General features: G+C 43.3%; 92 protein-coding genes, 16 tRNA genes, 12 rRNA genes, 1 other RNA gene, 2 pseudogenes and 1 other annotated feature (1 of these 124 running past the window's edge). Of the genes and pseudogenes, 116 read left to right on the forward strand and 7 right to left on the reverse strand.

Features of this window, described 5'->3' with window-relative positions; all coding sequences use genetic code 11:
* From dnaA to rrf (NSQ72_RS00060), 12 genes are all read left to right on the forward strand, one after another.
* A complete protein-coding gene (gene dnaA / locus NSQ72_RS00005; RefSeq protein ID WP_024424073.1) occupies window positions 1-1,341 on the forward strand; it encodes a chromosomal replication initiator protein DnaA in 1,341 nt (446 codons plus the stop codon).
* A 196-nt stretch (window positions 1,342-1,537) separates the two neighbouring features.
* Window positions 1,538-2,674, forward strand: coding sequence for a DNA polymerase III subunit beta (gene dnaN, locus NSQ72_RS00010; protein ID WP_039175825.1), 1,137 nt, complete (start codon window positions 1,538-1,540; stop codon window positions 2,672-2,674).
* A gap of 150 nt (window positions 2,675-2,824) precedes the next feature.
* Window positions 2,825-3,040 (forward strand): S4 domain-containing protein YaaA, encoded by a 216-nt coding sequence (yaaA, locus tag NSQ72_RS00015; protein ID WP_008360916.1) that lies wholly within the window; start codon window positions 2,825-2,827, stop codon window positions 3,038-3,040.
* A gap of 16 nt (window positions 3,041-3,056) precedes the next feature.
* Entirely contained in the window at window positions 3,057-4,169 is a 1,113-nt protein-coding gene (gene recF / locus NSQ72_RS00020) for a DNA replication/repair protein RecF (RefSeq protein ID WP_024424075.1), read from the forward strand.
* A 17-nt stretch (window positions 4,170-4,186) separates the two neighbouring features.
* Window positions 4,187-4,432 (forward strand): extracellular matrix regulator RemB, encoded by a 246-nt coding sequence (gene remB, locus NSQ72_RS00025; protein ID WP_039175827.1) that lies wholly within the window; start codon window positions 4,187-4,189, stop codon window positions 4,430-4,432.
* A 57-nt stretch (window positions 4,433-4,489) separates the two neighbouring features.
* Complete coding sequence (gyrB, locus tag NSQ72_RS00030; protein ID WP_024424077.1) at window positions 4,490-6,406, forward strand: DNA topoisomerase (ATP-hydrolyzing) subunit B; 1,917 nt, start codon at window positions 4,490-4,492, stop codon at window positions 6,404-6,406.
* Window positions 6,407-6,638: 232 nt separating this feature from the next.
* Window positions 6,639-9,143 (forward strand): DNA gyrase subunit A, encoded by a 2,505-nt coding sequence (gene gyrA / locus NSQ72_RS00035; protein WP_039175829.1) that lies wholly within the window; start codon window positions 6,639-6,641, stop codon window positions 9,141-9,143.
* Window positions 9,144-9,509: 366 nt separating this feature from the next.
* Window positions 9,510-11,058, forward strand: a 16S ribosomal RNA gene (locus NSQ72_RS00040).
* Window positions 11,059-11,153: 95 nt separating this feature from the next.
* Window positions 11,154-11,230, forward strand: a tRNA-Ile gene (locus tag NSQ72_RS00045).
* Window positions 11,231-11,244: 14 nt separating this feature from the next.
* Window positions 11,245-11,320, forward strand: a tRNA-Ala gene (locus NSQ72_RS00050).
* Window positions 11,321-11,418: 98 nt separating this feature from the next.
* Window positions 11,419-14,349, forward strand: a 23S ribosomal RNA gene (locus NSQ72_RS00055).
* 61 nt (window positions 14,350-14,410) lie between these two features.
* A 5S ribosomal RNA gene (gene rrf, locus NSQ72_RS00060) occupies window positions 14,411-14,526 on the forward strand.
* The 16S, 23S and 5S rRNA genes sit together here with 2 tRNA genes alongside, the layout of an rRNA operon.
* An 11-nt stretch (window positions 14,527-14,537) precedes the next feature.
* On the opposite strand, the gene NSQ72_RS00065 is transcribed toward rrf (NSQ72_RS00060), so the two are convergent.
* Window positions 14,538-15,506, reverse strand: a complete 969-nt coding sequence (locus NSQ72_RS00065; protein WP_059375797.1) for a YaaC family protein — start codon at window positions 15,504-15,506, stop codon at window positions 14,538-14,540.
* A gap of 121 nt (window positions 15,507-15,627) precedes the next feature.
* On the opposite strand from NSQ72_RS00065, the gene guaB reads away from it, so the two are divergent.
* A complete protein-coding gene (gene guaB, locus NSQ72_RS00070) occupies window positions 15,628-17,094 on the forward strand; it encodes an IMP dehydrogenase (protein WP_024426749.1) in 1,467 nt (488 codons plus the stop codon).
* Between the two features lie 160 nt (window positions 17,095-17,254).
* Window positions 17,255-18,580, forward strand: a complete 1,326-nt coding sequence (locus NSQ72_RS00075; protein WP_039175836.1) for a D-alanyl-D-alanine carboxypeptidase family protein — start codon at window positions 17,255-17,257, stop codon at window positions 18,578-18,580.
* 43 nt (window positions 18,581-18,623) lie between these two features.
* Here the strand turns inward: NSQ72_RS00075 and pdxR are convergent, their stop codons facing one another.
* A complete protein-coding gene (pdxR, locus tag NSQ72_RS00080) occupies window positions 18,624-20,102 on the reverse strand; it encodes a MocR-like pyridoxine biosynthesis transcription factor PdxR (protein ID WP_039175838.1) in 1,479 nt (492 codons plus the stop codon).
* Between the two features lie 246 nt (window positions 20,103-20,348).
* On the opposite strand from pdxR, the gene pdxS reads away from it, so the two are divergent.
* The 5 genes and pseudogenes from pdxS (at window position 20,349) to NSQ72_RS00105 (ending at window position 24,788) form a co-directional block, all read left to right on the forward strand.
* Window positions 20,349-21,233 (forward strand): pyridoxal 5'-phosphate synthase lyase subunit PdxS, encoded by an 885-nt coding sequence (pdxS, locus tag NSQ72_RS00085; protein WP_039175840.1) that lies wholly within the window; start codon window positions 20,349-20,351, stop codon window positions 21,231-21,233.
* Between the two features lie 20 nt (window positions 21,234-21,253).
* Window positions 21,254-21,844, forward strand: coding sequence for a pyridoxal 5'-phosphate synthase glutaminase subunit PdxT (gene pdxT, locus NSQ72_RS00090; RefSeq protein ID WP_144468218.1), 591 nt, complete (start codon window positions 21,254-21,256; stop codon window positions 21,842-21,844).
* Between the two features lie 53 nt (window positions 21,845-21,897).
* Window positions 21,898-22,114 (forward strand) — a binding site (T-box leader).
* 49 nt (window positions 22,115-22,163) lie between these two features.
* Window positions 22,164-23,438, forward strand: coding sequence for a serine--tRNA ligase (gene serS / locus NSQ72_RS00095; protein ID WP_039175845.1), 1,275 nt, complete (start codon window positions 22,164-22,166; stop codon window positions 23,436-23,438).
* Window positions 23,439-24,034: 596 nt separating this feature from the next.
* A pseudogene (locus NSQ72_RS19310) lies at window positions 24,035-24,370 on the forward strand (methyl-accepting chemotaxis protein); the annotation flags it as partial.
* Between the two features lie 325 nt (window positions 24,371-24,695).
* Window positions 24,696-24,788 (forward strand) — tRNA-Ser (locus NSQ72_RS00105).
* A gap of 90 nt (window positions 24,789-24,878) precedes the next feature.
* Here the strand turns inward: NSQ72_RS00105 and NSQ72_RS00110 are convergent.
* From NSQ72_RS00110 to NSQ72_RS00125, 4 genes are all read right to left on the reverse strand, one after another.
* Window positions 24,879-25,538, reverse strand: coding sequence for a deoxynucleoside kinase (locus NSQ72_RS00110; RefSeq protein ID WP_039175851.1), 660 nt, complete (start codon window positions 25,536-25,538; stop codon window positions 24,879-24,881).
* Complete coding sequence (locus NSQ72_RS00115) at window positions 25,535-26,158, reverse strand: deoxynucleoside kinase (protein ID WP_039175853.1); 624 nt, start codon at window positions 26,156-26,158, stop codon at window positions 25,535-25,537. The genes NSQ72_RS00110 and NSQ72_RS00115 overlap by 4 nt, the downstream gene beginning before the upstream one ends.
* A gap of 85 nt (window positions 26,159-26,243) precedes the next feature.
* Entirely contained in the window at window positions 26,244-27,491 is a 1,248-nt protein-coding gene (locus NSQ72_RS00120) for a glycoside hydrolase family 18 protein (RefSeq protein WP_239690744.1), read from the reverse strand.
* A 99-nt stretch (window positions 27,492-27,590) separates the two neighbouring features.
* Window positions 27,591-28,145 (reverse strand): isochorismatase family cysteine hydrolase, encoded by a 555-nt coding sequence (locus NSQ72_RS00125; RefSeq protein ID WP_039175857.1) that lies wholly within the window; start codon window positions 28,143-28,145, stop codon window positions 27,591-27,593.
* Between the two features lie 79 nt (window positions 28,146-28,224).
* Between NSQ72_RS00125 and tadA the strand changes: the two genes are divergently transcribed.
* The 25 genes from tadA (at window position 28,225) to rsmI (ending at window position 47,226) form a co-directional block, all read left to right on the forward strand.
* Window positions 28,225-28,701 carry a tRNA adenosine(34) deaminase TadA gene (gene tadA / locus NSQ72_RS00130; RefSeq protein ID WP_034284264.1) on the forward strand — a complete coding sequence of 159 codons (477 nt, stop codon included), beginning with the start codon at window positions 28,225-28,227 and terminating at the stop codon, window positions 28,699-28,701.
* A 76-nt stretch (window positions 28,702-28,777) separates the two neighbouring features.
* Window positions 28,778-29,042: signal recognition particle sRNA large type (gene ffs, locus NSQ72_RS00135), an RNA gene on the forward strand.
* 332 nt (window positions 29,043-29,374) lie between these two features.
* Window positions 29,375-31,087, forward strand: coding sequence for a DNA polymerase III subunit gamma/tau (gene dnaX, locus NSQ72_RS00140; protein ID WP_039175861.1), 1,713 nt, complete (start codon window positions 29,375-29,377; stop codon window positions 31,085-31,087).
* A gap of 26 nt (window positions 31,088-31,113) precedes the next feature.
* The gene (locus NSQ72_RS00145) at window positions 31,114-31,437 is read left to right on the forward strand and encodes a YbaB/EbfC family nucleoid-associated protein (RefSeq protein WP_008342011.1); all 324 of its coding nucleotides are present in this window, start codon (window positions 31,114-31,116) and stop codon (window positions 31,435-31,437) included.
* Window positions 31,438-31,452: 15 nt separating this feature from the next.
* Window positions 31,453-32,049, forward strand: a complete 597-nt coding sequence (recR, locus tag NSQ72_RS00150) for a recombination protein RecR (RefSeq protein WP_003218094.1) — start codon at window positions 31,453-31,455, stop codon at window positions 32,047-32,049.
* Window positions 32,050-32,067: 18 nt separating this feature from the next.
* Window positions 32,068-32,292 (forward strand): YaaL family protein, encoded by a 225-nt coding sequence (locus NSQ72_RS00155; protein WP_024425764.1) that lies wholly within the window; start codon window positions 32,068-32,070, stop codon window positions 32,290-32,292.
* Window positions 32,293-32,358: 66 nt separating this feature from the next.
* On the forward strand, window positions 32,359-32,622 hold the full coding sequence (locus NSQ72_RS00160) for a pro-sigmaK processing inhibitor BofA family protein (protein WP_058838233.1): 264 nt from the start codon (window positions 32,359-32,361) through the stop codon (window positions 32,620-32,622).
* A 276-nt stretch (window positions 32,623-32,898) separates the two neighbouring features.
* A 16S ribosomal RNA gene (locus tag NSQ72_RS00165) occupies window positions 32,899-34,447 on the forward strand.
* A 95-nt stretch (window positions 34,448-34,542) separates the two neighbouring features.
* Window positions 34,543-34,619: transfer RNA gene (locus tag NSQ72_RS00170), tRNA-Ile, on the forward strand.
* 14 nt (window positions 34,620-34,633) lie between these two features.
* Window positions 34,634-34,709, forward strand: a tRNA-Ala gene (locus NSQ72_RS00175).
* A 98-nt stretch (window positions 34,710-34,807) separates the two neighbouring features.
* Window positions 34,808-37,738, forward strand: a 23S ribosomal RNA gene (locus NSQ72_RS00180).
* A 61-nt stretch (window positions 37,739-37,799) separates the two neighbouring features.
* Window positions 37,800-37,915 (forward strand): 5S ribosomal RNA (gene rrf, locus NSQ72_RS00185).
* A 171-nt stretch (window positions 37,916-38,086) separates the two neighbouring features.
* Entirely contained in the window at window positions 38,087-38,278 is a 192-nt protein-coding gene (locus tag NSQ72_RS00190; RefSeq protein ID WP_024425620.1) for a sigma factor G inhibitor Gin, read from the forward strand.
* Window positions 38,279-38,406: 128 nt separating this feature from the next.
* Window positions 38,407-39,021: a 5-bromo-4-chloroindolyl phosphate hydrolysis family protein gene (locus NSQ72_RS00195; RefSeq protein ID WP_106025921.1), complete on the forward strand. Its 615-nt coding sequence runs from the start codon at window positions 38,407-38,409 to the stop codon at window positions 39,019-39,021.
* Between the two features lie 18 nt (window positions 39,022-39,039).
* Entirely contained in the window at window positions 39,040-40,104 is a 1,065-nt protein-coding gene (locus NSQ72_RS00200; RefSeq protein ID WP_106025922.1) for a toxic anion resistance protein, read from the forward strand.
* 75 nt (window positions 40,105-40,179) lie between these two features.
* The gene (locus NSQ72_RS00205) at window positions 40,180-41,589 is read left to right on the forward strand and encodes an aminotransferase class I/II-fold pyridoxal phosphate-dependent enzyme (RefSeq protein WP_106025923.1); all 1,410 of its coding nucleotides are present in this window, start codon (window positions 40,180-40,182) and stop codon (window positions 41,587-41,589) included.
* Window positions 41,586-42,224 carry a dTMP kinase gene (gene tmk, locus NSQ72_RS00210; RefSeq protein ID WP_064498585.1) on the forward strand — a complete coding sequence of 213 codons (639 nt, stop codon included), beginning with the start codon at window positions 41,586-41,588 and terminating at the stop codon, window positions 42,222-42,224. The genes NSQ72_RS00205 and tmk overlap by 4 nt, the downstream gene beginning before the upstream one ends.
* Before the next feature lie 79 nt (window positions 42,225-42,303).
* Window positions 42,304-42,633 (forward strand): cyclic-di-AMP receptor, encoded by a 330-nt coding sequence (locus tag NSQ72_RS00215; protein ID WP_024425625.1) that lies wholly within the window; start codon window positions 42,304-42,306, stop codon window positions 42,631-42,633.
* 12 nt (window positions 42,634-42,645) lie between these two features.
* Window positions 42,646-43,086 carry a YaaR family protein gene (locus tag NSQ72_RS00220; RefSeq protein ID WP_039175878.1) on the forward strand — a complete coding sequence of 147 codons (441 nt, stop codon included), beginning with the start codon at window positions 42,646-42,648 and terminating at the stop codon, window positions 43,084-43,086.
* Between the two features lie 11 nt (window positions 43,087-43,097).
* Window positions 43,098-44,087, forward strand: a complete 990-nt coding sequence (gene holB / locus NSQ72_RS00225) for a DNA polymerase III subunit delta' (protein WP_024427206.1) — start codon at window positions 43,098-43,100, stop codon at window positions 44,085-44,087.
* Window positions 44,088-44,089: 2 nt separating this feature from the next.
* Window positions 44,090-44,917: a PSP1 domain-containing protein gene (locus NSQ72_RS00230; protein WP_024425628.1), complete on the forward strand. Its 828-nt coding sequence runs from the start codon at window positions 44,090-44,092 to the stop codon at window positions 44,915-44,917.
* Window positions 44,918-44,931: 14 nt separating this feature from the next.
* The gene (yabA, locus tag NSQ72_RS00235; protein ID WP_039175883.1) at window positions 44,932-45,285 is read left to right on the forward strand and encodes a DNA replication initiation control protein YabA; all 354 of its coding nucleotides are present in this window, start codon (window positions 44,932-44,934) and stop codon (window positions 45,283-45,285) included.
* 55 nt (window positions 45,286-45,340) lie between these two features.
* Window positions 45,341-46,084, forward strand: a complete 744-nt coding sequence (locus tag NSQ72_RS00240) for a tRNA1(Val) (adenine(37)-N6)-methyltransferase (protein ID WP_126681986.1) — start codon at window positions 45,341-45,343, stop codon at window positions 46,082-46,084.
* Entirely contained in the window at window positions 46,071-46,370 is a 300-nt protein-coding gene (locus tag NSQ72_RS00245) for a GIY-YIG nuclease family protein (RefSeq protein WP_039175889.1), read from the forward strand. The genes NSQ72_RS00240 and NSQ72_RS00245 overlap by 14 nt, the downstream gene beginning before the upstream one ends.
* A complete protein-coding gene (rsmI, locus tag NSQ72_RS00250; RefSeq protein WP_126681985.1) occupies window positions 46,345-47,226 on the forward strand; it encodes a 16S rRNA (cytidine(1402)-2'-O)-methyltransferase in 882 nt (293 codons plus the stop codon). The genes NSQ72_RS00245 and rsmI overlap by 26 nt, the downstream gene beginning before the upstream one ends.
* A 45-nt stretch (window positions 47,227-47,271) precedes the next feature.
* Here rsmI and NSQ72_RS00255 read toward each other — a convergent pair whose 3' ends face one another.
* Window positions 47,272-47,562: an AbrB/MazE/SpoVT family DNA-binding domain-containing protein gene (locus NSQ72_RS00255; RefSeq protein ID WP_087975202.1), complete on the reverse strand. Its 291-nt coding sequence runs from the start codon at window positions 47,560-47,562 to the stop codon at window positions 47,272-47,274.
* Window positions 47,563-48,082: 520 nt separating this feature from the next.
* On the opposite strand from NSQ72_RS00255, the gene metG reads away from it, so the two are divergent.
* From metG to gltX, 72 genes and pseudogenes are all read left to right on the forward strand, one after another.
* Entirely contained in the window at window positions 48,083-50,083 is a 2,001-nt protein-coding gene (gene metG, locus NSQ72_RS00260; RefSeq protein WP_144468215.1) for a methionine--tRNA ligase, read from the forward strand.
* 81 nt (window positions 50,084-50,164) lie between these two features.
* A complete protein-coding gene (locus NSQ72_RS00265; RefSeq protein WP_039175897.1) occupies window positions 50,165-50,932 on the forward strand; it encodes a TatD family hydrolase in 768 nt (255 codons plus the stop codon).
* A 244-nt stretch (window positions 50,933-51,176) separates the two neighbouring features.
* Window positions 51,177-52,379: a G5 and 3D domain-containing protein gene (locus NSQ72_RS00270; RefSeq protein WP_144468213.1), complete on the forward strand. Its 1,203-nt coding sequence runs from the start codon at window positions 51,177-51,179 to the stop codon at window positions 52,377-52,379.
* A 161-nt stretch (window positions 52,380-52,540) separates the two neighbouring features.
* Complete coding sequence (gene rnmV, locus NSQ72_RS00275; RefSeq protein WP_017359323.1) at window positions 52,541-53,101, forward strand: ribonuclease M5; 561 nt, start codon at window positions 52,541-52,543, stop codon at window positions 53,099-53,101.
* Window positions 53,094-53,972: a 16S rRNA (adenine(1518)-N(6)/adenine(1519)-N(6))-dimethyltransferase RsmA gene (rsmA, locus tag NSQ72_RS00280; RefSeq protein WP_039175905.1), complete on the forward strand. Its 879-nt coding sequence runs from the start codon at window positions 53,094-53,096 to the stop codon at window positions 53,970-53,972. Before rnmV ends, rsmA begins: the two co-directional genes overlap by 8 nt.
* Before the next feature lie 134 nt (window positions 53,973-54,106).
* Window positions 54,107-54,991 carry a sporulation peptidase YabG gene (gene yabG, locus NSQ72_RS00285; RefSeq protein WP_024427198.1) on the forward strand — a complete coding sequence of 295 codons (885 nt, stop codon included), beginning with the start codon at window positions 54,107-54,109 and terminating at the stop codon, window positions 54,989-54,991.
* A 213-nt stretch (window positions 54,992-55,204) separates the two neighbouring features.
* The gene (veg, locus tag NSQ72_RS00290; RefSeq protein WP_024425637.1) at window positions 55,205-55,462 is read left to right on the forward strand and encodes a biofilm formation stimulator Veg; all 258 of its coding nucleotides are present in this window, start codon (window positions 55,205-55,207) and stop codon (window positions 55,460-55,462) included.
* A 163-nt stretch (window positions 55,463-55,625) separates the two neighbouring features.
* Window positions 55,626-55,811, forward strand: coding sequence for a small, acid-soluble spore protein, alpha/beta type (locus NSQ72_RS00295; protein ID WP_012008653.1), 186 nt, complete (start codon window positions 55,626-55,628; stop codon window positions 55,809-55,811).
* 146 nt (window positions 55,812-55,957) lie between these two features.
* Window positions 55,958-56,827 (forward strand): 4-(cytidine 5'-diphospho)-2-C-methyl-D-erythritol kinase, encoded by an 870-nt coding sequence (gene ispE, locus NSQ72_RS00300; RefSeq protein ID WP_019743558.1) that lies wholly within the window; start codon window positions 55,958-55,960, stop codon window positions 56,825-56,827.
* A gap of 55 nt (window positions 56,828-56,882) precedes the next feature.
* Window positions 56,883-57,716, forward strand: a complete 834-nt coding sequence (purR, locus tag NSQ72_RS00305; RefSeq protein WP_024425638.1) for a pur operon repressor — start codon at window positions 56,883-56,885, stop codon at window positions 57,714-57,716.
* A 38-nt stretch (window positions 57,717-57,754) separates the two neighbouring features.
* Window positions 57,755-58,132, forward strand: a complete 378-nt coding sequence (ridA, locus tag NSQ72_RS00310) for a 2-iminobutanoate/2-iminopropanoate deaminase (protein WP_024425639.1) — start codon at window positions 57,755-57,757, stop codon at window positions 58,130-58,132.
* Between the two features lie 224 nt (window positions 58,133-58,356).
* Window positions 58,357-58,653 carry a septation regulator SpoVG gene (spoVG, locus tag NSQ72_RS00315; protein WP_008357439.1) on the forward strand — a complete coding sequence of 99 codons (297 nt, stop codon included), beginning with the start codon at window positions 58,357-58,359 and terminating at the stop codon, window positions 58,651-58,653.
* Window positions 58,654-58,851: 198 nt separating this feature from the next.
* Entirely contained in the window at window positions 58,852-60,222 is a 1,371-nt protein-coding gene (glmU, locus tag NSQ72_RS00320) for a bifunctional UDP-N-acetylglucosamine diphosphorylase/glucosamine-1-phosphate N-acetyltransferase GlmU (RefSeq protein WP_024425640.1), read from the forward strand.
* A 22-nt stretch (window positions 60,223-60,244) separates the two neighbouring features.
* Window positions 60,245-61,198 (forward strand): ribose-phosphate diphosphokinase, encoded by a 954-nt coding sequence (locus tag NSQ72_RS00325; protein WP_024425641.1) that lies wholly within the window; start codon window positions 60,245-60,247, stop codon window positions 61,196-61,198.
* 138 nt (window positions 61,199-61,336) lie between these two features.
* Window positions 61,337-61,963: a 50S ribosomal protein L25/general stress protein Ctc gene (locus tag NSQ72_RS00330; RefSeq protein WP_039175914.1), complete on the forward strand. Its 627-nt coding sequence runs from the start codon at window positions 61,337-61,339 to the stop codon at window positions 61,961-61,963.
* Between the two features lie 139 nt (window positions 61,964-62,102).
* Complete coding sequence (gene pth / locus NSQ72_RS00335) at window positions 62,103-62,669, forward strand: aminoacyl-tRNA hydrolase (protein ID WP_151283930.1); 567 nt, start codon at window positions 62,103-62,105, stop codon at window positions 62,667-62,669.
* A 55-nt stretch (window positions 62,670-62,724) separates the two neighbouring features.
* A complete protein-coding gene (locus NSQ72_RS00340; protein ID WP_003217967.1) occupies window positions 62,725-62,955 on the forward strand; it encodes an anti-sigma-F factor Fin family protein in 231 nt (76 codons plus the stop codon).
* Between the two features lie 68 nt (window positions 62,956-63,023).
* On the forward strand, window positions 63,024-66,557 hold the full coding sequence (gene mfd, locus NSQ72_RS00345) for a transcription-repair coupling factor (RefSeq protein WP_039175917.1): 3,534 nt from the start codon (window positions 63,024-63,026) through the stop codon (window positions 66,555-66,557).
* A gap of 139 nt (window positions 66,558-66,696) precedes the next feature.
* On the forward strand, window positions 66,697-67,233 hold the full coding sequence (spoVT, locus tag NSQ72_RS00350; RefSeq protein WP_003217990.1) for a stage V sporulation protein T: 537 nt from the start codon (window positions 66,697-66,699) through the stop codon (window positions 67,231-67,233).
* A gap of 190 nt (window positions 67,234-67,423) precedes the next feature.
* On the forward strand, window positions 67,424-69,028 hold the full coding sequence (locus tag NSQ72_RS00355; protein ID WP_106025930.1) for a putative polysaccharide biosynthesis protein: 1,605 nt from the start codon (window positions 67,424-67,426) through the stop codon (window positions 69,026-69,028).
* Window positions 69,018-70,502: a nucleoside triphosphate pyrophosphohydrolase gene (mazG, locus tag NSQ72_RS00360; RefSeq protein ID WP_106025931.1), complete on the forward strand. Its 1,485-nt coding sequence runs from the start codon at window positions 69,018-69,020 to the stop codon at window positions 70,500-70,502. The genes NSQ72_RS00355 and mazG overlap by 11 nt, the downstream gene beginning before the upstream one ends.
* Entirely contained in the window at window positions 70,499-70,759 is a 261-nt protein-coding gene (locus tag NSQ72_RS00365; RefSeq protein WP_008341839.1) for an RNA-binding S4 domain-containing protein, read from the forward strand. The genes mazG and NSQ72_RS00365 overlap by 4 nt, the downstream gene beginning before the upstream one ends.
* Before the next feature lie 73 nt (window positions 70,760-70,832).
* Window positions 70,833-71,141, forward strand: a complete 309-nt coding sequence (gene yabP, locus NSQ72_RS00370; RefSeq protein WP_024425646.1) for a sporulation protein YabP — start codon at window positions 70,833-70,835, stop codon at window positions 71,139-71,141.
* On the forward strand, window positions 71,138-71,776 hold the full coding sequence (yabQ, locus tag NSQ72_RS00375) for a spore cortex biosynthesis protein YabQ (RefSeq protein ID WP_106025932.1): 639 nt from the start codon (window positions 71,138-71,140) through the stop codon (window positions 71,774-71,776). Before yabP ends, yabQ begins: the two co-directional genes overlap by 4 nt.
* A gap of 17 nt (window positions 71,777-71,793) precedes the next feature.
* Entirely contained in the window at window positions 71,794-72,168 is a 375-nt protein-coding gene (locus NSQ72_RS00380; protein WP_003217952.1) for an FtsB family cell division protein, read from the forward strand.
* 82 nt (window positions 72,169-72,250) lie between these two features.
* Window positions 72,251-72,646, forward strand: a complete 396-nt coding sequence (locus NSQ72_RS00385; RefSeq protein ID WP_008357409.1) for a S1 domain-containing RNA-binding protein — start codon at window positions 72,251-72,253, stop codon at window positions 72,644-72,646.
* 177 nt (window positions 72,647-72,823) lie between these two features.
* Window positions 72,824-72,897: transfer RNA gene (locus NSQ72_RS00390), tRNA-Met, on the forward strand.
* 25 nt (window positions 72,898-72,922) lie between these two features.
* Window positions 72,923-72,994: transfer RNA gene (locus NSQ72_RS00395), tRNA-Glu, on the forward strand.
* A gap of 203 nt (window positions 72,995-73,197) precedes the next feature.
* Window positions 73,198-75,681 (forward strand): stage II sporulation protein E, encoded by a 2,484-nt coding sequence (gene spoIIE / locus NSQ72_RS00400; protein ID WP_106025933.1) that lies wholly within the window; start codon window positions 73,198-73,200, stop codon window positions 75,679-75,681.
* A gap of 76 nt (window positions 75,682-75,757) precedes the next feature.
* Window positions 75,758-76,495: a vWA domain-containing protein gene (locus tag NSQ72_RS00405; protein WP_034325063.1), complete on the forward strand. Its 738-nt coding sequence runs from the start codon at window positions 75,758-75,760 to the stop codon at window positions 76,493-76,495.
* Complete coding sequence (locus NSQ72_RS00410; RefSeq protein ID WP_341083013.1) at window positions 76,479-77,486, forward strand: protein kinase domain-containing protein; 1,008 nt, start codon at window positions 76,479-76,481, stop codon at window positions 77,484-77,486. Before NSQ72_RS00405 ends, NSQ72_RS00410 begins: the two co-directional genes overlap by 17 nt.
* 96 nt (window positions 77,487-77,582) lie before the next feature.
* Window positions 77,583-79,005, forward strand: a pseudogene (tilS, locus tag NSQ72_RS00415) (tRNA lysidine(34) synthetase TilS).
* Window positions 79,002-79,541, forward strand: a complete 540-nt coding sequence (gene hpt, locus NSQ72_RS00420; RefSeq protein WP_008357399.1) for a hypoxanthine phosphoribosyltransferase — start codon at window positions 79,002-79,004, stop codon at window positions 79,539-79,541. The pseudogene tilS and the gene hpt overlap by 4 nt, the downstream one beginning before the upstream one ends.
* Window positions 79,542-79,636: 95 nt before the next feature.
* Window positions 79,637-81,538: an ATP-dependent zinc metalloprotease FtsH gene (gene ftsH, locus NSQ72_RS00425; RefSeq protein ID WP_034284252.1), complete on the forward strand. Its 1,902-nt coding sequence runs from the start codon at window positions 79,637-79,639 to the stop codon at window positions 81,536-81,538.
* 161 nt (window positions 81,539-81,699) lie between these two features.
* Window positions 81,700-82,476, forward strand: coding sequence for a type III pantothenate kinase (locus tag NSQ72_RS00430; RefSeq protein ID WP_039175940.1), 777 nt, complete (start codon window positions 81,700-81,702; stop codon window positions 82,474-82,476).
* Window positions 82,477-82,490: 14 nt separating this feature from the next.
* A complete protein-coding gene (gene hslO, locus NSQ72_RS00435) occupies window positions 82,491-83,366 on the forward strand; it encodes an Hsp33 family molecular chaperone HslO (RefSeq protein WP_341083017.1) in 876 nt (291 codons plus the stop codon).
* A 46-nt stretch (window positions 83,367-83,412) separates the two neighbouring features.
* Window positions 83,413-84,321 (forward strand): peptidyl-prolyl cis-trans isomerase, encoded by a 909-nt coding sequence (locus NSQ72_RS00440; RefSeq protein ID WP_268474615.1) that lies wholly within the window; start codon window positions 83,413-83,415, stop codon window positions 84,319-84,321.
* A 77-nt stretch (window positions 84,322-84,398) separates the two neighbouring features.
* On the forward strand, window positions 84,399-85,322 hold the full coding sequence (gene cysK / locus NSQ72_RS00445) for a cysteine synthase A (protein ID WP_024425655.1): 924 nt from the start codon (window positions 84,399-84,401) through the stop codon (window positions 85,320-85,322).
* 124 nt (window positions 85,323-85,446) lie between these two features.
* Window positions 85,447-86,865, forward strand: coding sequence for an anthranilate synthase component I family protein (locus tag NSQ72_RS00450; protein WP_341083022.1), 1,419 nt, complete (start codon window positions 85,447-85,449; stop codon window positions 86,863-86,865).
* 13 nt (window positions 86,866-86,878) lie between these two features.
* A complete protein-coding gene (gene pabA, locus NSQ72_RS00455; RefSeq protein ID WP_024425656.1) occupies window positions 86,879-87,472 on the forward strand; it encodes an aminodeoxychorismate/anthranilate synthase component II in 594 nt (197 codons plus the stop codon).
* A complete protein-coding gene (pabC, locus tag NSQ72_RS00460; protein WP_268474613.1) occupies window positions 87,469-88,317 on the forward strand; it encodes an aminodeoxychorismate lyase in 849 nt (282 codons plus the stop codon). Before pabA ends, pabC begins: the two co-directional genes overlap by 4 nt.
* Window positions 88,318-88,326: 9 nt before the next feature.
* Complete coding sequence (folP, locus tag NSQ72_RS00465; RefSeq protein WP_058838231.1) at window positions 88,327-89,184, forward strand: dihydropteroate synthase; 858 nt, start codon at window positions 88,327-88,329, stop codon at window positions 89,182-89,184.
* Window positions 89,177-89,539 (forward strand): dihydroneopterin aldolase, encoded by a 363-nt coding sequence (folB, locus tag NSQ72_RS00470; RefSeq protein WP_024425659.1) that lies wholly within the window; start codon window positions 89,177-89,179, stop codon window positions 89,537-89,539. The genes folP and folB overlap by 8 nt, the downstream gene beginning before the upstream one ends.
* Window positions 89,536-90,039 carry a 2-amino-4-hydroxy-6-hydroxymethyldihydropteridine diphosphokinase gene (gene folK, locus NSQ72_RS00475; protein WP_039175953.1) on the forward strand — a complete coding sequence of 168 codons (504 nt, stop codon included), beginning with the start codon at window positions 89,536-89,538 and terminating at the stop codon, window positions 90,037-90,039. Before folB ends, folK begins: the two co-directional genes overlap by 4 nt.
* A complete protein-coding gene (locus NSQ72_RS00480; RefSeq protein WP_024425661.1) occupies window positions 89,991-90,224 on the forward strand; it encodes a helix-turn-helix domain-containing protein in 234 nt (77 codons plus the stop codon). The genes folK and NSQ72_RS00480 overlap by 49 nt, the downstream gene beginning before the upstream one ends.
* A complete protein-coding gene (dusB, locus tag NSQ72_RS00485; protein ID WP_039175955.1) occupies window positions 90,217-91,218 on the forward strand; it encodes a tRNA dihydrouridine synthase DusB in 1,002 nt (333 codons plus the stop codon). Before NSQ72_RS00480 ends, dusB begins: the two co-directional genes overlap by 8 nt.
* 90 nt (window positions 91,219-91,308) lie before the next feature.
* Window positions 91,309-92,808 carry a lysine--tRNA ligase gene (gene lysS / locus NSQ72_RS00490; RefSeq protein ID WP_034284259.1) on the forward strand — a complete coding sequence of 500 codons (1,500 nt, stop codon included), beginning with the start codon at window positions 91,309-91,311 and terminating at the stop codon, window positions 92,806-92,808.
* A 344-nt stretch (window positions 92,809-93,152) separates the two neighbouring features.
* Window positions 93,153-94,701, forward strand: a 16S ribosomal RNA gene (locus tag NSQ72_RS00495).
* Window positions 94,702-94,883: 182 nt separating this feature from the next.
* A 23S ribosomal RNA gene (locus NSQ72_RS00500) occupies window positions 94,884-97,814 on the forward strand.
* A gap of 61 nt (window positions 97,815-97,875) precedes the next feature.
* Window positions 97,876-97,991 (forward strand): 5S ribosomal RNA (gene rrf / locus NSQ72_RS00505).
* A gap of 825 nt (window positions 97,992-98,816) precedes the next feature.
* A tRNA-Val gene (locus tag NSQ72_RS00510) sits at window positions 98,817-98,892 on the forward strand.
* Window positions 98,893-98,925: 33 nt separating this feature from the next.
* Window positions 98,926-99,001: transfer RNA gene (locus NSQ72_RS00515), tRNA-Thr, on the forward strand.
* A 37-nt stretch (window positions 99,002-99,038) separates the two neighbouring features.
* Window positions 99,039-99,114: transfer RNA gene (locus NSQ72_RS00520), tRNA-Lys, on the forward strand.
* A gap of 8 nt (window positions 99,115-99,122) precedes the next feature.
* Window positions 99,123-99,205: transfer RNA gene (locus NSQ72_RS00525), tRNA-Leu, on the forward strand.
* Between the two features lie 30 nt (window positions 99,206-99,235).
* Window positions 99,236-99,307 (forward strand) — tRNA-Gly (locus NSQ72_RS00530).
* 12 nt (window positions 99,308-99,319) lie between these two features.
* Window positions 99,320-99,405, forward strand: a tRNA-Leu gene (locus NSQ72_RS00535).
* Between the two features lie 10 nt (window positions 99,406-99,415).
* Window positions 99,416-99,492 (forward strand) — tRNA-Arg (locus NSQ72_RS00540).
* A gap of 7 nt (window positions 99,493-99,499) precedes the next feature.
* Window positions 99,500-99,576: transfer RNA gene (locus NSQ72_RS00545), tRNA-Pro, on the forward strand.
* An 8-nt stretch (window positions 99,577-99,584) separates the two neighbouring features.
* Window positions 99,585-99,660 (forward strand) — tRNA-Ala (locus NSQ72_RS00550).
* 171 nt (window positions 99,661-99,831) lie between these two features.
* A 16S ribosomal RNA gene (locus tag NSQ72_RS00555) occupies window positions 99,832-101,380 on the forward strand.
* Window positions 101,381-101,562: 182 nt separating this feature from the next.
* Window positions 101,563-104,493: ribosomal RNA gene (locus NSQ72_RS00560) — 23S ribosomal RNA — on the forward strand.
* 61 nt (window positions 104,494-104,554) lie between these two features.
* Window positions 104,555-104,670: ribosomal RNA gene (gene rrf, locus NSQ72_RS00565) — 5S ribosomal RNA — on the forward strand.
* Between the two features lie 177 nt (window positions 104,671-104,847).
* Entirely contained in the window at window positions 104,848-105,312 is a 465-nt protein-coding gene (locus tag NSQ72_RS00570; protein WP_003217184.1) for a CtsR family transcriptional regulator, read from the forward strand.
* A gap of 14 nt (window positions 105,313-105,326) precedes the next feature.
* The gene (locus NSQ72_RS00575) at window positions 105,327-105,884 is read left to right on the forward strand and encodes a UvrB/UvrC motif-containing protein (RefSeq protein ID WP_024425862.1); all 558 of its coding nucleotides are present in this window, start codon (window positions 105,327-105,329) and stop codon (window positions 105,882-105,884) included.
* A gap of 4 nt (window positions 105,885-105,888) precedes the next feature.
* Window positions 105,889-106,980: a protein arginine kinase gene (locus NSQ72_RS00580; RefSeq protein ID WP_058838237.1), complete on the forward strand. Its 1,092-nt coding sequence runs from the start codon at window positions 105,889-105,891 to the stop codon at window positions 106,978-106,980.
* Window positions 106,977-109,412 (forward strand): ATP-dependent protease ATP-binding subunit ClpC, encoded by a 2,436-nt coding sequence (gene clpC / locus NSQ72_RS00585; RefSeq protein ID WP_007496263.1) that lies wholly within the window; start codon window positions 106,977-106,979, stop codon window positions 109,410-109,412. Before NSQ72_RS00580 ends, clpC begins: the two co-directional genes overlap by 4 nt.
* A gap of 93 nt (window positions 109,413-109,505) precedes the next feature.
* Window positions 109,506-110,885, forward strand: coding sequence for a DNA repair protein RadA (gene radA, locus NSQ72_RS00590; RefSeq protein ID WP_025092231.1), 1,380 nt, complete (start codon window positions 109,506-109,508; stop codon window positions 110,883-110,885).
* A 2-nt stretch (window positions 110,886-110,887) separates the two neighbouring features.
* Window positions 110,888-111,967 carry a DNA integrity scanning diadenylate cyclase DisA gene (gene disA / locus NSQ72_RS00595; RefSeq protein WP_024425581.1) on the forward strand — a complete coding sequence of 360 codons (1,080 nt, stop codon included), beginning with the start codon at window positions 110,888-110,890 and terminating at the stop codon, window positions 111,965-111,967.
* A gap of 153 nt (window positions 111,968-112,120) precedes the next feature.
* A complete protein-coding gene (locus NSQ72_RS00600) occupies window positions 112,121-113,221 on the forward strand; it encodes a PIN/TRAM domain-containing protein (RefSeq protein WP_047203808.1) in 1,101 nt (366 codons plus the stop codon).
* Between the two features lie 13 nt (window positions 113,222-113,234).
* Window positions 113,235-113,924, forward strand: coding sequence for a 2-C-methyl-D-erythritol 4-phosphate cytidylyltransferase (gene ispD / locus NSQ72_RS00605; protein ID WP_039175965.1), 690 nt, complete (start codon window positions 113,235-113,237; stop codon window positions 113,922-113,924).
* A gap of 3 nt (window positions 113,925-113,927) precedes the next feature.
* Window positions 113,928-114,404 carry a 2-C-methyl-D-erythritol 2,4-cyclodiphosphate synthase gene (gene ispF / locus NSQ72_RS00610; RefSeq protein WP_003216928.1) on the forward strand — a complete coding sequence of 159 codons (477 nt, stop codon included), beginning with the start codon at window positions 113,928-113,930 and terminating at the stop codon, window positions 114,402-114,404.
* A 94-nt stretch (window positions 114,405-114,498) separates the two neighbouring features.
* Window positions 114,499-115,343 carry the 5' portion of a glutamate--tRNA ligase gene (gene gltX, locus NSQ72_RS00615; RefSeq protein WP_095407550.1) on the forward strand. Its footprint extends 607 nt past the window's final position, so only the first 845 of its 1,452 coding nucleotides appear in the window; its start codon is at window positions 114,499-114,501; its stop codon lies beyond the right edge, outside the window.

The following is a 115,343-nucleotide window of genomic DNA, read 5'->3' on the forward strand; positions in this document are numbered from 1 at the left end:
ATGGAAAATATTTTGGATCTGTGGAATAAAGCACTTCAGAAAATAGAGACAAAATTGAGCAAACCCAGTTTTGAGACATGGATGAAATCGACAAAAGCCCATTCTCTTCAGGGAGATACGCTTACAATTACGGCACCAAATGAATTTGCTAGAGATTGGCTCGAGTCAAGATATCTTCACTTAATTGCTGATACCATCTATGAACTAACAGGTGAAGAGCTCAGCATTAAATTTATTATTCCTCAAAATCAGGACGAAGAGGAAGCCATGCCAAAGTCTCCAATCAAAAAAATGTCTAAAGAAGAGCCCGTTGACATTCCACAAAATATGCTGAATCCAAAATATACATTTGATACTTTTGTTATTGGTTCAGGCAACCGTTTTGCTCATGCCGCTTCACTTGCAGTCGCGGAAGCACCAGCAAAAGCATATAACCCGCTTTTTATTTATGGGGGCGTTGGTTTAGGAAAGACTCACTTGATGCATGCGATTGGTCATTATGTGATCGACCATAATCCATCAGCCAAAGTGGTCTATCTATCATCTGAAAAATTTACTAATGAATTTATCAACTCAATCCGAGATAACAAAGCTGTCGACTTCCGTAACCGTTATCGGAATGTAGACGTGCTTTTGATAGATGATATTCAATTTTTAGCAGGAAAAGAACAAACTCAAGAAGAGTTTTTCCATACATTCAACACACTTCACGAAGAAAGTAAGCAAATCGTCATTTCTAGTGATCGGCCTCCGAAAGAAATTCCGACACTTGAAGACAGATTGCGCTCTCGATTTGAATGGGGCTTAATTACAGACATTACCCCGCCAGATCTAGAAACACGTATCGCAATTCTGCGCAAAAAAGCAAAAGCAGAAGGCTTAGATATTCCAAATGAAGTCATGCTTTATATTGCCAATCAAATCGACAGCAATATTCGTGAGCTGGAGGGTGCTTTAATTCGTGTCGTTGCTTACTCATCTTTAATTAATAAAGACATTAATGCAGATCTAGCAGCTGAGGCACTAAAGGACATCATTCCTTCATCGAAGCCAAAGGTCATTACAATTAAAGATATTCAAAGAATCGTAGGGCAGCAATTTAATATTCGATTAGAGGATTTCAAAGCGAAGAAACGTACGAAGTCAGTTGCTTACCCAAGACAAATTGCCATGTACCTCTCTAGAGAAATGACCGATTCCTCTCTGCCTAAAATCGGAGAAGAATTTGGCGGTCGTGATCATACGACTGTCATTCATGCTCATGAGAAGATTTCGAAATTAATCGTTGAAGATGAACAGCTTCAGCAGCATGTCAAAGAGATCAAAGAACAATTAAAATAACCAAGCTGATATAATGAGTACGGGAAAATGTGAATAACTAGAGCATAGTCATACACAGTCTGTCCACATGTGGATAGGCTGTCTTTCCTTTCTTTTTCTCGACTTATCCACATATTCACAAGCCCTACTATTACTTCTACGATTTTTATTAATAAAATATATATACATGTCATTAAGAAAATTTAGGAGGACCACTATGAAATTCACGATTCAAAAAGATCGTCTTGTCCAAAGTGTCCAAGATGTATTAAAGGCCGTATCCTCTAGAACAACGATTCCTATTTTGACAGGGATTAAAATTGTTGCGTCTGATGAAGGGGTTTCTCTAACAGGAAGCGATTCTGATATCTCAATTGAATCTTTCATTCCTCAAAGAGATGGAGATTTAGAGGTTATCACCATTGATCGTCCGGGAAGTATTGTGCTTCAAGCCCGTTTCTTTAGTGAAATTGTAAAGAAACTGCCTATGGCTACTGTCGAAATTGAAGTAGAACAAAATCATCTGACCATCATCCGCTCTGGTTCAGCAGAATTTAACTTAAACGGCTTAGATGCTGAAGAATATCCGCACCTTCCACAAATTGAAGAGCATCATGCATTTCAAATTCCGACAGATCTGCTTAAAAACTTGATTCGTCAAACTGTTTTTGCAGTGTCCACCTCAGAAACACGACCTATCTTGACAGGTGTAAACTGGAAAGTTGAAAAAGGTGAATTAATATGCACGGCGACGGATAGCCACCGTCTTGCTTTAAGAAAAGCGAAGTTAGATATTAACGAGGAAAGTTCGTATAATGTCGTGATTCCTGGGAAGAGTTTAACAGAGCTAAGTAAAATTCTTGATGATGGACAAGATCTTGTGAGCATCGTCATTACAGAAACACAAGTTCTTTTTAAAGCACAAAACGTCCTGTTCTTCTCAAGATTGCTGGATGGTAATTATCCAGATACAGCTCGTCTGATCCCGCAAGAAAGTAAAACGGATGTCGTGGTCAACACGAAAGAGTTCCTTCAAGCCATTGATCGTGCATCACTTTTGGCAAGAGAAGGACGTAATAATGTCGTGAAACTATCAGCTGATCCTGAACAAAGCCTTGAAATCTCTTCTAATTCGCCTGAGATCGGTAAAGTGGTGGAGACGGTTCAAGCAGATGATATTAAAGGGGAAGATCTTAAAATCTCCTTCAGTCCAAAATATATGCTGGATGCGTTAAAAGTATTAGAGGGAACCGATATTCATGTAAGCTTCACTGGTGCAATGAGACCGTTCCTCCTACGTACGCCGAATGATGATTCTATCCTGCAATTGATTCTTCCGGTAAGAACGTATTAATTCAATCTAAAATGGCTGCTGTGTGAGTGCACAGCAGCTTTTCTTCTCGTTTTCCATGCTTTCTTTCATCCCAGTTCGCTTTCCCCCTTTCCTTCTTGTCTTGTTTTTTAGTACAATTAGATATTAGTGATATTGAAAGAGGTCGATACAATGCCTAATCTTATAACCATTGAAACAGAAATGATTACATTAGGGCAGTTTTTGAAATTAGCCGAAGTCATCCAATCTGGCGGAATGGCGAAATGGTTTTTAAGTGAACATGAGGTGTTCATTAATCAAGAGCCAGATAATAGACGGGGACGCAAACTATACCCAGGAGATGTTGTCGAGATAGAAGGTTACGGCACATTTCAAGTTGTGAATTAGAAACGGGTGACAATACATGTACATTCAAAGTCTGGCGTTAACTTCATACCGAAATTATGAACACACCGAGCTTCAATTCGACAATAAGGTGAATGTCATGATCGGTGAGAATGCCCAAGGTAAAACGAACTTGATGGAAGCGATCTATGTATTGTCGATGGCAAAGTCTCATCGTACGTCAAATGATAAAGAACTTATCCGATGGGACCAAGACTATGCTAAAATAGAAGGTAGAGTCATTAAAAAAAATGGTCCACTCCCAATGCAGCTCGTAATCTCAAAAAAAGGGAAAAAGGGTAAGGTCAATCACATTGAACAACAGAAGCTCAGTCATTATGTTGGTGCGTTAAACACCATCATGTTTGCGCCAGAGGACTTAAGTCTTGTGAAGGGCAGCCCGCAAATCCGCAGAAGATTTCTCGACATGGAGATTGGACAAGTTTCTGCTGTCTACTTGCATGATTTATCGCTCTATCAAAAAATCCTCTCTCAGCGTAATCATTACTTGAAACAATTGCAGACAAGAAAGCAAACGGATCAAGCGATGCTGGAGATTTTAACAGAGCAGTTGATTGATGCGGCAGCGAAAGTTGTCAAAAGACGACTGACTTTTACGAAACAGCTCGAAAAATGGGCGCAGCCGCTGCATTTTGGGATTTCTAGAGAGCTAGAAACACTCACGCTCCAATACCAGACGGCAATAGAGGTATCAGAAGCGTCAGACTTGTCGAAAATAAAGAATAGCTATGAAGAATCGTTTCAGAAACTAAGAGAGAGAGAAATAGACCGAGGGGTGACACTGTGGGGACCTCACAGAGATGACCTGCTTTTCTTTGTAAATGGTCGGGATGTTCAGACATATGGCTCTCAAGGGCAGCAAAGAACAACAGCTCTTTCACTAAAGCTGGCAGAAATTGATCTGATACATGAAGAAATCGGAGAATATCCTATTCTTCTACTTGATGATGTGTTATCTGAACTTGATGATTACAGACAGTCTCATTTGCTCCATACCATTCAAGGACGTGTCCAGACCTTCGTCACTACAACAAGTGTTGAAGGTATCGATCACGCCACCTTGAAAGAAGCGGAAATTTTCAGAGTAGCCAGTGGAAAAGTAATTGACTGATAAATGAGGTGTGAGTCTTGTATATTCATTTAGGTGATGATTGTGTTGTTTCTACACGAGAGATTGTCGCAATTGTTGATTACAAAATGAGGTCGTCTTCTGTTGTAGAAGAGTTTCTACAAAAACAAGAGAAACAGATCATTTCGTTATCCCAAGGGACACCCAAATCCATTGTCGTCACAACTGAATCTGTTTATTACTCTCCTCTTTCCTCAAGCACGCTCAAAAAACGTGCTTCGTTTGTGATTGAAATTGAAGTCTAAAAGCTCAATTCATATAAATATATCGTTTAAGAAAAGTGTAGGTGAATGTACGTGGCAATGGAACAGCAACATAATAGTTATGATGAAAATCAGATACAGGTGCTTGAAGGACTAGAAGCTGTTAGAAAACGTCCAGGAATGTACATTGGGTCAACCAATGCAAAAGGACTTCACCATCTTGTATGGGAAATTGTCGACAACAGTATTGATGAAGCATTAGCTGGTTATTGTACAGACATTACAGTGCAAATTGAAAAAGATAACAGCATTACAGTAAAAGATAATGGCCGCGGGATTCCTGTTGGGATTCATGAGAAAATGGGGCGTCCTGCCGTAGAGGTCATTATGACTGTTCTTCACGCTGGTGGTAAATTCGACGGCAGCGGTTATAAAGTATCAGGCGGTCTGCATGGTGTAGGGGCATCTGTTGTAAATGCATTATCTACTACTTTAGACGTGACTGTATACCGTGACGGAAAAATTCATTATCAGCAGTTCAAACGCGGCGTTCCAGTGGGAGATTTAGAGGTTATTGGTGAAACAGATGTAACCGGGACAACCACTCACTTTGTGCCAGATCCAGAAATTTTCACGGAAACCATTGAATTTGATTACGATACACTTGCCAACCGTGTTCGTGAGTTGGCTTTCTTAACAAAAGGTGTAAACATCATCATTGAAGACTTGCGTGAAGGCAAAGAGCGGAGAAATGAATACTGCTACGAAGGCGGTATTAAGAGTTATGTAGAACATTTAAACCGCTCAAAAGAAGTTGTTCACGAAGAACCTGTTTATATCGAAGGTGAGAAAGACGGAATCACGGTTGAAGTGGCATTACAATACAACGATTCCTATACAAGCAATATCTATTCCTTCGCCAACAATATCAACACGTATGAAGGCGGAACACACGAAGCTGGCTTTAAAACCGGTCTAACGCGTGTCATCAATGATTATGCTCGTAAAAATGGCGTATTCAAAGATGGGGATGCGAATTTGAGCGGTGAAGATGTGCGAGAAGGCTTAACAGCCATTATCTCCATCAAACATCCAGACCCTCAATTCGAAGGACAAACGAAGACAAAGCTTGGGAACTCAGAAGCGAGAACCATTACTGACTCCCTTTTCTCAGAAGCACTAGAGAAATTCTTGCTTGAAAATCCTGATTCTGCGAAGAAAATTGTGGAAAAGGGACTGATGGCGGCTCGTGCAAGAATGGCGGCCAAAAAGGCTCGTGAGCTGACAAGACGTAAAAGTGCGCTGGAAGTCTCCAGCTTACCTGGGAAACTTGCGGACTGTTCTTCAAAAGATCCATCCATCTCTGAGCTCTATATTGTAGAGGGAGATTCTGCGGGCGGATCTGCTAAGCAAGGCCGTGATCGTCACTTCCAAGCGATTTTACCGTTAAGAGGGAAAATCCTAAACGTAGAAAAAGCTCGTCTAGATAAAATTTTATCGAACAACGAGGTTCGTTCAATGATTACAGCGTTAGGAACTGGAATCGGAGAAGACTTTACTTTAGAGAAAGCACGCTATCACAAAATTGTGATCATGACAGATGCCGATGTGGATGGAGCACATATTCGAACGCTGCTCTTAACATTCTTCTATCGCTACATGCGTGAAATTATTGAAAACGGTTATGTGTATATTGCGCAGCCGCCTTTATATAAAGTGCAGCAAGGAAAACGTGTGGAGTACGTGTATAACGATAAACAGCTGGATGAGCTGTTAAAATCACTTCCTCAAACACCAAAGCCTGGACTTCAGCGTTATAAAGGTCTTGGAGAAATGAATGCTGCTCAGCTTTGGGAAACAACAATGGACCCTGATGCGAGAACACTTCTTCAAGTCACACTTGAGGATGCGATCGATGCTGATGAGACATTTGAAATGCTGATGGGAGATAAAGTAGAGCCGAGACGAAACTTTATCGAAGAAAATGCACAATACGTGAAAAACCTTGATATTTAGATAGATCCCTCCTGAGAACAACCTTATTTCTTGTTTGGAATAAGGTTGTTTTTCAAGAAATAGGGGCGTGTAACGAATGTCCTGGTTTTCCGTGTTTTCGTTGATTTTCTAGTAAATAAATGTGTATAAAGCCGAGATTATTGATATAATGGAGAATAGTCTTGTGAAGATAAATACATATTTTACTCCCACATAATTTATTTCATGTGATACGTAAAGGGAGGTTCTTATAGTGAGTGAACAACATACACCAAATGTACGCGAAGTAAATATTAGTCAAGAAATGCGTACGTCCTTTTTAGATTATGCAATGAGTGTTATTGTTTCGCGTGCATTACCAGATGTGCGAGATGGATTGAAGCCCGTGCATCGAAGAATTTTGTATGCGATGAATGACCTAGGTATGACAAGTGATAAACCATTTAAGAAATCTGCACGTATCGTTGGGGAAGTTATCGGTAAGTACCACCCTCACGGTGACAGCGCTGTATACGAAGCGATGGTTCGGATGGCGCAAGATTTCAACTATCGTAATATGCTGGTTGAAGGTCATGGAAACTTTGGTTCTGTCGATGGAGACGGTGCAGCGGCAATGCGTTATACTGAGGCGCGTCTATCTAAAATTTCAATGGAAATCCTGCGTGATATCACCAAGGATACGATTGATTATCAAGATAACTACGATGGCAGTGAAAGAGAACCAATTGTCATGCCAGCTCGATTCCCGAACTTATTAGTCAACGGGGCAACAGGTATCGCTGTAGGGATGGCCACCAACATTCCCCCTCACCAGCTAGGTGAAGTGATTGATGGGGTACTTGCGATTAGTCAAAACCCAGAAATGACAACACAGGAACTAATGGAGATCATTCCAGGACCAGATTTCCCAACTGCGGGACAAATCATAGGCCGAAGCGGAATTCGCAAAGCATATGAAACAGGCCGGGGCTCTATTACATTACGTGCAAATTCTATTATCGAAGAAACATCCAGCGGTAAGCAGCGGATTGTCATCAATGAAATTCCATATCAGGTCAACAAAGCCCGTTTGATCGAAAAAATCGCTGATCTCGTGCGCGATAAAAAGATTGATGGCATTACAGATCTGCGTGACGAGTCTGATCGTAATGGAATGCGGATTGTGATTGAACTGCGAAGAGACGCGAACGCCCACGTTCTATTAAACAATCTTTATAAACAAACGACACTCCAAACGTCATTTGGGATCAACTTATTGGCACTAGTTGATGGACAGCCGAAAGTCTTGTCCCTCAAACAATGTCTTGAATATTATCTAGAGCATCAAAAAGTGATCATTCGCAGAAGAACAGCATATGAACTTCGTAAAGCTGAAGCAAGAGCTCATATTCTAGAAGGTTTGAGAATCGCTCTTGACCATTTAGATGAAGTCATTGCATTAATTAGAAGCTCTCAAACTGCTGAAATTGCGAGAAATGGCTTAATGGAGAACTATAGCTTGTCCGAAAAACAAGCACAGGCCATTCTTGATATGCGTCTTCAGCGCTTAACTGGTTTGGAAAGAGAAAAGATAGAAGAAGAATACAAAGGACTTGTTGATTTGATTGCTGAGTTGAAAGCCATTTTAGCAGACAATGAGAAAGTTCTTGAAATCATTAGAGAAGAATTAACAGAAATCAAAGAACGTTTCAATGATACGCGCCGTACTGAAATTGTGACGGCAGGTATTGAAACAATTGAAGACGAAGATTTGATCCCTGTTGAGAATATTGTGATTACGCTGACTCATAATGGTTATATCAAGCGTCTGCCTGCATCAACATACCGCAGCCAAAAAAGAGGCGGTAAAGGTGTTCAGGGCATGGGAACCAATGAGGATGATTTCGTAGAACAGCTGATTTCAACATCTACCCATGATACGATCCTCTTCTTCTCTAATAAAGGGAAGGTCTATCGTGCGAAGGGATATGAAATTCCTGAATTCGGACGAACGGCGAAAGGGATTCCGATTATTAACCTGCTTGAAGTAGAAAAGGGAGAGTGGATTAATGCCATTATTCCAGTAAGCGAATTTGATGAAGATTCGTATCTCTTCTTTACAACAAGACACGGCGTATCAAAACGAACATCATTATCTCAGTTTGCCAACATTCGAAACAATGGACTTATCGCATTAAGTCTTCGTGACGAAGATGAACTGATGGCTGTCCGTTTAACCAATGGAGAAAAACAAATCATCATTGGTACGAAAAAAGGTATGCTGATTCGTTTTGACGAGACAGACGTTCGTGAAATGGGACGTACGGCAGCTGGCGTGAAAGGAATTACGCTTTCAGAGGATGACATCGTCGTTGGGATGGAAATCCTTGAGCCAGATGCAAACGTATTGATCGTAACCGAAAAAGGATATGGTAAGTTAACACCTGAAAAAGAATACCGTGTTCAAAGCCGGGGCGGTAAAGGTCTTAAAACATGTAAAATCACTGATAACAATGGTCCGCTTGTCGCAGTGAAGGCAACAAATGCTGAAGCTGAAGAGGACTTGATGATTATTACAGGAAGCGGCGTGATCATTCGTATGGCCGTTTCAGACATTTCAACAACAGGTCGAGTCACTCAAGGTGTCCGCCTGATTCGTCTTGGTGATGATGAACATGTCGCTACAGTGGCATTAGTTGAACAATCACAAGAAGATGATGAAGAGAATAGTGAAGAAAACGTAGAAACTATAGAGTCAGATCAAGAGCAATCTGAGTAAAAATAAAGCCGGTTCTTCACCGGCTTTATTTTTTTCTAAAAAAACATGAGTTTTTTTGAAATTTATAATGCTTTTTTCATAGATATGTGTTAATCTTTCAAAGGAGCAAAAAGAGGCTCTATTTTTTATCTCTTTTACAGTGGAAACTTCTTAAAAAAATAAAATGTTTTTTAAGAAAAATGTTGACTGTTGGTAGAGATATATGATATATTTAAGTGGTCGCTTTGAGAGAGTGACACACAAGTTCTTTGAAAACTAAACAAGACAAAACGTACCTGTTAATTCGAGTTTTTATAAAAAAATCCTATGATACTTCATAGGTAGTCAGTCAAACGCTGACGAAAAACAAAACTTCGGTTTTGTACTTTTTCGGAGAGTTTGATCCTGGCTCAGGACGAACGCTGGCGGCGTGCCTAATACATGCAAGTCGAGCGGACAGAAGGGAGCTTGCTCCCGGATGTTAGCGGCGGACGGGTGAGTAACACGTGGGTAACCTGCCTGTAAGACTGGGATAACTCCGGGAAACCGGAGCTAATACCGGATAGTTCCTTGAACCGCATGGTTCAAGGATGAAAGACGGTTTCGGCTGTCACTTACAGATGGACCCGCGGCGCATTAGCTAGTTGGTGGGGTAATGGCTCACCAAGGCGACGATGCGTAGCCGACCTGAGAGGGTGATCGGCCACACTGGGACTGAGACACGGCCCAGACTCCTACGGGAGGCAGCAGTAGGGAATCTTCCGCAATGGACGAAAGTCTGACGGAGCAACGCCGCGTGAGTGATGAAGGTTTTCGGATCGTAAAGCTCTGTTGTTAGGGAAGAACAAGTGCGAGAGTAACTGCTCGCACCTTGACGGTACCTAACCAGAAAGCCACGGCTAACTACGTGCCAGCAGCCGCGGTAATACGTAGGTGGCAAGCGTTGTCCGGAATTATTGGGCGTAAAGGGCTCGCAGGCGGTTTCTTAAGTCTGATGTGAAAGCCCCCGGCTCAACCGGGGAGGGTCATTGGAAACTGGGAAACTTGAGTGCAGAAGAGGAGAGTGGAATTCCACGTGTAGCGGTGAAATGCGTAGAGATGTGGAGGAACACCAGTGGCGAAGGCGACTCTCTGGTCTGTAACTGACGCTGAGGAGCGAAAGCGTGGGGAGCGAACAGGATTAGATACCCTGGTAGTCCACGCCGTAAACGATGAGTGCTAAGTGTTAGGGGGTTTCCGCCCCTTAGTGCTGCAGCTAACGCATTAAGCACTCCGCCTGGGGAGTACGGTCGCAAGACTGAAACTCAAAGGAATTGACGGGGGCCCGCACAAGCGGTGGAGCATGTGGTTTAATTCGAAGCAACGCGAAGAACCTTACCAGGTCTTGACATCCTCTGACAACCCTAGAGATAGGGCTTTCCCTTCGGGGACAGAGTGACAGGTGGTGCATGGTTGTCGTCAGCTCGTGTCGTGAGATGTTGGGTTAAGTCCCGCAACGAGCGCAACCCTTGATCTTAGTTGCCAGCATTCAGTTGGGCACTCTAAGGTGACTGCCGGTGACAAACCGGAGGAAGGTGGGGATGACGTCAAATCATCATGCCCCTTATGACCTGGGCTACACACGTGCTACAATGGACAGAACAAAGGGCTGCAAGACCGCAAGGTTTAGCCAATCCCATAAATCTGTTCTCAGTTCGGATCGCAGTCTGCAACTCGACTGCGTGAAGCTGGAATCGCTAGTAATCGCGGATCAGCATGCCGCGGTGAATACGTTCCCGGGCCTTGTACACACCGCCCGTCACACCACGAGAGTTTGCAACACCCGAAGTCGGTGAGGTAACCTTTATGGAGCCAGCCGCCGAAGGTGGGGCAGATGATTGGGGTGAAGTCGTAACAAGGTAGCCGTATCGGAAGGTGCGGCTGGATCACCTCCTTTCTAAGGATATATGGAGCAGCGTGCGTTTTCGTCTTGTTTAGTTTTGAAGGAACTTGCAAAAGATCCTACAACATCATATCTTCGATATGAAAGATGGGCCTGTAGCTCAGCTGGTTAGAGCGCACGCCTGATAAGCGTGAGGTCGGTGGTTCGAGTCCACTCAGGCCCACCATCTTCTATTAAATCGGGGCCTTAGCTCAGCTGGGAGAGCGCCTGCCTTGCACGCAGGAGGTCAGCGGTTCGATCCCGCTAGGCTCCACCAACGTGTTCTTTGAAAACTAGATAACAATAAGTAATACATTCACATTGAATGCAATGCAAAGTTCATCACACATAGTGATTCTTTCTAAAGTAAGAAATGGTTAAGTTAGAAAGGGCGCACGGTGGATGCCTTGGCACTAGGAGCCGATGAAGGACGGGACGAACACCGATATGCTTCGGGGAGCTGTAAGCAAGCTTTGATCCGGAGATTTCCGAATGGGGAAACCCACTGCTCGTAATGGAGTAGTATCCATACTTGAATACATAGAGTATGAGAAGGCATACCCGGGGAACTGAAACATCTAAGTACCCGGAGGAAGAGAAAGCAAATGCGATTCCCTGAGTAGCGGCGAGCGAAACGGGAACAGCCCAAACCAAGAGGCTTGCCTCTTGGGGTTGTAGGACACTCTATACGGAGTTACAAAGGAACGATATAAGCGAAGAGGTCTGGAAAGGCCCGCCAAAGAAGGTAACAGCCCTGTAACTGAAATGTTGTTCTCTCCAGAGTGGATCCTGAGTACGGCGGAACACGTGAAATTCCGTCGGAATCCGGGAGGACCATCTCCCAAGGCTAAATACTCCCTAGTGACCGATAGTGAACCAGTACCGTGAGGGAAAGGTGAAAAGCACCCCGGAAGGGGAGTGAAATAGATCCTGAAACCGTGTGCCTACAAGTAGTCAGAGCCCGTTAACGGGTGATGGCGTGCCTTTTGTAGAATGAACCGGCGAGTTACGATCCCGTGCAAGGTTAAGCAGAAGATGCGGAGCCGCAGCGAAAGCGAGTCTGAATAGGGCGCATGAGTACGTGGTCGTAGACCCGAAACCAGGTGATCTACCCATGTCCAGGGTGAAGTTCAGGTAACACTGAATGGAGGCCCGAACCCACGCACGTTGAAAAGTGCGGGGATGAGGTGTGGGTAGGGGTGAAATGCCAATCGAACCTGGAGATAGCTGGTTCTCTCCGAAATAGCTTTAGGGCTAGCCTCAAGGTAAGAGTCTCGGAGGTAGAGCACTGATTGGACTAGGGGCCCCTACCGGGTTACCGAATTCAGTCAAACTCCGAATGCCGATGACTTATCCTTGGGAGTCAGACTGCGAGTGATAAGATCCGTAGTCGAAAGGGAAACAGCCCAGACCGCCAGCTAAGGTCCCAAAGTATACGTTAAGTGGAAAAGGATGTGGAGTTGCTTAGACAACCAGGATGTTGGCTTAGAAGCAGCCACCATTTAAAGAGTGCGTAATAGCTCACTGGTCGAGTGACTCTGCGCCGAAAATGTACCGGGGCTAAACGTATCACCGAAGCTGCGGACTGTTCTTACGAACAGTGGTAGGAGAGCGTTCTAAGGGCTGTGAAGCCAGACCGGAAGGACTGGTGGAGCGCTTAGAAGTGAGAATGCCGGTATGAGTAGCGAAAGACGGGTGAGAATCCCGTCCACCGAATGCCTAAGGTTTCCTGAGGAAGGCTCGTCCGCTCAGGGTTAGTCGGGACCTAAGCCGAGGCCGAAAGGCGTAGGCGATGGACAACAGGTTGATATTCCTGTACCACCTCCTCACCATTTGAGCAATGGGGGGACGCAGGAGGATAGGGTAAGCGCGGTATTGGATATCCGCGTCCAAGCAGTTAGGCTGGGAAATAGGCAAATCCGTTTCCCGTAAAGGCTGAGCTGTGATGGCGAGCGAAATTTAGTAGCGAAGTTCCTGATTCCACACTGCCAAGAAAAGCCTCTAGCGAGGTGAGAGGTGCCCGTACCGCAAACCGACACAGGTAGGCGAGGAGAGAATCCTAAGGTGATCGAGAGAACTCTCGTTAAGGAACTCGGCAAAATGACCCCGTAACTTCGGGAGAAGGGGTGCTTCTTAGGGTGTTAAAGCCCCGAGAAGCCGCAGTGAATAGGCCCAGGCGACTGTTTAGCAAAAACACAGGTCTCTGCGAAGCCGTAAGGCGAAGTATAGGGGCTGACGCCTGCCCGGTGCTGGAAGGTTAAGAGGAGCGCTTAGCGTAAGCGAAGGTGCGAATTGAAGCCCCAGTAAACGGCGGCCGTAACTATAACGGTCCTAAGGTAGCGAAATTCCTTGTCGGGTAAGTTCCGACCCGCACGAAAGGCGCAACGATCTGGGCACTGTCTCAACGAGAGACTCGGTGAAATTATAGTACCTGTGAAGATGCAGGTTACCCGCGACAGGACGGAAAGACCCCGTGGAGCTTTACTGCAGCCTGATATTGAATGTTGGTACAGCTTGTACAGGATAGGTAGGAGCCTTGGAAACCGGAGCGCTAGCTTCGGTGGAGGCATCGGTGGGATACTACCCTGGCTGTATTGACCTTCTAACCCGCTGCCCTTATCGGGCAGGGAGACAGTGTCAGGTGGGCAGTTTGACTGGGGCGGTCGCCTCCTAAAATGTAACGGAGGCGCCCAAAGGTTCCCTCAGAATGGTTGGAAATCATTCGCAGAGTGTAAAGGCACAAGGGAGCTTGACTGCGAGACCTACAAGTCGAGCAGGGACGAAAGTCGGGCTTAGTGATCCGGTGGTTCCGCATGGAAGGGCCATCGCTCAACGGATAAAAGCTACCCCGGGGATAACAGGCTTATCTCCCCCAAGAGTCCACATCGACGGGGAGGTTTGGCACCTCGATGTCGGCTCATCGCATCCTGGGGCTGTAGTCGGTCCCAAGGGTTGGGCTGTTCGCCCATTAAAGCGGTACGCGAGCTGGGTTCAGAACGTCGTGAGACAGTTCGGTCCCTATCCGTCGCGGGCGCAGGAAATTTGAGAGGAGCTGTCCTTAGTACGAGAGGACCGGGATGGACGCACCGCTGGTGTACCAGTTGTTCTGCCAAGGGCATCGCTGGGTAGCTATGTGCGGACGGGATAAGTGCTGAAAGCATCTAAGCATGAAGCCCCCCTCAAGATGAGATTTCCCATTCCGCAAGGAAGTAAGATCCCTGAAAGATGATCAGGTTGATAGGTCTGAGGTGGAAGCGTGGTGACACGTGGAGCTGACAGATACTAATAGATCGAGGACTTAACCTATATTCTATTGTGAAGCATGAACATTGTTATCTAGTTTTGAGAGAACATTCTCTCCATCAGGTTTGGTGGCGATAGCGAAGAGGTCACACCCGTTCCCATACCGAACACGGAAGTTAAGCTCTTCAGCGCCGATGGTAGTTGGGGGTTTCCCCCTGTGAGAGTAGGACGCCGCCAAGCTTCTATCAGGATCAGTTCCATTTGGAACTGGTCTTTTTTGTTTTTTCTTCTAACAGCATCATGATGTAAGCTGGGAACTTCTCTTCTGCAATCTCCATGTAGCGTTCAATCATGACGTAATCATCACTAATGTATTGAGACAGCAGCTCGTACCACCATTCTGTTTCGTAGCGGGCAATCATACTAAGGTTATACATCAATAAGTAATGGCTGATGATCTCAGGAATCCCTAGAAAAGCATCCCGTGTTGACGGTATAAACCATTGATCCATTTCTAAATCATAATGAAGATGAGTAGCAAGTGCTGGGTTTTCTTCAAGAAATACATCAAACGTCAATTTCTTAGCCTCTCTCTGTTTGAGTTTCCAGCTTGTATGGAACTCAAAGTATTCAATAAAGCGTTCAGCAGACATGTTATAAAGTAATGGAATATGATCTTGAATCCTCATTCCATTCGCCTTTTCCACTTTAACTAATGTCGCGGGCTGCTTTTGAAACTCAAGAATATGACTCATTTCAGGTATTTTGGACAGGAGATGGATCATTGTAAATCGCTCATCTTCAAGACCCTTTAAATGAAATAGATGCTTTAACACATGCATACATAGCCCGTTTCTTTGGATTTTCACTTCATCTTCGCTAAAGCGGTAATGCTGTTTCTTTCTCTTTCTCGATGTTACGCCATGGGCTAAAACAGAGGTTTGAGAAGGATAATGGGGATCAACTGTCAGCAAACATGCTTTTAGCAGCTGTGCCATTCCATAAAACAATAAAATGGGTTTAAGTTCTAAAGGTGCGATCGCAGCCTGTTCATAAAACGTATGGCCGTGTTTTAGAAAGTAAATAAATCGTTCACAGTTTTTATAGGCTTGCTGATTTGCATCTGGAATGTTCCGTTTCTCATATTGTTGAAATAGAAACTTTTGGGAAGTTTCTAGCGAGTAAAAACGTTTTAAATCCTTCCATCCTGAACTTTTCATCTTCTTCCTCAACTCTCTTTATATTTTCTAAAAATTGCAACTGTTTGTTGCTTCCTTGACATGCTGTTTGCTAGTTGATAATCTACATATAATATTTTGCCGAAAAGAGGGGGATTTACTAATGTGGGAAAGTAAATTTTCAAAAGAAGGTTTGACGTTTGACGATGTTTTGCTTGTTCCAGCAAAGTCTGAAGTACTTCCGCGTGATGTCGATTTATCAGTGGAGCTAACAAGTACATTAAAGCTAAACATTCCAATTATCAGTGCTGGAATGGATACAGTGACGGAATCACAAATGGCGATTGCAATGGCACGTCAAGGTGGTCTTGGTATTATTCATAAGAACATGTCCATTGAACAGCAAGCAGAACAGGTGGATAAAGTAAAACGTTCAGAGCGCGGCGTTATTACAAATCCATTCTTTTTAACACCAGAGCATCAAGTATTTGATGCAGAGCATTTAATGGGTAAATACCGTATTTCAGGTGTGCCGATTGTCAACAACGAACAAGACCAAAAGCTTGTTGGTATTATTACGAACCGTGACCTTCGTTTTATTTCGGATTATTCAATGAAGATTAGCGACGTGATGACAAAAGAGGAACTTGTGACAGCTTCTGTTGGTACAACGTTAGAAGAAGCTGAAAAAATCTTACAGCAATACAAGATTGAAAAATTACCTCTCTTAGATGACGAAGGAACGTTAAAAGGTCTTATCACAATCAAAGATATTGAAAAAGTGATTGAATTCCCTAACTCCTCTAAAGATGCACATGGCCGTTTAATTGTTGGTGCCGCTGTTGGTGTCACTGGCGATACAATGACACGTGTGAAAAAATTAGTCGAAGCCAATGTGGATGTTATTGTCATTGATACAGCACACGGTCATTCTCAAGGTGTTCTAAACACTGTATCGAAAATCCGCGAAACGTATCCTTCTCTTAACATCATTGCTGGTAATGTTGCAACAGCTGAAGCAACAAAAGCATTGTTTGAAGCAGGAGCAGATATTGTGAAAGTCGGTATCGGACCAGGATCTATTTGTACAACACGTGTTGTTGCAGGTGTTGGTGTACCACAAATCACAGCGATCTATGACTGTGCAACAGAAGCAAGAAAACATGGTAAAGCTATTATTGCAGATGGTGGAATTAAATATTCAGGTGATATCGTGAAAGCACTAGCATCTGGCGGACATGCTGTTATGCTGGGAAGCCTTCTAGCTGGTACATCCGAAAGCCCAGGAGAAACAGAAATTTTCCAAGGTAGACGCTTCAAAGTTTATCGTGGTATGGGTTCTGTTGCTGCAATGGAAAAAGGAAGTAAAGATCGTTACTTCCAAGAAGATAATAAAAAGTTCGTTCCTGAAGGAATTGAAGGCCGTACACCATACAAAGGGCCAGTCGTTGACACAGTGTATCAACTAGTTGGCGGTATTCGTTCTGGTATGGGCTATTGTGGAACACAGGATTTACGTACTCTTAGAGAAGAAGCACAGTTCATTCGTATGACGGGTGCAGGACTTCGTGAGAGTCATCCACATGATGTACAAATTACAAAAGAATCACCAAACTACACAATTTCTTGATAAATTGTGACAATCAAATTACATTTGACAGGGTCTATGACTCTGTCTATTTTTTTTGTCTTTATTGTGATAAAATTTATACTGTTGTGTTGAAATAAGCCCTTGTGGATTACATATATATGAAAAACGTCGAAAAAAGATGAATACGGAGGTATGACGATTGAACAGCAAGATGTTGAAACAGCTTATGGTCTCTATCCTTGCATTGGCATTGATTGTTACAGCATTTACACCAATGTCCAAAGCAAAGGCTGCTGAAGATCCATTCAGTGTGAATGCGAAAGCAGCGATCCTTATTGAAGCTTCTACAGGTAAAATTCTTTATAGTAAAAACGCAGATCAAAGACTGCCTATTGCAAGTATGGCAAAAATGATGACCGAGTATCTATTACTAGAGGCGATTGCTGAAGGTAAAGTGAAATGGGATCAAAAGTATACGCCAGATGATTATGTATACGAAATTTCTCAGGACCGTAGTTTATCTAACGTTCCTTTGAGAAAAGATGGATCGTATACAGTAAAAGAACTTTATCAAGCAACGGCTATTTATTCGGCAAATGCAGCAGCGATTGGTTTAGCAGAAGTGATCGCTGGATCAGAATCGAAGTTTGTTGAAAAAATGAACGCAAAAGCAAAAGAACTTGGTTTAACAAACTACAAATTCGTGAATGCAACCGGTCTGGAAAATAAAGACTTACATGGCCAACAGCCAAAAGGTACAGGTCCTGATGAAGAAAGTGAAGTATCGGCAAAAGATATGGCATTGCTTGCACAGCATCTCATCAAAGACCATCCAGAAATTCTTGAAACAGCAAGTATTGCGAAAACGAAGTTCAGAGAAGGCACTGACGATGAAATGGACATGCCTAACTGGAACTTCATGCTTAAAGGACTTGTGAAGGAATATAAAGGTGTAGACGGTCTGAAAACAGGATCAACAGATTCAGCCGGTTCTAGCTTCACAGGTACGGCAAAACAAGGTGACATGCGCGTCATTGCCGTCATCCTAAATGCAAAAGGTAATCTTCATACAGCACGTTTCGACGTGGCGAAAAAACTGTTCGACTATGCGTTTAAAAACTTCACGATGAAAGAAATGTACAAAAAAGGTCAACAAATCAAAGGACATGAAAACATCGCAGTTGATAAAGGCAAAGATAAAGAAGTACCTGTTGTGACGAAAGAAGCATTTTCTGTGCCAGTAAAAAATGGTGACGAAAAGAGCTATAAAGCAAAAGTAAATATCGAGAAAAAGAACCTAGAAGCTCCTATTAAAAAAGGAACGAAGGTTGGCATGCTGACGACTTCTTATTCTGGTGATGAGAAGGACTACGGCTATTTAAATAAAGACCAATCTGGTGTTGAGCTTGTGACGAAAACAGGCGATGAAAAAGCAAACTGGTTCATCCTAGCAATGCGCGGTGTAGGTGGATTCTTCGCTGGCATTTGGGGCGGAATCGTTGACACAGTAAAAGGTTGGTTCTAATAAAAAAAACTGCTCTCTATACATGAGAGCAGTTTTTTTATCGTTAAAAGAAGAGCGATTGCTTCTGATTTTGAGGAGTGGATAAAGCTTGCTGAAAAATATCACATAACTTTTCCACGCCTTCGGTCAGTGCTTTTTCATTCACATAGGAAAAGCTGAGGCGGATATAATTCTGCTTCGGCTCACCAGGGTAGCAGACAGAGCCAGGCAGAAAGGTGATTTGCTGCTTACGTGCCTCATGCAACAGTGCTCGTGTATCGACCCAGGAAGGAAAGCTAAGCCATAAATTGAGCCCGCCCTGTGGAATTTGCCACGTTACATCTTTCGGTGCGTGTTTCGTTAACACATCCATCATCAAATCGCGTCTCACTTTCAAGGCGGTTCTTAGCTTCTTCGTATGATCAATCATTTTCTTCGATGTCAGAAACGGCAATATGGCCTTTTGTGTGAGGAGAGGGCTGCCTAAGTCATTATTGGCCTTTGCAGCTAATAAACGGTTAAATATCGAGCCTGAGGCTGTGATAATCCCGATTCTGCATCCTGGCGCCAGTGTTTTACTTAATCCTCGTAAATAAATGACGTGTCCATCATGATCCAAGCTTTTAATAGGTGCTGGCGGCTTCTTTTCAAAATAAAGCTCACGATAAGGGTCATCTTCTACAATGAGACAATCAATGCTTTGAGCCAGTAAGAGAAGCTGTTTTCTACGCTTCATCGACATACTGGCCCCTGTTGGACTGTGGAAAGTAGGAATCGTATAGATGAGTTTCGGTTTATATTTATCACAAATGCTTTGAAGCTGTTTCATGTTCATCCCTTCATGATCGACAGGGACAGTAATGATTCTTGCTCCTCTGCCCATAAAGACATCAATGGCTCCGGGGTATGTCGGTGCTTCCATGACCACCACATCATCCGGCCCAATAAACGTACGTGCCACCAAATCAAGCCCTTGCTGAGAACCACTTGTTACTAGGATATTTTCAGGTGTAGACGGCACATCCAACTTTTCTAAAAATGATTGAATGACTTGTCGCAGCTGAAGGTCACCTTGTATCTCACCATACTTCGACATGATTTGGGGATGCCTGGCTAGTACATGCTGCATCTCTTTTTCTAAATACCGGTTGGGCAAAAGCCCTGGATCGATCATAGAGGAAGAAAGGTTAATGGCTTCTTCGACATAGTGATACTGAGCGAATTGAGACCGTGGTAAATAATCTGGAATCGACAACTGCCAATCGAAAGAAGTAGATGATGGAACCGGAATCTCTGCCTGCTCTTGCTGCTCATCCACAAAAGTTCCTTTACCTTGCACCGTCTTTAAATATCCGTCATCCTTTAATCGGGTGTATGCCTTTGCTGCCGTGACAAGACTCACATTGAGCTGCTTAGCTAAATCACGGACAGTTGGCAGCTTTTCTCCTTGCTGAAGCAAACCTGATTGAATGTGGTCAATGATTGAAAAGTAAATTTGATTTGAAAGAGATGTATCAGAGTGTCGATGGATATCAATATGCATGAAACCCCTCCATATAATGCAACATTGTTATACATGAATTTTAATTGTTATAGTTGCATTATAGCATGTAAATCACACTTGAAAGAGAAAATGACATGTTTTTAGCTAGAAACCCTTTATATACAAGGGTTTATTCTTTTTTATCGGCTGTTTGAATTGTTATACTATTCTCTTTATTGTTATACTTTCTCGCTTGTATGATAAAGATGTTGAATGAATCGAATAGACAAATGGGAGGAAACTATTGTGAGCAATAAGGGAACTGAACGAGTGAAACGTGGAATGGCAGAAATGCAAAAGGGTGGCGTCATTATGGATGTCGTCAATGCGGAGCAGGCAAAAATTGCAGAAGAAGCAGGTGCGGTGGCAGTCATGGCACTAGAACGAGTACCAGCTGATATCCGTGCAGCAGGCGGTGTTGCCCGTATGGCAGACCCAAGAATCGTAGAGGAAGTACAAAATGCCGTAACGATTCCAGTCATGGCAAAAGCACGTATCGGCCACATCGTCGAGGCTCGTGTTCTTGAAGCACTTGGTGTTGATTATATCGATGAGAGTGAAGTGCTGACGCCCGCAGATGAAGAATTCCATTTAAATAAAAATGAATACACAGTACCTTTTGTCTGTGGATGCCGCGACTTAGGTGAGGCAACCCGCCGTATCGCAGAAGGCGCTTCTATGCTTCGTACAAAAGGAGAGCCAGGGACAGGCAACATTGTAGAAGCTGTTCGTCATATGAGAAAGGTCAATGCTCAGATTCGTAAAGTATCAGCCATGAGTGAAGATGAACTGATGACAGAAGCCAAAAACCTTGGCGCGCCTTATGAATTATTGCTGCAAATCAAAAGAGATGGCAAGCTGCCAGTTGTGAACTTTGCAGCTGGAGGCGTTGCAACACCAGCAGATGCAGCATTAATGATGCAGCTTGGAGCAGATGGTGTATTTGTCGGATCTGGTATCTTCAAATCAGACAATCCAGCTAAATTCGCCAAAGCGATTGTTGAAGCAACAACTCATTACACTGATTACCGTCTCATTGCAGAACTTTCAAAAGAGCTTGGAACAGCTATGAAAGGAATTGAAATTTCAAATCTACTGCCAGAAGAACGTATGCAAGAGCGTGGCTGGTAATTAAGGGAGCGCAAACGAACATGCTGACAATTGGTGTACTAGGGCTTCAAGGAGCGGTGAGAGAGCATATTCAATCAATTGAAGCCTGCGGAGCAGAAGGAAAGATCATCAAACGAGTAGAAGAGCTAGAATCCGTTGACGGTTTGATTATCCCTGGTGGAGAAAGTACGACGATGAGAAGACTCATGGATACGTACCAATTCATTGATCCGATCAAAGCGTTCGCTGCTCAAGGGAAACCGATTTTCGGTACATGTGCCGGGTTGATTATGCTGGCAAAGCATGTCGAAGATCGAGAAGATGCTCATCTTGGATTGTTAAATGTATCTGTCGCACGGAACTCTTTTGGCAGACAGGTAGACAGCTTTGAAGCAGATTTAGAAGTAAAAGGACTGGATGCGCCGTTTACAGGGGTGTTCATCCGTGCGCCTCATATCATCAGCGCAGATGATAGCGTAGAAATCATGGCCGAATATGATGGCAGGATTGTGATGGCGAAAGAAAACAATCTCCTAGGCTGCTCTTTTCATCCAGAGCTGACAGACGATCACCGGTTAACGCAGCTGTTTGTTGATATGGTGAAGTCCTACAAAACGAAGCTTGCTGTATAAAACGGTTGAAAAGAGATAAAACTTATAGTACATTAAAAACACAATCAAAGATCGAAAAAGCGTTGACGGGAAATAGTAAGAAGCCCCTCTTTCTCAGAGAGCCGATGGTTGGTGAGAATCGGTGAAAGATGCATTCTGAATCCATCCTTGAGCGAAATGCTGAAACAAGAGAAGTAAGCATTTACGGTGATACCGTTACAGAGGAAAGAGGGAAGCATGCTTCTGCATGTTTTCAATCAGGGTGGCAACGCGAGAGCTCTCGTCCCTTTCATGGGATGAGGGCTCTTTTTATTTTTCGATAAAAAAAGGAGTGTTATACATGCTGGATATTAAACAACTGCGCACGGACTTTGATCAAATCAAAGAAAAATTAGCACACCGAGGCGAAGATTTAGCGGATTTTGATAAGTTTGGTGAGCTAGATCAAAAAAGAAGAGAATTAATCGGGAAAACAGAAGAATTAAAGAGCCGAAGAAATGAAGTATCACAACAAGTAGCCGTTCTAAAAAGAGAAAAGAAAGATGCCGATCACATTATTCAAGAAATGCGAGAGGTAGGAGATGAGATCAAGAAGCTGGATGACGAGCTAAGAACAGTAGAAGAAAGCCTGCAGCACATATTGTTCTCAATTCCAAATATCCCTCATGACTCTGTACCAGTTGGTGAAACAGAAGACGACAACGTGGAAGTGAGAAAATGGGGCGAACAGCCAGCCTTCTCATTTGAACCAAAACCACATTGGGACGTAGCTGATGAGCTAAATATCCTTGATTTTGAACGTGCAGGAAAAGTGACAGGAAGCCGTTTCGTTTTTTATAAAGGGCTTGGCGCACGCTTAGAGCGCGCATTGTATAATTTTATGCTTGATTTACATGTGGATGAGTTTGGTTTTACTGAAGTGCTTCCACCTTATATGGTCAACAGAGCGAGCATGACAGGAACTGGTCAGCTTCCAAAATTCGAAGAGGATGCCTTTAAAATTCGCGAAGAAGATTACTTCCTCATTCCAACAGCCGAAGTGCCGATTACCAACATGCATCGTGACGAAATTCTCGATGGTGAACAACTGCCAATCAACTATGCAGCATTCAGTGCTTGCTTCAGATCAGAAGCTGGATCTGCCGGCAGAGATACACGTGGACTTATCCGTCAGCATCAATTTAACAAAGTAGAGCTCGTGAAATTTGTTAGACCAGAAGATTCTTATGAAGAATTAGAGAAATTAACAAATCAAGCAGAAAAAGTGCTTCAGCTATTGAACCTGCCATACCGTGTCATGAGCATGTGTACGGGAGATTTAGGCTTCACAGCTGCAAAGAAATACGATATCGAAGTATGGATTCCGAGCCAGAATACGTACCGTGAAATTTCTTCTTGCAGTAACTTCGAAGCATTCCAAGCAAGACGTGCAAACATTCGTTTCCGTCCGGAGCCTAAAGCGAAGCCAGAACATGTCCACACATTAAATGGATCTGGATTAGCGGTAGGAAGAACCGTAGCGGCTATTTTAGAAAACTATCAACAAGAGGATGGAACAGTAATCATTCCTGAAGTGCTGCGTCCTTACATGGGAAATAAAGAAGTGATGAAATAAGATGCCGCCAAGGCATCTTATTCTTTTTACCAAAAGTCCTACAGTTTTCCTGAATTTAGCCGATAAAAAGAGTAAAAGCTTCTAGGAAAGAAGGAATAATCTTGAATAGGCTTGACTATTATGTTGAAATGGCTCAATTACTTAGAAAGGTACTAGATGAAAGTATTCTTTTCGGTATCACGGATACAGAGAAGGTACTTTGTTATTACCCGTCTAACACAATAGATTTTGGTATGAAAGTTGGGGACCCATTGAACCCAGAAGACCAAAATGTGGCGACGACATTAAGAGGACAAGAATATGACGGTTACTTACCAGAATCACTATATGGTTATGAAGTTGCTGTAAAAGGTTACCCGATTTTTGATGAAGATAGAAAAGTAATTGGCTCTTTTTTAGTGGCATTTACATATCATCGTGAAAAAAAATTAAGCGGTTATATGGAGCAAATCAATAAAGTAGCGAAAGAACTCCAAGGTGGAATAGAGCAAATTGCTGCACATTCACAAGAGCTGGCTGCTACAAGTTTAGAAATAAGCGAACAGGCAGGAAGAGCAGAAGAGAAATCTGCGAATATTGAAGAAGTCGTCAAAACCATTGGCGGGATTGCTAGACAAACAAATCTGCTAGGTTTAAATGCTGCAATTGAAGCCGCAAGAGCAGGTGAGAATGGAAAAGGGTTCGCTGTCGTGGCTGATGAAGTGCGTAAATTATCAGATGGCTCGAAGGAAGCGGCTGAAACCATTAATACATTTTTAAAAGAAATCCAAGACAGCATTGGCACTTTGTCTGAAAACATCTCACAAATCAGCAGCTCAACAAATGAACAAGCCGAACAAGTGACAGACTTTACGAAGATTATCGAATCATTAAATGAGTTTAAAGTAGAGATGAATCAGTTTATTGAAGAAATGAGACAGGATACGAAATAGATCAAGAGCAGCCATCAATGGCTGCTTCAGCGTGTAGACAAACCCTCGCATTCGGTGTCAGGTCTGCGCTTCGGTGCTCACGAATGTCAAATTCGCTCCGCTCCGGTGCTCGCCCTTCCTAGACTGCAAAGGTTTTCTATCACGCTGAAAAGAAGACAAAGGGCTAAAATCAAAATCATTTTAGCCCTTTGTCAACAATCTGGAGCAGCCATCAATGGCTGCTTTTTTATAGGCAAATATCATGCCGAAATCACAAATTGAAATTTTTTTCGAAAAGATGTTGACTTCAAATAAAATGATATGGTATATTAATTCTTGTCGATACGGAGGAATACCCAAGTCCGGCTGAAGGGATCGGTCTTGAAAACCGACAGGGGTGTCAAAGCCCGCGGGGGTTCGAATCCCTCTTCCTCCGCCATATTGATTTTTTACCTTAGTTGAATTAAACGCAAGCATAAAAATTGGAAATTGTCAAACCGCTGCATTTCGCGAATGCAGCGGTTTTTTTTTATTTTGTTTTAGAGCGATTTTTTTGAATAACAGAAGCTATTTCATGAAGAATGGGATCAAGTGAACTTTCATCATGAAGTAGGTCGTAATCTTCAATATTAATTTTAATCACTGGGCATAAATCAAATTGTTCGATCCACTCTGTGTATCGAGTGTACATTTCTTCCCAATAAGCCCGGTCAGTTTGAGTTTCCATTTCTCTGCCGCGTTCTTCAATACGATGTAAAATATGATCTAAATCTCCGTGCAGATAGATGAGGACATCAGGGTGAGGGAAGTAAGGTGTCATCACCATCGCCTCAAATAGGCTTGTATATGTTTCATAATCGACCTCAGACATCGTACCTTTGTCCGCATGCATTTTTGCAAAAATGCCAGTGTCCTCATAAATGGAACGATCTTGTACATATCCTCCGCCAGATTCAAAAATCCGCTTTTGCTCCTTAAAACGCTCAGCCAGGAAATAGACCTGTAAGTGGAAGCTCCATCTTTGGAAATCTGAATAAAAAGGCTCTAAATATGGGTTATCATCTACTTTTTCAAGAGACGTTTGAAACCCTAGCTTGTCTGCTATTGTTTTGGTCATAGTGGATTTGCCGACACCAACAGTCCCGGCAATTGTGATGACTGCGTCCTTTGGTATTTCGATCTTGTTCATAGCACTTGCTCCTTTATGTTCTGTACAATTTGCTGGTAATCTTGCTGTGAGGAAACGAAGTCTGTATGATCTCCTTCAATTGTAATGATAGGAAGCCCTGGCTCAGTCTGTTTTAAATGTTCAATGGCCAGCTCATAATCTTCAATGAGTGTTTTTAAATAAGCTGGGTCAATGTCTTCTTCAAAAGAGCGTCCTCTCATCTGTATTCTTTCAAGTAAGGTTGGAAGGCTGGCTTTTATATAGATCATGGCATTTGGTTTAGGAAGATCATCTGTTAGCAGGTGATAGATCTTTCTGTATTTATCCATGTGCTTTTTTGATAATGTTCTTTCTGCAAATATCATATTTTTATAGACATGATAATCAGTGACAACCGGCTGCTGTTTATTCACATAGTTTTCTTCAATTAATTCTAACTGTTTGAACCGATTGCATAAAAAGAACATCTCAAGCTGAAAGCTCCATTGTTCCATATCTTCATAAAATTTATCTAAGAATGGATTTTCTTCTACAATCTCTTTTACTAAAGGAAATTGAAATTCCTTTGCAAGCATTGTAGCCAAAGTTGTTTTTCCGGCTCCAATTGGGCCTTCCACTGCAATAAAAGGGGCAGGATACATAGGCGTTCTCCTCTATCTATAAAGTTAAAGTTGTCAAACCAATGTATATTGTACCATACCCCTTCTAATAGATAGAGTGAATGGATTACGATGTCGTTCTTTTTTCAATATTAAATTGATCTGATAATAAGAGCCAATTTTGTGGGAAAGATAGACCTAATTTCCAATAAGCGATTCCGTTCAAATTTAGCTCTTTAATGAGGTTGAATTTTGCTTGAATCGACCTAGCGTCTTCGAACCAGACTTCATGCTCTTTGTTATTGGCATCTGTATAACGAAAATGAGGTGCTTGTGCTGTTTCGTCGTATAGGATAGAGACATTGTGCTGTCTAGCAAGTGCAATTGCTTGTTGAGGACTGACGGCTTTGGCGATCGGGCCGCCCTGGACGAAAGGAAGTGTCCAATCATAGCCATATAAATTCTGTCCCATTACAATTTTATTGGCTGGTATGACAGTTAGTGCATATTCAATGACTTGGCGGACAGGTCCAATTGGAGAGACAGCTTGTGCAGGGCCGCCGCTGTATCCCCATTCATAGGTCATCAACACAACATGATCGACGATCTTACCGATCGCTTCATAGTCATGGGCTTCATACCATTTGCCCTTTTGCTGACTACTTGTTTTTGGTGCAAGTGCAACAGATATTGTCCATCCTTCTTGATGGAAACGAGCTGTTGCCTCTCTTAAAAATTGAATATAAGCATCTTTATCAACAGGGCGTAAATATTCAAAATCAAAATGGATTTCCTTGAATTGATACTTCTTGGCAACACGAACAATTTCATTTAAAAATGCCGTTTTGACAGATTGATTAGTTAAAAGAATACGGCCAAGTTCATCACTGAATTTTTCATTCTCTAGATTCGTCACCACCATGGTTAATACAGTTCTGTTCTGAGCGGCAATCTGGGGTAGTTGGTCTAAAGGTGATTCTCGTAGCGTCCCATCTCTTTGTGCTTGAAAACTAAAGACGTCTAAATGGGTTAAGTATGGGGAGGCCTCTCTGGCTGCCTGCTTTAAGTTTTCACTGACTTGATTTCCACGTGGTTCAATATAAGCATTGGAATTAATGTTCCTTTTCGGTCTTTGTGGAATATAGAGCAAGAAGCGAATAGGTAGTATCGCTTCAGGTCGAATTCTGTTCACACGTGCCAACTCTTCCACTGAGATTTGAAACCGTCTACCAATTTGATATAGTGTGTCATTTTGTTTGACCTCATAAAATTGACCTCTAATTGGAATGACAATTGTTTGTCCAATGACGAGTTGATTTGGTGTTTCGATTTCGTTAGTACGGATGATTTCATTGACTGTCGTTTTAAAACGCATGGCAATATCGTTTAAAGTATCTCCTCTTTTGACAACATAAATTTGAATAGTCAACGCCCCCTTTGTTATTGCTAACAATTTATGAGGGTTATGGCTAAATCATGTTTGATTTTCATTCGTGATTTCCTTAGCGGTGGTGATTTTTGCTAGAAGGACGTTCTCCATCATCGTTAAAGCGTAGTCGTTATCCCTGTCGTCGTTTGAAGCGATACAATCTTTAGGTACAATTAGATTGTATTCTCGCATGTACGCGTCATTTGCAGTGAACAAAACGCATATGTTCCCGGCAATTCCAGTTAGAATAATGTCCTCAACACCTAATTCATTTAAGAGTGTCTCTAGTGCAGTACCGTAGAAGGCAGAATGCTTAGGTTTAATTAAGAAGTAATTATCTTTAGATGGTGTCATTTTCTCTAAAATAGGAGCGCTTCTTTCGTTTTTGCATGTTTCCAGAACAGCTTGGATATCAGCCTTCCAAAGTCCGTAGTGATCGTTGATATAAATGATTGGCCAATTTTCCTTGAAAGCATGTTCTTTAAGAGCTAAAATTTTATTGGTCATTTGCTCTGTTTTTTCTGCAAGCACATGTCCCATTTCAAAATCAAAATTATTAATCATATCGATAATAAGCAGCGCCTTTTGGTGCTTTGACAAATTAAGACCCCCTTTAAAAGATTGTGATAATATGTTAACCTCAATTTCCTTTTAAAAAACATGAAAAGAGAGCCGTGCCATGACGAAAGATGAACAGTTTATGCAAGAAGCCATTTCCGAAGCCTTAAAAGCAGAACAAATAGGAGAAGTGCCGATTGGTGCCATCATAGTTGTTGATGACCAAATCGTGAGCCGGGCTCATAATTTAAGGGAAAGTGAGCAGCGTTCAATTGCACATGCAGAATTACTTGCTATTGATGAAGCATGTAAAGCGACAGGGAGCTGGCGTTTAGAAGATGCTGTTCTTTACGTTACGCTTGAACCATGCCCAATGTGTGCAGGTGCTATTGTTCTTTCTAGAGTGAAAAAGGTTGTTTTTGGTGCATACGATCCAAAAGGTGGATGTGCAGGTACTTTAATGAATTTATTGGATGATGAACGGTTTAATCATCAGTCTGAGGTCATCGGTGGTGTACTTGAAAATGAGTGTGGTGAGCTGTTAAGTCAGTTCTTCCGAAACCTCCGTCAGCGAAAGAAACAAGCCAAAAGTAAATGAATGGATGTCGTTTGCAATTTGAGCTATAAGAAGGTATACTTATGTCTGCGTCACTAACAATTTAATATTCATTTTGCCGTGCTAAGCGGGGAGGTAGCGGTGCCCTGTACTCGCAATCCGCTCTAGCGAGGCCGAATCCCTTCTCGAGGTTCGTTTACTTCAAGGTCTGCCTTAAATAAGTGGTGTTGACGTCTGGGTCCTGCGCAATGGGAATTCATGAACCATGTCAGGTCCGGAAGGAAGCAGCATTAAGTGAAACCTCTCATGTGCCGCAGGGTTGCCTGGGCCGAGCTAACTGTTTAAGTAACGCTTGGGGTAGCGAATCGACAGAAGGTGCACGGTAAATCAATATTAAATGTAACTCATCTAGTTTATCTAGGTGAGTTTTTTGTTGCTGTTCAAAGGATAGCTCAACTGCTTTAGTTATACAAATAGATAAAAAGTCTTTTTGGCGCCATTTGTTTTTTTTTCACTAATCGTAACGAGAACTGGTGTTCTGTTTGAGGTTTTAGGTCTTTTCACAAAGCTAGAAAATACGTTTTTAAAACATGAAAAGTAGAAACTCTATAATTGAAATCATCTTTTTGGCATATTAGAAAATAAAGGTGTGCTTTTGAATTGATCGGTGCATCATGTATAATGAAAAGGATGATAAATGGAGGAGGGCGTATTTGTGAGTTATCAAGCTTTATATCGAGTGTTCAGACCTCAAGTTTTTGAGGATGTTGTTGGACAAGAACACATCACAAAAACGTTGCAAAATGCCCTTTTGCAGAAAAAGTTTTCTCATGCTTACTTATTTTCAGGTCCTAGAGGAACAGGTAAAACAAGTGCTGCCAAAATCTTTGCAAAGGCAGTGAACTGTGAAAAGTCACCTGTTAGTGAGCCGTGTAATGAATGTGATGCCTGTAAAGGAATTACAAATGGTTCAATTTCAGACGTGATTGAAATAGATGCTGCCTCGAATAACGGGGTAGATGAAATCCGAGATATACGTGATAAAGTGAAATTTGCTCCTTCGGCGGTTACATATAAGGTTTATATTATAGATGAAGTACATATGCTCTCTATCGGTGCATTTAATGCCCTCCTTAAAACGCTAGAAGAACCGCCTGCTCATTGTATCTTTATTTTGGCTACCACAGAGCCTCATAAGATTCCTCTTACCATCATATCTCGTTGTCAGCGATTTGATTTTAAACGAATCACGACCAAAGATATTGTTGGAAGAATGGAGAAAATTGTAGATGCAGAAGGCCTAAACGTACAGGAGGGCTCGCTCGAGATTATTGCTAGTGCAGCTGATGGCGGTATGCGTGATGCACTAAGTCTCTTAGATCAAGCGATCTCATTTAGTGGTGATCAATTGACAATTGATGATGCGCTGCTCATTACAGGTGCTGTATCTCAGCATTTCATTAGTCAGCTTGCTGAAGCAATTTTTGATCAAAATATTGCCACAGCGTTAGATACATTAAATGAATTGCTTCAGCAGGGGAAAGATGCTGCTAAATTAATAGAGGATATGATTTTTTACTTTAGAGATATGCTGCTTTATAAAACGGCACCAGATCTCGAGGGTGTCCTTGAAAAGGTAAAGGTCGACGAAAGTTTCGTGGCACTGTCAGATCGTGTGACACCTCAGTTTCTGTATGAAACAATTGAAGTCCTGAATAAAAGCCACCAAGAAATGAAATGGACAAATCATCCTAGGATTTTCTTTGAGGTAGCGGTTGTAAAGCTGTGTCAGTCAACAGCAGGATTGACACAAGGTCATGCTGACGCTGATTTAACGGCGCTAACAGATAAAATAAATAGGCTGGAACAGGAACTCTCAAGGTTAAGAGCCGAAGGGGTACCAATGTCTCCATCTCATAGCCCTCAAGAAAAAAAGGAAGCGCCTCGACCACAAACGAGTAACAAAAATGGCTATCGTGCTCCTGTCGGCCGAATTCATGAGATTCTAAAAGAAGCGAAACGGCCTGAGTTAGAAAAAATTAAAGGCAAATGGGGAGAGCTCCTTGCCCAGTTGAAACAGCAGAATAAGGTGTCTCACGCTGCGTTATTAACGGACAGTGAGCCAGTTGCGGCTGCTTCGCATGCCTTTGTTTTAAAATTCAAGTTTGAAATACATTGTAAAATGGTTGCTGAAGATAAAAGCGGTGTTCGAACCAATCTTGAACAACTGCTAGAGTCTATGTTAGGAAAAAGAGTGGAATTAGTTGGCGTTCCTGACGCTCAATGGGGTAAAATAAGAGAAGAATTTTTAAGAGATCATCAGCCAGATGAACAAGCAGATGGTCAGGGAACTTCTACTGAAGAGGATCCATTGATTGCGGAAGCAAAGAAATTAGTAGGAACCGATTTAATTGAAATTAAAGATTAATAAAAATGAAAGAGAGTGGTGTTCATATGCGCGGTGGAATGGGAAATATGCAAAAAATGATGAAACAAATGCAAAAAATGCAAAAGGATATGGCAAAGGCTCAAGAAGAGCTTGCAGAAAAAGTTCTTGAAGGTACAGCTGGTGGCGGTATGGTCACTGTAAAAGTAAATGGACAAAAAGAAGTCGTTGATGTAGCAATTAATGAAGAAGTTGTTGATCCAGAAGATATCGATATGCTTCAAGACCTTGTTCTTGCTGCGACAAACGATGCATTGAAAAAAGTCGATGAGCTAACGAATGAAACGATGGGTCAATTCACAAAAGGAATGAACATGCCAGGTTTATTCTAGGAGGAATAACTGAAGATGCAATATCCTGAACCAATATCAAAGCTGATTGACAGCTTTATGAAATTGCCAGGAATCGGACCGAAAACTGCGGTCCGTCTGGCTTTTTTTGTTCTTAGTATGCAGGAAGATGTCGTACTAGATTTTGCGAAGGCGCTTGTAAATGCAAAGCGTAATTTAACTTATTGTTCGGTATGCGGTCATATTACAGACCAAGATCCTTGCTATATTTGTGAAGATACAAGAAGAGATCAATCTGTTATCTGTGTAGTGCAGGATCCAAAAGATGTAATCGCAATGGAAAAAATGAAAGAATACAACGGCTTATATCATGTGCTTCATGGTGCCATTTCGCCAATGGACGGAATTGGTCCAGAGGATATTAAAATTCCTGACCTATTAAAAAGACTGCAAGACGATCAAGTGACAGAGGTGATCCTTGCAACCAATCCAAACATTGAAGGAGAAGCAACAGCCATGTATATCTCCAGATTGTTAAAACCATCAGGAATTAAACTCTCTCGCATTGCTCACGGACTTCCAGTAGGCGGAGATTTAGAGTATGCGGATGAAGTCACACTGTCTAAGGCTCTAGAAGGCAGACGTGAGATGTAGGAAGGAGAAGTACGGTACATGGGTTTTCTTCGCAGAAAATCAATTCGAAAAGAATTCGATGAGAAATTAATTCAACAGCTTTTTAAGCAAAAAGAAGAATGGAACAGACAAAAAAAGCTTGTCGCAAATAGCGTTGAGCCTTCACCGGACATTCTATTCGAATTAAAGCTTGCTCAAGCGAAGTACTTTTTCTATCTGAGAGAAGCGAAAAAGAGGAATTTACGTCTAAACAACTGGAAATAGCAGGTCTATTGTACATAATCTTCTCATATGCTTGTACTATTCATATGAAGAGGGGATGAGAGGATTATGGAACCTGTTATTGTGATTGGGTCAATTTTGCTGGCTGTGCTATTGTTGTTTATGTCAGGTGTGCAGGCGAATCCATTCAAATGGTTAGGGCTTATCGGAGTGAAGTTTGTGGCAGGCGCTCTTTTTTTATTTTGCCTCAACCTATTTGGCGAGAGTCTAGAATTACATGTCTCTATTAATCCTGTAACGAGTGGAATTAGTGGTTTATTGGGTATTCCAGGCGTAGCAGCTTTAATTGTAATTGAAAAGTTTATTATTTAATGAAAAATATTGTTGACTTTAATTCGGTAGGATGGTAAATTAGTACACGTCGCTGATGACGAAGAAACGAAAAAACATAATAACAAAAAAGTTGTTGACACTAACAACTTTGATGTGATAAGATGTTCTAGTCGCTTCTGAAGCGGTAAACAAGTTCTTTGAAAACTAAACAAGACAAAACGTACCTGTTAATTCGAGTTTTTATAAAAAAATCCTATGATACTTCATAGGTAGTCAGTCAAACGCTGACGAAAAACAAAACTTCGGTTTTGTACTTTTTCGGAGAGTTTGATCCTGGCTCAGGACGAACGCTGGCGGCGTGCCTAATACATGCAAGTCGAGCGGACAGAAGGGAGCTTGCTCCCGGATGTTAGCGGCGGACGGGTGAGTAACACGTGGGTAACCTGCCTGTAAGACTGGGATAACTCCGGGAAACCGGAGCTAATACCGGATAGTTCCTTGAACCGCATGGTTCAAGGATGAAAGACGGTTTCGGCTGTCACTTACAGATGGACCCGCGGCGCATTAGCTAGTTGGTGGGGTAATGGCTCACCAAGGCGACGATGCGTAGCCGACCTGAGAGGGTGATCGGCCACACTGGGACTGAGACACGGCCCAGACTCCTACGGGAGGCAGCAGTAGGGAATCTTCCGCAATGGACGAAAGTCTGACGGAGCAACGCCGCGTGAGTGATGAAGGTTTTCGGATCGTAAAGCTCTGTTGTTAGGGAAGAACAAGTGCGAGAGTAACTGCTCGCACCTTGACGGTACCTAACCAGAAAGCCACGGCTAACTACGTGCCAGCAGCCGCGGTAATACGTAGGTGGCAAGCGTTGTCCGGAATTATTGGGCGTAAAGGGCTCGCAGGCGGTTTCTTAAGTCTGATGTGAAAGCCCCCGGCTCAACCGGGGAGGGTCATTGGAAACTGGGAAACTTGAGTGCAGAAGAGGAGAGTGGAATTCCACGTGTAGCGGTGAAATGCGTAGAGATGTGGAGGAACACCAGTGGCGAAGGCGACTCTCTGGTCTGTAACTGACGCTGAGGAGCGAAAGCGTGGGGAGCGAACAGGATTAGATACCCTGGTAGTCCACGCCGTAAACGATGAGTGCTAAGTGTTAGGGGGTTTCCGCCCCTTAGTGCTGCAGCTAACGCATTAAGCACTCCGCCTGGGGAGTACGGTCGCAAGACTGAAACTCAAAGGAATTGACGGGGGCCCGCACAAGCGGTGGAGCATGTGGTTTAATTCGAAGCAACGCGAAGAACCTTACCAGGTCTTGACATCCTCTGACAACCCTAGAGATAGGGCTTTCCCTTCGGGGACAGAGTGACAGGTGGTGCATGGTTGTCGTCAGCTCGTGTCGTGAGATGTTGGGTTAAGTCCCGCAACGAGCGCAACCCTTGATCTTAGTTGCCAGCATTCAGTTGGGCACTCTAAGGTGACTGCCGGTGACAAACCGGAGGAAGGTGGGGATGACGTCAAATCATCATGCCCCTTATGACCTGGGCTACACACGTGCTACAATGGACAGAACAAAGGGCTGCAAGACCGCAAGGTTTAGCCAATCCCATAAATCTGTTCTCAGTTCGGATCGCAGTCTGCAACTCGACTGCGTGAAGCTGGAATCGCTAGTAATCGCGGATCAGCATGCCGCGGTGAATACGTTCCCGGGCCTTGTACACACCGCCCGTCACACCACGAGAGTTTGCAACACCCGAAGTCGGTGAGGTAACCTTTATGGAGCCAGCCGCCGAAGGTGGGGCAGATGATTGGGGTGAAGTCGTAACAAGGTAGCCGTATCGGAAGGTGCGGCTGGATCACCTCCTTTCTAAGGATATATGGAGCAGCGTATGTTTTCGTCTTGTTTAGTTTTGAAGGAACTTGCAAAAGATCCTACAACATCATATCTTCGATATGAAAGATGGGCCTGTAGCTCAGCTGGTTAGAGCGCACGCCTGATAAGCGTGAGGTCGGTGGTTCGAGTCCACTCAGGCCCACCATCTTCTATTAAATCGGGGCCTTAGCTCAGCTGGGAGAGCGCCTGCCTTGCACGCAGGAGGTCAGCGGTTCGATCCCGCTAGGCTCCACCAACGTGTTCTTTGAAAACTAGATAACAATAAGTAATACATTCACATTGAATGCAATGCAAAGTTCATCACACATAGTGATTCTTTCTAAAGTAAGAAATGGTTAAGTTAGAAAGGGCGCACGGTGGATGCCTTGGCACTAGGAGCCGATGAAGGACGGGACGAACACCGATATGCTTCGGGGAGCTGTAAGCAAGCTTTGATCCGGAGATTTCCGAATGGGGAAACCCACTGCTCGTAATGGAGTAGTATCCATACTTGAATACATAGAGTATGAGAAGGCATACCCGGGGAACTGAAACATCTAAGTACCCGGAGGAAGAGAAAGCAAATGCGATTCCCTGAGTAGCGGCGAGCGAAACGGGAACAGCCCAAACCAAGAGGCTTGCCTCTTGGGGTTGTAGGACACTCTATACGGAGTTACAAAGGAACGATATAAGCGAAGAGGTCTGGAAAGGCCCGCCAAAGAAGGTAACAGCCCTGTAACTGAAATGTTGTTCTCTCCAGAGTGGATCCTGAGTACGGCGGAACACGTGAAATTCCGTCGGAATCCGGGAGGACCATCTCCCAAGGCTAAATACTCCCTAGTGACCGATAGTGAACCAGTACCGTGAGGGAAAGGTGAAAAGCACCCCGGAAGGGGAGTGAAATAGATCCTGAAACCGTGTGCCTACAAGTAGTCAGAGCCCGTTAACGGGTGATGGCGTGCCTTTTGTAGAATGAACCGGCGAGTTACGATCCCGTGCAAGGTTAAGCAGAAGATGCGGAGCCGCAGCGAAAGCGAGTCTGAATAGGGCGCATGAGTACGTGGTCGTAGACCCGAAACCAGGTGATCTACCCATGTCCAGGGTGAAGTTCAGGTAACACTGAATGGAGGCCCGAACCCACGCACGTTGAAAAGTGCGGGGATGAGGTGTGGGTAGGGGTGAAATGCCAATCGAACCTGGAGATAGCTGGTTCTCTCCGAAATAGCTTTAGGGCTAGCCTCAAGGTAAGAGTCTCGGAGGTAGAGCACTGATTGGACTAGGGGCCCCTACCGGGTTACCGAATTCAGTCAAACTCCGAATGCCGATGACTTATCCTTGGGAGTCAGACTGCGAGTGATAAGATCCGTAGTCGAAAGGGAAACAGCCCAGACCGCCAGCTAAGGTCCCAAAGTATACGTTAAGTGGAAAAGGATGTGGAGTTGCTTAGACAACCAGGATGTTGGCTTAGAAGCAGCCACCATTTAAAGAGTGCGTAATAGCTCACTGGTCGAGTGACTCTGCGCCGAAAATGTACCGGGGCTAAACGTATCACCGAAGCTGCGGACTGTTCTTACGAACAGTGGTAGGAGAGCGTTCTAAGGGCTGTGAAGCCAGACCGGAAGGACTGGTGGAGCGCTTAGAAGTGAGAATGCCGGTATGAGTAGCGAAAGACGGGTGAGAATCCCGTCCACCGAATGCCTAAGGTTTCCTGAGGAAGGCTCGTCCGCTCAGGGTTAGTCGGGACCTAAGCCGAGGCCGAAAGGCGTAGGCGATGGACAACAGGTTGATATTCCTGTACCACCTCCTCACCATTTGAGCAATGGGGGGACGCAGGAGGATAGGGTAAGCGCGGTATTGGATATCCGCGTCCAAGCAGTTAGGCTGGGAAATAGGCAAATCCGTTTCCCGTAAAGGCTGAGCTGTGATGGCGAGCGAAATTTAGTAGCGAAGTTCCTGATTCCACACTGCCAAGAAAAGCCTCTAGCGAGGTGAGAGGTGCCCGTACCGCAAACCGACACAGGTAGGCGAGGAGAGAATCCTAAGGTGATCGAGAGAACTCTCGTTAAGGAACTCGGCAAAATGACCCCGTAACTTCGGGAGAAGGGGTGCTTCTTAGGGTGTTAAAGCCCCGAGAAGCCGCAGTGAATAGGCCCAGGCGACTGTTTAGCAAAAACACAGGTCTCTGCGAAGCCGTAAGGCGAAGTATAGGGGCTGACGCCTGCCCGGTGCTGGAAGGTTAAGAGGAGCGCTTAGCGTAAGCGAAGGTGCGAATTGAAGCCCCAGTAAACGGCGGCCGTAACTATAACGGTCCTAAGGTAGCGAAATTCCTTGTCGGGTAAGTTCCGACCCGCACGAAAGGCGCAACGATCTGGGCACTGTCTCAACGAGAGACTCGGTGAAATTATAGTACCTGTGAAGATGCAGGTTACCCGCGACAGGACGGAAAGACCCCGTGGAGCTTTACTGCAGCCTGATATTGAATGTTGGTACAGCTTGTACAGGATAGGTAGGAGCCTTGGAAACCGGAGCGCTAGCTTCGGTGGAGGCATCGGTGGGATACTACCCTGGCTGTATTGACCTTCTAACCCGCTGCCCTTATCGGGCAGGGAGACAGTGTCAGGTGGGCAGTTTGACTGGGGCGGTCGCCTCCTAAAATGTAACGGAGGCGCCCAAAGGTTCCCTCAGAATGGTTGGAAATCATTCGCAGAGTGTAAAGGCACAAGGGAGCTTGACTGCGAGACCTACAAGTCGAGCAGGGACGAAAGTCGGGCTTAGTGATCCGGTGGTTCCGCATGGAAGGGCCATCGCTCAACGGATAAAAGCTACCCCGGGGATAACAGGCTTATCTCCCCCAAGAGTCCACATCGACGGGGAGGTTTGGCACCTCGATGTCGGCTCATCGCATCCTGGGGCTGTAGTCGGTCCCAAGGGTTGGGCTGTTCGCCCATTAAAGCGGTACGCGAGCTGGGTTCAGAACGTCGTGAGACAGTTCGGTCCCTATCCGTCGCGGGCGCAGGAAATTTGAGAGGAGCTGTCCTTAGTACGAGAGGACCGGGATGGACGCACCGCTGGTGTACCAGTTGTTCTGCCAAGGGCATCGCTGGGTAGCTATGTGCGGACGGGATAAGTGCTGAAAGCATCTAAGCATGAAGCCCCCCTCAAGATGAGATTTCCCATTCCGCAAGGAAGTAAGATCCCTGAAAGATGATCAGGTTGATAGGTCTGAGGTGGAAGCGTGGTGACACGTGGAGCTGACAGATACTAATAGATCGAGGACTTAACCTATATTCATTTGTGAAGCATGAACATTGTTATCTAGTTTTGAGAGAACATTCTCTCCATCAGGTTTGGTGGCGATAGCGAAGAGGTCACACCCGTTCCCATACCGAACACGGAAGTTAAGCTCTTCAGCGCCGATGGTAGTTGGGGGTTTCCCCCTGTGAGAGTAGGACGCCGCCAAGCTTCTATCAGGATCAGTTCCAGTCGGAACTGGTCTTTTTTGTTTTTTAAGAAAAGGAACAAACACTCGATCTGACATGGATACATATACTAAACTACCATCTAAAACATTCTTAATTTTGTATACAATTGAAAGCACTAGGGCATACTGAAGCTATAAGTGGAGGTGTCACAATGAGCAAAAAAGAGCGAGAAGCGATTTGTTTGATTTGTGAAGAGAAAAAAACAAAGGGAATTTATTTATATCATCAGTTTTTGTGCCGAGAATGTGAGCGAAAGTTAATTTCTACATCGACCTCGGATCCCAGCTATGCCGATTATGTTAGAAAGCTTAAAAATCTTCATACGCCACCTTTGTATTCATAGACCATTAGATGGTCTTTTTTTATGAGCCATGAAGGATTGGGCCTGTTTTTTGGAACTTAGTTTGGACATCATCCGTAATTAATAATAAGATAAACAGAGAGCCTGATTATTCATAGGAGTCGATGAACATGAAATCAATTTTTTATACATTTATATGGGCCATCCTCTCTACTTTTTTTTCGCTTGTGATTTTAACCGTCAGTATTGGGGTTTTCCATCATCATGTTGGATTATCGATACTGTATGCGATGATAGGGTGGAGCGTGATGTTTGCAGGGAGCAGGTGGGTTGCTTTCCAGTTGTTTTTAAAGAAACACGGACTGTCTCGTAGTGATTATGTATATATCAAACAGCATTTAAAAGAAGCAGGACAAAAGCTTGTACGTTTAAAGAAAGCTTTATTTGCTGTGAAAAACGTACAAACGATCAAACATAATTATGAAATTCTCAGACTTGCACGACGAATCTATACGATTACAAAAAAAGAGCCGACTCGGTTTTATGATGCACAGCATTTTTATTTCGAAAGCTTGGATTCTGTTGTTGAACTAACTGAAAAATATGCACTATTGTATAATCAGCCTGATCGCAGTCATGAGCTGGAAATGACACTTAGCCAAACTCGAGTGACGCTGACAGAGCTGCAAAAGCAATTGACGAATGATTTGCAGCAAGTATTAGGAAGAGACATAGAAGCTCTTCATATTGAGCTTGAAGTGGCAGATAAAATGATAAAGAAATAATGAAAGGAGTCAAACGCAATGAAACCAGAAGATCACATCCGATCATCAACTGCTTCCACTACAGATCTTCAGTTTCGGGTGTTTGATACCTTATCTGATGAGGAGAAACAAGAAGCCATACAGCGTGCCGAGCAGATCCCTGACAATCCGCAAAAGCTGCTTTTCTATGGTACACGTGTTCAGGAACGATTATTGGAACAATCACAACAAATGATGAAATATGTTGAGAAAAAAGATATCGATCAAATAGGAGATGTGCTTGAGGCCTTTTTGCACCAGCTGCATATAGTAGAACCTGAGGATTTATTGCCAAAGAAGCAGGGCTTTTTTTTGAAGTTGTTTCAGCGGGAGAAGCGTTCTACTCAGGAAATCATATCGCGTTTTCAACATGCAAAATCACAGATCGAGAGATTATCAGCAAGACTTCGTTATGCAAAAGGCGGATTAATCTCGGATCATATGTTATTAGAGCGTTTATTTGAAGAAAATCAAACTTATTTCCAAGAGATGACGATGCAGGTTGCAGCAGTTGAAGCGAAAATGACAACTTTAGAAAAGCAGATCATATCAGAAACGCAGCATATTGGTAATCGGACTATAGAGGAGCAATTGATGAGTCAGGAATTCAATGCAGAAGAGTATAGGGAGAGGTTGAAGGAACGGAAATATGATTTGCTGTTAAGCCGGCAAATTGCGTTGCAATGTAATGCCCAAATTCGAATGATCCAGCATACGAATCATACATTGGCCAATCACATTCAATCAACTGTTTCTGCATCCATTCCTCTATGGATCAACCAAATGTCGATTGCGTTAACGCATATTCAGCAGCGTGCCAATTCAGCTCTTCAGAATCGTATCCAAAAAACATACGAAAAGGTATCAAAGCAACAGGGAGAACTTCTTGAAGAAGCAGCTTTTGCACCTATAGATACGTTGAAAAAGGTTCAACGCCAATTAGCAGAAACCTTACAGGAAACGTTACAGGTGAAAGAGCATGGAAGCCAAGAGCGTGCTCAATTGAAAAACAGCATGTTTGAGGCAGAACAGCAGCTGACAAATCACCAGCCAATAAAGGAATGAGAATCCATCTTTCGGTTCCCTTGTATGAACGTTATAATAGACATAAGATATCGAAAGTGAAAAGGATCGATTTGTTTGAAAACACCTTTATATACAGCATTAGTACAACATGCGGAAAAGAAACCTTATTCTTTCCACGTTCCAGGACATCACAATGGAGATGTCTTTTTTGATGAGGCACGGACTTATTATGACTCAATTCTTCAGCTGGATGTAACAGAGCTTGAAGGATTAGATGATCTTCATCATCCAACTGGTGTGATTCAAGAGGCTGAACATTTATTGGCAAAGCTATATGGATCAGATCAAAGCTTTTTCCTTGTGAATGGGACAACTGTCGGAAATTTAGCGATGGTGATGACAGCCTGTCGTGCGGGAGATGAGATTTTTGTCCAGCGAAATTGTCATAAGTCTGTTTACCATGCGATTGAGCTTGCAGGAGCAATGCCTATTATGGTAGAAGCTGAGATAGATCAACATCTACATGTTCCAACACATGTGACAGATGAAACAGTCAAAAAAGCCATAGCCAAACATCCTAATTGCCGGGCGATCGTTTTGACTTATCCGAACTACTATGGTCATGCAGCTGATTTATCAAAACTGATTCACATGTGCCACGAAGCAGGCATGATCGTTTTGGTTGATGAGGCACATGGTGCACATTTTGTATTAGGCGGCGCTTTTCCTCCATCTGCTCTTTCCTATGGAGCTGACGTGGTGGTACAATCAGCACATAAAACCCTTCCAGCCATGACGATGGGTTCCTACCTTCATCTTCAGGGGGGACGAATGGATGCAAAACGTTTGAAAACATTCCTCACGATGCTTCAAAGCAGTTCTCCATCCTATCCAATTATGGCCTCATTAGATGTGGCAAGGGCCTATGTCGAGGAGATCAAGAAAAAAGAGATCCTGGATGGAATGATGAAAGGGCTGGCAGAGCTGAAAAATGAGTTCAACCGTATACCTCAGCTTGAAGTAGTCCAGTCTGAATTGCTTTTTAACGATCCATTAAAATGTCTGATTCGATCAACAAAAGGGCTGACGGGTTATGAACTAAAACGAGTGCTTGAATCAGTGGAGGTTCACCCAGAGCTTGCGGACGAACATCAGGTTTTACTTGTCTTTGGTTTAGAACAGAAGAAGGATATTCCTTTTAACCGAATAGAGCAGGCCCTTAATCAAAGCAATTCATTTCTCAAAGGAAAAGATCATATCCAAAGAGAGGCACTGGCTATTGAAAACAATGAGCATAGAGAGGATATAGAAGCCGTCCCATTTGAACATGCAGCAGGCCGGATTAGTGCAGAATCGGTTATTCCTTATCCACCGGGTATTCCTTTGATCGTTAAGGGAGAATGTATTGAAAGCGATCAAATCGCGGCTTTAAGCCGTTTGCTTGGACATCAGGTTCATGTTCAAGCGAGTCAGGTGATTCATCAGAGAAAATTATATGTTTATATAGAAGAGGAGACACTATGAGCGGTATGTTTATTACGTTTGAAGGGCCAGAGGGTGCCGGAAAAACGACAGTGATTCGAAAAGTGTATGAAGAAATGGAACGCCAAGGATATGAAGTGATGGCGACACGTGAGCCTGGCGGCATTGACATTGCAGAACAGATTCGTGAAGTCATTTTAAATGAAAAAAACACAAAAATGGACGCGAAAACAGAAGCTTTGCTATATGCAGCCGCAAGAAGGCAGCATTTGGCTGAGAAGGTAGAACCGGCATTAAAGCGCGGGCAGACAGTTTTATGTGATCGTTTTGTTGATAGCTCCCTTGCTTATCAAGGCTATGCGAGAGGGCTTGGGATTGAAGCAGTAAAATCAATTAACGATTTTGCTATTAATGGCACGATGCCGCAAATGACCATTTATTTTTCTATTACACCTGAGGAAGGGCTAAAGCGAATTGATGCCAACCAGGGAAGAGAAAAGAATAGATTAGACATGGAGACGCTGAATTTCCACCAGCTGGTCAGAGAAGGCTATGAACTGCTTATTGCACAATCACCAGAACGATTCCGTGTAGTGGATGCGTCTCAGCCGATGCAGGCTGTCTATGAAGAAGTCCTCCAATTAATTCAGGACACATTAAAGCAAAATCAAATATGACCTAATTCCCAATCGTTGTTATAATATAGAGGAAGACATCGGCATGTCATCTGTGCCTAAAATAAAGGAGGCCAATCAAATGAAATTAATTGTTGCCGTTGTACAGGACCAAGATAGCAGCAAGTTGTTGAAAATATTGACTGAACATCATTTCGGCGTGACAAAATTAGCTTCAACTGGTGGGTTTTTAAAGTCTGGGAATACGACTTTTATTATTGGTTGTGATGATGTCCGAGTGGATAAAGCATTACAGCTTATAAAAGAAAATTGCCGTAAACGTGATCAAATGATCGCGCCTGTATCCCCAATGGGTGGAAATGCAGATTCATACGTACCATACCCTGTTGAGGTTGAAGTTGGCGGAGCTACTGTTTTTATTCTGCCAGTTGAACAATTTCATCAATTTTAAGGATGGGTTGCTGTGAAAATTAATCAAGATATGCGACTGCGTCTAGAAAAGCGTGAACTTCAAGCATTGAAAGGAAACCAAACATCTGCTTCCTTTAAAGCTTCGATGGAGACGCAAAGCGGCAAACTGCGCTTAGAACAGCTGACGGTCATGCTCAGTGATATCGAAGTGTTCGGTAAAAAGCTAGCGAAGTCACGAAACCTAAAGGATTTGGCTAGGTTTAAAGGACTGGTGAAGCGCTTTGTGAAAGAGACAGTCGATAATGGATTAAATATAGAAACATCAAGGAGCTTTGACATTTATGGCAACACACGTACACTTGCTTTAGTCAAAGCCTTAGATGAGAAGCTGATTGAATTAACCGAGGAAATGATGGACCAAGAGAAACCATCTATTGATTTGCTTGAACGTATTGGAGAAATAAAAGGTTTATTGATTAACCTTTACACATAGAGAGTGATAACATGGCAATTAGCTGGGATGACATGAATGATTTGCAGCCGCGCGTCATGCGGCTGATTTTTAATAGTATTGAAAAAGACCGACTTGCGCATGCCTACTTATTTGAAGGGAAAAAAGGAACCGGTAAGCTGGATGCAGCGATGCTGTTGGCTAAGAGCTTTTTTTGTTTGGAATCAGGAGTGAAACCATGTGAATCCTGTCAAAACTGCAAAAGGATTGCATCAGGAAACCATCCCGATTTACATCTTGTGCAGCCCGATGGCCAATCAATTAAGAAGGCGCAAGTGCAGGCACTGCAGGAGGAATTTACAAAAGCGGGTGTAGAATCTCACCGGAAAATGTATATTATTCTTCATGCGGACAAAATGACGGTCAATGCCGCGAACAGTTTATTGAAGTTCCTAGAGGAGCCCAATCGGGAAACGATGGCGGTTTTAATCACTGAGCAATCGCATAAAATGCTGGATACGATTATTTCAAGATGTCAGATGCTCAGCTTTCAGCCGCTGCAGCCACAATCCTTGGAGCAGCAGCTTTTACAAGAAGGCGTATCTCAGCATCTCGCAAGGCTTTTGTCGAATTTAACCAATAATTTAGCAGAAGCACTCGAATTAAGTCGAAATGATCAGTTTGCAGAGTCTAGAGCGAAAGTGATAAAATTGTATGAAGTCTTACACCAGCGAAAAGAACATGCATTTTTTTATATACAGGATCAATGGATGCCTTTTTTCAAAGAGAAAGACCTTCAAGAAACAGGTCTGGATATGCTTTTATTTATATATCGTGATGTATTGTCAATTCAAATAGGAAATGAAGATAAAGTCATTTATCAAGACTTATTCCAGACAATGAAGCAGCATGCGCTGCATTCCACACAGCAGATGGTGACCAGCCAGATCCTTGCTGTATTAGAAGCGAAAAAGAGACTTCAATCCAACGTGAATGCCCAAGGGCTGATGGAGCAATTGGTGTTGATGTTGCAGGAGGGATAAGCTTGTACAACGTAATTGGTGTTCGCTTTAAAAAAGCGGGCAAAATCTATTATTTCGATCCTAATGGATTTCATATAGAAAATGATAGTTGTGTCATTGTAGAAACAGTCAGAGGGGTTGAGTACGGACAAGTGGTCATCGCCAACAAAAAAGTAGATGAACACGATGTGGTTCTCCCTCTGCGTAAAGTCATTCGTGTAGCAGACGAACGAGACCGGCTCATCGTTGAGGAAAACAAAGAAGCAGCGATGACAGCCTTTGATACATGTCTTCAGAAGGTAAGTGAACATGGGCTGGAAATGAAACTAGTCGATGTTGAGTTTACATTTGACCGCAACAAGGTCATCTTCTACTTCACAGCAGATGGCAGAGTTGATTTCCGTGAGCTAGTGAAGGATCTTGCATCAATCTTCAAAACGAGAATTGAACTTCGCCAGATTGGTGTAAGAGACGAGGCAAAAATGCTTGGAGGCATTGGTCCTTGCGGGCGAATGCTCTGCTGTTCGACATTCTTAGGAGATTTTGAACCAGTGTCGATTAAGATGGCAAAGGATCAAAATCTATCGTTAAATCCTACAAAAATTTCAGGACTATGCGGCCGTTTGATGTGCTGCTTGAAATATGAGAATGATGAGTATGAAACAGCGAAGGAACAATTACCGGATATCGGCGAAACGATTCAGACGTCTAATGGCTCTGCAAAGGTAGTAGGGCTCAATATTTTAGAACGAATTTTGCAAGTTGAATTAACTGGGCAAGAAAAAGTGATAGAATATACATGGGAAGAATTATTACAAGAAGGCGTTGTATCTGCACAAACAACTGAGTAACGAGGTGTGCCACCTTGGATAAAAAGGAACTATTTGATACGGTAATTAATTTAGAAGAACAAATCGGTTCTCTTTATCGCCAGTTAGGTGATTTGAAAAATCATATCGGTGAAGTGATTGAAGAAAATCATCAGCTGCAGATGGAGAATCAGCACTTGCGTGAACGTCTGGATCAGTCCGATCGAGACAAATCGTCTGAGGCAGAGAATGATTCTGCCCAGAAGGCAAGTCATTCTGATATAGGAGAAGGTCATGATAACCTGGCCCGATTATATCAGGAGGGCTTCCATATTTGTAATGTACATTATGGGAGCATTCGTAAAGAGGGAGACTGTTTGTTCTGTCTGTCATTTTTAAATAAAAAATGAGAAAAGGCTTCCGCTGAATCGGAAGCCTTTTTCACAGGAAAAGAAAGGATACATCATGGTTTCGTTAAGAGAAGATGAACGTTTAGATTACCTGCTCGCCGAAGATATGAAGATTATTCAAAGTAAAACTGTGTTTGCCTTTTCATTGGACGCAGTGTTATTAGCTAAATTTGCTTATGTGCCAATCCAAAAAGGGGAAATCATTGACCTTTGTACCGGAAATGGCATTGTGCCATTGCTGCTTTCGACTCGATCTAAGGCCTCGATTACGGGTGTTGAAATTCAAGAACGGCTGTTTGATATGGCCAAAAGAAGTGTGGAGTATAATCAACTTGCGCACCAGATCGAATTGATTCATGGTGACTTGAATGATATACCGGAACGCTACGGCAATCATAAAGTTGATGTGATTACATGTAACCCGCCATATTTTAAAACACCTTCTAAGGATGAAATCAATGAAAATGAATATTTGGCAATTGCCCGGCATGAAATTCATTGTACATTAGAAGATGTCATTCGTGTTTCTTCCACGCTGCTAAAGCAAGGGGGAAAACTGGCGATGGTTCATCGACCAGGACGGCTGCTTGAGATTGTGGAATTAATGAAGAAATACCGAATTGAGCCAAAACGTATTCAATTTGTTTATCCCAAACAAGGGAAAGAAGCCAATACCATCTTGGTAGAGGGCATAAAAGATGGAAAACCAGATCTGAAAATTCTCCCGCCTCTTTTTGTTTATGGAGAAGACCAGGAGTATACAGATGAAATCAGGACGATACTGTATGGAGAAGCATAATCATTACTTCTATGTATTAAAATGTGCAGATGGCAGCCTGTATGCGGGTTATACAAATGATTTACAAAAAAGATTGATGACCCACAATAGTGGAAAAGGAGCAAAGTATACAAGAGCGAGACGGCCGGTTGAGCTTTTTTATCATGAATGTTTTGCAACCAAAAGAGAAGCCATGCAGCAAGAATATCGTTTCAAAACGTGGACACGGAAAAAGAAAGACATGTATATAGAAGAAATGCGAATGGAAAAGGAGGCGGCACATGAAAAAGACACAGAAAAGCTTTGATGGTCAATCTGACATGGGCATTCTTTATCTCGTCCCAACCCCGATTGGAAATCTAGAAGATATGACGTTCCGAGCGATACAAACGTTAAAAGATGTAGACTATATTGCCGCAGAAGATACAAGGCAAACGAAAAAGCTTTGTCATGTATACGAAATTGATACACCCTTAACGAGTTATCATGAGCATAACAAAGACAGCAGCGGCCACAAGTTAATCGAATGGCTAAAAGAAGGGAAAAGTATCGCGCTCGTGAGTGATGCTGGTTTACCGACGATTTCAGATCCAGGGGCTGAAGTGGTACGAGATTTTACTAGCATCGGAGGCTATGTCATTCCGTTACCTGGCGCAAATGCTGCACTAACGGCACTCATTGCATCAGGAATCGCGCCTCAGCCATTTTTCTTTTATGGTTTTCTCGACCGTCAAAAAAAAGAAAAGAAAAAGCAGCTTGAAGCCTTGAAGAAACGCCAAGAAACGATCATTTTCTATGAAGCACCTCATCGGTTAAAAGAAACGCTGACTTTGATGAAGGAAGTGTGGGGAAATCGGAACATCGCCATTACGAGAGAACTAACGAAAAAATTCGAAGAGTTTATTCGTGGGGATTTAGAATCCGTGCTGACATGGGCAGCGGAGAATCAAATTCGGGGTGAGTTCTGTCTTGTAGTGCAAGGAAATGATCAAGCTGAAGAAGAGATGAATGAAGAAGCATGGTGGACGTCCTTATCTGAAAAAGAACATGTGATCCATTACATAGAGGAAGGATTAACGTCGAAGGAAGCCATTAAACGTACAGCTGTCGAACGTGGTGTGCCAAAGCGCACGATATACGATGCCTATCATATTGAACAATAAAGAAAGGTTCTTGCAAACGGTGCAAGAACCTTTTTTATATGAAACTTATTTTTGTGATTGAAGTTGGTTTTGGATTTCGTTAATGATTTGCTCTGCACCTTCACGGCTAAGAACTAATTTACCATTAGCAAGTTTAAGGTTATCGTCTGATACTTCACCTGTTACTTGGCAAGTCATGTTTGGTTTATATTTTTTTAGGATAATTTTTTCATCATCAACATAAATTTCCAAAGCGTCTTTTTCAGCGATTCCTAGCGTACGGCGAAGTTCGATTGGAATCACCACGCGTCCTAATTCGTCAACTTTACGTACAATACCTGTAGATTTCATCTTCATTCTCCTCCCAAAAAGTTCTTATTACTAAAATAATATTATCTTCGTCATTATTCGACAAATTCCTTACATTCCTAGCATAACAAGGTTTCCATAAATCGTCAATCATTTTGTTTACTATTGTTTGTAAAATATGACTCTTAAAGTCAAAAGACCTTGAAACTACTGCTGTATAAGGATTTTGTAGGCTTTTTCTATGAAAATATAAGAAATGACGAGTTCAGATTAACAAGACTTTTGCCCTAATTTAGCCAATTGTAAATCTGGAAATAGATTTCATACGACAATATTCGACAAAATGTCGACGGGTTTGTCGTTTTTTTCGAAAAACTCATCTTTTTCGATCATTTCATCTCGTTCTATGTATATATGCTTGATCTTAAAGGCTAAGATGGTATCATAGAGAAAGCACAAGTGCAAAATTAAATGAATTGATCTGACACATTTTCATGTAATGATGATAACCGCTCTCGTCCATTGGGCGGGAGTTTTTGACATTTACACACACGCAGGAGGTTCCGACATGCCGGAAAAGAAAAAAACGTTTTATTTGACCACACCTATTTACTATCCGAGCGGAAAATTACATATTGGACATGCTTATACGACAGTAGCAGGAGATGCTATGGCTCGTTATAAACGTCTTCAAGGCTATGATGTGATGTATTTAACGGGTACAGATGAGCACGGACAAAAAATTCAGCAAAAAGCTGAGGAACAAAATATCACACCAATCGAGTATTTAGATCCAGTCGTTGAAGACATTAAATCATTATGGAAGAAACTCGACATTTCGAATGATGACTTCATCCGTACAACAGAAAAAAGACATACGAAAATCATCGAGCAGGTCTTCCAAAAACTTCTTGATCAAGGCGATATTTATTTAGATCAATATGAGGGCTGGTACAGTATTCCTGATGAGACATTCTATACGGAAACACAGCTTGTTGATGTTGAGCGTAATGAGAAAGGGGAAGTCATTGGCGGGAAAAGTCCTGACAGCGGACACCCTGTTGAATTAATTAAAGAGGAATCATATTTCTTTCGTATGAGTAAGTATGCGGATCGTTTGCTCGATTATTACGAAAAGAATCCATCGTTTATTCAGCCTGAATCAAGAAAGAATGAAATGATTAATAACTTCATTAAACCAGGTTTAGAGGATTTAGCCGTATCAAGAACAACCTTTGATTGGGGAATTAAAGTTCCTAACAATCCAAAACACGTCATTTATGTATGGATTGATGCGTTATTCAACTATTTAACTGCGATTGGCTATGGAACAGATCAAGATGAGAAATATAAAAAATATTGGCCTGCCAACGTACATCTCGTAGGAAAAGAAATTGTACGCTTCCATACGATTTATTGGCCGATTATGTTGATGGCATTAGATCTGCCTCTACCGAAGCAAATTTTTGCACACGGCTGGCTGCTCATGAAAGATGGCAAAATGTCTAAATCAAAAGGGAATGTGGTAGATCCGGTCACATTAATTGATCGCTATGGCCTCGATGCCCTCCGTTATTATCTGCTTCGCGAAGTACCATTTGGTGCGGATGGTGTGTTTACACCAGAAGGATTCGTGGAACGTGTAAACTATGACCTTGCCAATGATTTAGGTAACTTGCTTAATCGTACAGTTGCGATGGTCCAAAAATATTTTGACGGCACTTTAAGCAGCTATAAGGGCCCTGTTAATGAGTTTGATGAAGAGCTGAAAGCAGTCGCTGAGCAAACCGTCAAAGCCTATGAAGAGGCGATGGAAAACCTTGAATTCTCTGTGGCTCTTTCAAATGTTTGGACATTAATCAGCAGAACCAATAAATATATTGATCAAACAGCTCCATGGGTGCTGGCAAAGGATGAAACAAAACGAAAAGAATTGCATTCTGTTATGTATCATTTAGCAGAATCACTTCGAATCACAGCAGTCCTCTTAACGCCATTCCTAACGAAAACACCTGAGAAAATCTTCTTCCAGCTTGGAATTGAAGAAGAGAAGCTCAAAAGCTGGGATAGTATCCTATCATTTGGTGCAATTCAACATGCGACGGTACAAAAAGGCGAGCCTTTGTTCCCGCGTTTAGAGGTTGAAGAAGAAGTAGCCTACATTAAAGAAAAAATGCAGGGAAGTGCACCTAAGGTAGAAGAAGAGAAAGTGGAAATCGAAGAAACGGAATTACCTGAGCTGGGAGCAGAAATTGCATTTGATGATTTCTCAAAAGTCGATCTTCGAGTTGCACAGGTATTGGAAGTAGCCCCAGTGAAGAAAGCGGATCGTCTCTTAAAGCTTCAGCTTGATTTTGGATTTGAAAAAAGACAAATAGTCTCAGGGATTGCCAAGCACTATCAACCAGAGGAATTAGTAGGGAAAAAGCTCGTTTGCGTAGCGAATCTTACACCAGTTAAACTCAGAGGGGAAATTTCCCAGGGAATGATTTTAACTGGGGAAACAGGCGGGAAATTGCAGGTTCTTGAAGTAGATCAATCTCTAGCAAATGGAACAAAAATTTTATAAATCAACAAAGGTGTTCCACGTGTAACATTTCGTCGAACACCTTTTGTTTTTTAGAAGAATTGTCGAAAGGAGCAATCAACAATGTTATTTGATACACATGCCCACTTAAATGCAGAACAATACAATGAAGACTTAGAGCAGGTGATCGAAAGAGCGAAAAGTGAAAAAGTTGAAAAAATCGTGGTGGTGGGGTTTGACCGTCCGACAATTACGAGAGCGATGGAATTAATTGAAGAGTATGATTTCATATATGCAGCTATCGGCTGGCATCCAGTCGATGCTATTGATATGACAGATGAAGATTTGGCTTGGATTAAAGATTTATCTCAACACGAAAAAGTGGTTGCGATTGGAGAAATGGGTCTGGATTACTATTGGGACAAGTCACCAAAAGATGTACAAAAGGAAGTCTTTAGACGCCAAATTGCTCTTGCGAAGGAAGTGAATCTTCCAATTGTTATTCATAACCGTGACGCAACGGAAGATGTCGTGACGATTTTAAAGGAAGAGGGAGCAGCTGAGGTTGGAGGTATTATGCACTGCTTTACGGGCAGCTTAGAAACTGCAAAAGTGTGTATGGATATGAATTTTTACATCTCATTCGGTGGACCCGTGACATTTAAAAATGCCAAAAAGCCAAAAGAAGTTGTAAAAGAGATACCAAGTGACCGGCTTTTGATTGAAACAGACTGCCCATACTTAACGCCAGTGCCATTTAGGGGGAAACGTAACGAGCCAAGTTATGTCAAATATATCGCAGAACAGATTGCGGAGCTGAGAGAAATCAGCTTTGAAGAGCTTGCCGAATTGACAACAAAAAATGCAAAAAAAGTTTTCCGTATAAACTGACAGTATATGATGTCAATCCTTGTTTAAGCTTGTCCAATTGTGAAACATAACGAAAAAGTTCTACACGTTTGCGCCTCCTCATAGGATAAGTTGTCGATAAGTCTTTCTTCCCTTCTTTCCATAAATCTCCCATAATAGGTTTACAATCGAGCATTTTTGTACAGTGGGTGGAAGGGTTGACAGGTTTTGAGATACTCTATATAATCTCTCCGAGGAGAAGGAGGCGTTTTTCATCGTACAAAAAATGAAAAATCTGTTTTCTGTTAAGCTAGGAAAAGGCAAGGTTTTATTACTAGTTGTTTGCTTGCTTTTAGCTGGAACTGGGACGGCTTACGGTGCGCATGAGCTCACTAAGCAGTCTATTACCATTTCAATCAATGGTAAAGAGAAGACAATTCGTACACATGAAGAGACAGTAGCACAGCTGCTTTCAGACCTTGGCATAAGGACCAAGGCGGAGGATCATATCTCTCCAAGTCTAAATACAAAGATTCAAGACAATATGAACATTGTGTATGATGCGGCTATACCGGTTCATCTGACCCTAGTTGGGAAAGAGAAAACGATATGGACAACAGATCAGACGGTTGGAGCATTATTGAAGAATGAGAAGATAGATATCGGGAAGCACGATCAAGTCACTCCAGGAAAGAATGACAAGTTAACAAAAGATATGAAGCTTGTGGTTCAGCAGGCCTTCCAGGTCAGCTTAAATGATGGAGGAAAAGATAAAAAAGTGTGGACCACTTCGACTACGGTCGCTGACTTTTTAAAGCAACAAGAGCTGAAGCTCAAGAAGCACGATAAGATCAAGCCTGCGTTACATAGTAACCTTTCTAAAAAGAGCGCAGATATAAAGATCACTCGGGTGGAAAAAGTCACCGATGTAGTGGAAGAGAAAATTGCTTTTGATACCAAACATAAAAAGGACCATTCTCTTGAAAAAGGGAAAGAGAAGGTACTTAAAAAAGGTGAAGAAGGTAAATTGAAGAAGCACTATGCCATTGTGAAAGAAAACGGCAAAGTGGTGTCTAAAGAATTGATTAAAGAAGTGACCGAAAAAGATAGTAAGGACCGTTTAGTGGCTATTGGTACACAAGTGACCAAAAAGGAGCCTACAGCATCCCCTGTGGTTTCACGAAGCAATGAGTCTTCAGGAAAAGAATTTTATGTGGCGTCAACAGCCTATACAGCGAGCTGTGCTGGATGTACGGGCAGAACGTCTACAGGTTTTGATTTAAAAGCGAATCCGGGTGCAAAGGTCATAGCAGTTGATCCGAGTGTCATTCCGCTGGGCTCAAAAGTATATGTGGAAGGCTATGGTTATGCCGTTGCATCAGACACTGGATCTGCTATAAAAGGGAATAAAATTGATGTGTTCGTCCCAAGTAAGTCGGCAGCTTATCAATGGGGAAATAAACGAGTGAAAATTAGAGTGCTCAAATAAACACATCAAATCATTTATATGAACAGAGGGCTTTGCGCACCCTCTGTTTTTTTGGTTATAATAGAAGCACTGTTTTCTAATTAATTAGACGCAAAAACAGCATGAAAGGTTTCGTTTTTTTAACCAAAAAATGTAGATTGTTTTTGCAAGCGGAGGAATACATGAAAATCAAAGAAATCATTGTGGTGGAGGGTCGTGATGACACTGCCAGAGTGAAGATGGCGGTTGATGCAGATACAATCGAAACAAACGGATCTGCCATTGGCGATACAGTCATACAACAAGTGCGTCTTGCTCAGGAGACGAGAGGGGTCATTATTTTAACAGATCCTGATTTTCCTGGTGAGAAGATCCGTAAAACCATCGCAGAGGCGGTTCCTGGCTGTAAGCACGCTTTTTTGCCAAAGCATCTTGCGAAGGCGAAGCGGGATAAAGGAATTGGTGTCGAGCATGCTTCCTTGGACAGTATTCGTGAATGTCTTGCCCATGTCCATGAAGAAATGGAAGAATCGGAAAGTGACATTACATTAGACGACTTATTTGACGCAGGCCTTATCGGAGGCGAAGCATCGAAACGCCGCCGCGAACGACTAGGAGTGCTTTTAAATATAGGATATACCAATGCGAAGCAGCTGCAAAAGCGCCTTCACATGTTCCAAATAACCAAACATGATTTTATTGCGGCCTTAAAGACCGTCATGCAGGAGGAAGCCGATGAATAAAGATATTGCGACACCCGTCAGAACGAAGGAAATACTGAAGAAGTACGGTTTCTCTTTTAAAAAGAGCTTAGGGCAGAACTTCTTAATTGATACAAATATTTTAGATCGCATTGTCGATCACGCAGAGGTTACAGATGAGACCGGCGTCATTGAAATTGGGCCTGGTATCGGCGCATTGACAGAGCAGCTCGCTAAACGTGCAAAGAAAGTCACCGCTTTTGAAATCGATCAGCGTTTATTGCCTATTTTAAACGATACGCTTTCTCCATATGATAATGTCACGATTATTCATCAAGATGTATTAAAGGCGGATGTGAGAAAGGTCATCGAAGAAAATTTTGCTGACTGTAAAGAAGTGATGGTCGTAGCCAACCTTCCGTATTACGTGACAACACCGATTATTATGAAATTGCTTGAAGAAAACCTTCCATTGAAAGGGATCGTGGTCATGCTGCAAAAAGAAGTAGCAGATCGTATGGCAGCTGTCCCTTCATCAAAGGAATACAATTCATTGTCTATAGCAGTTCAATTTTATACGGAAGCAAAAACGGTGATGGTTGTGCCTAAAACGGTTTTTGTTCCTCAGCCAAATGTTGATTCGGCTGTGATTAAGCTGACTGTTCGTGAAACGCCTGCTGTCTCAGTAGAAAATGATGCGTTTTTCTTTCAATTGATCCGAGCGAGCTTTGGCCAGCGCCGGAAAACATTGATGAATAATTTGATGAACAATTTTCCTGATGGAAAAAAACATAAAGCGATCATCGAGGAAGCTCTTCAAACAGCAGATATTGATGGAAAGCGCCGCGGAGAATCATTATCCATTGAGGAATTTGCCAGATTGTCGAATGTTTTACAAAAAGCCCTATCGTAAGGGCTTTTTTCTTTTGTTCTTCACCACTTCAACTGTTCAGGCATAGGCTAGAAAGAACAGCACATATGAAAGATGAATATGTTTAGGGCAAGACGATACCAACAGGATATGAGCCTGATTGTGGAGTGAAAAGCATGCAATTTCAAATAGGAGATATGGTGACGAGGGCATCCTATCAAATGGATATTATGTTTCGAATCATTCGAATTGATGAGACAGATCAGCACGAAGCCACTGCCATATTGCATGGGAATGAAGTGAGGCTGATTGCTGATGCTAAGATGTCGGATCTCGTCTTGATTCAAAAAGAGGAGCAGCTGACAAGGGAGAAGGACGACGAACGGAAGATTAATGAATCGCTCGACTTACTAAGACAGGATTATCAGCTGCTGCGTGAAAAACAAGAGTATTATACTTCTGGACAATATCAGCATCAGGAGCAGTATTTTCACATGCCTGGAAAGGTCCTTCATTTAGATGGAGATGCTTCATACTTAAAGAAATGCTTAGATGTATATGAACGAATTGGTGTGCCTGTGTACGGAGTGCATTGTCATGAGAAGAAAATGCCAAGCGTGATTGACTCGTTACTTGATCAATATCGGCCTGATATTTTGGTCATTACAGGGCATGATGCGTATTCCAAGCAAAAAGGCGGCGTAAATGATATCGGTGCTTATCGCCATTCTCGTCATTTCGTTGAGACGGTTCAAAAAGCAAGAAAGAAAATTCCTCATTTAGATCAGCTTGTGATCTTTGCTGGTGCCTGTCAATCTCATTTCGAATCATTGATCCAAGCAGGTGCCAATTTTGCAAGCTCACCTTCACGAGTGAACATCCATGCGCTCGACCCCGTCTATATCGTTGCGAAGATCAGCTTCACTCCATTTGTAGATCGAATCAATGTGTGGGATGTACTTCGTAATACATTAACAAGAGAAAAAGGTCTCGGAGGCATCGAGACGAAGGGTGTTTTAAGGGTAGGTATGCCATATAAAAAAGACCATGAATCGACATAACCCGACTGATTTCAGTCTGGTTTTTTTTATGTGTAAAAAGAAATTTCAAATGGATACATAATTCACCGGAATTTGAGAAAAATAGGGAGGAGAAAAGGTAGAAGTTTGTCAAAATTATTTTGTTGACAATGGCTCGTGTTGGTTGATATAATTTAATTTTTATTTGACAAAAATGGGCCGTTGTTGTATAATTATCTCAGTGAGGTGGATGCAATGGCGAAGACTTTGTCCGACATCAAAAGATCGCTTGATGGTAACTTAGGTAAACGTTTGACGTTAAAGGCTAACGGAGGCCGCCGTAAAACAATTGAGCGTTCGGGCATTTTAGCTGAAACGTACCCTTCTGTATTTGTGATTCAATTAGATCAAGATGAGAATTCGTTTGAAAGAGTTTCTTACAGTTATGCAGATATACTGACTGAGACGGTCGAATTAACGTTCGATGATGCCGCTAGCTCAGTCGCCTATTAATGGGCAGTGAACTTTTTGTTTACTGCTTTTTGTTTTGCCTTTTTTTCTGAATGGGAGTCTGTCCATTTTTTGAAAGGGGTAAAAGAAAGGATTCGATACAAAATAAGAAAGCCACAAAAGCAGTGGCACTGATTCGAATTCTCGACTAAAGGGGCTGTTTCGTTTGGGTAGACGCCGAGGCATTATGTCAGATGAGTTCAAATACGAGCTGGCGAAGGATCTTGGATTTTATGATACCGTCAAAAATGGAGGCTGGGGAGAAATTCGTGCACGTGACGCAGGTAATATGGTCAAACGTGCCATCGAATTAGCTCAGCAGCACATGGCTCAGGATGAGAATCAACGATAGAAAAATGGTCAGGGATACCTCGGGTGTCTCTGGCTTTTTTTGTTGAAAAAGTCAGTGTGCTGGGCGTAAAAGCCAATATTCATCAGATCCATCAAATGTGATACAATATTGATACTTATGTTTAGATGGAGAAGTAGGTGAAATGTTTGCGTATTTTAGAAAAAGCACCGGCAAAAATTAATCTCTCACTTGATGTTCATGGAAAAAGACCGGATGGATATCACGAAGTGGAGATGGTGATGACAACAATAGACCTTGCAGATCGACTTGAGCTGACGGAGCTGGACAAAGATGAAATCCGTGTATCATCTCATAATCGATTTGTGCCAGATGATCAGCGTAACTTGGCTTATCAGGCGGCTAAATTACTCAAAACAAGGTTCGGTATTCAAAAAGGAGTATCGATTGTCATCACAAAAGCAATTCCTGTGGCAGCAGGTTTAGCTGGAGGCAGCAGTGATGCTGCAGCAGCGCTTCGCGGTTTAAACCGTTTGTGGAAGTTAAATCTCACGTTAGATGAACTAGCTGAGCTTGGAGCGGAGATCGGCTCAGATGTGTCTTTTTGTGTACACGGAGGCACAGCACTAGCGACAGGACGTGGAGAAAAACTGAAGCATATCGCGACACCGCCGCATTGCTGGGTGATTTTAGCGAAGCCGGTGATTGGGGTATCTACAGCTGAAGTTTATAGACAATATGACGCAAGCAAAGTAGAACACCCAAATGTACAGCGTATGATTGAAGCCATTGAAGCGAAAGATTATAAAGAGATGTGCGGCTCACTCGGTAACGTTCTGGAGTCTGTGACATTAAAGATGTATCCGGAAGTAGATATGATCAAAAGACAGATGAAGCGTTTCGGTGCTGATGCTGTATTAATGAGTGGAAGCGGCCCAACTGTATTTGGCCTGATTCAATATGAATCGAAGGTACAAAGAATATATAACGGACTGAGAGGATTTTGTGATCAAGTATACGCTGTCCGCATGATCGGCGAACAAAATGCCCTTGATTAAATCCGTATATTAAGTTATATTATTCATAAATTATTCGGGTTCTGGGGGTAAGTTCATGAAGTTTCGTCGAAGCGGCAGATTGGTGGACTTAACAAATTATTTGTTAGCCCACCCGCACGTACTAGTACCTTTAACTTTTTTTGCAGAGCGATATCAATCTGCAAAGTCCTCCATTAGTGAAGACTTAACGATTATCAAACAGACCTTCGAACAGCAGGGAATCGGCACATTGCTTACTGTACCTGGCGCTGCTGGCGGAGTGAAATATATTCCAAAAATTCACCTAAAAGAAGCAGATGACGTAGTAAACGATATCGGAGAGGCATTATCAACTCCTGAACGTGTACTTCCTGGCGGTTATTTATATTTAACCGATGTTTTAGGCAATCCATCGATTCTTGCGAAAATCGGTAAGCTGTTTGCGACCATCTTTGCGGACCGTGCGATTGATGTCGTCATGACCGTTGCGACAAAGGGGATTCCAATTGCCTATTCTGTTGCGGGTTATTTAAATGTGCCTGTTGTGATCGTTAGAAAAGATAATAAGGTAACCGAAGGATCAACTGTCAGTATTAATTATGCGTCAGGTTCTTCTAACCGAATTCAAACCATGTCCCTTGCAAAGCGCAGCTTAGATAAAGGCTCCAATGTGTTGATCATTGATGACTTTATGAAAGCGGGCGGAACCATTAACGGCATGATGAATTTGCTTGAGGAATTTAATGCAAATGTTGCAGGGATCGGTGTTCTTTTAGAAGATGAAGGCGTAGATGAACGTCTTGTCGATGAATATGTCTCGTTGTTAAAGCTTTCAACTATTGATATGAAACAAAAAATCATTGAGATCAATGAAGGCAATTTCCACGAGTTTTTTCATTCGAAAGCGTAAGTTTTAATTAAACATGTATTTGAATGGGAGAGATTGATATGACAAAAGTTGTTCAAACCAAACATGCACCAGCAGCCATTGGACCTTACTCTCAAGGAATTATTGTCAATAACATGTTTTACAGCTCAGGGCAGATTCCATTAACCCCAGCTGGAGATTTTGTTAATGGAGATATTAAAGAACAAACACATCAAGTATTCCGTAATCTTGAGGCTGTTCTTGAAGCAGCAGGTGCTTCCTTTGAAACAGTCGTGAAAGCTACTGTTTTCATCAAAGATATGGAACAATTCGCTGAAGTGAATGAAGTGTACGGTGAGTATTTCCATACACATAAGCCAGCTCGTTCATGCGTGGAAGTGGCAAGACTTCCAAAAGATGCGCTTGTAGAAATAGAAGTAGTTGCATTAGTAAAATAAACAGGCACTCTCGATGAAAGCCGTTTGGTTTCATCATATGCAGGGAAAGACATCATCATGATGTCTTTTTTCATGCTGAGGATGTAAGCGCCGTCACGAATATGACAAATAATGTATAAATATCCCGATATTTCAAAAAAAGTTTAAAAAAAGAGCAGGAGAATCACCACGATCGTTGAATACCTAAGTAATGCTTTTATATTGGGAAAAGGTGGTGAACTACTGTGGAAGTTACTGACGTAAGATTACGCCGCGTGAATACCGATGGTCGCATGAGGGCGATTGCATCCATCACGCTGGACCACGAATTTGTTGTTCATGATATTCGTGTGATTGATGGAAACAATGGGTTGTTTGTTGCAATGCCTAGCAAACGCACGCCTGATGGAGAGTTTCGCGATATTGCACATCCAATTAATTCAAGCACTCGGGGTAAAATCCAAGATGCTGTATTAAATGAATATCATCGCTTAGGCGAAGAGGAAGAGACAATTGAATATGAAGAAGCTGGAGCTTCTTAATCATACTTAAACCTAAAAAGACGGCTTTAAGAGAAAATGAATGTTTTCTTTTAAATGCTGTCTTTTTTGCGTTCTTTCTCTTGTTTCTTAAGTCTTTCATCTGTTAGAAAATTATTGTACTTCCTTTTGTATCCTTGAAATCAGTCTTTATTTAGGATATATTTTTCTATGGATAATAGGGATATTGGAGGCCAATCAATGGATAAGCGGTTCGCAGTGATTTTAGCAGCGGGAAAAGGAACGAGAATGAAGTCGAAGCTATATAAAGTACTTCATCCAGTTTGCGGAAAGCCAATGGTCGAGCATGTGGCAGATGAAGCGTTAAAGCTTTCTTTAGCCAAGCTAGTGACGATTGTCGGTCATGGAGCAGAGGACGTCAAAGAGCAGCTTGGAGACAGAAGTGAGTATGCACTTCAAGAAGAACAGCTGGGAACAGCCCATGCCGTCAAACAAGCAAAGTCGTTCCTCGCGCAGGAAAAGGGAACAACCATTGTCATTTGTGGTGATACGCCATTATTGACAGCGGAAACAATGGAAGCCATGTTAAGCGAGCATCAAAAACATCAAGCGAAAGTCACTATTTTAACAGCACATGCGGATGATCCGACAGGCTATGGCCGAATTATTCGTGACGAAACAGGTGCTGTCGTAAAAATTGTGGAGCATAAAGATGCGAACGATGCAGAGCGTCAAGTGAATGAAATTAATACAGGGACTTATTGCTTTTCAAATGAAGATCTCTTCCGTGTGATTGAGCAAGTGTCGAATGAAAATGCACAGGGTGAATACTACTTGCCAGACGTCATTGAAATTTTAAAAAATGAAGGGCAAACAGTTGCAGCTTATCAAACACCGCATTTTGAAGAAACACTTGGAGTTAATGACCGTATCGCTCTATCACAAGCAGAGCAATTCATGAAGCGACGTATTAATCATCAGCATATGAAGAATGGTGTGACCTTGATTGATCCTGAGAACACGTATATTTCGCCAGATGCTGTCATCGGTGAAGATACAGTTATTTATCCTGGGACGGTCATCAAAGGGAATGTAAAAATCGGTGCAGACGCCACTATTGGGCCAAACACTGAAATTGTTGACAGCATCATCGGAGATCGAACAGTCATTAAGCAATCTGTCGTCTGCGATAGTGAGGTTGGAGTTGATGTGACAATTGGACCGTTTGCTCATATTCGCCCGTTGTCGAAAATTGGCGATGAAGTGAAAATCGGGAATTTCGTCGAAATCAAGAAAACAGTTTTCGGAGACCGCAGCAAAGCATCTCATTTAAGCTACATTGGAGACGCAGAGGTCGGAACTGATGTAAACCTTGGCTGTGGTTCCATTACAGTCAACTATGATGGGAAAAACAAATTCTTAACGAAGATTGAAGACGGCGCCTTTATTGGTTGTAATTCAAATCTCGTTGCACCAGTCACTGTCGGAAAAGGGGCATATGTTGCAGCCGGTTCAACAGTTACAGAAGATGTACCGCAGGATGCATTGTCTATTGCTAGAGCAAGACAAGTCAATAAAGAAGATTATGTGAAAAATATTCATAAAAAATAATCCAAATACCCGGAGGTTTACCATGTCTAATCGTTATGCTGATGCGAATTTAAAGATTTTCTCTTTGAATTCAAACCCTGAACTTGCCAAAGAAATTGCCGATCGTATCGGAGTTGATGTAGGAAAGAGCTCTGTTAAACGCTTTAGTGACGGTGAAGTCCAAATCAATATTGAAGAAAGTATCCGCGGCTGTGATTGTTATGTCATTCAATCAACAAGTGCGCCAGTCAATGAGCATATTATGGAACTGCTCATTATGGTGGATGCGCTAAAACGCGCTTCTGCGAAAACTGTCAATATTGTGATCCCTTATTACGGATATGCACGTCAAGATCGTAAGGCAAAACCTCGTGAGCCAATCACTGCGAAGCTTTTTGCAAACTTGCTTGAAACAGCAGGTGCTACACGTGTGATTGCACTTGATCTTCATGCGCCGCAAATCCAAGGTTTCTTTGATATTCCAATCGATAACTTAATGGCTGTGCCAATCTTAACAAACTATTTCGAACAGAAGAACTTGAATGATATCGTTGTTGTGTCTCCTGACCACGGTGGTGTGACACGTGCGCGTAAAATGGCAGACCGCCTGAAAGCGCCAATCGCAATTATCGACAAACGCCGTCCAAAGCCAAACGTTGCTGAAGTCATGAACATTATTGGTAACATTGAAGGCAAAACGGCTATTCTGATCGATGATATCATTGATACAGCTGGTACTATTACACTTGCAGCAAATGCACTTGTGGAAAATGGAGCGGCTGAAGTCTATGCTTGCTGTACGCACCCAGTATTGTCTGGACCAGCAGTAGAACGCATCACAAACTCTAAAATTAAAGAATTGGTTGTGACAAACAGTATTCAATTAACTGATGACAAGAAAGTTGGAAAATTCATTCCGCTTTCAGTTGGGCCTTTGCTTGCAGAAGCCATCATCCGAGTACATGAAGAAGAATCTGTGAGCTACCTTTTCAGCTAATTATATTATTGAAAAAGGCCCTAGGCATCAGCTTAGGGTCTTTTTGCTTTCATCAATCACAGGCAAACATGTTTAAAATGATTCGGTTATGGGTAATTATGAGAGTAGTGACAAAAAAGAAATAGGATGGTGCTGAATATGGCAACTTTAAAAGCAAATAAAAGAACTGATTTCAAACGTTCCACACTGCAAAAAATCCGTCATTCAGGACACGTTCCTGGTGTCATATACGGAAAAAATACAGACAGCCTGGCTGTTTCATTAGACAGCATCGATTTATTAAAAACCTTACGTGATGAAGGGAAGAATACAATCATTACCTTAGACGTGGGTGGTGAAACGAAATCTGTGATGGTGACAGAGTTACAAACAGACCCGCTGAAAAACGAACTTGTCCATGCTGATTTCCAAGTCGTTGACTTACAGCGTGAAATTGACGCGGATGTACCAGTGCAGTTGATTGGCGAGTCTAAAGGGGTAAAAGATGGCGGTGTGCTTCAGCAGCCACTATTTGAACTATCTGTTACAGCGAAACCAAAAGATATCCCGCAGAATATTGAAGCTGATATTACAAACTTAGAAGTCAATGATGTCTTAACAGTTGCTGATCTGCCTGTTCAGTCATCTTATCAAATCAATAACGATCCAGAAGAAGTCGTTGCATCCATTCTGCCGCCTCAGCAATCAGAGGTTCCTGAGCCAGATAGCGAAGAGGAGCCGCAAGAACCTGAGGCTATTAAAGAAAAGGATGACGATGGAGAATAACTGGTCATTTAGAGACGTAACCCTCCCGCGGTTGCGTCTTTTGTGCTAGAATGAAAAGAATTCATACGTTTTACATGAGGCAATCTGATTGGCTCATTTTTTAGGCGTGTGCTTTGTGATAAAGGAGGTTATTGGTTTCATGATTGCATTCGTTGGATTAGGTAATCCAGGAAAAGAATATGAAAAAACAAGACATAATGTCGGGTTTATGACAATAGATGAACTATCGAAAAAATGGGACATTCCTTTAAATCAATCAAAATTCCATGGACAATTTGGAACTGGGTTTGTTTCGGGGCAAAAGGTTCTACTTGTAAAGCCGCTTACATATATGAACTTATCAGGAGAATGTGTGCGTCCGCTGATGGACTATTACGATATTCCCCTTGAACATTTGAAAGTGATCTATGATGATCTTGATTTGCCAACTGGCCGAATTCGCTTACGTACAAAAGGAAGTGCAGGCGGGCATAATGGAATCAAATCATTGATTCAGCATTTAGGTTCACCTGAATTTGACCGATTCCGTATCGGCATTGGACGTCCTCAAAACGGCATGAAGGTCGTTGATTACGTACTAGGACGTTTCTCAGAAGAGGAACAGCCTGACATCGAATCAGCCATTCAATCGTCTGTCGAGGCCTGTGAAGCGGCTTTAAAAAAGCCATTTTTAGAAGTGATGAATGATTTTAACAAGAAGGTATAAGAATGATAAGCAAAGCACATACTGATCATAAAATCTCAGCATGGGAGGATCACGTATGGCTTTGCATTATTACTGCCGCCACTGTGGTGTAAAGGTTGGCAGTCTAGATGAATCCGCTGTCCAAAGTGAAGCACTTGGATTTCATCACTTAACAAATGAGGAAAGAAACGATATGATTTCTTATAGGGAAAATGGTGATTTACATGTACAAACCATTTGTGAGGATTGCCAAGAGGCGCTCGAAAGAAATCCTGATTACCATCAGTATCATACTTTTATTCAATAAAAAAGCTTTGGTGTAGATATTAGACCAAAGCGTTTTTCTGTTTTAAACAAACAGGGAGGAGGAGCCAAATGAAAAACATACAATCATTTATCAAACAAAGTGATGATTTTCAGTCTATTTTTAATGGACTAAAGGAAGGGTTAAAAGAACAGCTGCTTGCCGGACTATCAGGCTCCGTCAGATCTTTATTTACAGCCGCGATATCAGACGAACTGAAGCGGCCAATGTTTATTGTGACTCACAATTTATATCAGGCACAGAAGGTAACAGATGATCTAGCAAGTGTGATGCCGGATCGCTCGGTTCTTCTTTATCCTGTCAATGAGCTTATTGCCTCAGAAATTGCAGTGGCAAGCCCTGAGCTGAGAGCACAGCGTTTAGATGTCCTGAACCGGCTTGCGAATGGAGAAAACCCCATTATCGTCACTCCCGCTGCTGCGGTGCGCAGGATGCTTCCACCAGTTGAGCTCTGGAAGGAGAGTCAGATCCATTTAAAGATCGGTGAAGAAATTGATTTGGAGGCGTTTTCAAAACAACTCGTACAAATTGGTTATGACCGGACGTCGATGGTTGCGGCGCCCGGAGATTTTAGTGTGCGCGGAGGAATCATCGACATCTATGCGTTAACGGAAGATCATCCAATCCGTATTGAACTGTTTGATACAGAAGTAGACTCGATTCGAACGTTTCATTCGGATACACAGCGTTCATTAGAAACCCTTCAAGAAATTAAAATAGGTCCTGCAAAAGAGCTGATTGTGAGAGGTCCTGAACGAGTGAGAGCCATTGAACAGCTTGATCAAGGGCTGGCGAAGAGCTTAAAGAAATTCAACTCAGATCAGCAAAAAGAGCTGCTTCATCAAAATATTTCTGCTGACCGCGAGAAGCTGCTAGAAGGCATCGTGACACAGGAAATGACGAAGTACCTAGCCTATTTCTATGAAAAGCCTGCTAGTTTGCTAGATTATACATCGCAGGATACGATTATTATTTTAGATGAAATCAGCAGAATTCAGGAGATGGAAGAACAGCTTGAACAGGAAGAAGCCGATTGGACAATTAGTCTGCTTGAAGAAGGGAATATTCTTCATGATTTATCTCTTTCTTTCCCGTTCCAAGAACTGATCAATCAGCAATCAAGGTCCATTCTGTACTACTCCTTGTTCCTGAGACATGTCCAGCAGACAAATCCGCAAAATATCGTCAATGTATCTAGTAAGCAAATGCAGAATTTCCACGGGCAGATGAATGTGCTGGCAAGTGAAATTGAACGCTATAAAAAACAGCAGTACACAGTTGTCTTCTTAGGTGCGGATGAAGAGCGGACAGAAAAGCTATCGTCTGTTCTGCATGATTATGACATTGAAGCTGCTCTTGCTAAACCGGACGCTGAGCTTGTGAGCGGACAGGTGTATATTTTACAAGGTGAGCTGCAAACAGGCTTTGAACTGCCGTTATCAAAAATTGCTGTGATCACAGAAGGTGAACTCTTCAAGAAACGTGTGAAAAAGCAGGCACGTAAGCAAAAGCTGACCAATGCAGAGCGAATCAAGAGCTATTCAGAGCTTCAAGTCGGCGATTATGTGGTGCACATTAACCACGGGATCGGTAAATATTTAGGAATTGAAACGCTTGAAATCGGCGGCATTCATAAAGATTATTTAAATATTCATTATCAAGGAAGCGACAAGCTTTATGTACCGGTTGAACAAATTGATCAGGTCCAGAAATATGTAGGATCAGAAGGTAAAGAACCAAAGCTGTACAAACTTGGCGGCAGCGATTGGAAACGCGTGAAGAAAAAAGTTGAAACATCTGTACAGGACATCGCAGATGATCTGATTAAGCTGTACGCAGAACGCGAGGCTAGCAAAGGATATGCCTTCTCGCCTGACCATGAGATGCAGCGCCAGTTTGAATCTGCGTTCCCTTACCAGGAAACAGATGATCAAATCCGTTCGATTCACGAAATTAAGCAGGATATGGAGCGGGAACGTCCAATGGACCGTCTGCTTTGTGGAGATGTGGGCTACGGAAAAACAGAGGTGGCTATTCGTGCGGCCTTCAAAGCGATTGCTGACGGGAAGCAGGTAGCCCTGCTAGTTCCGACAACTATCTTAGCGCAGCAGCATTTTGACACAATCATGGACCGATTCCAAGACTACCCTGTCAAAATCGCGCAGCTAAGCCGTTTCCGTACAAGAAAAGAAACAACTGAAACGTTAAAAGGGCTGAAAAACGGAACGATCGATATGGTCATCGGCACACATCGTCTTCTTTCAAAAGACATCGTCTACAAGGATTTAGGGCTGTTGATCATTGATGAGGAACAGCGTTTTGGTGTGACGCATAAAGAGAAAATTAAGCAGATGAAAGCCAATATCGATGTACTGACATTAACGGCTACGCCAATTCCGCGTACGCTTCATATGTCCATGCTTGGCGTACGGGATTTATCGGTTATTGAAACACCGCCTGAAAACCGATTCCCTGTTCAAACCTATGTGGTTGAGTACAACGGTGCTTTAGTCAGAGAAGCAATTGAGCGAGAATTAGCACGCGGCGGTCAAGTGTACTTCCTTTACAACCGTGTTGAAGATATCGAACGAAAAGCAGACGAAATCTCTATGCTAGTCCCAGACGCAAAAGTTAGTTATGCGCACGGGAAAATGAGTGAGAACGAGCTGGAATCAGTGATGATCAATTTCCTTGAAGGTGAATCAGATGTATTGGTCAGTACCACCATCATTGAAACGGGAGTCGATATTCCAAATGTGAACACACTCATCGTCCACGATGCTGATAAAATGGGGCTTTCTCAGCTGTACCAGCTAAGAGGACGAGTCGGGCGTTCGAACCGTGTCGCTTATGCTTACTTCACGTATCGAAAAGATAAAGTTCTTTCTGAAGTTGCAGAGAAAAGACTTCAAGCCATTAAAGAATTCACAGAGCTTGGATCTGGGTTTAAAATTGCGATGCGTGATTTAACGATTCGAGGAGCAGGGAACTTACTTGGGGCTCAGCAGCATGGCTTCATTGATTCGGTTGGATTCGACCTCTATTCTCAAATGCTGAAAGAAGCCATTGAGGAAAGAAGAGGCGATACAACGGCTCAAGATAAATTCGAGCCAGAAATTGATCTGCAAATTGATGCGTACATCCCAGACACTTATATTTCGGATGGCAAGCAGAAGATTGAGATGTATAAACAGTTCAGAGCAATTGGATCGATTGAAGAGCGAAAAGAGCTTCAGGATGAAATGATCGACCGATTTGGTGAATATCCGCAAGAAGTGGCAGACTTGTTTACGATTGCGACAATGAAGGTGTACGCTGTCCAGGAACGTGTCGAGCTGATCAAGATGGAGAAAGGCATTGTCAGAATGACCCTTGATGAGCAAGCAAGCAGCGAAATCGACGGTCAAAAATTATTTGAGCTTGGCAGTAAATATGGACGTGAAATTGGGTTGGGAATGGAAGGCAGCAAGCTGATTATTTCTGTCCAAACGAAAGGCAAGAAAACGGAGGAATGGCTTGAGGTTGTTCTTAATATGCTTCGAGGCCTTCAAGATGTGAAAAAAGAAACCATTCCATCTTCATAAAATTTTGTTTGTCTCTCGTGTATATTACGTTTGATGTGACGGATACTAAACTCAGGGTCAAGTGGTGAATGTTGCATAAAGTGGACGCTTTTGTTCCATTCACCCAACACATCATCAAACGAAAGAGAGGCAGCAGTGAATGAAAGCAACTGGAATTGTACGCCGTATCGATGATCTAGGTAGAGTGGTTATTCCGAAGGAGATTCGCAGAACATTGCGCATCCGGGAAGGAGATCCGCTTGAGATTTTCGTCGACCGCGATGGAGAAGTGATTTTGAAGAAGTATTCGCCGATTAGTGAGCTAGGAGACTTTGCGAAGGAATATGCTGATGCATTATTCGACAGTTTGGGTCATTCCATCCTGATCTGTGATCGAGATACGTATATTGCTGTATCCGGCAGTTCGAAAAAAGAGTACTTAAACAAATCGATCAGTGATTTACTTGAACGAACAATGGATCAGCGTAATTCTGTTTTAGAAGAAAGCAAAAAAGAAATTCAACTTGTCGATGGTATTGATGATGACGTATCTGCTTATACCATTGCACCTATTGTTGCAAACGGAGATCCGATTGGCGCCGTCGTCTTATTTTCTAAAGAGCGTTCAATGGGAGAAGTGGAGCATAAAGCGGCAGAAACGGCAGCTGGCTTCTTAGCCCGTCAAATGGAACATTAGGTCTAATAACTCTATATCATTTTGATAAAACGAAAAAATGCCGATGAAATCATTTGATTTTGTCGGTTTTTTATATGGGATGAAACAAATCGGGACATGTGCCGTCTACTCCTTAGAAAGAAACGGCTTTTCATTCACGTATGATATAATGAGTTCGTTTAACTGTAGATCTATTTTAAAGGAGTCATCCATGAAAAATGCTGTGAATCAGCCGCATTGGTTTTTCCAGGGTGCGGTGATTTTGACCATCGCAGGCTTGTTATCAAAGGTACTAAGTGCCGTTTACCGTGTCCCGTTTCAAAACATCGTAGGGGACACAGGGTTTTATATTTATCAGCAGGTATATCCTTTCCTTGGTATTGCCATTATGCTTGGTACAACAGGTTTTCCTGTCATGGTGTCCAAGCTTCTGAGTGAGCATGGGGAAGAGAATCGACAGATCATTACAAGGGTATCCTTGGTATATATCACTTTACTAAGCTTGGTCTTATTTCTTTGTCTTTACATAGGAGCAGGCACAATGGCGAGCCTTATGGCAGATAGTCAATTAATTCTGCTCATCCAGATGAGTGCTTTTGTGTTTCTATTTCTGCCGCTCACTGTGATGTTGAGAGGAGTTTTTCAGAGTGACGGGCTAATGCTTCCTACGGCTGTTTCTCAGTTGATTGAGCAGCTCATCAGGGTAGGCGTCCTGCTTGTTTTATCCTTCTATTTCGTGAGGCACGGCTATTCGCTTTATGAAACAGGGGCTGGCGCGGTGTTCTCTTCTATTGCGGGAAGTGCGGCGTCGCTCATTTTGCTTCTTTTCCTTTGGTTGACCTATCGAAAACAGTCTGCTGCAAGTATGTCAGGCAAACAGGCGACACTTCGAAAAAAAGATATTTTGAAGAGTTTGGTGCTGTATACATTGACGATTTGTGTCAGCGGTTTGCTTATTTTATGGATGCAAATGATTGATGCTTTTCATCTGTATGCGTTGCTGCGCAGTGAGGGTCTCAGTGAAGCGGCAGCAAAGGCGGCAAAAGGTGTGTATGACCGAGGTCAGCCGTTCTTGCAGCTAGGGACGGTGTTTGCCATCAGCATTGGAACCTCTCTTGTGCCATTTTTATCGGCAGCCATGAGGAATGGGGAGCATGAAACGATACGGCAAAAAGTGCGGTCATCCGTTAAAACCACGTCGGTATTAGGGATTGGGTCAGCTGTTGGGCTGATTTGTATTTTATCACCAGTAAATACAATGCTTTTTCGTAATGATTTAGGCACAGATGCCCTGCAAATATTCTGTATATCGATTGCGTTTACGTCGATTGCCATTACGCAGGCGGCTTTACTGCAAGGGCTCGGACATACTGTGTATCCCGCTGTTGTAGTGATCATCAGCGTGCTGGTGAAATGGATTCTAACGATTGCGCTTGTTCCGTTATTTGGCATCCACGGTGCCGCATGGTCAACTGTATGTGGTTTTCTCACAGCAGCCGTGCTCAATGCCGTTTATTTGAAGCATAAAGGATGGATTTCATGGAGAGAGCTGTTTCCAGTGAAAATTCTTTTATCAGCCGCCTTCATGGCTGTGGTCTTAATGGGATATCAGGCTCTGTTTTCCTGGGTTATCCCCTTTGAAAAACGTCCGTTTTCCGTTTTAGAGAGCCTGACATCAGTTTTTATTGGTGGTTTCGCCTTTTTATATAGTATTCTTAAGCTAGAAGTATTCACGGAAGAGGAATGGAGACTCATTCCATTAGGAAAAAAGATTTTATATTTTAAACAGATGAGAGGGAATCAAAATGGCAGGTAAGATTACCGTCGTCGGTCTCGGGGCAGGCGACATGGATCAGCTGACGCTCGGTGTATATAAGCAGCTGAAGCAGGCGAAAGAAGTATATATGAGAACGCAGGATCATCCGCTTACCGCAGAGTTAATGCAGGAGGTCCCATCTCTCACCTTTTTTGATGAAATTTATGAAAAGCACGATCAGTTTGATCAGGTGTATCAGGAAATTACCGAAGTATTATTTGCAGAGGCAGCGGAAAAAGACATTGTGTACGCAGTACCTGGTCATCCATTTGTGGCAGAAAAGACCGTACAGCTGCTCGTCGCCGGGCAGAAAGAGCGCGGGATCGAGGTGTCTGTCGCTGGTGGACAAAGCTTTTTAGATGCGACATTCAACTCCTTGCAGATTGACCCCATCGAAGGATTACAATTCGTTGATGCAGGGGATATGAGAGCGGATGATCTGAAATTAACCCAGCACGTCCTGATTTGTCAGGTATATGATCAGATGACAGCATCGAATGTGAAGCTCACGCTGATGGAAAAGCTTCCTGACGATTATGAAGTTTATATTGTGACTGCAGCTGGAAGCAGTCACGAACAGATTACTGCCGTTCCTTTATTTGAACTTGATCGAGATGTGTCGATAAATAACTTAACAAGTGTTTATGTTCCTCCAATTCAAGATGAACAGCTGCTTTATCAACAATTTGACACCTTCCGTGACGTCATACGTACATTAAGAGGTCCGGGCGGCTGTCCATGGGATCAAAAACAAACCAATGAATCACTCAAACCATATTTAATTGAAGAATGCTATGAGCTGCTTGAAGCGATAGATGAAGATGACCCAGATCATATGGTGGAAGAGCTTGGCGATGTGCTGCTACAGGTGCTACTTCACGCTCAAATTGGCGAAGATGACGGTTATTTCTCAATCGATGACGTCATTCAGCATGTCACAGAAAAAATGATTCGGCGACACCCCCATGTGTTTGGTGACACGAATGTTTCTGAGGCAGCAGATGTGGTGGCCAACTGGGAAAAAATCAAGCAGCAGGAGAAGCCAGAGCGGACCGGTTCTATTTTGCAATCGATTCCGGCGACACTTCCAGCACTAACAAAGGCATATAAGCTCCAAAAGAAAGCCGCCAAGGTAGGCTTTGATTGGACAGATGTTCAAGATATTTGGAACAAATACGAAGAAGAAAAGCAGGAATTTCTCGTTGAAGTGGCAGAGAAGACGGACGAAGGTGCAACGAAGCAGATGAAAGATGAATTTGGAGATCTTTTGTTTGTTCTCGTCAATATTGGACGGTTCTATCACCTAGAGCCTGAAACGGCGCTCGCTTCTGCCAACACAAAATTCATGCGGCGTTTTCAGCATATTGAACAAAAAGCAAAGGACATGGGACGTTCATTAGATGACTTAACGCTAGAGGAAATGGACGATCTCTGGAACGATGCGAAACGTATAGAAAGAGGTGAACATACATGAGATTAGATAAGTTTTTAAAAGTGTCCCGTTTAATTAAAAGAAGAACATTGGCAAAAGAAGTAGCTGATCAAGGCAGGATTTCTATTAACGGAACACAGGCGAAAGCAAGCTCTGACGTGAAAGAAGGAGATGAGCTGCAAATCCGCTTTGGTCAAAAGCTAGTGACTGTTCAAGTCAACGAGTTAAAGGACACGACGAAAAAAGAAGAAGCAGCTGGCATGTATACTGTTCTAAAAGAAGAAAAAACAGCAGAATAGGGCTTGTTCTAAATGACCCTCTTATCACATACAATGCAGTAACATGCAAGTATGAGATATGGGGGATGTAGAAATGAATCAATATTATAATCAACCTCAAGGCACGAAGCTGTCATCAGACGCGGAGCACAATGTCACAATGCGAAACAGAAAGCATTTAGATATCACGGGTGTCAAACAAGTGGAAAGCTTTGATAGTGAGGAATTTCTGCTAGAGACGGTCATGGGGATTCTCGCCATCCGCGGAGAAAATCTGCAAATGAAGAACCTAGACGTCGAAAAGGGCGTTGTGTCGATCAAAGGGCGTGTCTTTGATTTAATCTATGTTGATGAGCAGCACGGGGAGAAAGCTAAAGGATTTTTTAGCAAGCTGTTTAAATGACGCTGACAGTCCAGTTTTATACGATGCTTTCCATGGCGGCGATGGGCATCTGGCTGGGCGCATCGCTTGATACGTACAAGCTGTTTGTGAACCGGGAAAAAACAGCAAAATGGCTTTTGGCTATACACGATCTCCTTTTTTGGATGGTGCAGGGTCTCTTATTCTTTTACGTCCTGCTGCTGACAAATGAGGGAGAATTCAGGCTTTATATTTTCCTAGCCGTTGCTCTAGGTTTCTCGATGTATCAGGCATTGATGAAACATCTGTATCTCAAGATTCTCAAGTTTATCATGATGTGTGTATATCAGACCGTTCTCTTCCTGAAAAGGCTAGTCATGTCGATTGTCTTCCAGCCGATCCGCTGGATGATCACATTGGTCATAAGTGCTATTCTGTTCTTGCTCCACTCGCTCTTACGTCTAGTTCGTTTTACGTTTCGGCTCGTGTGGAAGGTGCTGTCGATTGTTTGTTATCCGCTCATCTGGTTACTCAATGTGACCATTATTCATCGGATTCCCGAAAAATGGCGAACATCAATGAGATTGTTTTTCTCAAAAGGAGCAGGAATTTTACAAGGGGCCAAGAAATTATCTGGTACCATCAAAACGAAATGGAAACAATTCTGGACAAAGTAAGAGAGGAGGCCTTCAACTTGAACAAGAGAAAAAGAAATATCGCACAAATTCAAAATGATTACCAAAAACAAATGGAACAGCAAGCACAGCGCTTAAAACGCAAACGTCGCGGACTCCTTAGAAGGCTTACCGTGTTTGGTGTGATCGTGCTCATGTTTGCTGTCTTGGTGACAAGTGCCCTCTGGTCGCAATCGTCTTCACTAAAGGAAAAAGAAGAGAAGAAGGTTGCGCTCGAAAAAGAGTTGAAGCAATTACAAACAAAGCAGGAAGATATTTCTGATGAAATTAAGAAGCTGAAAAGCAAGGAATACGTACTCGAACTGGCACGACGGGACTATTATATGTCCAAAAAAGGCGAAAAAATCTTTGATGTGGGCAATAAGAGCGATTAGCCTTGTTGACACTTAAAATTCAGTTTATGTATAATTGAACAAATGAGATTTTTTTATAAGTCTAAGGAGGAGCACTTTTTTTATGTCGATTGAAGTTGGCAGCAAGTTACAAGGGAAAGTTACGGGCATTACAAATTTTGGAGCTTTTGTGGAGTTGCCAGGCGGTTCAACTGGTCTCGTTCATATCAGTGAGGTAGCCGATAACTATGTAAAAGATATTAATGAGCATTTAAAAGTCGGTGAACAAGTTGAAGTGAAAGTGATTAACGTTGAAAAAGACGGTAAAATCGGCTTGTCCATTAAAAAAGCAAAAGATCGTCCTCAACAACAATCAAGACCAAGCAGAAATGATTTCCGTCCGAAGGAATCGTTTGAACAAAAAATGAACAAATTCTTAAAAGATAGCGAAGATCGCTTAACATCTTTAAAACGTAACACGGAATCAAAACGTGGGGGGCGCGGAGCAAGAAGAGGTTAACTTGTTGCTGCTTTCTATATATTTTCACAACAAAGCATCTGCTGTTCAGCAGGTGCTTTTTTTCATGATCTATCCTACATTTTTTGAGATTTCGTCATTTAATTTAAAACTTTCTATTGACGGACAAGCGAATCCTTTGTATTATAGTTCTTGTGCTTCTTAGCGCATTATTATTATGGCGGTGTAGCTCAGCTGGCTAGAGCGTACGGTTCATACCCGTGAGGTCGGGGGTTCGATCCCCTCCGCCGCTATCCTTTTAACTAGAACATAAAGCAAGGCCCGTTGGTCAAGCGGTTAAGACACCGCCCTTTCACGGCGGTAACACGGGTTCGAATCCCGTACGGGTCATCTTCGAAACAGCTTTCTATAGGAAAGCTGTTTTTTTGTGCTTTCGTAAAATTCTGATGAAAGACATCGACTTTCATGAAAGTATGCCTCTTTGACGAATAAAGCGTCGAACGTTTTATGGAAACGACAACTTCTTTTGACAAAATTTCTTTTTCACCTTCGCTATAATGACAAGCAACGAATATCAGGTGGGGGATGAGAAGATGGAAAAACTAGAAAGAAGAACTGATTTAACAGGAGCGGGGTTTGAAAGAATCAGTGCAGGGTTAAAAAAGATGAAAAACCTGTTTCTTCATCACACGCATTCTCTTTTTTTCTATAAAGGGTTTATTTATGTTGTTCTAGGCTTTTTATTGGGACGAGCCTTTATATTATCTGAAATTATGCCGTTTGCTCTGCCTTTCTTTGGTTCCATGCTGCTTATTAAAAGAGATAAGGCAATGCTTGCTTGTCTCGCTTTACTCGCTGGGGCGATGACGATATCACCTCAAAATGCATTGTTTGTGTTTGCATCGCTGCTTATGTTTCTCCTTGTGTCAAAGGTGGTTTCTTTCATCATCAAAGACCCAGTGAAAACATTACCGGTTGTCATTGTTCTCTCGATGCTGATTACCCGAGGAGCGTTTGTTTACCTAGAACAAGGTGCTGTGCAAAGCTATGATTACGTCATGGCGGGTGTCGAAGCAGGACTTGCCTTCATTTTGACACTGATTTTTCTTCAAAGCCTGCCGATTTTTACAGTTAGGAAAATTAAACACTCTTTAAAGGTCGAAGAAATTATTTGTTTTATGATTTTAATTGCCTCAGTTTTAACTGGACTTGCTGGGATCTCATTTCAAGGGATGCAGGCAGAGCATATTTTGTCACGTTATGTAGTGCTGACCTTTGCTTTTATTGGCGGAGCCAGTATTGGTTGTACGGTCGGTGTCGTGACAGGATTAATTCTCGGTCTCGCCAACATCGGAAACCTTTATCAGATGAGTCTTCTTGCCTTTTCAGGTTTATTAGGCGGATTGCTGAAAGAAGGGAAGAAAGCAGGGGCAGCCATCGGCTTAATTGTGGGTTCCTTACTCATTTCACTGTATGGGGAAGGATCAGCAGGTCTCATGACCACATTGTATGAATCACTTATAGCTGTTGCACTCTTTTTGCTCACGCCGCAATCAGTCACCTCCAAGGTAGCGAAATACATTCCTGGTACGGTAGAGCATGTACAAGAGCAGCAGCAATATGCTCGGAAAGTACGAGACGTGACAGCAAAAAAGGTAGACCAATTCTCTAATGTATTTCATGCGCTGTCTGAGAGTTTTGCGACATTTTACGAATCCATTCCTGAAGAGAAGAAGCAGGAAGAGGATGTAGATCTTTTTTTAAGTACGATCACAGAACGATCCTGTCAAACGTGCTATAAGAAAAATAAATGCTGGGTGCAGAACTTTGATACAACCTATGAACTAATGAAACAAGTTATGCATGAATCTGATGAAAAAACGTACGAGCATAACCGAAAATTGAAAAAGAAATTTAGTCAGCACTGCTCAAAATCAAAACATGTCGAGGAATTGATTGAAGAGGAGATCGCTTACTATAAAGCCAACCAGACACTGAAGAAAAAAGTCCAAGACAGCAGACGTCTTGTGGCTGAACAGCTGATGGGGGTCTCGCAAGTGATGGAGGATTTTTCCCGGGAAATAAAACGAGAAAGAGAACAGCATTTTATTCAAGAAGAGCAGATGATAGAAGCGCTTCAGCACTTTGGTATTGAAATTCAGCAAGTAGAAATCTATAGCTTGGAGCAGGGAAATGTCGATATTGAAATGAGAATCCCATATTGCCAAGGGCATGGGGAATGTGAAAAAATCATTGCTCCAATGCTTTCAGATATTTTAGAAGAACAGATTTTAGTCAAAGCAGAGCAGTGTGCAGAGCATCCAACAGGCTATTGTCACGTTGTATTTGGCTCTGCCAAATCATATCGAGTGGCTACAGGCGTGGCACATGCAGCCAAAGGCGGAGGACTGGTATCTGGAGACAGCTACAGCATGATGGAGCTTGGTGCAGGCAAGTATGCCGCAGCTATTAGTGATGGAATGGGCAACGGAGCACGTGCTCATTTTGAAAGCAATGAAACGATTAAGCTGTTAGAAAAAATATTGGCGTCAGGTATCAATGAAAAAGTGGCGATTAAAACCATTAATAGTATTTTATCTTTACGAACAACGGACGAGATTTATTCAACATTGGATTTATCGATCATTGATTTACAGGATGCGAGCTGTAAGTTCCTGAAGATTGGTTCAACACCCAGCTTTATTAAACGGGGTGATCAGGTGATGAAGGTACAAGCAAGCAACTTGCCAATTGGCATTATTGATGAGTTCGAAGTCGAGGTTGTGAGCGAACAGATGAAGGCAGGAGATCTATTGATTATGATGAGTGACGGCATTTTTGAAGGGCCAAAGCATATTGAAAATCATGATCTGTGGGTGAAACGGAAAATGAAAAGCTTTAAAACAGAAGATCCGCAAGAAATTGCTGATTTATTAATGGAAGAGGTCATTCGAACAAGAGCAGGCCAAATTGACGACGATATGACGGTTGTTGTCATCAGGCTCGACCACAACACACCAAAATGGGCTTCCATTCCGACAGGTACATTCTATCTTGAGAAACAAGAGATTTCTTAAAATATCGTATAATATGAATTTCTTCTGGCGATGATGGGGATATAAGCATTCAGTTACAATCCCAGGAGGAATGAAGATGCGAAAAGGTCACGTCAACCAAATCTTATTGATTACAGATGGCTGCTCAAATCACGGGGAAGATCCGCTTGCGATTGCCTCATTGGCAAAGGAACAAGGGATTACAGTCAATGTCATTGGCATTATGGAAGAAAACAGACACGATCATGAAGCGATGAAAGAAGTAGAGGGGATTGCTCTCGCAGGCGGAGGCATCCATCAAGTTGTCTACGTCCAGCAATTATCTCAAACAGTACAAATGGTCACGAAAAAAGCGATGACACAAACCTTACAAGGTGTTGTGAATAAAGAATTGCAGCAAATACTCGGCAAAGACACTGAAATTGAAGAGCTTCCACCTGATAAGCGCGGGGAAGTAATGGAGGTTGTTGATGAGTTAGGAGAGACGGTTCACCTTCAAGTACTCGTGCTTGTTGATACAAGTGCAAGTATGAAACCGAAGCTGCCGACTGTCAAAGAAGCACTTATCGACCTTTCCATCAGTTTAAATTCAAGAATTGGAGAAAATCAGTTTGGGATGTGTGTATTTCCCGGGAAAAACTCAGATGCTGAAATTGTGTTGAATTGGACGCCTCGATTCGATTCATTATCATCTATTTTCCCAAAACTGACCACTGGAGGAATCACCCCAACGGGACCAGCACTTCGGGAAGCACTTCAGCATTTCAAGTCAGTTCGCTCACGTAAAGGGCTGCTTGAAGCAAAGGAAGAGCATGATGATGAATTCGGTTTCTAACATCCCGTTAGGCACGGTGATTCAAGGGAAATGGCACCACCATCATTACCGTATTGTAAAAGAGCTTGGAAAAGGGGCGAACGGTGTTGTCTATCTGGCCGAATCGCCACATGGGCAAGCGGCCCTTAAAGTGAGTGATGACAGTATGCTCATTGCATCTGAAGTCAATGTATTAAAATCCTTTTCAAAGGCTCCTGTGAAAACCATGGGGCCTTCTTTTTATGATATGGATGATGCGATTTATCCCGGTATGCCTCAAAAACGCTCCTTTTACGTGATGGAATATGTCAGAGGCCCATTACTGCTTGAATTTGTGAAACAAAAGGGTGATGAATGGATCGTTGTTTTGATGATTCAGCTTTTATCTAGCCTGGCTCATTTACATCAGGAAGGGTGGATTTTTGGTGACTTAAAGCCTGATAATCTCATTGTTTCTGGTCCCCCTGCCACGATCCGGTGCATTGATGTGGGAGGAACGACAAAAGCGGGCAGGGCCATTAAGGAGTATACCGAGTTTTTTGATCGAGGCTATTGGGGATTCGGCTCACGAAAAGCTGAACCAACTTATGATTTATTTGCCCTAGCCATGGTGATGGTTAACTGTGCGTATAAGAAAGAATTCAAAAAAGGGGCAGAACCAGAAAAGCAGCTTTATCGAGCCATTGAAGGACATCCTTTATTAAAGCGATATGAAAGGGTGTTAAAGGCTGCTTTACAAGGTAAATATCAATCAGCAGCAGACATGAAAAGTGCGATGCTGAAAGAAGGACAGCTGATTGAATCAAGAAAAACGCGCCAAAAGAAGCAACAGCAAAAAAACGCGCCAAAACCCGCTGTTAATCAAAATCAACAAGTGGCTTCACGATCGCGGGCTGCAGCAGCAAAAAAAACGTCAGTACGTAAAAAATCAGGCGGACTTTTTGAAACCATTCTTATCGTGTGCAGTGTACTCGCCCTTTACTGTGCATATGTGGTTTTGTTCCTGTTGTAGAGCTGTAAAAAAGCAGGCTTCTTCTTTGCTTGGAGCTACTGAAAGTGATAGGATATGTATATCTTTAAATTACCTGCTCTTTGTGAGGAGGAAGTTGTGAATAGAATTGAATCTTTTTTGAAAAAACATGATGTTTACCTTGAAAATACGACAGTCATTGTCGGGGTTTCCGGCGGACCGGATTCTATGCTCTTACTGCATGAACTTAACAAGCGCCGCAAAGGTTCCTATCAGCTGATTGCAGCCCATGTAGATCACATGTTCAGAGGAGAAGAGTCCTTTGCTGATTTGGCATTTGTTGAGGCTTACTGTAAGGAGCACGAGATCCCTTTTGAATCGTCCCGCATACAGGTCACCCAATATGCAAAAGAAAACCGCTTAAACAAACAGGTAGCTGCAAGGGAGTGCAGATATGCTTTCTTTCGTCAATTGATGGAGCAATACAACGCTCAATTTATAGCGCTTGCACATCATGGAGACGACCAAGTAGAAACAATGTTGATGAGACTTGCGAGAGGAACTGTTGGTATAGGACTCGCGGGTATCCAAGCAAAACGTCCTTTTCAAAATGGATGGCTGATTCGTCCGCTCATTGGATACTCTAAGGACGACGTGCTAAAAGCTTGTGAAAAAGAACATGTTCCCTATGTCATTGATCAAAGCAATCATACAGATGACTACTTGAGAAACCGGGTAAGAAGACACATTCTTCCTGTGTTAAAAGAAGAAGCACCTCATGTACATGAAAGCTTTCAGTTTGTAAGTGACATGCTGACTGAGGATGAGCAATACTTGCAGGCTTTAACAAAGGAACAAATGAACCAAGTGATAACGAGTCAATCGCCTAAGCAAATTGAGATCAAAACGAAGCCTTTGCTTGACCTGCCTTTGCCTTTACAAAGAAGAGGCATTCAACTAATATTAAACTATCTTTATGAAAACACTCAATCAGCGTTTTCAAACCAGCATATTCTAGGGACTTTAGATTGGTTATCTCATACCGATCAACCGTCTGGATCATTAGATTTGCCAAAAGGTTTACAAGCTGTCAAGTCTTATGATCACTGTATGTTTACCTTTGAACGATCGCATGTAGTAGACCAGTCTTATGCTCTTCACTTAAAGGTTGAGCTTGGAGAAGAGCTTTTTCTCCCAAATGGACAGTCTATCGTCGTATCAAATCATGTTCCGAAGGATGCACGGAACGGAAACCATTTTTTCTTGCTTCAAAAAGATCATGTTCGTCTCCCTTTGATCATTCGCTCACGAAAAAATGGTGATCGAATCAAACTTAAAGGGATGAATGGATCAAAAAAGGTGAAGGATATATTTATTGATAAAAAAGTGCCTCTTGCAGAAAGAGACAGCTGGCCGATCGTCACTGACTCGGATCATCAAATCATCTGGATCCCAGGTCTGAAAAAATCTGTTTTTGAAGAAATTGATATGACAAACAGCGATCTCATTGTATTACAATATAGACAGCACGAAAATTTGTAGGGGGCAAGCAAAAGCATGAAACAAGATATTGAAAAGATTTTGATCTCAGAAGAAGAGATCCAGCAAAAAGTGAAGGAACTGGGTGCAACATTAACCAGCGATTATGATGGTAAATTTCCCCTGGCTATTGGTGTTTTGAAAGGGGCTCTTCCATTCATGGCAGACCTGATCAAACACATTGATACATATTTAGAACTTGATTTTATGGATGTATCTAGCTACGGAAAGTCTACCGTATCTTCTGGAGAAGTAAAGATCATTAAGGATCTAGATACTTCTGTTGAAGGAAGAGATATTTTGATTATGGAAGATATCATCGACAGTGGGTTAACTTTGAGCTATCTGGTAGAGCTTTTCCGATACCGTAAAGCAAATTCCATTAAAATTGTGACATTGCTTGATAAACCAAGCGGCCGCAAAGCAGACATCAAAGCAGATTATGTTGGATTTGAAGTACCAGATGCATTTGTTGTCGGCTATGGATTGGATTTCGCTGAACGTTACCGAAACCTCCCGTATATTGGAGTGTTAAAACCATCTGTTTACGAAGGCTGATCAGCATACGTATACATGAGGTTATTGGTTGTGTTGGAATGATTTTCTATGATACTATTGAACATAGTTGTGCTTACTGTGGGAGGAGGTAAGGAATGAATCGGGTTTTTCGTAATACGATTTTTTATATACTTATTTTATTACTTGTGATAGGGGTCGTTAGTTGGTTAGGATCCCCAAATCAAAAGCCTGAGAACATGTCTTACAGCAAATTTTCGCAAAATCTAAGTGCGGGAAAAGTGGAGAGTATCTCCATTCAGCCTGTAAGAGGGGTTTATGAAATTCGTGGTCAATTAGATGGCGCGAAGAAAGATCAATACTTCATTACCCATGTTCCAGATGGTCAAGGTGTTGACCAAATTTACAGTGCACTGAAGAATACAGATGTAAAAGTAGAACCAGCACCTGAAACAAATGGATGGCTGCAAGTTCTGACAACCATCATTCCGTTTATCATCATCTTTATCCTGTTCTTCTTCTTATTGAACCAAGCTCAGGGCGGCGGAAGCCGAGTCATGAACTTTGGTAAGAGTAAGGCGAAGCTTTACACAGAAGAGAAGAAACGTGTGAAATTTAAAGATGTTGCTGGTGCAGATGAAGAAAAGCAAGAGCTTGTAGAAGTGGTGGAATTCCTGAAGGATCCACGTAAATTTGCGGAGCTTGGCGCAAGAATCCCTAAAGGGGTTTTACTAGTAGGACCTCCAGGTACAGGTAAAACATTGCTTGCGAGAGCATCTGCAGGAGAAGCAGGCGTTCCTTTCTTCAGCATCAGTGGTTCTGACTTCGTCGAGATGTTCGTCGGTGTCGGTGCATCACGTGTACGTGATTTATTCGAAAATGCGAAAAAGAATGCACCTTGCTTAATCTTTATTGATGAGATTGATGCAGTGGGTCGTCAGCGTGGAGCCGGTCTTGGCGGTGGTCATGACGAGCGTGAACAAACGCTTAACCAGCTTCTTGTCGAAATGGATGGTTTTAGTGCCAACGAAGGTATTATTATCATTGCTGCGACGAACCGTGCAGATATTCTAGACCCTGCATTGCTGCGTCCGGGACGCTTTGACCGTCAAATTACGGTTGACCGCCCAGATGTTATTGGCCGTGAAGAAGTACTGAAAGTTCATGCGAAAAACAAACCGCTTGACGAGTCAGTCAACTTAAAAGCCATTGCAAGCAGAACACCAGGGTTCTCTGGGGCAGATCTTGAGAACTTACTAAACGAAGCAGCACTTGTTGCTGCCCGTCAAAACAAAAAGAAAATCGATATGCGTGATATCGACGAAGCGACTGACCGTGTCATCGCTGGGCCGGCGAAGAAAAGCCGCGTCATTTCGAAGAAAGAACGTAATATCGTGGCTTACCATGAAGCAGGTCATACCGTCATTGGTCTTATCTTAGACGAAGCGGACATGGTGCATAAAGTAACGATCGTTCCTCGTGGTCAGGCAGGCGGATATGCGGTCATGCTTCCAAGAGAAGACCGTTATTTCCAAACGAAGCCAGAGCTTCTTGATAAGATTGTCGGCTTGCTCGGCGGTCGTGTTGCAGAGGAAATTACGTTTGGTGAAGTAAGTACAGGCGCTCACAACGACTTCCAGCGTGCAACAGGCATTGCAAGAAGAATGGTCACAGAGTTCGGTATGTCTGATAAACTTGGTCCGCTTCAATTCGGTCAATCACAAGGAGGTCAAGTATTCCTTGGCCGTGATTTCAACAATGAGCCGAATTATAGTGAAGCGATCGCTTACGAAATTGACCAAGAAGTTCAGCGCTTCATTAAGGAGAGCTACGAACGTGCGAAACAAATTCTCACTGAGAATAAAGATAAGTTAGAAATCATCGCACAAGCCCTTCTAGAAGTTGAAACATTAGATGCTGAACAAATTAAATCTCTTTACGAAACTGGAAAGCTTCCAGAGCGTGTATACGCAGATGACGAAGAGAAAAACGATGATGTGAAAGTAAACATCAAGAAAAAAGAAGATGAGGAGATCTAATCTCCTTCTGTGAAAGCTGCCGGGATCACCGGCAGCTTTTTTATTTCGATTCATGAATGGATCGGTTTCGAATTGTTTACAAATGGAACTCAATTCGTGTATGGTATGATAGAAAGTCGAAAAATGCTCTTTTTGAGAAACTATTCAAAGTGGTGATGAAGTTGTTACTCGTGATAGATGTAGGAAACACAAATACCGTTTTAGGTGTTTATCATAATGGCGATCTAAACTACCATTGGCGAATTGAAACAAGCCGTCATAAAACAGAAGACGAATTTGGTATGTCCATTAGGGCATTATTCGATTATGTGGGGCTGATGTTTGATCAAATAGAAGGGATTATCATCTCGTCTGTGGTCCCGCCAATGATGTTCGCACTTGAAAGAATGTGCGAAAAGTATTTTCACCTAACACCCCAAATTGTAGGGCCTGGAATGAAGACTGGATTAAACATTATGTGTGACAATCCAAAGGAAGTCGGGGCAGATCGAATTGTCAATGCAGTAGCAGCAATTCACCTATATGGGGCGCCTCTTATTGTGGTAGACTTTGGAACAGCAACAACCTACTGTTATATCAATGAACAAAAACAATACATGGGTGGAGCGATTGCACCGGGTATTACCATCTCAACTGAGGCTTTATATACAAGAGCGGCGAAGCTGCCGAGAATTGAAATTGTTCGTCCTGATCACATTGTTGGAAAAAACACCATCAGTGCGATGCAATCCGGCATCCTTTATGGATATGTTGGTCAAGTCGAGGGAATAGTGAAACGGATGAAGCAGCAAGCCAAACAAACACCGAAAGTCATTGCAACAGGCGGTTTGTCTACATTGATTGGAAATGAATCAGACTGCATTGATATTGTCGATCCGTTCCTCACATTAAAAGGACTGCAGCTCATTTATGAACGTAATCGTGTCGGTGTATTATAGGAGGTTTAAATCAAATGGATTACTTAGTTAAAGCATTAGCATATGACGGAAAAGTCCGCGCATATGCTGCAAACACAACAGATACAATCAACGAAGCACAAAGAAGACATCATACGTGGCCGACTGCATCAGCTGCCATCGGCAGAACGATGACAGCAACCGTCATGATGGGTGCTATGCTGAAAGGCGAGAATAAGCTAACTGTCAAAATAGAAGGCGGTGGACCAATCGGCGCCATTATTGCTGATGGAAATGCAAAAGGTCAGGTGCGAGGATATGTCTCAAACCCACAAATTCACTTTGATTTAAATGAACATGGCAAGCTGGATGTTAGACGTGCAGTCGGAACATCTGGAACCTTAAGTGTTGTCAAAGATATCGGGCTGAAGGACCACTTTACAGGACAAACGGAAATTGTTTCAGGTGAAATTGGAGATGACTTCACATATTATCTTGTTTCTTCTGAGCAAGTGCCTTCCTCTGTAGGCGTAGGCGTCCTTGTCAATCCAGATAATTCGATCCTCGCAGCAGGCGGTTTCATCATTCAATTGCTGCCTGGTACAGAAGATGCTGTTATTGAAAGACTAGAACAGCGCCTGTCAACCATTGAACCAATCTCTAAACTCATTGAAAAAGGGATGACACCAGAAGAAATATTAGAAGAAGTACTCGGTGAAAAGCCTCAAATTTTAGAAACTGTACCTGTCGAATTCTCTTGTAACTGCTCAAAAGAACGGTTTGCAAATGGCATTATCAGCCTAGGGAAAGCCGAAATTGATGATATGATTGAACAAGACGGACAAGCAGAAGCTCAATGCCATTTTTGTAACGAAACGTATGTATTTACAAAAGAAGAGCTAGAAGAGCTACGTGAAGAATTAACCCGCTAAGCTCTAAGCAGCGGGTTTTCTTTTTAGAATGGAAAGGAGACGAAAGATGAGATTAAAAGCAAGAGTGGTATGGACATTTATCCTCGTGTTGCTCATGATTAATGCCGTTGTCATTGCATATGTATTAACAAAGTCACAAATGTCACAGGCTTCTTCTAACGGGAAGAGCGGTGAAGAAATTGCATCGATTGGAAAAGAGAAGGTAACGCGTCAAGAATGGTTAAAGAAGATGGAAGACCGCTACGGAAAGGCAACACTTGAACAAATGATCAATCAGAAGGTGGTCAATCAGCTTGCTAAGCAAAACAAGCTGGACGTGTCTTCGAAAGAGATCAATCGTGAATTGCTTATGCTCAAAGCAGTATCTAATAATTTCTACGAAGATGGACATACAAGTGAGAAGGAATGGAAAGAACAGATTCGTTATCAAATTTTATTAGAGCAGCTTTTAACAAGAGATGCCGTCGTTTCTGAAAAAGAAGCGAAATCGTTTTATGAAAAAAACAAGGACTTATATCAATATGATGATTCATACCGCATTCGCCATATCGTCGTGAAGACAAAGGGCGAGGCTGAAAATGTATTGAAAGATTTAAAAGGTGGATCCAGCTTCGAAGCCGTGGCAGCTGAACGTTCAATCGACCGTTACACCTCACCATACGGCGGAGATCTTGGATTTGTGACAGAAGAGCAGGAAAGTATCCCAGCCCTATACATACAAGAAGCTCAAAAGCTTCAGCCAGATGAATGGACGAAAGAGCCAATTCAGACCAAAAACGGGTATGCCATTATTCAGTTAAAAGAAAAATTAAATGGCCGCTCTTTCTCCTATGACGAAGTCAAAGATCAGATTAAAAGGCAGATTGCGATGGAAGATCTAGGTGAAAAGGCGAATGTCAAAACCCTGTGGAAGGAAGCAAAAGTCACATGGTTTTACGATGGCGAGCAGGACTAAAAGCATTGACAAAATTTTTTGAAATTGATAATTTAATATTAATACAATAAAATTACTCGGAGATAGAGGTGTTAGTGATGGCTCGTATTGCAAATTCAGTTTTTGAACTAATAGGAAATACACCAGTCGTTAAATTAAACCGTTTAGTAGATGAAGACAGTGCGGATGTCTACTTGAAACTTGAATATATGAACCCGGGAAGCAGTGTCAAAGATCGTATTGCTTTAGCTATGATCGAAGATGCTGAAGCGAAAGGTACACTAAAAGCCGGCGATACCCTTATTGAACCAACAAGTGGAAACACAGGAATCGGCCTTGCGATGGTAGCGGCTGCTAAAGGAATCAACGCGATTTTGGTTATGCCAGACACAATGAGTCAGGAGCGCCGCAACCTTTTACGCGCTTATGGTGCGGAGCTTGTCTTAACACCAGGTGCAGAGGGAATGAAAGGTGCCATCAAAAAAGCGGAAGAATTGGCAGAAGAGCATGGTTACTTCATGCCTCAGCAATTTAGCAACGAAGCCAATGCGGAGATTCACCGTCGTACAACTGGGAAAGAAATTCTTGAACAGTTTGACGGCGAGCTTGATGCATTTATTGCAGGTGTCGGTACGGGCGGTACGATTACAGGAGCTGGTGAAGTCCTAAAAGAAGCCATCCCATCGATCCAGCTTTATGCGGTAGAGCCGACAGATTCCCCTGTATTATCAGGCGGAAAGCCGGGGCCGCATAAAATTCAAGGAATTGGAGCAGGTTTTGTTCCTTCAATCCTGAACACAGAAATATATGACGGCATCATCCAAGTGAAAAACGAAGATGCATTTGAGCTTGCAAGAAAAGCAGCGAAAGAAGAAGGAATCCTTGGCGGTATTTCTTCCGGAGCAGCTATTTACGCAGCACTTCAAACAGCGAAGAAGCTTGGTAAAGGGAAAAAGGTTCTCGCAATCATCCCAAGTAACGGTGAGCGTTACCTCAGTACACCTCTTTATCAATTCGATTAAACCAATCACCCCAGCATTTGCTGGGGTTTTTTCATGAATTCTGAAGATGGAAAGCAAATACTATTTTCTAAATAAATTGGATTGCATTACAATAAGATTAATGAAAATGAAAAAGGATGATAACATGACACAACGCAGGCCGATGGGCATCAAAATTCCTTTTACGAAAGATGCATTCTTGAAAAGATACGAACAATTAACTGCTCGTGAAACACATCATGTGCTTCTAGAAAGTGCACGCGGCGGTTCATATAGCATTGCTGGTATTCACCCGATCGCTAAAGCGAAGGGGAAAGATGGGATGACGACCATCCATTATCAAGATGAGGTATTGTTCAAAGAAGGTGATCCATTCAGAGCGTTTACAGATTGGTTTCAATTCCTTCAAACCGAAACAAACGACGAATACCCCGACTTCCAAGGTGGAGCGATTGGGTTTTTAAGCTACGATTATGCTAGATACATCGAGCATTTTAAGATGCTGGCAATTGATGATCTTAAAACACCAGACCTTTATTTCCTCGTGTTTAACGATGTTGCAGTTTATGATCATGAAGAGAACGCACTGTGGCTGATTACTCACACAGAGGAAGCAGAACCAATGAGTGAAGCGAATCAAAGGCTGGAAGAATGGAAGCGAAAGTGGACAAGCTCTTTTGAAGAATCAGCACAATCACCTGTCAATGAATCTTCTACAGAATTTGTACCAGCAGCACCTTTTACTGAAGAAACCTTTGGAGAAGCAGTAGAGAAAATTAAGCAATATATCGCAAACGGTGACGTGTTCCAAGTGAACTTATCTATCAGACAAGATGAACAGCTTCACACTCATCCGTATGATTTATACAAAACATTACGTCAAGTGAATCCATCTCCTTATATGTCTTACCTGCATACGCCTGACTTCCAGATTGTTTGTGGTTCTCCAGAGCTGCTTATTAAGAAAAAAGGGACTCAGCTAGAAACAAGACCAATTGCTGGAACAAGATCACGAGGCAAAGACGACGCTGAGGATCAAGCGCTGGCAAAAGAACTGATTGAAAATGAAAAAGAACGCGCAGAGCATGTGATGCTCGTTGACCTTGAGCGGAATGACCTTGGACGAGTATCTACTTATGGATCCGTAAAAGTGAACGAATTTATGGCGATTGAGAAATATTCACACGTGATGCATATTGTATCCAATGTACAAGGAGAGCTGCGTGATGAATGTGACGCGGTAGATGTCATGAGAGCTGTATTCCCAGGTGGAACGATTACAGGTGCTCCAAAAGTGAGAACAATGGAAATCATAGAAGAACTTGAGCCAACAAGACGTGGGCTTTATACTGGATCTATAGGCTGGTTTGGATTCAATCAAGATATGCACTTTAATATCGTTATTCGTACTGCGTATTGTACAGAAGGAAAAGCCTTTATGCAGTCAGGTGCGGGAATCGTCATAGATTCTGTCCCAAAGCACGAATACAAAGAATCCATTAAAAAAGCCTATGCAGTGAAAAAAGCAATACAGTTGAGCAAAGAAGAGACTATTTTGAGTTAGAGGTGAGCAGAGTATGATTTTAATGATTGATAATTATGATTCATTTACGTACAACCTGGTCCAGTATTTAGGTGAGCTTGGAGAAGAATTGATCGTGAAACGGAATGATCAAGTGACCATTCAGGAAATTGAAGAGCTCAAGCCGGATTTTCTCATGATTTCCCCAGGGCCATGCAGTCCTGATGAAGCGGGAATTAGTATGGAGGCGATCAAGCACTTTGCAGGAAGTATTCCGATCTTCGGTGTGTGTTTAGGCCACCAATCCATCGCACAAGTCTTTGGCGGGGATGTTGTTCGAGCAGAGCGCTTAATGCACGGTAAAACGTCAGAGATTAAACATGACGGAAAAGGTGTCTTCACAGGACTTCAAAATCCGCTCGTTGCAACAAGATATCATTCATTAATTGTCAAAAACGAGACGCTGCCAGAGTGCTTTGACGCAACAGCCAGCACAAAGGAAGGCGAGCTCATGGCGATTCGCCATAAAGAATTGCCGATTGAAAGTGTGCAATTCCATCCTGAATCAATTATGACGTCCTTCGGAAAAGAAATGCTGAAAAATTTCATTGAAACCTATCGTAAAAAGGGGCATGAAGTAAACGCATGATCATTTATCTGAACGGTCAGTATATAGAGGAGAAAGACGCGACTCTTTCTCCTTTTGATCATGGTTTTCTATATGGCATCGGTGTATTCGAAACATTTACCAGCCTGGCAGGACAAGTCTTCCTGTTGGATTGGCATCTTGAAAGGCTCAATCAATCATTACGTGACCTTTGCATCGAATCCACAATAGAGAAACCATTTGTACTCGACATCATTCATACCTTACTGAATAAAAACCAAATAGCCTGCGGCCATGCGAGAATTCGCTTGAATGTTTCTGCGGGCAGAGGAAACGGATTCTCTGCAGATCCTTATGAAGAGCCTGTCGTTTTTGTCATGATCTCTCCTTTCCGTCCAGAATCTATTTTGGATGAGAAAAAGGGAGTCATTCTTCAAACGAGAAGAAATACACCGGAAGGCCCAAGACGCCTCAAGTCTCATCATTATATGAACAACTTGCTCGCTAAAAGGGAAGTGGGGAATGACCCGTCGTTAGAAGGCATCTTTTTAACAAAAGAAGATGATGTGGCAGAAGGCATTACCTCGAATATCTTTTGGCGAAAAGATGATGTGATCTATACACCGTCACTTGATACAGGCATTTTAAATGGGGTCACTCGTCGATACTGTATGGAAACGCTCCGCGCTATGGAGGCTTCGCTAAAGGAAGGGCGATACCCAGTCTCACATTTGCTTTCTGCTGATGAGGCATGGATGACCAATTCTGTTCAGGGAGTTGTACCGTTCAGAGGAATAGGAGAAATCCACTTTCCCAAAAACAGCCGGACAATTTCAACAAAGTTAAGAATGCAATACACTAAAGAACGTCAAGACCATAAAGAGTAGGTGGACACAATGACACAACAATTGATAAAACAGCCTAAAATCATACAGGCCAAGCACCATACCCTTAGTTATGAAGAAAAGACATTAGTCATGGGCATTTTAAATGTCACACCTGACTCTTTTTCAGATGGAGGAAAGTTTAATCAAGTAGATAAAGCGCTGGCTCATGCAGCGCAGCTGATAGAAGACGGGGCACATATTATCGATATTGGCGGAGAATCGACTCGTCCGGGAGCGGCACTTGTCTCGGAAGAAGAGGAGCTTTCAAGAGTCATTCCGGTCATTGAGAAGATTACAAAAGAATTAGATGTACCTATCTCTATTGATACGTATAAAGCCCGTGTTGCAGATGAAGCGGTGAAAGCTGGAGCCTCCATTATTAATGATGTATGGGGAGCAAAGGCAGATCCCCAAATGGCACATGTGGCAGCGAAGCACAATGTTCCAATCATTTTAATGCACAATCGGCCAGAACGAAACTACACACATCTGATTTCAGATATGATCGCCGATTTGAAAGAAAGTGTCCAAATTGCCCAGCAAGCGGGTGTCAGCGATGACATGATCATATTAGATCCTGGTGTAGGATTTGCGAAAAATAAAGAGGACAACCTGAAGGTCATGAATGAACTTGAACATTTTTGTCACCTTGGGTATCCACTGCTGCTGGCTACATCTCGAAAACGATTCATTGGTGCTGTCTTAGACCTGCCGCCTGAAGAACGTACTGAAGGAACAGGTGCGACGGTCTGTCTTGGGATTCAAAAGGGCAGTGCGATGGTCCGTGTACATGATGTAAAAGAAATTGCAAGAATGGCAAAAATGATGGATGCCATGCTGAATAAGGGAGGCGCTTATCATCGATAAAGTATATGTAAACGGAATGGAATTTTACGGGTACCACGGCGTATTTGCAGAAGAAAACAAACTAGGGCAGCGATTCCGCGTGGACTTAACAGCTTCACTTGATTTAAGTAAAGCCGGACAAACTGATGACCTCAATGAGACGATCAACTATGCAGAGCTCTACCAAATCTGCAAAAGCATCGTAGAAGGTGAGCCGGTCAATCTCGTTGAAACACTGACAGAAAGAATTGCAAACCAAGTGTTAAAGGACTTTCCGACAGTCCAGGAATGTACAGTGAAGGTGATCAAGCCAGATCCGCCAATTCCAGGTCACTATCAGTCCGTTGCAATTGAAATGACGAGATCACGCACATGAATAACACGGCATACATCGCATTAGGCTCAAACATAGGTAAAAAAGAAACCTATTTAAAAGAAGCCGTTAAAAAACTGCATGAACATCCAGAGGTACAAGTGGAATTAATCTCATCAATATATGAAACAACACCTGTAGGCTATGAAAACCAAGATGACTTTTTAAATATGGCCGTGAAAATTACCACTTCACTTCGTCCAGAGGAACTACTGTCTCTTACTCAGACAATCGAGCAAGAGTTAGGCAGAACAAGAGAAGTGAGGTGGGGGCCGCGAACGGCTGACCTTGACATTTTACTTTATAATCGTGAAAATATTGAAACAGAACAACTTGTAGTGCCGCATCCTAGAATGTACGAACGTTTATTCGTTCTTGTTCCGATGAGTGAGATTTGCCCAGAAATCGGCGAAGTACAAATAAATGCCGTAACAGACCAAGAAGGTGTAAGCATATGGAAAAAGACATGTGGGGTAGAAGAATTCGTGCATACCGAAAGCTAAAAGGGTATACTCAGGAAGGGTTCGCGAAAAGACTGGGCATCTCTGTCTCTGTCTTAGGAGAAATTGAGCGAGGCAATCGATTACCAACAAACCAATTGGTTGGTCAAATAGCAGATGCTTTAAATATAACGGTGGAAGAACTTTCGCCAATCCTTGAAGAAGAAAGGAGGGGGAAAAATGTTTAAAATCGGAGATATCGAGATTAAAAACAAAGTAGTGCTCGCGCCGATGGCTGGTGTGTGCAACTCTGCCTTCAGACTGACGGTGAAAGAGTTTGGAGCGGGCTTAGTCTGCGCTGAAATGGTCAGTGACAAAGCGATCCTGATCAACAATGCAAGAACAATGGGTATGCTATACATTGATGAACGGGAAAAGCCTTTGAGCCTTCAGATATTTGGAGGGGAAAAAGACACACTCGTCGAAGCGGCAAAGTTTGTAGACAAGAATACCACAGCGGATATTATTGATATCAACATGGGCTGTCCTGTGCCGAAGATTACGAAATGTGATGCAGGAGCGAAATGGCTGCTTGATCCAAACAAAATTTATGAAATGGTCTCTGCTGTTGTAGATGCTGTAGACAAACCAGTTACAGTGAAAATGAGAATGGGCTGGGACGAAGACCATATCTTTGCTATTGATAATGCCCGTGCTGTTGAACGAGCAGGTGGACAAGCGGTTGCGCTTCACGGACGGACACGCGTGCAAATGTACGAAGGAACAGCGAATTGGGATATCATGAAAGAGGTTAAACAATCTGTATCCATTCCTGTCATCGGCAATGGCGATGTCAAAACCCCTCAAGATGCAAAACGTATGCTTGATGAAACGGGTGTGGACGCTGTCATGATCGGAAGAGCCGCACTAGGAAACCCGTGGATGATCTATCGAACGGTTCATTATTTAGAAACGGGTGAACTGAAAGAAGAGCCAAACGTGCGTGAGAAAATGTCAGTGTGCAAACTTCACTTAGACAGACTCATTGACCTGAAAGGCGAGCATGTGGCTGTCAGAGAAATGAGAAAGCACGCAGCATGGTACTTAAAAGGTGTCCGAGGCAATGCGGACGTAAGAAATCAAATCAATCAAAGTGAAACGAGAGCGGAGCTTGTACAAGTTCTTGATGACTTTACGATCGAAGCCGAGGCAAAAGAGCTTCAAAGTATAAAAGTAGGATAAGACTATCTTTCTTTTTGTAGCTCACTGCTAGTGCATGTACTGGCAGTTTTTCTGCTTTTCTCTGCAAAATACATTATTGGAGTGATATAAATGAGTAATGAAGGGCTTAATAACGAAGAATTAAATGACCAATTCCAGGTCAGACGTGACAAAATGAATAAAATGAGAGAAGAGGGTATCGATCCATTCGGTGAACGATATGACCGTTCTCATCAATCTGCGCAAATTATCGCTGAATATGACGAGTTTTCTAAAGAAGACTTAGAAGGAAAAGCGGCTCAAGTAACAATCGCTGGACGTATGATGACAAAGCGCGGAAAAGGAAAAGCTGGCTTTGCACATATTCAAGACCTAGAAGGACAAATTCAAATCTATGTTCGTAAAGATAGTGTAGGGGAAGAAGCTTACGAATTATTCAAAAGCTCAGACCTAGGCGATATCATCGGTGTAACAGGGACTGTTTTTAAAACAAACGTAGGAGAACTTTCTATTAAAGCGACCAGCTTTGAGGTTCTTACGAAAGCACTTCGCCCGCTTCCTGATAAGTATCATGGATTAAAAGATGTTGAACAACGCTATCGTCAGCGCTACCTTGACCTCATTGTAAATCCAGAAAGTAAGCAGACGTTCATCATGCGAAGCAAAATCATTCAATCCATGAGAAGATACTTAGATTCTAAAGGATACTTAGAAGTTGAAACACCAACAATGCACAGCATCCCTGGTGGTGCATCAGCGCGTCCATTCATTACTCATCACAATGCACTTGATATGCCGCTTTATATGCGTATTGCGATCGAGCTGCACTTAAAACGCCTAATTGTCGGTGGTCTAGAGAAAGTATACGAGATTGGCCGCGTATTCCGTAACGAAGGTGTATCGACTCGTCACAACCCAGAATTCACTATGATCGAGCTGTATGAAGCATACGCAGACTACAAAGACATCATGAATCTTACTGAAAACCTGATTGCTCATATTGCCCAAGAGGTGCTAGGAACAACAACCATTCAATATGGAGAAGATGAAATTGATCTCAAACCTGAATGGAAGAGACTTCATATGGTTGAAGCGGTCAAAGAAGCAACAGGTGTAGACTTCTGGCAGGAGATGTCTGTAGAAGAAGCAAAACAGCATGCTGCTGATCATGGTGTTGAAATCACGAAAAATATGACAGTAGGTCATATTATCAATGAGTTCTTCGAGCAAAAAGTAGAAGAAACATTGGTTCAGCCTACATTCATTTACGGACATCCAGTGGAGATTTCTCCGTTAGCTAAGAAAAATCCTGAAGACCCTCGCTTTACTGATCGCTTTGAGCTGTTTATCGTACGCCGCGAGCATGCAAATGCATTCACAGAGCTAAACGATCCAATCGATCAAAGAGAACGCTTTGAAGCTCAATTAAAAGAACGTGAAGAAGGAAACGACGAAGCGCATCTAATGGATGACGATTTTGTTGAAGCATTAGAATACGGTATGCCTCCAACAGGTGGTCTAGGAATCGGAATCGACCGATTAATCATGCTTTTAACAAATTCTCCATCAATCAGAGATGTACTGCTTTTCCCACAAATGAGAAACCGCTAATACATCAACCAAAGCGCCATTTTATCTATGGCGCTTTTTATTTTTCATAAAATGAAACTTTTTTTAAAAAAACTATTGCAAGGAAAGAATCCAGATGGTATATTATTATTCGTTGCCGCAAAACAGCAACGAGGTTAAAAAAAGAAATTGAAAAAAGTTCTTGACTTTAACTGATGCAAAATGGTAAGATATTAAAGTCGCTTACGAGCGATAACGAAAATGATCTTTGAAAACTAAACAAGACAAAACGTACCTGTTAATTCGAGTTTTTATAAAAAAATCCTATGATACTTCATAGGTAGTCAGTCAAACGCTGACGAAAAACAAAACTTCGGTTTTGTACTTTTTCGGAGAGTTTGATCCTGGCTCAGGACGAACGCTGGCGGCGTGCCTAATACATGCAAGTCGAGCGGACAGAAGGGAGCTTGCTCCCGGATGTTAGCGGCGGACGGGTGAGTAACACGTGGGTAACCTGCCTGTAAGACTGGGATAACTCCGGGAAACCGGAGCTAATACCGGATAGTTCCTTGAACCGCATGGTTCAAGGATGAAAGACGGTTTCGGCTGTCACTTACAGATGGACCCGCGGCGCATTAGCTAGTTGGTGAGGTAATGGCTCACCAAGGCGACGATGCGTAGCCGACCTGAGAGGGTGATCGGCCACACTGGGACTGAGACACGGCCCAGACTCCTACGGGAGGCAGCAGTAGGGAATCTTCCGCAATGGACGAAAGTCTGACGGAGCAACGCCGCGTGAGTGATGAAGGTTTTCGGATCGTAAAGCTCTGTTGTTAGGGAAGAACAAGTGCGAGAGTAACTGCTCGCACCTTGACGGTACCTAACCAGAAAGCCACGGCTAACTACGTGCCAGCAGCCGCGGTAATACGTAGGTGGCAAGCGTTGTCCGGAATTATTGGGCGTAAAGGGCTCGCAGGCGGTTTCTTAAGTCTGATGTGAAAGCCCCCGGCTCAACCGGGGAGGGTCATTGGAAACTGGGAAACTTGAGTGCAGAAGAGGAGAGTGGAATTCCACGTGTAGCGGTGAAATGCGTAGAGATGTGGAGGAACACCAGTGGCGAAGGCGACTCTCTGGTCTGTAACTGACGCTGAGGAGCGAAAGCGTGGGGAGCGAACAGGATTAGATACCCTGGTAGTCCACGCCGTAAACGATGAGTGCTAAGTGTTAGGGGGTTTCCGCCCCTTAGTGCTGCAGCTAACGCATTAAGCACTCCGCCTGGGGAGTACGGTCGCAAGACTGAAACTCAAAGGAATTGACGGGGGCCCGCACAAGCGGTGGAGCATGTGGTTTAATTCGAAGCAACGCGAAGAACCTTACCAGGTCTTGACATCCTCTGACAACCCTAGAGATAGGGCTTTCCCTTCGGGGACAGAGTGACAGGTGGTGCATGGTTGTCGTCAGCTCGTGTCGTGAGATGTTGGGTTAAGTCCCGCAACGAGCGCAACCCTTGATCTTAGTTGCCAGCATTCAGTTGGGCACTCTAAGGTGACTGCCGGTGACAAACCGGAGGAAGGTGGGGATGACGTCAAATCATCATGCCCCTTATGACCTGGGCTACACACGTGCTACAATGGACAGAACAAAGGGCTGCAAGACCGCAAGGTTTAGCCAATCCCATAAATCTGTTCTCAGTTCGGATCGCAGTCTGCAACTCGACTGCGTGAAGCTGGAATCGCTAGTAATCGCGGATCAGCATGCCGCGGTGAATACGTTCCCGGGCCTTGTACACACCGCCCGTCACACCACGAGAGTTTGCAACACCCGAAGTCGGTGAGGTAACCTTTATGGAGCCAGCCGCCGAAGGTGGGGCAGATGATTGGGGTGAAGTCGTAACAAGGTAGCCGTATCGGAAGGTGCGGCTGGATCACCTCCTTTCTAAGGATATATGGAGCAGCGTGCGTTTTCGTCTTGTTTAGTTTTGAAGGATCATTCCTTCAAAACATGTCTCTAGCGAGACAGGATTGTTCTTTGAAAACTAGATAACAATAAGTAATACATTCACATTGAATGCAATGCAAAGTTCATCACACATAGTGATTCTTTCTAAAGTAAGAAATGGTTAAGTTAGAAAGGGCGCACGGTGGATGCCTTGGCACTAGGAGCCGATGAAGGACGGGACGAACACCGATATGCTTCGGGGAGCTGTAAGCAAGCTTTGATCCGGAGATTTCCGAATGGGGAAACCCACTGCTCGTAATGGAGTAGTATCCATACTTGAATACATAGAGTATGAGAAGGCATACCCGGGGAACTGAAACATCTAAGTACCCGGAGGAAGAGAAAGCAAATGCGATTCCCTGAGTAGCGGCGAGCGAAACGGGAACAGCCCAAACCAAGAGGCTTGCCTCTTGGGGTTGTAGGACACTCTATACGGAGTTACAAAGGAACGATATAAGCGAAGAGGTCTGGAAAGGCCCGCCAAAGAAGGTAACAGCCCTGTAACTGAAATGTTGTTCTCTCCAGAGTGGATCCTGAGTACGGCGGAACACGTGAAATTCCGTCGGAATCCGGGAGGACCATCTCCCAAGGCTAAATACTCCCTAGTGACCGATAGTGAACCAGTACCGTGAGGGAAAGGTGAAAAGCACCCCGGAAGGGGAGTGAAATAGATCCTGAAACCGTGTGCCTACAAGTAGTCAGAGCCCGTTAACGGGTGATGGCGTGCCTTTTGTAGAATGAACCGGCGAGTTACGATCCCGTGCAAGGTTAAGCAGAAGATGCGGAGCCGCAGCGAAAGCGAGTCTGAATAGGGCGCATGAGTACGTGGTCGTAGACCCGAAACCAGGTGATCTACCCATGTCCAGGGTGAAGTTCAGGTAACACTGAATGGAGGCCCGAACCCACGCACGTTGAAAAGTGCGGGGATGAGGTGTGGGTAGGGGTGAAATGCCAATCGAACCTGGAGATAGCTGGTTCTCTCCGAAATAGCTTTAGGGCTAGCCTCAAGGTAAGAGTCTCGGAGGTAGAGCACTGATTGGACTAGGGGCCCCTACCGGGTTACCGAATTCAGTCAAACTCCGAATGCCGATGACTTATCCTTGGGAGTCAGACTGCGAGTGATAAGATCCGTAGTCGAAAGGGAAACAGCCCAGACCGCCAGCTAAGGTCCCAAAGTATACGTTAAGTGGAAAAGGATGTGGAGTTGCTTAGACAACCAGGATGTTGGCTTAGAAGCAGCCACCATTTAAAGAGTGCGTAATAGCTCACTGGTCGAGTGACTCTGCGCCGAAAATGTACCGGGGCTAAACGTATCACCGAAGCTGCGGACTGTTCTTACGAACAGTGGTAGGAGAGCGTTCTAAGGGCTGTGAAGCCAGACCGGAAGGACTGGTGGAGCGCTTAGAAGTGAGAATGCCGGTATGAGTAGCGAAAGACGGGTGAGAATCCCGTCCACCGAATGCCTAAGGTTTCCTGAGGAAGGCTCGTCCGCTCAGGGTTAGTCGGGACCTAAGCCGAGGCCGAAAGGCGTAGGCGATGGACAACAGGTTGATATTCCTGTACCACCTCCTCACCATTTGAGCAATGGGGGGACGCAGGAGGATAGGGTAAGCGCGGTATTGGATATCCGCGTCCAAGCAGTTAGGCTGGGAAATAGGCAAATCCGTTTCCCGTAAAGGCTGAGCTGTGATGGCGAGCGAAATTTAGTAGCGAAGTTCCTGATTCCACACTGCCAAGAAAAGCCTCTAGCGAGGTGAGAGGTGCCCGTACCGCAAACCGACACAGGTAGGCGAGGAGAGAATCCTAAGGTGATCGAGAGAACTCTCGTTAAGGAACTCGGCAAAATGACCCCGTAACTTCGGGAGAAGGGGTGCTTCTTAGGGTGTTAAAGCCCCGAGAAGCCGCAGTGAATAGGCCCAGGCGACTGTTTAGCAAAAACACAGGTCTCTGCGAAGCCGTAAGGCGAAGTATAGGGGCTGACGCCTGCCCGGTGCTGGAAGGTTAAGAGGAGCGCTTAGCGTAAGCGAAGGTGCGAATTGAAGCCCCAGTAAACGGCGGCCGTAACTATAACGGTCCTAAGGTAGCGAAATTCCTTGTCGGGTAAGTTCCGACCCGCACGAAAGGCGCAACGATCTGGGCACTGTCTCAACGAGAGACTCGGTGAAATTATAGTACCTGTGAAGATGCAGGTTACCCGCGACAGGACGGAAAGACCCCGTGGAGCTTTACTGCAGCCTGATATTGAATGTTGGTACAGCTTGTACAGGATAGGTAGGAGCCTTGGAAACCGGAGCGCTAGCTTCGGTGGAGGCATCGGTGGGATACTACCCTGGCTGTATTGACCTTCTAACCCGCTGCCCTTATCGGGCAGGGAGACAGTGTCAGGTGGGCAGTTTGACTGGGGCGGTCGCCTCCTAAAATGTAACGGAGGCGCCCAAAGGTTCCCTCAGAATGGTTGGAAATCATTCGCAGAGTGTAAAGGCACAAGGGAGCTTGACTGCGAGACCTACAAGTCGAGCAGGGACGAAAGTCGGGCTTAGTGATCCGGTGGTTCCGCATGGAAGGGCCATCGCTCAACGGATAAAAGCTACCCCGGGGATAACAGGCTTATCTCCCCCAAGAGTCCACATCGACGGGGAGGTTTGGCACCTCGATGTCGGCTCATCGCATCCTGGGGCTGTAGTCGGTCCCAAGGGTTGGGCTGTTCGCCCATTAAAGCGGTACGCGAGCTGGGTTCAGAACGTCGTGAGACAGTTCGGTCCCTATCCGTCGCGGGCGCAGGAAATTTGAGAGGAGCTGTCCTTAGTACGAGAGGACCGGGATGGACGCACCGCTGGTGTACCAGTTGTTCTGCCAAGGGCATCGCTGGGTAGCTATGTGCGGACGGGATAAGTGCTGAAAGCATCTAAGCATGAAGCCCCCCTCAAGATGAGATTTCCCATTCCGCAAGGAAGTAAGATCCCTGAAAGATGATCAGGTTGATAGGTCTGAGGTGGAAGCGTGGTGACACGTGGAGCTGACAGATACTAATAGATCGAGGACTTAACCTATATTCATTTGTGAAGCATGAACATTGTTATCTAGTTTTGAGAGAACATTCTCTCCATCAGGTTTGGTGGCGATAGCGAAGAGGTCACACCCGTTCCCATACCGAACACGGAAGTTAAGCTCTTCAGCGCCGATGGTAGTTGGGGGTTTCCCCCTGTGAGAGTAGGACGCCGCCAAGCTTCTATCAGGATCAGTTCCATTTGGAACTGGTCTTTTTTGTGTTTTTGAATGACTTGCTTCTATTTAATAGGTTGTTAAAGTAAAAATACGTTATTCCCTCGTTTGATTGCTACATAAATCAAACTTTATGCTCCTTCAATTTAACATGTCGGTCATCATATGAACCGGCAGCTCAAATCATCAAGGGCATCACTAAAAGCATAGAAAACCTCAACTTGGGCTAAATAGATATAGAAAGGCGATGTATAGAGCCACTAAATAGAAAGACCTCATCCCGAAGGGGTTGGTCAGCCATTGTTGAATTTTCAATTTAAAAAGATAGAAGAAATGAAAGAAACAATACTCATTTTATTTCTTCTGCTAAAATTTTATATCGATGATAAAGCTGTTGAATAATTGAAGCAGCAGAAAAAATGATGTGAAACGATTTGTTGAAAAATAGTAAAGACCAGCAACAATTTCACACTTTTTTATGGAAAAAGATTTATCAGAAAAATAAAATAATAACAAAACTTCTTATTTGAATTTTTTTATTCAGAGATATATGAAATAAAACAAGGGTATAGAAGCTTCAAAATTGCTGTTTCCACAGTGATAAAGCCTTATTAGTACTCTTTTTAACAAAAAAACATAAAAAAATGAAAAAAAGGCTTTTAAAATGATGAGACAAGTGGTAAACTTCTTTAGGTGCCTTAACGAAAAGATGAAAAAAACAGCTTTAAAATAAATTCAAAAATTATTTTAAAAAAGTCTTTACAAACAATATCTTATCGTTATATAATACTATTTGTCAGATCGAGAGACACTTCGAAACGACACAATATGGAGGATTAGCTCAGCTGGGAGAGCATCTGCCTTACAAGCAGAGGGTCGGCGGTTCGAGCCCGTCATCCTCCACCATATTTATTCTTACATAATGTTAGGATAGATAAAGCCGGTGTAGCTCAACTGGTAGAGCAACTGACTTGTAATCAGTAGGTTGGGGGTTCAAGTCCTCTTGCCGGCACCACTTTCATATGGTAAGATAGACAAGTCGCTTTTAAAGCGAGCCATTAGCTCAGTTGGTAGAGCATCTGACTTTTAATCAGAGGGTCGAAGGTTCGAGTCCTTCATGGCTCACCATGTTTCATGCGGGTGTGGCGGAATTGGCAGACGCGCTAGACTTAGGATCTAGTGTCTTTATGACGTGGGGGTTCAAGTCCCTTCACCCGCATTGCCAAATAAAATAAAGAAATCCTGTAATGCGGAAGTAGTTCAGTGGTAGAACACCACCTTGCCAAGGTGGGGGTCGCGGGTTCGAATCCCGTCTTCCGCTTATACCATCCACGCCGGGGTGGTGGAATTGGCAGACACACAGGACTTAAAATCCTGCGGTAGGTGACTACCGTGCCGGTTCAAGTCCGGCCCTCGGCATTATAAATAAGCGCCCGTAGCTCAATTGGATAGAGCGTTTGACTACGGATCAAAAGGTTAGGGGTTCGACTCCTCTCGGGCGCGCCATTAAGATCGGGAAGTAGCTCAGCTTGGTAGAGCACTTGGTTTGGGACCAAGGGGTCGCAGGTTCGAATCCTGTCTTCCCGACCATCTTTTATGGGGCCTTAGCTCAGCTGGGAGAGCGCCTGCCTTGCACGCAGGAGGTCAGCGGTTCGATCCCGCTAGGCTCCACCAATATGATCTTTGAAAACTAAACAAGACAAAACGTACCTGTTAATTCGAGTTTTTATAAAAAATCCTATGATACTTCATAGGTAGTCAGTCAAACGCTGACGAGGCAGGAAATGATCACATGCTAAGTTCGCTACATCGTGTAGCAACGCATGTGTGATATGCATCCTGCATACCTCGGAGAGTTTGATCCTGGCTCAGGACGAACGCTGGCGGCGTGCCTAATACATGCAAGTCGAGCGGACAGAAGGGAGCTTGCTCCCGGATGTTAGCGGCGGACGGGTGAGTAACACGTGGGTAACCTGCCTGTAAGACTGGGATAACTCCGGGAAACCGGAGCTAATACCGGATAGTTCCTTGAACCGCATGGTTCAAGGATGAAAGACGGTTTCGGCTGTCACTTACAGATGGACCCGCGGCGCATTAGCTAGTTGGTGAGGTAATGGCTCACCAAGGCGACGATGCGTAGCCGACCTGAGAGGGTGATCGGCCACACTGGGACTGAGACACGGCCCAGACTCCTACGGGAGGCAGCAGTAGGGAATCTTCCGCAATGGACGAAAGTCTGACGGAGCAACGCCGCGTGAGTGATGAAGGTTTTCGGATCGTAAAGCTCTGTTGTTAGGGAAGAACAAGTGCGAGAGTAACTGCTCGCACCTTGACGGTACCTAACCAGAAAGCCACGGCTAACTACGTGCCAGCAGCCGCGGTAATACGTAGGTGGCAAGCGTTGTCCGGAATTATTGGGCGTAAAGGGCTCGCAGGCGGTTTCTTAAGTCTGATGTGAAAGCCCCCGGCTCAACCGGGGAGGGTCATTGGAAACTGGGAAACTTGAGTGCAGAAGAGGAGAGTGGAATTCCACGTGTAGCGGTGAAATGCGTAGAGATGTGGAGGAACACCAGTGGCGAAGGCGACTCTCTGGTCTGTAACTGACGCTGAGGAGCGAAAGCGTGGGGAGCGAACAGGATTAGATACCCTGGTAGTCCACGCCGTAAACGATGAGTGCTAAGTGTTAGGGGGTTTCCGCCCCTTAGTGCTGCAGCTAACGCATTAAGCACTCCGCCTGGGGAGTACGGTCGCAAGACTGAAACTCAAAGGAATTGACGGGGGCCCGCACAAGCGGTGGAGCATGTGGTTTAATTCGAAGCAACGCGAAGAACCTTACCAGGTCTTGACATCCTCTGACAACCCTAGAGATAGGGCTTTCCCTTCGGGGACAGAGTGACAGGTGGTGCATGGTTGTCGTCAGCTCGTGTCGTGAGATGTTGGGTTAAGTCCCGCAACGAGCGCAACCCTTGATCTTAGTTGCCAGCATTCAGTTGGGCACTCTAAGGTGACTGCCGGTGACAAACCGGAGGAAGGTGGGGATGACGTCAAATCATCATGCCCCTTATGACCTGGGCTACACACGTGCTACAATGGACAGAACAAAGGGCTGCAAGACCGCAAGGTTTAGCCAATCCCATAAATCTGTTCTCAGTTCGGATCGCAGTCTGCAACTCGACTGCGTGAAGCTGGAATCGCTAGTAATCGCGGATCAGCATGCCGCGGTGAATACGTTCCCGGGCCTTGTACACACCGCCCGTCACACCACGAGAGTTTGCAACACCCGAAGTCGGTGAGGTAACCTTTATGGAGCCAGCCGCCGAAGGTGGGGCAGATGATTGGGGTGAAGTCGTAACAAGGTAGCCGTATCGGAAGGTGCGGCTGGATCACCTCCTTTCTAAGGATATATGGAGCAGCGTACGTTTTCGTCTTGTTTAGTTTTGAAGGATCATTCCTTCAAAACATGTCTCTATCGAGACAGGATTGTTCTTTGAAAACTAGATAACAATAAGTAATACATTCACATTGAATGCAATGCAAAGTTCATCACACATAGTGATTCTTTCTAAAGTAAGAAATGGTTAAGTTAGAAAGGGCGCACGGTGGATGCCTTGGCACTAGGAGCCGATGAAGGACGGGACGAACACCGATATGCTTCGGGGAGCTGTAAGCAAGCTTTGATCCGGAGATTTCCGAATGGGGAAACCCACTGCTCGTAATGGAGTAGTATCCATACTTGAATACATAGAGTATGAGAAGGCATACCCGGGGAACTGAAACATCTAAGTACCCGGAGGAAGAGAAAGCAAATGCGATTCCCTGAGTAGCGGCGAGCGAAACGGGAACAGCCCAAACCAAGAGGCTTGCCTCTTGGGGTTGTAGGACACTCTATACGGAGTTACAAAGGAACGATATAAGCGAAGAGGTCTGGAAAGGCCCGCCAAAGAAGGTAACAGCCCTGTAACTGAAATGTTGTTCTCTCCAGAGTGGATCCTGAGTACGGCGGAACACGTGAAATTCCGTCGGAATCCGGGAGGACCATCTCCCAAGGCTAAATACTCCCTAGTGACCGATAGTGAACCAGTACCGTGAGGGAAAGGTGAAAAGCACCCCGGAAGGGGAGTGAAATAGATCCTGAAACCGTGTGCCTACAAGTAGTCAGAGCCCGTTAACGGGTGATGGCGTGCCTTTTGTAGAATGAACCGGCGAGTTACGATCCCGTGCAAGGTTAAGCAGAAGATGCGGAGCCGCAGCGAAAGCGAGTCTGAATAGGGCGCATGAGTACGTGGTCGTAGACCCGAAACCAGGTGATCTACCCATGTCCAGGGTGAAGTTCAGGTAACACTGAATGGAGGCCCGAACCCACGCACGTTGAAAAGTGCGGGGATGAGGTGTGGGTAGGGGTGAAATGCCAATCGAACCTGGAGATAGCTGGTTCTCTCCGAAATAGCTTTAGGGCTAGCCTCAAGGTAAGAGTCTCGGAGGTAGAGCACTGATTGGACTAGGGGCCCCTACCGGGTTACCGAATTCAGTCAAACTCCGAATGCCGATGACTTATCCTTGGGAGTCAGACTGCGAGTGATAAGATCCGTAGTCGAAAGGGAAACAGCCCAGACCGCCAGCTAAGGTCCCAAAGTATACGTTAAGTGGAAAAGGATGTGGAGTTGCTTAGACAACCAGGATGTTGGCTTAGAAGCAGCCACCATTTAAAGAGTGCGTAATAGCTCACTGGTCGAGTGACTCTGCGCCGAAAATGTACCGGGGCTAAACGTATCACCGAAGCTGCGGACTGTTCTTACGAACAGTGGTAGGAGAGCGTTCTAAGGGCTGTGAAGCCAGACCGGAAGGACTGGTGGAGCGCTTAGAAGTGAGAATGCCGGTATGAGTAGCGAAAGACGGGTGAGAATCCCGTCCACCGAATGCCTAAGGTTTCCTGAGGAAGGCTCGTCCGCTCAGGGTTAGTCGGGACCTAAGCCGAGGCCGAAAGGCGTAGGCGATGGACAACAGGTTGATATTCCTGTACCACCTCCTCACCATTTGAGCAATGGGGGGACGCAGGAGGATAGGGTAAGCGCGGTATTGGATATCCGCGTCCAAGCAGTTAGGCTGGGAAATAGGCAAATCCGTTTCCCGTAAAGGCTGAGCTGTGATGGCGAGCGAAATTTAGTAGCGAAGTTCCTGATTCCACACTGCCAAGAAAAGCCTCTAGCGAGGTGAGAGGTGCCCGTACCGCAAACCGACACAGGTAGGCGAGGAGAGAATCCTAAGGTGATCGAGAGAACTCTCGTTAAGGAACTCGGCAAAATGACCCCGTAACTTCGGGAGAAGGGGTGCTTCTTAGGGTGTTAAAGCCCCGAGAAGCCGCAGTGAATAGGCCCAGGCGACTGTTTAGCAAAAACACAGGTCTCTGCGAAGCCGTAAGGCGAAGTATAGGGGCTGACGCCTGCCCGGTGCTGGAAGGTTAAGAGGAGCGCTTAGCGTAAGCGAAGGTGCGAATTGAAGCCCCAGTAAACGGCGGCCGTAACTATAACGGTCCTAAGGTAGCGAAATTCCTTGTCGGGTAAGTTCCGACCCGCACGAAAGGCGCAACGATCTGGGCACTGTCTCAACGAGAGACTCGGTGAAATTATAGTACCTGTGAAGATGCAGGTTACCCGCGACAGGACGGAAAGACCCCGTGGAGCTTTACTGCAGCCTGATATTGAATGTTGGTACAGCTTGTACAGGATAGGTAGGAGCCTTGGAAACCGGAGCGCTAGCTTCGGTGGAGGCATCGGTGGGATACTACCCTGGCTGTATTGACCTTCTAACCCGCTGCCCTTATCGGGCAGGGAGACAGTGTCAGGTGGGCAGTTTGACTGGGGCGGTCGCCTCCTAAAATGTAACGGAGGCGCCCAAAGGTTCCCTCAGAATGGTTGGAAATCATTCGCAGAGTGTAAAGGCACAAGGGAGCTTGACTGCGAGACCTACAAGTCGAGCAGGGACGAAAGTCGGGCTTAGTGATCCGGTGGTTCCGCATGGAAGGGCCATCGCTCAACGGATAAAAGCTACCCCGGGGATAACAGGCTTATCTCCCCCAAGAGTCCACATCGACGGGGAGGTTTGGCACCTCGATGTCGGCTCATCGCATCCTGGGGCTGTAGTCGGTCCCAAGGGTTGGGCTGTTCGCCCATTAAAGCGGTACGCGAGCTGGGTTCAGAACGTCGTGAGACAGTTCGGTCCCTATCCGTCGCGGGCGCAGGAAATTTGAGAGGAGCTGTCCTTAGTACGAGAGGACCGGGATGGACGCACCGCTGGTGTACCAGTTGTTCTGCCAAGGGCATCGCTGGGTAGCTATGTGCGGACGGGATAAGTGCTGAAAGCATCTAAGCATGAAGCCCCCCTCAAGATGAGATTTCCCATTCCGCAAGGAAGTAAGATCCCTGAAAGATGATCAGGTTGATAGGTCTGAGGTGGAAGCGTGGTGACACGTGGAGCTGACAGATACTAATAGATCGAGGACTTAACCTATATTCTATTGTGAAGCATGAACATTGTTATCTAGTTTTGAGAGAACATTCTCTCCATCAGGTTTGGTGGCGATAGCGAAGAGGTCACACCCGTTCCCATACCGAACACGGAAGTTAAGCTCTTCAGCGCCGATGGTAGTTGGGGGTTTCCCCCTGTGAGAGTAGGACGCCGCCAAGCTTCTATCAGGATCAGTTCCATTTGGAACTGGTCTTTTTTGTGTTTTTTGGAGGTTTGGCACCATATAAATGTGGAAATAATATTGTTAGTTGAGCGATTATCTTGAAAAATCGACCGAAAAAATTTATAGTAAGATTAAAGTCAAATATAGTCAAAGTCAATGGAGGAGGAGGCGGAGTGGCACAAAATATTTCTGATATCATCGAGCAGTATTTGAAGGAAGTCTTGGATCAGAACGGTCGAGAAATATTAGAAATTAAACGCAATGAAATTGCAGATAAATTTCAATGCGTACCTTCACAAATTAACTATGTTATCAATACACGCTTTACGAGCGAGAGAGGCTATATCGTTGAAAGTAAGCGTGGCGGCGGTGGCTATATCCGCATCATTAAAGTCAAAATGAATGATGAAGTGGACTTATTGAACAACATTATTTCCCAAATATATCATCGTTTATCACAGGCTGCATCTGATCACATCATCATGCGTCTTGTTGAAAATAACATTTTATCTGAAAGAGAAGCTAAGATGATGATTAGTGTCATGGACCGTTCTGTATTGCATATTGATTTACCTGAACGAGATGAACTGCGGGCTCGGATGATGAAAGCGATGTTAAATGCTCTGAAATTAAAGTAAAGCGGGTGAAAAGATTGATTTGTCAAGAATGTAATGAGAGACCAGCCACTTTTCACTTTACGAAAGTTATAAATGGAGAAAAACAAGAAATGCACATATGTGAACAATGTGCAAAAGAAAACAGTGATTCATATGCTATGAGTGGAAACCAAGGTTTCTCGATTCACAACTTATTATCAGGCTTATTAAATATTGATCCTAGCTTCACCACAAGTGCTAACAAGGGCTCGTCTATTTTTCAAGAAGCAAAAGAAGTGGATCAATGTCCTAAGTGCGGCTTAACCTTTCAGCAGTTCAGAAAAACAGGCCGATTTGGCTGTGCAGAATGCTATCGTACATTTGATCAGTATCTGAACCCTGTTTTACGGAAAGTCCATAGTGGAAATACAGTCCATAATGGGAAAGTCCCAAAACGAATTGCCGGCAGCCTGCATGTCCGCCGGAAACTTGAGTTAATGCAGCAAGAGCTGAAGCAGCTGATTGAACAGGAAGAGTTCGAAAAAGCAGCGGAAGTTCGAGATCAAATTCGTGCATTAGAGCATGAGCAATCTCAGCAGAGGGAGGGAGATTAACGACATGTCGCTCCAGCATTTTATTCAAGACGCTCTAAGTCAGTGGATGAAACAAAAAGGACCAGAAAGTGACATTGTTCTAAGCAGTCGTATCCGGCTAGCGCGCAATCTAGAGCATGTTCGTTTCCCAACTCAGTTTTCTCAAGAAGAAGCTGAAGCTGTTCTCCAGCAATTCGAGCAAAAGTTTGCTAGCCAGGAAGTGAAGGACATTGGAAACTTTGTTCTGATTCGAATGAATGAAACGCAGCCTTTAGCAAAGAGGGTACTTGTTGAAAAGCACTTGATTAGCCCAAATTTAGCTGAATCAAGATTTGGCGGCTGTTTGCTTTCTGAGAATGAAGAAATTAGTGTGATGTTGAATGAAGAAGACCATATTCGAATCCAATGCTTATTCCCAGGTTTTCAGCTAGCCAATGCACTAAAAGCGGCTAATCAGGTAGATGACTGGATTGAAGAGCAAGTGGATTATGCATTTTCTGAAAAGCGAGGATACTTAACAAGCTGTCCGACTAATGTAGGTACAGGTATTAGGGCTTCGGTCATGATGCATTTACCGGCATTAGCGCTCACAAGACAAATGAATCGCATTATTCCCGCCATTAATCAATTAGGACTTGTGGTCAGAGGAATTTATGGTGAGGGCAGCGAAGCAATAGGGAACATCTTTCAAATTTCAAATCAAATGACACTTGGTCAATCAGAAGAAGACATTGTAGATGACTTGAATAGTGTGACCGCTCAGCTCATTGAACAAGAGCGATCTGCACGAAAAGCTTTATATCAAACATCTAAAATTGAACTTGAGGACAGAGTGTACCGGTCCTTAGGGATTTTGGCCAATTGTCGTATGATTGAATCAAAAGAAACAGCAAAGTGTTTGTCAGATGTGCGGCTTGGAATTGATTTAGGTATCATTAAGGGGCTTTCAAGTAATATACTGAATGAACTCATGATTTTGACCCAGCCTGGCTTCCTTCAACAATATTCAGGAGGAGCCTTGGAGCCAAATGAACGAGATATAAAACGAGCAGCGATTATTAGAGAAAGGCTGCGCTTAGAAATGCATAGGAATGGACAGGAGGATGAAACGATATGATGTTTGGAAGATTCACTGAAAGAGCTCAAAAGGTATTAGCACTTGCACAAGAAGAAGCCATTCGCCTAGGCCATAAGAATATTGGTACTGAGCACATTTTACTTGGCCTTGTACGTGAAGGGGAGGGCATCGCTGCCAAAGCGTTAGAAGCACTGGGCCTTGTTTCAGATAAAATCCAAAAAGAAGTCGAAAGCTTGATTGGAAGAGGGCAAGAGGTGTCTCAAGCTATTCCTCATTATACGCCTAGAGCGAAGAAGGTCACTGAGCTTTCAATGGATGAAGCAAGAAAGCTAGGTCATTCCTATGTAGGGACAGAACATATTCTATTAGGTCTTATTCGTGAGGGAGAGGGTGTCGCTGCCCGTGTCTTAAATAACCTCGGAGTGAGCTTAAATAAAGCACGTCAGCAAGTTCTGCAGCTGCTTGGAAGCAATGAAACAGGTGCATCTGCGGCAGGCTCTAATAGCAATGCAAATACACCCACACTTGATAGCTTGGCAAGAGATTTAACTGCTATTGCAAAAGAGGACAGCTTGGACCCAGTCATTGGCCGAAGCAAAGAAATTCAACGTGTCATTGAGGTTCTAAGTAGAAGAACAAAAAATAACCCTGTGCTGATTGGTGAGCCTGGTGTTGGTAAAACAGCCATCGCAGAAGGTCTTGCACAGCAAATTATTCATAACGAAGTGCCTGAAATCCTACGTGATAAACGAGTAATGACACTGGATATGGGAACTGTTGTAGCTGGAACGAAATATCGTGGTGAATTCGAGGATCGTTTGAAAAAAGTCATGGACGAAATTCGTCAGGCAGGAAATATCATTCTCTTTATCGATGAGCTTCATACACTCATTGGTGCTGGTGGAGCAGAGGGTGCGATTGATGCGTCTAATATTCTAAAACCATCTTTAGCACGTGGTGAGCTTCAATGTATTGGGGCGACAACATTAGATGAGTACCGTAAATACATTGAAAAGGATGCTGCGCTTGAACGACGTTTCCAGCCAATTCAAGTAGATCAGCCTTCTGTTGATGAGAGTATTCAAATCTTAAGAGGACTTAGAGACCGGTATGAAGCACATCACCGTGTGTCTATTACAGATGAAGCGATTGAGGCGGCAGTGAAGCTGTCTGACCGTTATATCTCTGACAGATTCCTTCCAGATAAGGCAATTGATTTAATTGATGAGGCAGGTTCGAAAGTCCGTTTACGTTCGTTCACAACACCGCCTAACCTAAAAGAACTAGAGCAAAAGCTGGATGAAGTACGCAAGGAAAAGGATGCAGCAGTTCAAAGTCAAGAATTTGAAAAAGCAGCTTCTCTTCGCGATACAGAGCAGCGTTTGCGTGAAAAAGTAGAAGTGACAAAGAAATCATGGAAAGAAAAGCAGGGACAAGAGAATTCAGAGGTATCTGTAGATGATATCGCAATGGTTGTTTCCAGCTGGACGGGAGTGCCTGTTTCAAAAATTGCTCAAACGGAGACAGATAAGCTTCTGAATATGGAACAATTACTCCACTCTCGTGTGATCGGGCAGGATGAAGCAGTTGTTGCTGTAGCGAAAGCTGTGAGACGTGCGCGTGCAGGCCTAAAAGATCCAAAACGTCCAATCGGTTCCTTTATCTTCTTAGGACCAACAGGGGTTGGTAAAACAGAGCTTGCAAGAGCACTCGCCGAGTCTATTTTCGGTGATGAAGAAGCAATGATCCGTATTGATATGTCTGAATACATGGAGAAACACTCTACATCCAGACTTGTTGGGTCACCTCCAGGATATGTCGGTTATGATGAAGGTGGACAGCTGACTGAAAAAGTCAGAAGAAAACCTTATTCTGTCGTTCTTTTAGACGAGATTGAAAAGGCCCATCCAGATGTATTTAATATCTTACTGCAAGTATTAGAAGATGGTCGTCTAACTGATTCTAAAGGGCGTACCGTTGACTTTAGAAATACGATTTTGATCATGACATCAAACGTTGGAGCTAGTGAGTTGAAGCGCAATAAATACGTTGGCTTTAACGTGCAGGATGAAAGTCAAAATTACAAGGATATGAAAGGCAAAGTGATGGGCGAGTTGAAACGTGCGTTTAGACCTGAGTTTATCAACCGTATTGATGAAATCATTGTCTTCCACTCGCTAGAGAAGAAACATCTCAAAGAGATCGTGTCTCTCATGTCTGATCAATTGACAAAACGATTAAAAGAACAAGACCTTTCAATTGAATTGACGGAAGCAGCAAAAGCGAAGATTGCCGACGAAGGAGTAGATCTTGAGTACGGTGCGCGTCCGTTAAGAAGAGCGATTCAAAAGCATGTAGAAGATCGACTTTCTGAGGAGCTTCTGAAGGGCAATATTGAAAAAGGTCAACATATCGTATTAGATGTGGAAGATGGAGAAATTGTCGTAAAAGCGACGGCTGCTACGAACTAATATAGTAAGAAAAAAGTGTGAGGCATACCAGCAAGGTGTATGCCTCCCTTTACTTATTTTCTGACCAGTATAAGGAGTTGTATTCTTCAATCTATGGCTAAGACAAAATCAAAATTTATATGCCAATCGTGCGGTTATGAGTCAGCCAAATGGATGGGGAAATGTCCAGGCTGCGGCACATGGAACAGTATGACAGAAGAGGTCGTTCGCAAAGAGCCGGCAAACCGTCGAAGTGCTTTTAATCATTCTGTTCAAACCATTCAAAAACCTTCACCTATATCTGCAATTGAAACATCCGAAGAACCCCGAATTAAAACGAATTTAGAAGAATTTAACCGAGTATTAGGAAGTGGAATTGTCAAAGGCTCTCTTGTTCTCATTGGCGGAGATCCTGGGATTGGGAAGTCCACTTTATTATTACAAGTATCAGCACAGCTCTCAGACAAAAATCAGAATGTGTTGTACATATCTGGTGAGGAATCCATTAAACAAACGAAGTTAAGAGCGGACCGCCTTGGTATTGAAAGCGCCTCTTTACATGTTTTGGCTGAAACCGATATGGAGTATATAACGTCTGCTATACAGGAGATGAAACCTGCTTTTGTTGTGGTGGATTCGATTCAAACCGTTTATCAAAGCGATATCACGTCAGCTCCCGGCTCTGTATCTCAAGTAAGAGAATGTACAGCACAGCTGATGAAAATTGCCAAGACAAATGGGATTCCTATTTTTATCGTTGGTCACGTGACCAAAGAAGGCTCGATCGCAGGTCCACGCCTTTTAGAGCATATGGTGGACACGGTTCTTTATTTTGAAGGCGAACGTCATCATACATTTCGTATCTTACGGGCGGTAAAAAACCGATTTGGTTCAACGAATGAATTGGGGATTTTTGAAATGAGAGAGGAAGGGCTCACGGAAGTATTAAACCCATCAGAAATCTTTTTAGAAGAGCGGTCGGCAGGTGTATCTGGTTCGTGTGTTGTTGCCTCAATGGAAGGAACAAGACCCGTACTTGTCGAGATACAGGCATTAATTTCCCCGACAAGCTTTGGGAATCCGCGAAGAATGGCCACTGGCCTTGATCATAATCGAGTATCGCTGCTCATGGCAGTTTTAGAAAAACGCGTGGGGCTGCTCTTGCAAAACCAAGATGCGTATTTAAAGGTCGCAGGCGGTGTGAAGCTTGACGAACCGGCGATTGACTTAGCTATTGCCGTCAGTATTGCATCAAGCTTTAAAGACGCAGCGCCGCATCAAGCGGATTGCTTTATAGGAGAGGTCGGTCTGACGGGAGAAGTCAGAAGAGTATCAAGAATTGAACAGCGAGTGCAGGAAGCTGCGAAACTAGGATTTAAGCGAATGTTTATTCCTCAGGCAAATATAGACGGATGGAAAAAGCCGAGAGGGATTGAGTTAGTTGGTGTAGAAAATGTAGCGGAGGCACTTCGAATTTCACTAGGGGGATCATAGGAATGGAAAAAGAGAAAAAAGGAGCGAGAGAACTCGATCTCTTAGATATTGTACAGTTTGTGGCACCAGGAACACCTCTGCGGGCAGGAATTGAAAACGTCTTGAGAGCCAATACTGGCGGGCTCATTGTTGTTGGTTATAATGACAAAGTAAAGAGTGTGGTAGATGGAGGATTTCACATTAATTCTGCCTTCTCTCCAGCACATTTATATGAATTGGCGAAGATGGACGGGGCTATTATTCTTAGCGATTCTGGTCAAAAAATCTTGTATGCGAATACACAGCTGATGCCAGATGCCACCATCCATTCATCGGAAACAGGCATGAGGCACCGGACGGCTGAGCGTGTAGCGAAGCAGACAGGCTGCTTAATCATTGCCATTTCTGAACGGAGGAACGTCATTACCTTATACCAAGGGAATCGTCGTTATACGCTGAAAGATATTGGTTTTATTTTAACAAAGGCGAATCAAGCCATTCAAACACTTGAGAAATATAAAACCATTTTAGATCACGCCATTTCTGCGTTAAGCGCCCTAGAATTTGAAGAGCTTGTGACCTTTGGTGATGTATTATCCGTGCTGCACCGCTACGAAATGGTTCTTAGAATCAAAAATGAAATCAATATGTATATCAAAGAGCTTGGAACAGAGGGACACTTGATCCGTCTACAGGTCAATGAGCTGATTACAGATATGGAGCAGGAAGCAGCTTTATTTATTAAAGATTACGTGAAAGAAAAGATCAAAGATCCGTATGTGCTACTTAAACAACTGCAAGATATGTCGAGCTTTGAGCTTTTAGATGATTCCATTCTGTACAAGTTACTTGGATATCCAGCTTCTACAAATATTGACGAATATGTGTACACAAGAGGATACAGGTTGCTCCATAAAATCCCTAGACTGCCAATGCCGATCGTTGAAAATGTGGTTGAAGCATTCGGTGTGCTAGATCGAATTATGGAAGCGGATGTACAAGAATTGGATGAAGTAGAAGGAATTGGAGAAGTAAGAGCGAAAAAGATAAAAAAAGGATTAAAAAGGTTACAAGAAAAACATTATATCGACCGTCAGCTTTAAGAAGAGAAATTTTTCTCTATTACGGTTAAAAATGGATGAATATGGGTATATTAATGATGGTTTTGTTTTCTGTTGCTCATGATAGGAAACTTAAACATATATCAATGTCAGATGAAGGTGGATTGACAGATGAAAAATAAAGGAGGTGAAGGTATGTTAAAAAGAATCGTTCAGGCGTTTTTTATCATTTTTGGTGCAGTTGTGGGGATTTTTATCATTCCAGAGTTATTTCTGCTTTTAAATGTAAAGGACATACCTTTCATAACAAATGCTTACTCTTCAGCACTAATAGGAGCCGCTGTATTCTTGATCATCGGCAAATGGTGCACAGGTTATGTGGTAAATTGGGTGAAATGGATCGAGGATTCTCTATTGAAGGCGCCTCTTCCTGATCTTATATCTGGAAGTTTCGGATTAGTATTTGGACTTATTCTAGCATATCTTATTGTAAACGTGATCCCGCTAAACAATATCCCATATCATATTTTTGGTACCATTATTCCGATTTTCCTGGCTTTCTTTTTAGGATACCTTGGGTTTCAGGTAGGCTTTAAGAAGAAGGATGAAATGATGGGGCTGTTCTCCCGTTCTGCAAAGGTCAGCAAGAAAAAAGGAGCAGCTGATGATGAACCTGAAATAGAAGATAAAAAGCTGAAAATTTTAGACACAAGTGTTATCATTGATGGAAGAATCGCAGATATTTGCCAAACTGGATTCTTAGAAGGTGTCATGGTCATTCCTCAATTTGTACTCGAGGAATTACAGCATATTGCAGACTCCTCAGATGTGTTAAAGAGAAATAGAGGCCGAAGAGGTCTTGATATTTTAAATCGTATTCAAAAAGAGTTGGATATTAAAGTTGAAATTTACGAAGGTGACTTCGAAGACATTCAAGAGGTTGATAGCAAGCTTGTGAAGCTCGCGAAATTAACTTCAGGTGTTGTTGTGACCAATGATTTTAATTTAAATAAAGTATGCGAACTTCAAAAAGTAGCAGTGTTAAACATCAATGATCTAGCCAATGCGGTTAAACCGGTTGTACTGCCTGGGGAAGAAATGAAGGTACAGGTCATCAAAGATGGGAAAGAGCATAACCAAGGTGTTGCTTACTTAGATGACGGTACGATGATTGTGGTCGAAGAAGGACGCAATTACATTGGAAAAGACATCGATGTACTCGTCACAAGTGTGCTGCAGACTGCTGCTGGAAGAATGATTTTTGCGAAGCCAAAACTTCTGGAGAAGGCGCTCTAAAGGGAGAACGAACATGTATTATGAAGTAGTTATTCCGGCTGCGGGGCAGGGGAAACGAATGAAGGCCGGCCGCAATAAGCTTTTTATCGAGCTGAAAAGAATGCCGGTCATCATTCATACATTAAAGGTGTTTGACGCTCATTCACAATGCAAACGCATGATCCTAGCGATCAATGAGGAGGAGCGTCAAGACTTTGAAAGGCTACTCAAAGTACACGCTTTTCAAACGCCTGTTTCACTTGTCACTGGCGGTGAAGAACGTCAGCAAAGTGTATACGAAGGATTAAAGGCTGTGAAAGATGCGGACATCGTGCTTGTTCATGATGGGGCAAGGCCTTTTATTAAGCATACACAGATTGACTTGCTCGTTAAAGCAGCGATTGAAAAAGGCTCCGCAGTTGTAGCGGTACCAGTGAAAGACACAATCAAACGCGTTCAAGAAGGCAAAGTGGAACAAACCATTGAACGTCAGAGCTTGTGGGCGGTCCAGACCCCACAAGCTTTTCGTCATTCTATTTTAAAAGAGGCGCATGAACATGCGGAGCGGACAGGCTTCCTTGGAACAGATGACGCCAGTCTTGTTGAACAATTACATGGCGAGAATGTGTATATTGTCCAAGGAGACTATACCAATATTAAGCTGACAACACCGGATGATTTATTGGTTGCCAAGGCAATTATGGATGCGGAAAGAGGGTACTAGATCATGTTGAGAATAGGACAAGGCTTTGATGTACATCAATTAACAGAGGGGAGACCTCTGATTATCGGGGGGGTCACCATCCCTTATGAAAAGGGACTGCTAGGGCATTCAGACGCTGACGTACTGCTTCACACAGTGGCAGATGCCTGCCTGGGTGCGATTGCTGAAGGAGATATCGGCAGACATTTCCCAGACACAGACCCTGAGTTTAAGGATGCAGATTCATTTAAATTATTGCAACATGTGTGGGCACTTGTGAAAGAAAAAGGCTACACACTTGTGAATATTGACTGCACCATCATGGCGCAAAAACCAAAAATGGCACCTTACATTCAACCAATGTGTGAGAAAATCGCAGAAGCACTTGAGGCAGATGTCACACAGGTGAACGTCAAAGCAACAACGACAGAGAAACTCGGATTTACAGGAAGAGGCGAAGGAATTGCCTCTCAGGCAACAGTGCTTCTTCAGAAAAAGTAAAATCCATTTTGATGAGAATGGGTTTTGATGATAAAATACGTTTATAAAAAATTGGTGTCAGACAACATGATGCAGATGAAAGGAAGTTAAACTCATGGGAAATGAAGTGCGTGTTCGTTATGCACCGAGTCCAACTGGTCATTTACATATTGGGAATGCTAGAACGGCTCTTTTCAACTATTTGTTCGCACGCAGCCAAGGCGGCAAATTTATTATTCGAATCGAGGATACAGATCAAAAGCGTAATGTAGAAGGCGGGGAGGAAAGCCAGCTTCGCCACCTGCAATGGCTAGGTATTGATTGGGATGAGAGCATTGATAAAGATGGCGGTTACGGTCCTTACAGACAATCAGAGCGAAATGATATTTACAAAAAATATTATGACGAGCTCTTAGAGAAGGACTTGGCGTATAAGTGCTATTGTACGGCTGAAGAGCTAGAGGCAGAGCGTGAAGCACAAATCGCCCGCAGTGAAATGCCTCGATATTCTGGTAAATGCAGTCATTTATCAAAAGAAGAAGAGGACAAGCTAATTGCTGAAGGAAGAGAGCCAAGCATCCGCTTCCGAGTGCCAAAAGGAGAAATCATCAAATTTGACGACATGGTTAAAGGCGATATTTCGTTTGAAACAGATGGCATCGGTGATTTTGTTATTGTGAAGAAAGATGGCACGCCAACTTATAACTTTGCCGTAGCCGTGGATGATCATTTGATGAAAATGACTCACGTTCTTCGCGGAGAGGATCATATTTCAAATACGCCTAAACAAATTATGATTTTTAATGCATTTGGCTGGGATGTTCCGCTATTCGGACATATGACGTTGATAGTGAACGAGAACCGCAAGAAATTAAGTAAACGTGATGAATCAATTATTCAATTCATCGAGCAATATAAGAATTTAGGCTATTTACCTGAAGCCCTGTTTAACTTCATTGC

Source organism: Bacillus sp. FSL R5-0659 (genome assembly GCF_038008785.1).
Taxonomy (GTDB): domain Bacteria; phylum Bacillota; class Bacilli; order Bacillales; family Bacillaceae; genus Bacillus; species Bacillus safensis.

Coding starts and splice junctions, on each gene's coding strand:
- dnaA (WP_024424073.1), top strand. CDS start 1: ATGGAAAATATTTTGGATCTGTGGAATAAAGCACTTCAGAAAATAGAG.
- dnaN (WP_039175825.1), top strand. CDS start 1,538: ATGAAATTCACGATTCAAAAAGATCGTCTTGTCCAAAGTGTCCAAGAT.
- yaaA (WP_008360916.1), top strand. CDS start 2,825: ATGCCTAATCTTATAACCATTGAAACAGAAATGATTACATTAGGGCAG.
- recF (WP_024424075.1), top strand. CDS start 3,057: ATGTACATTCAAAGTCTGGCGTTAACTTCATACCGAAATTATGAACAC.
- gyrB (WP_024424077.1), top strand. CDS start 4,490: ATGGAACAGCAACATAATAGTTATGATGAAAATCAGATACAGGTGCTT.
- NSQ72_RS00065 (WP_059375797.1), bottom strand. CDS start 15,506: ATGAAAAGTTCAGGATGGAAGGATTTAAAACGTTTTTACTCGCTAGAA.
- guaB (WP_024426749.1), top strand. CDS start 15,628: ATGTGGGAAAGTAAATTTTCAAAAGAAGGTTTGACGTTTGACGATGTT.
- pdxR (WP_039175838.1), bottom strand. CDS start 20,102: ATGCATATTGATATCCATCGACACTCTGATACATCTCTTTCAAATCAA.
- pdxT (WP_144468218.1), top strand. CDS start 21,254: ATGCTGACAATTGGTGTACTAGGGCTTCAAGGAGCGGTGAGAGAGCAT.
- serS (WP_039175845.1), top strand. CDS start 22,164: ATGCTGGATATTAAACAACTGCGCACGGACTTTGATCAAATCAAAGAA.
- NSQ72_RS00110 (WP_039175851.1), bottom strand. CDS start 25,538: ATGAACAAGATCGAAATACCAAAGGACGCAGTCATCACAATTGCCGGG.
- NSQ72_RS00115 (WP_039175853.1), bottom strand. CDS start 26,158: ATGTATCCTGCCCCTTTTATTGCAGTGGAAGGCCCAATTGGAGCCGGA.
- NSQ72_RS00120 (WP_239690744.1), bottom strand. CDS start 27,491: ATGCGTTTTAAAACGACAGTCAATGAAATCATCCGTACTAACGAAATC.
- tadA (WP_034284264.1), top strand. CDS start 28,225: ATGACGAAAGATGAACAGTTTATGCAAGAAGCCATTTCCGAAGCCTTA.
- NSQ72_RS00145 (WP_008342011.1), top strand. CDS start 31,114: ATGCGCGGTGGAATGGGAAATATGCAAAAAATGATGAAACAAATGCAA.
- recR (WP_003218094.1), top strand. CDS start 31,453: ATGCAATATCCTGAACCAATATCAAAGCTGATTGACAGCTTTATGAAA.
- NSQ72_RS00155 (WP_024425764.1), top strand. CDS start 32,068: ATGGGTTTTCTTCGCAGAAAATCAATTCGAAAAGAATTCGATGAGAAA.
- NSQ72_RS00160 (WP_058838233.1), top strand. CDS start 32,359: ATGGAACCTGTTATTGTGATTGGGTCAATTTTGCTGGCTGTGCTATTG.
- NSQ72_RS00190 (WP_024425620.1), top strand. CDS start 38,087: ATGAGCAAAAAAGAGCGAGAAGCGATTTGTTTGATTTGTGAAGAGAAA.
- NSQ72_RS00195 (WP_106025921.1), top strand. CDS start 38,407: ATGAAATCAATTTTTTATACATTTATATGGGCCATCCTCTCTACTTTT.
- NSQ72_RS00200 (WP_106025922.1), top strand. CDS start 39,040: ATGAAACCAGAAGATCACATCCGATCATCAACTGCTTCCACTACAGAT.
- tmk (WP_064498585.1), top strand. CDS start 41,586: ATGAGCGGTATGTTTATTACGTTTGAAGGGCCAGAGGGTGCCGGAAAA.
- NSQ72_RS00215 (WP_024425625.1), top strand. CDS start 42,304: ATGAAATTAATTGTTGCCGTTGTACAGGACCAAGATAGCAGCAAGTTG.
- holB (WP_024427206.1), top strand. CDS start 43,098: ATGGCAATTAGCTGGGATGACATGAATGATTTGCAGCCGCGCGTCATG.
- NSQ72_RS00240 (WP_126681986.1), top strand. CDS start 45,341: ATGGTTTCGTTAAGAGAAGATGAACGTTTAGATTACCTGCTCGCCGAA.
- NSQ72_RS00245 (WP_039175889.1), top strand. CDS start 46,071: ATGGAGAAGCATAATCATTACTTCTATGTATTAAAATGTGCAGATGGC.
- rsmI (WP_126681985.1), top strand. CDS start 46,345: ATGAAAAAGACACAGAAAAGCTTTGATGGTCAATCTGACATGGGCATT.
- NSQ72_RS00255 (WP_087975202.1), bottom strand. CDS start 47,562: ATGAAGATGAAATCTACAGGTATTGTACGTAAAGTTGACGAATTAGGA.
- metG (WP_144468215.1), top strand. CDS start 48,083: ATGCCGGAAAAGAAAAAAACGTTTTATTTGACCACACCTATTTACTAT.
- NSQ72_RS00265 (WP_039175897.1), top strand. CDS start 50,165: ATGTTATTTGATACACATGCCCACTTAAATGCAGAACAATACAATGAA.
- NSQ72_RS00270 (WP_144468213.1), top strand. CDS start 51,177: ATGAAAAATCTGTTTTCTGTTAAGCTAGGAAAAGGCAAGGTTTTATTA.
- rnmV (WP_017359323.1), top strand. CDS start 52,541: ATGAAAATCAAAGAAATCATTGTGGTGGAGGGTCGTGATGACACTGCC.
- rsmA (WP_039175905.1), top strand. CDS start 53,094: ATGAATAAAGATATTGCGACACCCGTCAGAACGAAGGAAATACTGAAG.
- yabG (WP_024427198.1), top strand. CDS start 54,107: ATGCAATTTCAAATAGGAGATATGGTGACGAGGGCATCCTATCAAATG.
- veg (WP_024425637.1), top strand. CDS start 55,205: ATGGCGAAGACTTTGTCCGACATCAAAAGATCGCTTGATGGTAACTTA.
- purR (WP_024425638.1), top strand. CDS start 56,883: ATGAAGTTTCGTCGAAGCGGCAGATTGGTGGACTTAACAAATTATTTG.
- ridA (WP_024425639.1), top strand. CDS start 57,755: ATGACAAAAGTTGTTCAAACCAAACATGCACCAGCAGCCATTGGACCT.
- glmU (WP_024425640.1), top strand. CDS start 58,852: ATGGATAAGCGGTTCGCAGTGATTTTAGCAGCGGGAAAAGGAACGAGA.
- NSQ72_RS00325 (WP_024425641.1), top strand. CDS start 60,245: ATGTCTAATCGTTATGCTGATGCGAATTTAAAGATTTTCTCTTTGAAT.
- NSQ72_RS00330 (WP_039175914.1), top strand. CDS start 61,337: ATGGCAACTTTAAAAGCAAATAAAAGAACTGATTTCAAACGTTCCACA.
- pth (WP_151283930.1), top strand. CDS start 62,103: ATGATTGCATTCGTTGGATTAGGTAATCCAGGAAAAGAATATGAAAAA.
- NSQ72_RS00340 (WP_003217967.1), top strand. CDS start 62,725: ATGGCTTTGCATTATTACTGCCGCCACTGTGGTGTAAAGGTTGGCAGT.
- mfd (WP_039175917.1), top strand. CDS start 63,024: ATGAAAAACATACAATCATTTATCAAACAAAGTGATGATTTTCAGTCT.
- spoVT (WP_003217990.1), top strand. CDS start 66,697: ATGAAAGCAACTGGAATTGTACGCCGTATCGATGATCTAGGTAGAGTG.
- NSQ72_RS00355 (WP_106025930.1), top strand. CDS start 67,424: ATGAAAAATGCTGTGAATCAGCCGCATTGGTTTTTCCAGGGTGCGGTG.
- mazG (WP_106025931.1), top strand. CDS start 69,018: ATGGCAGGTAAGATTACCGTCGTCGGTCTCGGGGCAGGCGACATGGAT.
- NSQ72_RS00365 (WP_008341839.1), top strand. CDS start 70,499: ATGAGATTAGATAAGTTTTTAAAAGTGTCCCGTTTAATTAAAAGAAGA.
- yabP (WP_024425646.1), top strand. CDS start 70,833: ATGAATCAATATTATAATCAACCTCAAGGCACGAAGCTGTCATCAGAC.
- yabQ (WP_106025932.1), top strand. CDS start 71,138: ATGACGCTGACAGTCCAGTTTTATACGATGCTTTCCATGGCGGCGATG.
- NSQ72_RS00385 (WP_008357409.1), top strand. CDS start 72,251: ATGTCGATTGAAGTTGGCAGCAAGTTACAAGGGAAAGTTACGGGCATT.
- spoIIE (WP_106025933.1), top strand. CDS start 73,198: ATGGAAAAACTAGAAAGAAGAACTGATTTAACAGGAGCGGGGTTTGAA.
- NSQ72_RS00405 (WP_034325063.1), top strand. CDS start 75,758: ATGCGAAAAGGTCACGTCAACCAAATCTTATTGATTACAGATGGCTGC.
- NSQ72_RS00410 (WP_341083013.1), top strand. CDS start 76,479: ATGAATTCGGTTTCTAACATCCCGTTAGGCACGGTGATTCAAGGGAAA.
- hpt (WP_008357399.1), top strand. CDS start 79,002: ATGAAACAAGATATTGAAAAGATTTTGATCTCAGAAGAAGAGATCCAG.
- ftsH (WP_034284252.1), top strand. CDS start 79,637: ATGAATCGGGTTTTTCGTAATACGATTTTTTATATACTTATTTTATTA.
- hslO (WP_341083017.1), top strand. CDS start 82,491: ATGGATTACTTAGTTAAAGCATTAGCATATGACGGAAAAGTCCGCGCA.
- NSQ72_RS00440 (WP_268474615.1), top strand. CDS start 83,413: ATGAGATTAAAAGCAAGAGTGGTATGGACATTTATCCTCGTGTTGCTC.
- cysK (WP_024425655.1), top strand. CDS start 84,399: ATGGCTCGTATTGCAAATTCAGTTTTTGAACTAATAGGAAATACACCA.
- NSQ72_RS00450 (WP_341083022.1), top strand. CDS start 85,447: ATGACACAACGCAGGCCGATGGGCATCAAAATTCCTTTTACGAAAGAT.
- pabA (WP_024425656.1), top strand. CDS start 86,879: ATGATTTTAATGATTGATAATTATGATTCATTTACGTACAACCTGGTC.
- pabC (WP_268474613.1), top strand. CDS start 87,469: ATGATCATTTATCTGAACGGTCAGTATATAGAGGAGAAAGACGCGACT.
- folP (WP_058838231.1), top strand. CDS start 88,327: ATGACACAACAATTGATAAAACAGCCTAAAATCATACAGGCCAAGCAC.
- folK (WP_039175953.1), top strand. CDS start 89,536: ATGAATAACACGGCATACATCGCATTAGGCTCAAACATAGGTAAAAAA.
- NSQ72_RS00480 (WP_024425661.1), top strand. CDS start 89,991: ATGGAAAAAGACATGTGGGGTAGAAGAATTCGTGCATACCGAAAGCTA.
- dusB (WP_039175955.1), top strand. CDS start 90,217: ATGTTTAAAATCGGAGATATCGAGATTAAAAACAAAGTAGTGCTCGCG.
- lysS (WP_034284259.1), top strand. CDS start 91,309: ATGAGTAATGAAGGGCTTAATAACGAAGAATTAAATGACCAATTCCAG.
- NSQ72_RS00580 (WP_058838237.1), top strand. CDS start 105,889: ATGTCGCTCCAGCATTTTATTCAAGACGCTCTAAGTCAGTGGATGAAA.
- clpC (WP_007496263.1), top strand. CDS start 106,977: ATGATGTTTGGAAGATTCACTGAAAGAGCTCAAAAGGTATTAGCACTT.
- radA (WP_025092231.1), top strand. CDS start 109,506: ATGGCTAAGACAAAATCAAAATTTATATGCCAATCGTGCGGTTATGAG.
- disA (WP_024425581.1), top strand. CDS start 110,888: ATGGAAAAAGAGAAAAAAGGAGCGAGAGAACTCGATCTCTTAGATATT.
- NSQ72_RS00600 (WP_047203808.1), top strand. CDS start 112,121: ATGTTAAAAAGAATCGTTCAGGCGTTTTTTATCATTTTTGGTGCAGTT.
- ispD (WP_039175965.1), top strand. CDS start 113,235: ATGTATTATGAAGTAGTTATTCCGGCTGCGGGGCAGGGGAAACGAATG.
- ispF (WP_003216928.1), top strand. CDS start 113,928: ATGTTGAGAATAGGACAAGGCTTTGATGTACATCAATTAACAGAGGGG.